Source organism: Pseudomonas sp. RIT411 (assembly GCF_003057735.2).
Taxonomy (GTDB): Bacteria; Pseudomonadota; Gammaproteobacteria; order Pseudomonadales; family Pseudomonadaceae; genus Chryseomonas; species Chryseomonas oryzihabitans.
On record NZ_QBIZ02000006.1, the window covers coordinates 1 to 111,561 of the forward strand.

Below are 111,561 nucleotides of genomic sequence, written 5' to 3' on the forward strand. Positions count from 1 at the left end.
CCGGCCCTCTCCCAGGGGGAGAGGGGGAGGCTAGGAGGGCTCGGGTCGTCAGAGATCCAGCACCAGCCGCTCGCCCTTGGCGCGGGAGCAGCAGGGGGTGAAGCGGTCGTTGGCGGCGTGCTCGGCCGCGGAGAGAAAGAGGTCGCGGTGCTCGGGTTCGCCGGCCAGCACCGGGGTCAGGCAGGTGCCGCAGAGGCCCTGACCACAGGACACCGGCAGGACGACCCCCATATCGGCCAGGACCTCGACCACGCTGCGCTCGGCCGGTACCTGCACGCGGCGCCCGCTGCGCGCCAGCTCCACCTCGAAGGGGCGCTGCTCGCCCTGGGCGGCGGGGTCGGCGGCGAAGAATTCGCGATGGATCTGCCCGGGTTGCCAGCCCTGGGCCTGGGCGGCGTCCACCACCGCGGCCATGAAACCGGCCGGGCCGCAGACATAGAGATGGTCGTCCGGCGCCGCCGGGCCGAGCAGGTGCTGGAAGTTGGGTCGCAGCGCCGGATCGTGCTGGTCGAAATGCACCCTGACCTGCTCGGCATAGGGCCGCGCCTTGAGCCAGGGGATGAAGGCCGCGTGTTCGCGGTCGCGCACAAGGTAGCGCAGGGTGAAACGCGCGCCCTGCCGATAGAGCTGTTCGGCCATGGCCAGGAGGGGGGTGATGCCGATGCCTCCGGCCAGCAGCTGGGTGCGGCGTGCGCTCGGCACCAGGGCGAACAGATTGCGCGGCTCGCTGACCTGCAGGCGATCGCCTACCTGGAGGCGGTGCATGGCCTGGGAGCCGCCGCGGGAGTCGGGGACGAGCAGCACGGCGATGCGATAGCGGGTCGGGGCGGGTTCGGGCGTGGCGCATAGCGAATAGTGGCGCAGCAGGCCGTCGCCCAGGGCGATCTCCAGATGGGCGCCGGCGGCGAAGCCGGGTAGGGGGCCGCCGTCGGCGCGGGCCAGGTCGAAGGCCAGGATGGTGGGCGCCTCGCGCTGCACGGCGGTGACGATCAGGTCGAGCATGGGAGGTCTCCTAGGCGATCTGCCGGACCGGGATGCCGGTGGCGGCCTGTTCGGCGGCCAGCAGGCGGTCGATGATCTGCCGCGACTGCACGCCGCCGGCGTCGATGTTGAGCTTGAGCAGGCCGCGCTCGGGATAGCGCAGGAGGTTCTGCTGCTGGCGTTCGAGCATCTCCAGGTCTTCGCCGAAGATCTTGCCCTGGCCCTCGCGGATGCTGGCGGTGAGCTCGGCATCGTCCGGCTTGAAGTTGCGCGCCATGCCCCAGAAGTACCAGATGGAGGTCTCGGTCTCGGGGGTGATGAAGTCCACCACCACGCTGGCGGCCTTGACCGCCGCCGGGGCGTCGTAGCCGCCATGGCCGGCATGGGCCACGCCTACCTCGATCATGACGTGGCTGGGCGGGGTGAAGCGGCAGATCTGCCAGCGATCCACCGGGACGTCATCGGCCAGGCCGTTGCCGCGCAGGGCCATGCGCCAGAAGGGCGGGGCGGCGATGTTTTCCATGTGCCGGCTGGTGATGACCTCGTCGCCTTCGACGCGAGTGGCCGGCGGCGCCTCGTCGATCTCCTTCTGGCCGATGCTGGAGGCGTGGACATAGGTCTCGTGGGTGAGATCCATGAGATTGTCGATCATCAGGCGGTAGTCGCACTGGATGTGATAGAGGCCGCCACCATAGGCCCAGTCTGGGCTCTCGGCCCATTCCAGGTGGGGGATCAGCGCGGGATCGGCCTTGGCCTGGTCGCCCGGCCAGACCCAGACGAAGCCGTGCCGCTCGACGGCGGCATAGGGACGCACCGCGGGAAAGACGCCGACCCGCTGCCCCGGCATGCCCAGGGTCTTGCCGCCGCAGCCCATCTCCAGGCCGTGATAGCCGCAGACCAGGGTGCCGTCGCGGACGAAGCCCAGGGACAGCGGCGCGCCGCGGTGCGGACAGAAATCTTCCAGGGCCACCACCTGGCCCTTGGCATCGCGATAGAAGACCAGGGGTTCGCCACAGATCTGGCGGCCCAGGGGTTTGTCCTGCACTTCGTCGGGGGTGCAGGCGACGTACCAGGCGTTCTTCGGGTACATGAACGGGACCTCTTGTTGTTGTCTATTGGATCCAATGATCGATTGAGGTCTTTAGGGGTGTCAATGCGGCTGCCAGGTCGTCGAGGGCGATTGCTGCTCGATAATCGCCCGCTAATTGGTCAAAGATACGGGCTCTTACAGGACGGAATAGCCTTGATCGGCCAGCGCTTTCCGGGCAGGACAGAGGTTGGCGCCTGGATTCGAATGGGCAACGGCATCTTGTAGATTGGATCCATATTTGCCAGCGTTAGCGGGCTGAGATTCCAACAACAAGAACCCAAGGATGCTCGCCATGTCAGTACGCCTCGCTGTCTTTCCGTCCAATCCCGGGCGCGTCCCGCGCGGTCGCCGTCACCTGTTCGTTGCGCGAGGTGGGCTATGACCGATCTGCGCGAGATCGTCGACCGGGGGCCCATGCGCGGCTTCCAGTACCTGGCCGTGCTGGTGTGCATCCTGCTCAACATGATCGATGGCTTCGATGTGCTGGTGATGGCCTTTACCGCGGCCTCGGTTTCCCGCGAGTGGGGACTCTCCGGTGCTCAGGTAGGGCTGCTGCTCAGCGCCGGCCTGGTCGGCATGGCGGCCGGTTCGCTGCTGCTGGCGCCGCTGGCCGATCGCTGGGGGCGCCGCCGGCTGATCCTGGTCTGCCTGCTGCTCTCGGGGATCGGCATGTTGCTCTCGGCGCTGGCGGGGTCGCCGCTGCAACTGGCACTGCTACGCGCCCTCACCGGCTTGGGCGTGGGTGGAGTGCTGGCCAGCAGCAACGTGATCGCCAGCGAATATTCGGCGCGCCGCTGGCGGGGCCTGGCGGTCAGCCTGCAGGGTATGGGCTATGCGCTGGGAGCGACCCTGGGTGGCTTGCTGGCGGTCTGGCTGCTGTCGCACTGGGGCTGGCGCGCGGTCTTCGGCGCGGGTGGCCTCATCACCCTGGGTGCCCTGCCACTGGTGCTCCTTGGCCTGCCGGAATCGCTGGATTTTCTGCTCACGCGGCGGCCGGTCGGCGCCCTGGTGCAGGTCAATCGCCTGGCCCGGCGACTCGGGCAGCCTGAGCTCGCCGCGCTGCCACCGCAGGTGGCAAGCCCCGGCGCCGCCGGCACCGTTGGCCGGCTGCTGGCTCCGGCCTTGCGGCGGACCACCCTGCTGGTGTGGACGCTGTTCTTTCTGGCCATGTTCGGCTTCTACTTCATCATGAGCTGGACGCCGAAGCTGCTGACCACCCTGGGGCTTTCCGAGCAGCAGGGGGTGGCCGGTGGCGTGCTGCTGAGCGTGGGCGGCATCTTTGGCGCCGCCCTGGTGGGTCTGCTGTTCGCTCGCCTGCCGCTGTCCCGGGCGCTGGGCGGCTTCATGCTGACCACCGCGCTGCTGCTGGTGGCCTTCGCCCATATGGACAGTTCCTACCTGGGCGCCCTGGCCATGGGGCTGCTGATCGGGCTCTTTGCCAATGGCTGCGTCGCCGGACTCTATGCGCTGCCGGCACTGGCCTATGCCGCCGAGGTGCGCGCCACCGGGGTGGGCTGGGGCATCGGGATTGGTCGCCTGGGCGCCATTCTCTCGCCGGTGGTGGCAGGACTGCTCCTCGATAACGGGTGGCCGCCGCTGCGGCTGTACCTGGTCTTTGCTGGTGTCTTCGTCGCGGCGGGGCTGCTGCTCCTGCTGACCCGCCCCGAAGGACGGCCGACTTCAGCAAGTTTGAGCGTGTCCGCGGGCAAGGCGCTGGGCTAGCCGCTTTTGGCAGGGTCATCGTTTTGCCAAAAATAGTTAATTGACTTAACTAAATCCCTGGCGTAGCTTCAGTGCCATACCCACCCAACAACAAGAGGCACACGCCATGGGCAGTTACGACGGACGCTGGCAGACGGTCAAAGTGGACATCGAGGACGGTATCGCCTGGGTGACGCTCAATCGTCCGGAAAAACGCAATGCCATGAGCCCCACCCTCAACCGCGAAATGGTCGAGGTGCTGGAGACCCTGGAGCAGGACGCCACTGCCGGCGTGCTGGTGCTGACCGGTGCCGGCGAGGCCTGGACCGCGGGCATGGACCTCAAGGAATACTTCCGCGAGACCGATGCCGGCCCGGAGATCCTCCAAGAAAAGATTCGCCGCGAAGCCTCCCAGTGGCAGTGGAAGCTGTTGCGCATGTACGCCAAGCCGACCATCGCCATGGTCAACGGTTGGTGCTTTGGTGGCGGCTTCAGTCCGCTGGTGGCCTGCGACCTGGCCATCACCGCCGACGAGGCCACCTTCGGCCTGTCCGAGATCAACTGGGGCATCCCGCCGGGCAACCTGGTGAGCAAGGCCCTGGCCGATACCGTGGGCCATCGCACCGCCCTCTACTATGTGATGACCGGCAAGACCTTCAGTGGTCCCGAGGCCGCGGCCATGGGCCTGGTCAACCAGAGCGTGCCGCGCGACCAGTTGCGCGAGGTGACCACCGCCCTGGCCCGCGAGCTGCTGGACAAGAATCCGGTGGTGCTGCGTGCCGCCAAGGTCGGCTTCAAGCGCTGCCGCGAACTGACCTGGGAGCAGAACGAGGACTACCTCTATGCCAAGCTCGACCAGTCGCGCCTGCAGGATCCGGAAGGCGGGCGGGAGCAGGGGATGAAGCAATTCCTCGACGACAAGAGCATCAAGCCCGGTCTGCAGACCTACAAGCGCTAGATCGCCACCGCCCCACATACAACAACAAGAGGTAGCGTCATGGTCGAGGTATCCCTGCTCATCGGCGGCGCCAGCCGCCCGGCCGGCGACGGTCGCAGCTATCAGCGTTGCCATCCGGTGACGGGTGCGGTGGTCTCCACGGTGGCCGCCGCCACACTGGACGATGCCGACGCCGCGGTGGCCGCGGCCCAGGCCGCCTTTCCCGCCTGGGCCGCGTTGCCGCCGGGCGAGCGCCGCCGCCGTTTGCTGGCGGCAGCCGATGGCCTGGCGGCGCGCAGTGGCGAATTCGTCGCCCTGGCCGGGGAGACCGGGGCCATGGCCAACTGGTACGGCTTCAATGTCCACCTGGCCGCCAACATGCTGCGCGAGGCGGCGGCCATGACCACCCAGATCCAGGGCGAAGTCATCCCTTCCGACGTTCCCGGCAGCTTCGCCATGGCCTTGCGCCAGCCCTGTGGCGTGGTGCTGGGTATCGCGCCCTGGAACGCGCCGGTGATCCTGGGGACCCGCGCCCTGGCCATGCCGCTGGCCTGCGGCAACACCGTGGTGCTCAAGGCCTCCGAACAGAGTCCGGGCGTGCACCGGCTGATCGGCCAGGTGCTGCAGGACGCCGGGCTGGGCGACGGCGTGGTCAATGTGGTCACCAACGCCCCGGAGGATGCCCCGGCCATCGTCGAACGGCTGATCGCCAACCCGGCGGTGCGGCGGGTCAACTTCACCGGCTCCACCCGGGTCGGTCGCATCGTTGGCGAGCTGTCGGCGCGCCATCTGAAGCCCGCCGTGCTGGAACTGGGCGGCAAGGCGCCGCTGCTGGTGCTGGAAGACGCCGACCTGGATGCCGCGGTCGCCGCGGCAGCCTTTGGCGCCTACTTCAACCAGGGGCAGATCTGTATGTCCACCGAGCGCCTGCTGGTCGACAGCCGCATCGCCGACGCCTTTGTCGAGCGCCTGGCGGCCAAGGTGCGCACTCTCAAGGCGGGTGATCCCAGTGCAGCCGACTCGGTGCTGGGCTCGTTGATCGACGCCAGCGCCGGCACCCGCATCAAGGCCATGATCGACGACGCCGTGGGCAAGGGCGCCCGGCTGGTCTGTGGTGGCCAGCTCGACAGCAGCATCCTCCAGCCGACCCTGCTGGATGGCGTCACCGCCGAGATGCAGCTCTATGCCGAGGAATCCTTCGGACCGGTCGCGGTGGTGATCCGTGCCGAGGGCGACGAAGCCCTGCTGCGCCTGGCCAACGACTCCGAATTCGGTCTCTCGTCCGCCATCTTCAGCCGCGACACCGCCCGCGCCCTGGCGCTGGCCCAGCGGGTGGAGAGCGGCATCTGCCATATCAATGGCCCCACGGTGCACGACGAGGCGCAGATGCCCTTCGGCGGCGTCAAGTCCAGCGGCTACGGCAGCTTCGGTTCGCGCGCCTCCATCGACCACTTCACCCAGTTGCGCTGGGTGACGCTGCAGACGGGGCCACGTCACTACCCGATCTAGCGTCCGCAGTCCCTAGCTCCTGTTGCAACAACGATAAGAGGCGCCTCCGGGCGCCAGCCCAGAGGAGAATTCAAGGTGAGTCACGTCACGCAAACCCGCGCGCCCGCCGATCAGCCGCTGCGCTATCGCCCGGTGACCCTGGGCCACCCCGGGGTCACGGTGGAAGAGCGCGGGGGGCTGCTCTACATGGCCTCCCAGGAAGCCCTGACCCCACCACCGCCGCGGCTGCTGGATCGCCTGCTGCACTGGGCCGCGGTGGCACCGGACCGCACCTTCTTCGCCGCGCGGGACGCCGGCGGCGCCTGGCGCGAATTTTCCTATGGCGAGATGCTGCAGCGAGTGCGCCAACTGGCCGCCGCGCTGCTGGAGTTCGGCCTCTGCGCCGAGCGTCCGCTGGCGATTCTCTCCGGCAACGACCCCGAGCACCTGCAACTGGCCATGGCGGCGCTCTATGCCGGCATTCCCTTCTGCCCGGTGTCACCCGGCTATGCGCTGCTGTCACAGGACCACGCCAAGCTGCGCCATGTCTGCGGTCTGCTGCAGCCGGGGCTGGTGTTCGTCAGCGACGGCCCGGCCTTCCAGAAGGCGCTGGATACCGTACTGCCCGCCGACGTACCGGTGATCGCGACCCGCGGCCAGGTGCAGGGTCGCAGCACCCTGGCCTTCACGGCGCTGCTCGCCCGCGGCGAACTGGCCGCCGCCGAGCGCGCCTTCGCCGCCACCGGGCCGGACAGCATCGCCAAGTTTCTCTTCACCTCAGGTTCCACCAAGCTGCCCAAGGCGGTGACCACCACCCAGCGCATGCTCTGCGCCAACCAGCAGATGCTGTTGCAGACCTTTCCGGTGTTCGGCGAAGAGCCGCCGGTGCTGGTGGACTGGCTGCCCTGGAACCACACCTTCGGCGGCAGCCACAACCTGGGGATCGTGCTCTACAACGGTGGCACCTTCTACCTGGACGAGGGCAAGCCGACGCCCCAGGGCTTTGGCGAGACCTTGCGCAACCTGCAGGAGGTGTCGCCCACCGCCTACCTCACGGTGCCGCGCGGCTGGGAAGAACTGGCCAATGCCCTGGAGCGCGACGCCAGGTTGCGCGAGCGCTTCTTCGCCCGCATGCGACTGTTCTTCTTTGCCGCGGCGGGGCTGTCGCAAAGCGTCTGGGATCGCCTGGATCGCATCGCCGAGGCCCACTGCGGCGAACGCATCCGCATGATGGCTGGCCTGGGCATGACCGAGGCCTCGCCCAGTTGCACCTTCACCACCGGCCCGCTGTCGGTGGCCGGCTATGTCGGGGTGCCGGCGCCGGGGTGCGAGCTCAAACTGGTGCCGGTGGACGGCAAGCTGGAAGGGCGCTTCCGCGGTCCGCACATCATGCCCGGCTACTGGCGCGATGCCGCCCAGACCACCGCCTGCTTCGACGAGGAAGGCTTCTACTGCTCGGGCGATGCGCTCAAGCTGGTCGATCCGGCCAATCCGCAACTGGGCCTGATGTTCGACGGCCGCATCGCCGAGGACTTCAAGCTGTCGTCCGGGGTGTTCGTCAGCGTCGGTCCCCTGCGCAATCGCGCGGTGCTGGAGGGGACGCCGCTGGTGCAGGACGTGGTGGTGGCGGCGCCGGATCGCGAGTGCCTGGGGCTGCTGGTCTTTCCGCGCCTGGCGGACTGCCGACAACTGGCCGGGCTGGACGATGGGGTCGATGCCGCCACGGTGCTGGCCAGCGCCCCGGTGCAGGACTGGTTCGCCGCCTGGCTGGGGCGCCTCAATCGCGAGGCCTCGGGCAACGCCAGCCGCCTGGAATGGATCGCCCTGCAGGAAGAGCCACCATCCGCCGACCGCGGCGAGATCACCGACAAGGGCTCGCTCAACCAGCGCAGCGTCCTGACTCATCGCGCCGAGCGGCTGGACGCCTGCTACCGGGGAACGGCGCCGCTGTTGATCAGGGCGTAATTCGGCGGCTGGGGTCGCCCTCATCCCAGCCCTCTCCCAGAGGGAGAGGGGGCGTTCAGTGCCACTGCGCGACGTTCGTAGGGTGCGGTTGAGCGTAGCGAAGCCCCACAAGGGGGTGAGTGGCTGACGACATCCCTCACCCTAGCCCTCTCCCAGAGGGAGAGGGGCGTTACGCGAGGGCGGCGGAGACTGGCGCCAGGGGCCGCCGGCCCTTAAGCCCGATCACTCGTCCTTGCGTGGCTTGCGCTTCGCCTGATCCGTGCCGTACAGGGGCTTGCCGCCCAGGCTGCGGGTGAGTTCATCCGCGGCTTCGCGCAGGACCTCGTACAGGGTCTGGGCGCGTTCCAGGCTGAGGCGATTGGCCGGTCCCGAAATCACCAGAGCACCCAGCAGCTCTTCCTGGGCGTCATAGATGGGCAGGGCGACGGAAGAGGCGTGCGGATCGGTGGCGCCGCAGGAGTAGAAGGGGATGATCCCCGCCTTGGCCACCGCGTAGGGCGTCTGCAGGGCCTGGGCACCGGCCGCCTGGTCCATGGGACGCATGTCGCCGGGTTGGAGGTGCAGACGCAGGCGATGCGGGGAATTCACCCGGTACTGACAGAGTCGGTAGGCGCCGTGTCGTACATAGAAGGAGGCGGTTTCGCCACTCTCTTCGGTGAGCTGATGCAGCCGCGGCATGATGTGGCGGCCGACATCGTGGGAGTCCTGGTAGACGGCATTGAGGCGCACGACCTCGCTGGCCAGGATGTAGTTGCCATCGGCGAGCCGGGTCACCAGGCCGTATTTTTCCAGCGACACCACCAGGCGCATGATGGTGCTCTTGATCAGACCGGTGCGATTGGCCAGTTCGGCGAGACTCAGGGCGGCATCGCCGATGCGAAAGGCGGTGAGAACGGTCAAGACGCGATCAGCAGAGGCAACGCCGGAAACGCCTGGGCGAGGACGGTTGGTGTTCAAGCGAGTGTTCCTAAAGGGCAGCTATCGCCCCATTATCCGCGAGCGCCAGGTGTGCGCCTAGTGAGTCACTCACACCGGTCAGCTGTCCAGGCGCTGCTATCCACCTTTATTGATAGCTAGACATTTCAATGGCAATGGCCCACCCGCCCCGAGGTGAGCGTCCACCAATGCCCCGATCATGCCGTCAGGGCATTGCTTTGCTTGCGCCGCCGCTCAGATCGCCGCGCTGCGTTCCTTGATCTCCTGGCGCAGGAGCCGGTCGTTCTCGAAGTAGTCCACCGGGCAGTCCAGGCTCTCTCCCCCCGGGAATGCCGAAGAGGTATTCCACCCTCGTTTCCAGGCAACGAATGACCAGGCCGGCGGCCCTCATCATGGGTCCTGTATTCCTTTTTGAAGTGGGAAGGGCGTTCCGGGCTAGCGAGTGAAGCTGTGGGAAGTCATGAGCGATCCTTTGAAAAAGAAATGTCATTTCAAATCATACTTTTTGGAGGCTTCAGGAGCCTGGCTCACGCTGAACGTTAAGCCGTAAAAGGCTTGATAGGACTTTTTTGGTTACGAATTTTCGTCGGCGTAGCCAATGCCCTGTCTCGTTTACGAAATGGCATTCCATTATCTTGCTTCTACGGGCGCCGGCCGAGAGATCTTCCTTGCGGCCGGAAACGCTATCCCGTGATCAGCCAACGCCGGCAGCGTCGCCCTGGACGCCGCTGCCGCGCGTGACGCCTGGCCACGTCCATTCCAACAAAAACAATAGAGAGCTATCCATGACCAAGACCGCGAGTGCTGTGCTTGCCTCTTTCCTGGCGCTGTCCCTCAGCTCCTTCAGTGCGCAGGCCGCCTGGCCGGAAGACCGGCCGATCGAATTCCTGGTCGCCTATGCCCCCGGTGGCAGCACCGATGTCATGGCGCGCGCGATGCAGCCCTATCTGGAGAAGCGCCTGGGCGCGAAGATCGTCATCGTCAACCGCCCCGGCGCGGCGGGCGAGATCGCCTACACCATGCTGAGCAAGGCGAAACCCGATGGCTACACCTTCGCCTTCATCAATACCCCCGGCTTCCTGAGTACCCGCGTGCAGCGCAAGGTCGGCTACGACCCGGCGAAGATTCGCCCGGTGGCGCGCATCGTCGACGATCCCACGGTGCTGGCGGTGCCCAAGGATTCCTCCTACCAGACCCTGGCCGACTTCACCGCGGCCGCCAAGGCAGCGCCCGGCAAGTTCTCGGTCGGCACCTCCGGCGTCGGGACGGATGACCACCTGATGATGGTGGAGCTGCAGCAGCTGACCGACCTCAAGCTCACCCACGTGCCTTTCAGTGGCGCTTCCGAATCCCGCACCGCCCTGATGGGCGGCCATATCAGCGCGGCCGGGCAGAACATCAGCGAGATGAACGCGGACGACGACTTCCGCGTGCTGGCCCAATTCTCTGCCGAGCGCATGCCGCAGCAGCCCAATCTACCCACTGCCAGGGAGCAGGGCGTCGACCTGGTCATGACCTCCGAACGGGGCATCGCCGCCCCGTCCGGGGTGCCCGAGGCCATCGAGCAGCGGATGGCGCAGGCCGTGAAAGAGGTCATCGAGGATCCGGCCTTCGTCAAGCAGGCCGGGGACCTCTCGCTGCCGCTGGCCTATCTGTCCGGTGAGGACTGGGCAGCCCAGATGCCGGCGCAGCTCGCGGGTTACCAGAAGCTGTGGAGCGTCTCGCCATGGGTGCAGTGACACGCGCGGCGCGCGGTAGCCGCCCCGACTTGCTCGCCAGTGCCATCTTCATCGGCCTGGGGGCGCTGGTGCTCTGGTCGTCGAAGGATCTGCCGTTCGGCAGCGCGGCCATGATGGGGCCGGGCTATCTACCGGTATTGGTCGGCTCGCTGGTGATCATCCTCGGCGTCGTCATCGGTCTGCTGGGTCTGTGGCAGCACGCGGAATCCATCGGCGCCGTACAGCTCAGGCCTTTGTTGATCCTGTTGGCTTCCGTCGGCGGCTTCGCCCTGGCGGCCGAGTATGCCGGCTTCATCGTCGCGGCGGCCGGGCTGGTGATCTTCGGCAGCATGGCCGACCGCGAGTGGCGGCTGCGCGAGGTGCTGATCTCCAGTGTTGTGCTGACCCTGTTCGGCGTGCTGGTCTTCATCTATGGACTGGATGTCCAAATGCGTGTGGGGCCTTTCTGATGGAGATCTTCGACGCGCTCTACCTGGGCTTCTCCGAAGCCATGAGCCCGACCAACCTGGCGTTCTGCCTGATCGGCGCCCTGCTCGGAACCCTGATCGGCGTGCTGCCAGGCATCGGGCCCACGGCCACCGTGGCGATCCTGCTGCCGATCACCTACTTCCTGCCACCGCTGGCCGCCCTGATCATGCTCGCCGGCATCTTCTACGGTGCGCAATACGGCGGCTCGACCACGGCGATCCTGGTCAATCTGCCGGGCGAGGCCTCGGCGGTGGTCACGGCGCTGGACGGCCATGCCATGGCCAAGCGCGGACGGGCGGGAGCAGCGCTTGCCACCGCCGCCCTGGCGTCCTTCTTCGCCGGGACCGTCGCCACCGTGGCCCTGGCGGTGGCCGGACCGGTGCTGTCGCGCTTCGCCCTGTCCTTCGGGCCGGCGGAATACGTGGCGCTCACCGTCTTCGGTCTGCTGGCGGCGACCATCCTGGCCAGCGGATCGGTGATCAAGGCGGTCGGCATGGTCTGCCTGGGACTGCTGCTCGGCATGGTGGGCATGGATGTCAGCAGCGGCACCACGCGCCTGACCTTCGGTTCCACCGACCTCTACGACGGCATCGACTTCGTGGTGATCGCGGTGGGCCTGTTCGGCATTGCCGAGATCGCCGTCAACCTTGAATCCCGCGAAGCCCGCGGCACCCTGGCCGGCAAGATCACCCGGCTGTGGCCCACCCGCGAGGACTTCCGCAGGGCCTGGCCGGCTACCCTGAGGGGCACGGCGTTGGGGACCTTCCTCGGCGTCCTGCCGGGCGGCGGTGCGACCCTGAGCGCCTTCAGTGCCTATTCGCTGGAAAAGAAGGTTTCCAAGACGCCGGAGCAATTCGGCACCGGGATAGTGGAGGGCGTCGCCGCGCCGGAGTCGGCCAACAACGCCGGCGCCCAGTCGTCCTTCATCCCGCTGCTGACCCTGGGCATCCCGTCCAACTCGATCATGGCCATGATGCTCGGCGCCATGATGATCCACGGCATCACTCCCGGGCCTTCGGTGATCACCAACCAGCCCGCGCTGTTCTGGGGCCTGATCGCCAGCATGTGGATCGGCAACCTGATGCTGCTGGTCATCAACCTGCCGCTCATCGGCGTCTGGGTGCGGCTGCTGCAGGTGCCGTATCGGCTGCTGTTCCCGGCCATCCTGCTGTTCTGCTGCGTCGGGGTCTACAGCGTCAACAACCGCGGCTTCGATGTCGCCCTGGTGATCATCTTCGGGCTGCTGGGCTATCTGTTCCGCAAGGCCAAGTGCGAGCCGGGTCCGCTGCTGCTGGGTTTCGTCCTCGGCCCCTTGCTGGAGACCAACCTGAGACGCGCCCTGCTGATTTCCCAGGGGGATCCGTCCGTGCTCGTCCAGCGGCCGATCAGCGCCACCCTGTTCGCCGCCTCGGCCATCCTGCTGGTGATGATGGTGTTGCCGGCGTTTCGCCGGAAGCGGGAGGAGGCCTTCCAGGAGGAGGAGGCCTGAGCGGGGAGGGGGCGACGGGCTGAGCTCGCCGCCCCCTCGGCGTGCTAGCGGCAGGCGACGTCGAAGGCCTGGGCGATGGTGTCGAGCAAGGCGCTTTCGGAGTCCTGCTTGCGACGCGCCATGGCGAGTTGGCGAGTGGGCGCGGCGGTGCCGAGGGAGACCTCCCTTATCTCATAGGGCCCCAGGTGTTCCGGGCGCAGTCGCGGCAGCACCGAGACGCCCAGACCCAGGCCGACCATGGCGACGATGGCGTCGGCGCTGGGGACATCGAGCAGGGCCTCGCACTGGGGCACCAGGCCATCGACGAAGCGCGCCGCCAGGCGACCGACCACCAGCTTGCGATCCAGCCTGATCCAGGGGTAGCGCCGTAGATACGCCTCGGGCTCCAGGTGCGCGAGCTGCGCTGGCACCACCAGTACCAGCGGCTCGCGGAGCAGGTCATGCCAATGCAGCCGCGCCGAGCCGCCGCCTGGTGGTCTGATCAGGATGGCGGCATCCAGGCGATCCGCTTTCAGGGCGGCGATCAATTCGGGCGTATTGTGCCGCTCCAGTTGCAGGGTGATGCCGGGAGCGCGTTGCTGCAGTTCGGCGACCGCCTTGGGGAGCAGGGTGGTCAGGACCGAACCCGTCACCCCGAGACGGACGCGACCGGTCAGCGGCTGGGCGCGCTGATTGCGCAACTTCTCGAGATCGGCCAACGGCCGGGCCATGGTGTCGATCAATTGTCGGGCGAACCCCGTGGCTTGCACCGCCCGACCCGAGCGATCAAACAGTGACTGGCCGAAGTAGGCCTCAAGCTGCTTGATCTGCAGGCTGACAGCGCTGGGGGTCAGGTTCACCGCCTCCGCGGCGGCGGCGAAGGAGCCGCGCTCCACTGCCGCCTGCAAGGTCAGGAAGGCTTCGATCTTCATGAGTTTTTCTCGTCTTTGGATCGACGAAGAATAACTTTTCTTGGCGGGTCGGGCGCCTAAGATGGCCAAAACGACCAGGCCAGCGGCATGAACCAGACGAGCAGACTGCAAGACTATCCCTTGGCGTCCCACACCCTGCCCAAGGGCAGCGGCGGCTACCGGATACCCCGACGCCTGCAGGCGATTCTGTCCCTCGATGACTTCGAGGCGGCCGCTCGCCGCTTCCTGCCCAAGCCGCTGTTCGCCTACGTCAGCGGTGGCGCGGAAGAGGAAAAGTCGCTGCACGGGAACCGCTCGGGATTCGATCGCTATGCCTGGGTCCCGCGCGTCTTCACCGATACCTCGGCGCGCAGCCTCGAAACGACGCTCCTGGGGCAGCGCTACAGCGCGCCCTTCGGCATCGCGCCCATGGGCATCAGCGCCCTCACCGCCTTCGAGGGTGACCTCATCCAGACCCGGGCGGCCAGGGAGGCCAATATTCCGGCGATCATGAGCGGCTCCTCCCTGCTGCCGATGGAGGCGGTGGTGCAGGAAAATCCGGATGCCTGGTTCCAGGCCTATGTGCCGGGCGAGGATGCCAGGATCCTCGCTCTCCTCGAGCGGGTGCAGCGCGCCGGTTTCAAGATGCTGGTGGTCACCGCCGACGTACCGGTGTCGGCCAATCGGGAGAATCTGATTCGCGCACGCTTTTCCACGCCGTTGAAGCCGGATCTGCACCTGGCCTGGGAGGGCATCACCCACCCGCGCTGGCTGCTGGGTACCGCCTTGCGCACCCTGCTCCGGCGGGGCATGCCGCACTTCGAGAATTCCGGCGTCGGCCGTGGCGCGCCCATCGTGTCGGCCAATGTGATGCGCGATTTCGGCGCCCGCGATCATTTGAGCTGGCGGCATCTGGCGCTGATCCGCCGCCACTGGCCGGGCACCCTGGTGGTCAAGGGCATCCTCGATCCGGCGGATGCCGTGCGCGCCCGGGAATCCGGTGCGGATGGCGTCATCGTCTCCAACCATGGCGGGCGCCAGCTGGATGGCAGCCTGGCTCCCCTCGCCATCCTGCCGCAGGTGGTCCAGGCGGTCGGTTCGGATTATCCGGTGATGATCGACAGCGGCTTCCGCCGTGGCGGTGACATCCTCATGGCGCTCGCGCTGGGGGCGAAGTTCGTCTTCATCGGCCGGCCGATGAACTATGCCGGTGCCGTGGGCGGCCAGCCGGGCATCAAGCATGCGATCGGCATCCTGGCCACCGAACTGTCGCGCAACATGGCGCTGCTGGGGATCCAGAGTCCCGGCGAGGTCCGTCGCGACAGCCTCAGGATCGTGCGGTAACCACGGCCGATCTGCTATTTGATGATAGGCGGTAGGTATCCTCGGCCGTGCCGCTGAACAGCGCTACCCGGTCATCCTTGTCCCAGCCCTGGGTCAGGCGCTTGAAGGCGTTCCAGAGCACCCCATAGGAAAACATGCCCTTGTCCACTGGGAAGTTGCTTTCGAACAGGCAGCGCTCGGCGCCAAAGGCTCCCACGCAGGTCAGCACATAGGGCCGCCACAGGTCCGCCAGCTCCGCTGAGCTGGGCGGCGTGGCTCTCTCGTCGAAGGCGAAGCCACCGACCTTCATGCCCAGGCCACCCAGTTTCAGGCGCAGGTTGCTGCACCTGGCCAGTTCCCGGATGGCCAGGGACCAGGTCTGGAACACCTCCTGGCGTTGGTGCGCATAGGGTCCGGCGCCGAGCGGGCCGCCGAAATGATCGAGGACGATCAACTGGTCGGGGAATCTGCGGGCGAGGGCCAGGACCTCGTCGAGCTGGGTGTGGTACGCCCAGATGTCGAGCGAGAGGTCATGCCGGGCAAGACAGGCCACGCCTTCGTGGAAGCGCTCGTCCGTGAGCACCTTGGCCGGCGGTGGTCGCGGATTGGATACCAGGCGCGGATCGCCATGCCAGGCAGTGGCGTTGCGGATGCCGCGCAGGCGTCCGCCGCTGCGCGCCTGCATTTCTTCCAGAACCGGGACGATCCCCTCGCCCTGGCGGAGGTCGGCGCCGGCGACGATGGCGGCGCAGAGCCGGCTCTCGCCATAGAGACCGCTGGCGCTCTGGGCCGCTATTCCGGCCGCGAATTCCACTTCCCCCACAGCGTCGAAGGGCGCGGCCCGGTCCGCGCTGTACATCGACCGGCACTGCACATAGACCGAGGCCAGGATGCGATGGCCGCTACCGGTGTCCGCCAGGTACTCGGGCAGCAGGTAGCGCTGGCCGGGTCGGTCCCAGAGGTGGTGATGGGCGTCGATGATGGGCAGCTCGGGCTCCAGGATCGGTTCCTGGACCTGGGCCAGCCAGGCCTCGCGTACCGGGGCGTGGGGGGAAGCCGGAGCCTCAGCCATGGTGACGGCTCCAGGAGCTTCCTTTGGACGCTGAGCGAAGGCTCAATTCTGCATGCCCCAGCGACGGACCGTGAGCACCTCGATGCTGCGGAACACCAGGCCTTCCACCACCAGGCCGATGATGATGACCATCAGCAGGCCGGCGAAGACGTTGGAGGTCTCCAGGGCGTTGCGGTGCTGGAAGACGTACCAGCCCAGGCCGCCCGAGTTGCCGGAGACGCCGAACACCAGCTCGGCGGCGATCAGGGTACGCCAGGCGAAGGCCCAGCCGATCTTCAGGCCGGCGAGGATCGAGGGAACCGCCGCCGGGATCAGCACCTTGGCCACCAGGCGGATGCCGCGCAGCCCATAGTTGCGCCCGGCCATGCGTTGGGTCTGGCTGACCGAGAGGAAGCCCGAGTAGGTGTTGAGCGCCACCGCCCAGAGCACCGAGTGGACGATGACCAGCATCAGACTCTGCACGCCGAGGCCGAACCAGAGCATGGCCAGCGGCAGGATGGCGATGGCCGGCAACGGGTTGAACATGGCGGTGAGGGTGGCGAGGATATCGGTGCCCACCCGGGTGGATACGGCCAGGGTGGTGAGCAGCATCGCCAGGGCGATGGCCAGGCCATAGCTCACCATCAACACCTTGAGCGAGCTGAGCACGGCGAGGGGCAGGGCGCCATTGACCAGATCGGTCCACAGCGCGACGACGGTGTCGCTGAAGGTCGGGAACATCAGCGGGTTGTCCAGGTAGCGGGCATAGACCTCCCAGATCAGCGCCAGGGCGATCAGCACCAGGGTGCGGCGCACGCCGGCCAGGGCAAACAGGCGCTCCGCCAGACCCAGCCGCCGGGCGATGTCGCCGACCTGGCCGGGGGCGACGGGGGTGTATTCGAGGTCCGGGCGCGGTTGCAGGATGACGGCGGGCTTAGTCATGGGCGGTCTCGCTGGCGTTGGGGCCGAACAGCATCTGGCTGATGCGATTGTGGAAGGCGGTGAAGCCGGCGGCGCCCTGCTGACGGAAGCCGTACTGGCTGGCATCGAGCTCGGCACGGACCTGGCCGGGATGGGGGCTGAGCACCAGGATGCGCGAGCCGAGCAGGATGGCCTCCTCGATGGAGTGGGTGACGAACATCAGGGTGAAGGGCGACTGCTCCCAGAGCCCGAGCAGTTCCTCCTGCATGCGCCGCCGGGTGAGGGCGTCGAGGGCGGCGAAGGGTTCGTCCATCAGCAGGATGGCCGGCTCCATGGCCAGGGCGCGAGCGATGGCCACGCGTTGCTTCATGCCACCGGAGAGCTGGTGCGGATAGGCATCGACGAATTTCTCCAGGCCCACCTTGACCGCGGCAGCCCGGGCGCGGTCGCGCAATTCGCCGGCGGGGAAGCGGCGGGTTTCCTGGAGCGGGAAGAGGATATTGCCGAGTACGGTCTTCCAGGGCATCAGCTGGTCGAATTCCTGGAACACCATCATGCGATCCGGACCGGGTTCGCGGACGTCCTGGCCCTGGAGGCGGATGTGGCCCGCCGCCGGTTCGAGAAAGCCGGCGACGCTCTTGAGCAGGCTGGATTTGCCGCAGCCCGAGGGGCCGAGCAGGATGAAGCGGTCGTATTCGCGGACCGCGAAGGACACCTGGTGCGTCGCGGTGATCAGCTGTTCGCGGGTCTTGTATTGCAGGGTCACGTTGTCGACCTGCAGCAGGCAGGCAGGGCTATCCGGTACGGCGGTGGGTGCGGAGGTCGGTGCGGCGTTCATGTCAGTTGCCCTCGCCGGTGGCCACGGGATCGAAGAAGACCTGCTGCCAGCGTTGCGGTGCCTCCTTGAGAGCACCGCTGCCGACCATGAAGGTGGCCAGAGTCATGACGCCGATAGGCTGCACCGACCATTCGCCACTGACGCCACGCAGCATCTCTTCCACCTGATCGAGACTCAGGCTGGAGGGCTCCGACTGCAGGAAGAGTTCGGCAGCCTTGCGCGGCTCGGCCTTGATGAAGTCCTGGGCCTGGCCGATGGCGGCGACCACGGCGGCGCTGAGTTTCGGGTTGCGCTTGACGAACTTGCCGGTGGTGGTCAGCACCCCGCTGGTCATGCGCAGGTCGAGTTCCCTGGAAAAGTCGAACAGCTTGGTGACCTTGGCGTCCTTGGCCAGCAGATAGCTGTAGGGGTTGGGGCCGATGTAGCCGGTGATACCGGCCTTGTTGAGCAGGCTGGCGGTGGCGTCGGGATGGGGCAGGGCCACCATCAGGTTGTCCAGCCGGTGTGCCTGGCCCGGGCCGAAGGTGCGCTCGGCGGCCATCTGCAGCAGCAGGGCCTGCTGGCCGGTGGGAGAGCTCACGGCGATCTTCTGGTCGGCCTTGAAGTCCTTGAGTGATTTGATCGAAGGGTCGTTGACGAACAGGGCGTTGTCGCCGGCGACAAGGGCGCAGAGCGCGCGGATATCGAGTGACTTCTGTGTCTTCTGCCAGGCCACCAGGGTACCGGGCAGGCCGTAGCCGCCGATGTCGATGTTGCCGCTGATCAGGGCGTCGTTGATGGCCGGCGAACCGCTGATGCGCTTGATCTCGAACTGGGTGTCGGGCTGTCCGGCGGCCTTGGCCTGCTCGCGAAAGAAGCCCAGCTTGTCCGCCAGGGTCACGGGCAGATAGGCGTAGCCGTACTGGATGGCCAGGGTGACCTGGCTCTGTTCGGTCTGGGCCTGAGCGGGGAGGACGGTAGCCAAGGTGAGGCTGGCGGCCAGACCCAGGACGCGGGCGAGCTGACGCAGGGCGGGACGGGACGAGCGGCCGGACGGGTGCAGCATGGCGTTCTCCTTGTTATTTTTGAAATGCCATTTCTTTTAAGGAGTATTTAGAAAAGCCTTGCCTGTCAAGCAGCCTTGAGGATGCAGCCTTCGTTAGCTGAAAACTTTTGCTTGCAATTGGCCTTGAGTGTTTTATTTTTGCAACGGCATTTCGTTAAAAATAAAATTGCATAGCCCTTTTTGCCGAGGGGCTTCAGCCTCTCTCAGGTGCCTGGTCATGAGCTTTTTCGCTGCGCCGCCGACTATCCAAACCGCTGTCTTCACCCGCCTGCCCGATCGCTATCGCCAGCCGAAGCGCACGGCCTGGGCGGATGCCAATCGCCAGGGCAGGGCGATCGATTCCTTCCTCGAAGGCCCTTCTTTCGATCGACAGGGCAATCTCTATGTCACCGACATCCCCAATGGACGCATCTTCCGCATCGATCCCCAAGGGGAGTGGGAACTGGTCTGCGAGTACGACGGCTGGCCCAATGGCCTGAAGATCCATCGTGACGGGCGCATCTTCATCGCCGACTACAAGCGCGGCATCCTGCTGCTCGATCCGCTGCGCGGCGAGGTGGAGACGCTACTGGGCAGCGCCGGCTCGGAAGGCTTCAAGGGGGTCAACGACCTGGTGTTCTCGCCGGCCGGGGATCTCTACTTCACCGACCAGGGCCAGACCGGCCTGCAGGATGCCAGCGGCCGGATCTATCGCCTGAGCGCCGACGGCCAGCTCAGCTGTCTGTTGAACACGGTGCCCAGCCCCAATGGCATCGTCTTCGATCCGCGGCTCAACCACCTGCTGATCGCGGTGACCCGTGCGCAGCAGATCTGGCGTATTCCCCTGGGCAACGGCTCGCTGATCGGCAAGGTCGGGGTCTTCGCCCAGCTCCACGGTGGCCTCGGTGGTCCGGACGGCCTGGCGCTGGATGAGGAGAGCAACCTCTATATCGCCCATACCGGTTTCGGCTCGGTCTGGCAGCTGTCGCAGGTGGCCGAGCCCCTGGCGCGGTTGAAATCCTGCGCGGGCATCAGCAACACCAACCTGGCCTTCGGCGGCCCCGAGGGGAGCAGTCTGTTCATCACCGAATCCGAGACCGGCAGCATCCTGCGGGTGGAGACCAGCGTACGGGGACTACCCCTGTTCTCTCATCTGTAAACAGCGCTCCGGCGCCCTTGTCAGCTCCACAATAATTACAACAGAGGTTATCCATGAGTCAGACCCCGCTGGGCGGCCAGCCGCCCTTGACCGATGCCGAAGGCGAACAGGTATTGCATCGCGCCCTGTGGCGCATCCTGCCGTTCATCTTCGCCTGCTATGTGATCAGCTACCTGGATCGCACCAACGTCGGCTTCGCGGCCATCAGCATGAACAAGGACCTGGGCCTGACGGCAACCATGTTCGGCTGGGCAGCGGGTCTGTTCTTCTTCGGTTATTTCATCTTCGAGATTCCCAGCAACCTGCTCATGCAGCGCTTTGGCGCGCGGATCTGGATCGCCCGGATCATGATCAGCTGGGGCCTCATCTCCATGGCCACGGCCTTCGCCACCGGCCCGGTCAGCTTCAGCATCCTGCGCTTCCTGCTCGGGGTGGCCGAGGCCGGCTTCACCCCGGGGGTCTACCTCTACTTCACCTACTGGTTCCCGGGGAAGTGGCGCGCCAAGGCGACCGCCGCCTTCCTGTTGGGCATCCCCACCGCCAACATCATCGGCTCGCCGCTGTCGGGCTTCCTGCTGGACATCCATGACTTCATGGGGTTGAAGAACTGGCAATTCCTGCTGGTGGTGGAAGCCTTGCCGGCGGTGCTGCTGGGTATCCTCTGTCTTTTCGTGCTGGTGGATTCGCCGGCCAAGGCGCGCTGGCTGTCGACTCGCGAGCGCACCTGGCTGACCGAACGACTGGCCCGCGAGCAGCGCGAGATAGGCGCGGCCCATGGCTCCACCCTGCGCGCTGCCCTCACCAATCCCAAGGTCTTTGTGCTGGCCGCCATCAACTTTTGCGGCATCGTCGGCTCCGTGGGGATCGGGATCTGGATGCCGCAGATCATCAAGAGCCTGGGCATGCAGAACACCACCGTGGGACTGGTGGCGACCATCCCCTATATCCTCGGCGCCGTCGCCATGACCCTCTGGGCGCGGCAGGCCAACCTGAGTGCGCACCGACTGCCCTATGTGGCCGGCGCGCTGGGGCTGGCCGCCTGCGGTCTGGTGGGCGCTGCGCTCTCGGCCGATCCGCTGTTGCGCATGAGTTGTCTGAGCGTGACGGTGGCCAGCATCCTGTCCTTCCAGGCGACCTTCTGGGCCATTCCCTCCAGCTTCCTGACCGGTAGGGCGGCAGCGGGCGGATTGGCGCTGATCGTCTCCATCGGCAACCTCGGCGGCTTCGTCGGGCCCTTCGCCATCGGCCTGGTCAAGGATGCGACCCAGAGTTACTCCGGACCCTTCTATGTGGTGGCCTCGGTACTGGCGCTGGGTGTCGTCATGATGCTCTGGCTGGGCGACCCGAGTCGCCGGGCGCCGGTGAAGCCAGTTGGTGGGACCGGGTTGGAGCCTGCGGGTCGCACCTGATTCAGAGGCGAGCCAGGAAGGGGGCGGCGATGAGCCGCCTTCTGCTTTTGTGGCTGGCTGCTCTTGGGCGAGAGGCCAGCGCTCCGGATAGGACCGGGCAGGAGATGCTGGCGGGATGCCGGCAGCTGGCGTCCTCGAACGTTGACGCCTCTCGATGGCGCGTCTCTTCGCAGCAAGGGGGCTGGCCGCCTTGCCCTATGCTCCTGACACGTCGCGAGGCTGGTTGGCTTGAGTCGTCGAGGTGCGACCCTCCTGTCCCGGTTACTGCGCGACCTGTCGTGCCCGTCCAGAAGGGACACGTTGAGTTCGACGAGCGCCAATGGACCCGATGCACAATAAAAAAGGCAGCACCAGGCTGCCTTTCTTCATTCGGGATACGGACTAGGGGAGGGCGCAACCCTTCTTCTTGAGCGATTCCAGCACCCAGCTACGGTCATTGGTGCCTTCGGCGATCTGCCGCATCTGCATTTCTTCCGCCGCGTGCTTGGCGGTGGCGCGGTCATAGACCTCGGCGACCTGGTCGTAGGGCACGCAGAGCAGGCCGTCGTCGTCGCCGATGATCAGATCGCCCGGCTCGATGACCATGCCGTCGATGGCGATGGGGACGTTGATCTCGCCCGGGCCATCCTTGTAGGGGCCGCGGTGGGAGATGCCGGCGGCGAACAGGGGGAAGTCACCCGCGCCGATGTTGGCGGCATCGCGGATGGCGCCATTGATGACGATGCCGGCCACGCCGCGCTTGACCGCATAGGCCACCATCATCTCGCCGATCAGGGCATTGGTCAGGTCGCCACCGGCATCCACCACGATGACGTCGCCCGGCTCGGCGATGTCCAGGGCGTAGTGCAGCATGAGGTTGTCACCCGGGCGCGCCTTCACGGTCAGTGCCGGGCCGGCCAGCACGCCCTGGCGGTGCATGGGACGCAGGCGCGAGCCGCCGGCGGTCATGCGGTTCATCGAGTCGCTGACATTGGCGACCGGAACCTCACGATAACGCGCGACCCATTCGGCTGCGACCTTGCGTTGGGCATTGAGAACTCTGAATCCGATGGTCATGGGCATTTCTCTTGTGGGCTTTGTTGGATGCCGCTGGAGCGGGTGTCGAATTTCAGAATGGCATTTCTTTTTTAAACATTCAACGGTCGGATGGGTGGCAGGAAATTCCAGGTTACGTTCAGTATTGCAACGCTATTCCATTATGCTAAGGTCAAGGCCTGCTCATCTGGCTGTCCGCTCGACGGACGACGTCATAACAACAAGGGATAACCCACATGACCCGCACCCTGCTCCTCACCGGTCCCGAACTCGCGCCCGACGCCATGGCCCTGGCTGCCGCCCACGGCATCCGCGTGGTACCCACCCAGCCCTACATGCCCCATGACGAGCTGGTCGCGCTGATCCGCCAGGAACAGCCCGACGCCATCATCGTCCGCCAGGGCAAGCTGACCCGCGAGATGATCGAGGCCTCGGCCAAGCTCGAGATCATCGCCAAGCACGGCGTCGGCTACGACACCATCGATCTGCAGGCGGCGGCCGACCGAAACATTCCGGTCACCATCGCCCTGGGCGCCAATGCCCAGTCGGTGGCCGAGCACGCCTTCGCCCTGATGTTCAGCGTGGCCCGGCAGACCCCCTGGCTGAACGCGCGGATGCATGCCGGGCACTGGGACAAGGCCCAGGCCAATGGCACCGAGTTGTTTGGCAAGACCCTCGGCCTGGTGGGCCTGGGTTCCATCGGCAGCGTGCTGATGGACCTGGTGGCACCGCTGCGGATGCAGGTGCGGGTCTACGATCCCTACCTTCAGAGCCTGCCGGTGCGTGACCACGTGCGCCGGGAGGAGAGCTTCGATAACCTGTTGGCCGAGTGCGACATCATCAGCCTGCATTGCCCGCTCACCGAGGCCAATCGCCACCTGTTCGGCGCCGCCCAGTTCGCCCGGATGCGTCCCGGCAGCCTGCTGATCAATACCGCCCGCGGCGAGTTGATCGACACCCAGGCGCTGGTCGCGGCGTTGCGCGACGGCCAGATCGGCGGTGCCGGCCTGGATACCTTCCACCCCGAGCCGCCGCCGGCCGACAGCGCCCTCTGGGGCCTGACCAACCTGGTCGCCACGCCGCACGTGGGCGCCAACACCACCGAGGCCCGCGACCGGGTCGGGCTGGTGGCGGTGCAGCAGGTACTCGATCGCTGGAACGGCAAGGCGGTGGAAACCCGTGCCGTGGTCAATCGTCACCTGATCGCGGCCTGATCCTCGCGTCAGGGCGGGCGGTCTCCTTCCCGGAGCCGCTCGCTACGTCTATCTCCACAACAATAAGACGGAGAGCCTGCATGACCTCTTCCACGTCCGAAATCAGTGAACTGGAACGCGCGACGATGCGCCGCGTCGCCTGGCGCCTCCTGCCGTTCCTGATCGTCTGCTACCTCATCGCCATCATCGACCGTGGCAACATCGGCATGGCCTCGCTGCAGATGAACCAGGATCTCGGCCTGACGCCGGCGATCTTCGGTTTCGCCAGCAGCCTGTTCTTCTTTTCCTATTTCCTGGTGGAGGTGCCGAGCAACCTGGCGCTGCAGCGCTTCGGTGCGCGCATCTGGATCGCCCGGATCATGATCACCTGGGGCCTGATCTCGGCCGGTACCGCCTTCGTCCAGGGCGCCAACTCGCTCTATGTGATGCGCTTTCTGCTGGGCGCCGCGGAAGCCGGCTTCTTCCCTGGCGTGCTGCTGTACCTCACCTACTGGCTGCCCTCCAACTATAGAGCGCGCATGGTCGCCATCTTCATGGTGGCGATCCCGGGCGCCAATTTCCTGGGTTCACCGCTCTCCGGCCTGCTGCTGAGCCTGGACGGCTGGATGGGCATGCGTGGCTGGCACTGGCTGTTCATCCTGGAAGGCATTCCGGCGGTGCTGCTGGGTATCGCCTGCCTGTTCGTGCTGACCGACCGTCCGGAGCAGGCCAAATGGCTGAGCGACGAGCAGCGCAACTGGCTGACGCTCAAGCTGGCCGAGGAGCGCAATCGCAAGACCAGCATCGGCCATATCTCGCTGTGGCAGCTGCTCAAGCACAAGGATATCTGGGTAATGGCGCTGATCTATTCCGGCGCCTCGGCGGCCGGTAGCACCATGAGCGTCTGGGCACCGCAATTGCTCAAGTCCTTTGGCCTGTCCAACCTGGAGGTTGGCCTCACCAATGCCATTCCCTATGGCCTGGCCTCGGTGGCGATGGTCCTCTGGGGGCGCAGTTCGGATCGCACCGGCGAGCGTCGCTGGCACACCTCGCTCACCATGCTGTTGATCGCCGTGGGCCTGCTGGCGGGCATGTTCACCTCGTCCCTGGCCGCCACGGTGATCCTGCTGAGTCTGGTGCTGATCGGGGCCTATTCGATGAAGGGGCCGTTCTGGGCACTGGCCTCGGGCTGGCTGTCGTCCTCCACCGCCGCCGCCGGCCTGGCCGCCATCGGTGCCCTGGCCAACCTCATCGGCGGCGGGGTGATGGTCAACGTCTATGGCGCCATCCATGGCGCCACCCACAGCCACGCCCTGGCGGTACTGCCGCTGGCCACCCTGTGCGCCATCAGTGGCCTCTTGGTACTGATCATGGGTCGTAAAGCCGCGGCGCGCGCCAAGGCAGACGCCCAGGCCGTAGCGACCAACGCCGGTTAAAGCTGATCGCTGCCGGCCCGTCCGGGCCGGCAGCCTTTCAAGGAATCCATCATGACCTTCAATCGTCGGCGCTTCCTGAAAGCGAGCGCCCAGGCGAGTGCCGCCCTGTGCCTTTTCGATGCCCTCGGCGTCCAGGCCGCCACTCCGTTCTCCAGTATTCAAACGGCACCGAGACTCAAGGCGCCGGCCGGCAGTGTCGACTGTCACATGCACCTCTATGACGACCGCTACCCGGCGGCGCCGGGCGCCAAGCTGCTCCCGCCCAATGCCTCCCTGGACGACTATCACCAGCTGCAGGCGCTGCTGGGATTGCGCCGGATGGTCATCGTCACGCCGTCCACCTACGGCACCGACAATCGCTGCATGCTCGACGGCCTGGCGCGCAGCCGGGGCCAGGCCCGCGGTGTAGCTGTCCTCGACCAAAGCATCACCGATGCCGAACTGCAGGCGCTGCACAAGGCCGGGGTGCGCGGGATCCGTTTCAACCTCAGCTACGGCGGCGCCGACCTGGCCGACCTCGAGCCCCTGGCCGCGCGTGTCGATGAGCTGGGCTGGAATGTCCAGGTGGTCGCTCCAGGCAATCAGCTGGTGGAACTGGAAAGCCGGCTGCAACGCTTGCCCGCGCGGCTGGTGATCGACCACATGGGCCATGTGCCTCAACCGGAGGGCGTGAATTCCCAAGCCTTCGCCATCGTTACCCGGCTGCTGGACGGCGGCCGTACCTGGGTGAAGCTGTCGGGTCCCTACATCAGGTCGCGTAGTGGTCCGCCTGACTACGCCGACGTGGGCGCGGTGGCCCGGGAGCTGGTGCGTCGCCATCCGGAGCGGCTGCTGTGGGGCAGCGACTGGCCGCATCCAACGGTCGCGACCGGCAACAAGCCGGACGACGGGCGCATCTTCGACCTCCTGGCCGACTGGGCGCCGGATGAGCAGTTACGCAATGCCATCCTGCGCGATAACCCGGTCAGTCTGTACGGCTTCTGACGCTCATCGTGATGTTGCCGGAGCTGATGTAACTGAACATCTGCTCGGATAGCCCCCTCTCCCCTCGGGAGAGGGTTGGGGTGAGGGCGCCCCCTTGCCACCAAGTCTCCAGTGGAAAAGGCTGCGCCGTTTTCCACGCTACGTGATGTATCCCCGTAGCGACAATACAGTTGCTCCTATAGGGGTAGTGCTCTTGTAGGAGCGGCCACGATAGGGGGCGCATACCTGAGTGATGGCGGGAGGCAGAGGACACCCGGATAGGTGTGGCGTACTACCCCAACTCCCCATTGAGCTTGCGTAGCAGCCGCAACAGCTCGGCCCGCTCGGCGTCGTCCAGCGGGGCGCTGGCGGCGCGGTCGCTGGCGGCGGCGCGTTCCTTGAGTTCGCCGACCAGGGCGCGGCCCTGCTCGGTGAGGTGCAGGGCATAGGCGCGGCGATCCTGGGTGCCGCGCACCCGCTCGGCCAGGCCCTGGCGTTCCAGCTTGTTCAGCAGCAGGACCAGTTGCGGCGGCTCGATGGCCAGGCGCCGGGCCAGGTCGGCCTGCATCAGGCCGGGCTCCTGTTCGAGGATCACCAGGGCGGTGAACTGGGCGGGGCGCAGGTCATAGGCGGCCAGGCTGTCCACCAGATGCTGGAACATCTTCATCTGGGCGCGGCGCAGGGCATAACCTACGGCGGTGTCCAGCCAGGGGGTGGCGGCAGGGTCCAGGGGCGTGGCGTCGTCGGGGGAACTCATCGGCGGGAAGGGCTTCCGTCGGAGATGGCGAGGGGAGGGTATCGAGGGGTCATTCTAGTCCAGATCCTGGCGGGCGCGGCGATGGCGATAGGCGAACTGGGCGCGGCTCAGGCCGAGCAGGCGCGCCGCGGCGGCCATGTTGCCCTGGCTGCGCGCCAGGGCTTCGTCGAGCAGCTCGGCTTCCAGCTGCGCCAGCGGCAGCGGGCGTTCGCCATCCACGCCCAGGCGCTCCAGCCAGCCGGTCGCAGGCGGCGCCTCGTCGACGAGCTCGGCCGGCAGCGGTTCGCCGCGAAACAGGTGGGGCAGGTCGATGAGTTCGCCCGGATCGCTGGCGATCACCCCGCGCTCCACCAGATTCTGCAATTCCCGCACGTTGCCGGGAAAGTCGTAGCGCAGCAGGGCCTTGAGGGCGCGCATGGTCAGGCCCACCGGCGGCCGTTCGTAGGCGGCGCAGAAGCGCCGCAGGAACAGATCCACCAGCAGGGGCACGTCGTCGCGCCGGTCACGCAACGGCGGAATGCCGATGGGATAGACGTTGAGGCGATAGAAGAGGTCTTCGCGGAATTCGCCGCGACGTACCGCCTCGCGCAGATCCAGGTTGGTGGCGGCGATCACCCGGACGTCCACCCTGAGCGTGCGGCTGCCGCCGACCCGCTCGATCTCGCGCTCCTGGAGCGCGCGCAGCAGCTTGCCCTGGCCGGGCAGACTCAGGCAGGCGATCTCGTCGAGGAACAGGGTGCCGCCCTGGGCCCGTTCGAAACGTCCGGCGCGGGACTGGTTGGCGCCGGTGAAGGCGCCGCGCTCCACGCCGAACAATTCGGCTTCGATGAGATTCTCGGGAATGGCCGCGCAGTTGAGGGCGACGAAGGGGCCGTCGGCGCGGCGGCTGAGGCGGTGCAGGTGGCTGGCGAACAGTTCCTTGCCCACCCCGGATTCGCCGGTGAGCAGCACCGTGGCCGGCGTCGGGGCGACCCGCTGCAGTGCCTGGAAGGCGCTGTTGAAGGCCGCTGAAGCCCCTACCAGCGGCTGCTGGCCGTCGGCGGCGTGGGGCAGGGGCGCGGGCAGGCGTTCCGCCGGCGTCAGCGCCGGAGCGCCGTCGCCGGCGGCATTGAGATAGCGCAGGTCTTCCGCCACGTCGGGCCAGCGTTCGGCGTTGCGACCCTCGACCCGGCAGACGGCATGCCCCATGGCGCGGCATTCCACCTCGCGAAAGATCACCAGGCGGCCGAACAGGCTGCTGACGTAGCCGATCGCATAGCCGATTTCCATCCAGCAGGCCGGATCGCTGCCCTGACCGTGGGCGATCTGGTGCTCGTCGCATTCGGCCGAGTGATGCCAGAGGAATTCGCCGCCATAGCGCCCCTGGTCGACATCGAATTCGAAATGCAGCGGCTCGACCCGCACCAGACCCTCCAGGCCATGCAGCCGGGTACCGGCGGCAAAGATCGCCGCGGCGTCGGCCTGGGGCCAGCGCTTGCGCACCAGCTCGGCGTCGCGCACCCCGGAAAGATAGCCGACCCGGGTCAGCAGGCCGCGGGCGCGTTCCTGCCCCAGGGCGCCGATCAGCTCGCGCCGCAGGGCGCCAAAGGCGGAGGCGTGTACCAGCAGCATGCGCTGGTCGTTGAGCCAGATGCGGCCATCACCGGGGGAGAAGAACAGGCACTCGGCCAGTTCCGCCTGGGTCGGGCTGGCGCTGCCATCCCAGGCGGCACTGTCGCCACGCTGGAAGCCGGTAGCGGCCTGCTGCAGATCGCTGAGGGACAGACGTTCGGAACGGGCCATGGCACGACCTCTCGGGTGAATTGCGCAAATGCGCAATCGAGGAAAAGGTTATACCTCATAACTTTATCTTTTGAGCAAGGCGTTTGCCGGCTGGCCCTGGGACCTTTGCCTGTCTGAGCCAGCAAGTCCCTGATTGAACGGCGCTTTTTCCTGTCAGCCCGGTCTGGGCACAGCCCTTGCTCCCTTGCCTGTGCCCACCGCGGCCCGATAACAACAAGGAGAAGGCTATGAGCAGATCATCCACGCCGTTCCTGGACGGCGCCCCCTGGCGCGAGCGGATCTTCGATGGCGACTGGATCGCCGCCCAGGGCGGCACCCTGGAGGTCGTCGAACCTGCCACCGGCCAGCCCCTGCACTGCACCGGTCTGGCCAGCGTCGCCGACATCGACCAGGCCTGCGCCAAGGCGGCCCGGGCGCAACCGGCCTGGGCGGCCTGGACCGCCCGGCAAAAGGCCGGGCTGTTCCTGGCCGCCGCCGCTCACTTGGAGATGAATCGCGCCGAACTGGCCCCCCTGATCGCCCGGGAGACCGGTGGCATCCTGCCCAAGGCTGAGCTGGAATTGCGTGAAGCCGGGGTCATCCTGCAGCAGGTCGCCGGTCAGTTGCTGCAGGCCCATGGCGTGGTCCTGCCCAGCGAGCGCGGGGCCCTGTCCTATGCCCGGCGCCTGCCCCATGGCGTGGTGGGGGTGATCTCGCCCTTCAACTTTCCGCTGATCCTTTCCCTGCGCGCCGTGGCCCCGGCGCTGGCCTGCGGCAATGCCGTGGTGCTCAAGCCGGATCACCAGACGCCGGTGAGTGGCGGCATCCTCATCGCCCGGCTGTTCGAGGCCATCGGTCTGCCTCGGGGCGTGCTGCAGGTGCTGCCCGGTCGCGCCGAAGCCGGGGCGGCGCTCTGCGCCCATCCCCAGGTGCGGATGATCGCCTTCACCGGCTCGACCCAGGCCGGACGCCAGGTGGCGGAAAGCGCTGGACGCCACCTGAAGAAGGTGGCCCTGGAACTGGGCGGCAAGAATCCGCTGATCGTGCTCGACGACGCCGATCTCGACCGCGCCGTCGGCTGCGCCGCCTGGGGCAGCTTCCTGCACCAGGGCCAGATCTGCATGGCCACCGGGCTGATCCTGGTGCACCAGCGCCTCGCCGCCGCCTTCACCGAACGCCTGGCCGCTCGCGCCGCCGCCCTGCGCCTCGGTGATCCGCTGGAACCCTCTACCCAGCTGGGTCCGCTGATCAATGCCCGGCAACTGCAACGGGTACAGGGCATCGTCGCCGACAGCCTCGCTGCCGGTGCCCGGCTGGAGCAGGGCGGCCGGCACGAAGGGCTGTTCTATGCCCCGACCGTACTGAGCGGCGTCCATCCCGGCATGCGCGCCTTCGACGAAGAGATCTTCGGACCGGTGGCCAGCGTGGTGACCTTCGCCAGCGAGGCCGAGGCCGTCGACCTGGCCAATCGCACCCCCTACGGCCTGGCGGCCGGCGTGCTCTCCGGCTCCCTGGCCCGCGCCCGGGCGCTGGGCGAACGGCTGGAGTGCGGAATGCTGCACCTCAACGACCAGACGGTGAACGACGAGGTGGTCAATCCCTTCGGTGGTCGTGGCCAGTCCGGCAACGGCGGCAGCGTCGGTGGCCTGTGCAACTGGGACGACTACAGCCAGTGGCAGTGGGTGACCGAGCATAACGAGCCGCCACGCTATCCCTTCTAGCCCCTGTTCCATCCCCCAATAACAACAAGAGGAAAATCCCATGACCCTGAATGGCAAGATCCTGGTCGTCACCGGCGTGGCCTCCGGCATCGGCGCCGAGCTGGCGCGGCTGGCCCGCTTCCAGGGCGCCACTGTGATCGGCGTCGACCGCAACCAGCCCCAGTTCAGCCTGGACGACTTCCACCAGGCCGACCTGGGCGACCCCGACAGCATCGCCGCCCTGGTCAGTCGCCTGCCGGCGCGCCTGCACGGCCTGTGCAACATCGCCGGGGTGCCGGGCACGGCGCCCCGGGAGACGGTGGCGCGCGTCAACTACCTCGGCCTGCGCTTGCTCAGCCAGCAACTGGTCGCGCGGCTGGGGCCGGGCGGCGCCATCGTCAACATCGCCTCCATCCTCGGCGCCGAATGGCCGCAGCGCCTGGAACAGCACCGCGAGCTGGCGCAGATCGCCGACTTCGCCCCGGCCCAGGCCTGGCTGGAGCGTCATCCGGTGGACCAGGCCACCTGCTACCAGTACTTCAAGGAAGCGCTCATCGTCTGGAGCTTCGTGCAGTCCCAGACCTGGCTGCGCGAATTCGGCGTGCGCCTGAATTGCGTGGCGCCCGGGCCGGTATTCACCCCCATCCTCGGCGACTTCGTCAGCATGCTCGGCGAAGAGCGCGTCGCCCGCGACAGCCAGCGCATGCTGCGCCCGGCGCTGGCCGACGAGGTGGCCGCGGTGATCGCCTTTCTCTGCAGCGATGCCTCGCGCTGGATCAACGGCGCCAACCTGCCGGTGGATGGCGGTCTCGCCGCCAGTTACGTCTGACCCGGATCGCCGCGCCGGCCGGTGCGGCGATCGCGTTTTCCCACAACAAGAACAACTTCAGGACGACGTCATGCGCACACGTTTCGGATTCGGTCTGCTGGCCGCGGCCAGTCTCGCCTCCACATTGGCCCAGGCCTACGACCTGCCCGGTCTCAATCTCGGCTCCACCAGCTTCTACGACGGCGCCCCGGCGCCGGACGGTCCCGGCTGGTACTGGGAGGAGTACCTGATCTACGGCAAGACCAGCCGCTTCAACGACCAGGACGGCCGCAAGCTGCCCCTGCCCAAGCAGGAGCTGACCACCTTCGCCCCGGTCAGCCAGATCATCTATGTCGGCCAGCCCCTGGCCAATGGCGCCATGCCCGGATTCACCGCCATCCTGCCCTGGCTGGCCCACGCCGATGTCGATGACGGCCTCGGCGGCCAGGCGCTGAGCGCCCGCGAAGGGGTAGGGGACCTGACCCTGGGCGCCTTCCTGCAACTGCCCACCACCACCCGCCCCGACGGCGGACCGCGCTGGGCGCAACGCCTCGAGGCCGAGATCGTCGCCCCCACCGGGCGCTACGACCGCGACCGGGCGATCAATCCGGGCAGCAATTTCTGGTCCTTCAATCCCTACTACGCCACCACCTACTGGCTGACGTCCCAGTGGTCGGTGACCGGACGCTTCTGGTACCTGTGGAACGGCAAGAACGACCAGCCGCTGCGCAGCTTCGGCGCGGTCTCCGACACCCAGGCCGGCCAGGCGCTGCACGCCAACTTCGCCACCCAGTACGCGCTGAACGATCGCCTCAGCGTCGGTCTGAGCGGCTACTGGCTGCGGCAGATCACCGACACCCAGGTCGATGGCCATGACGTGAGCGGGCGGCGGGAAAAGGTCTGGGCCTGGGGTCCGGGCTTCACCTACGCCTTTTCCCGGGAGAATCTGATCACCGTCAACAGCTACTTCGAGCAGGACGCCGAGAACCGCACCGAGGGGCGCAAGTTCGTCGTCAACTTCCTGCACAAGCTCTAGTGCTAGCGATCGATGGGAATGCCCCGGTTCGGCGGCGGCGGAGGCGCCGGCGGCTGGGGCTGCTGCGCCTGGGGATGGGGCACCATGTGCCAGGTCTCGTTGCGTGGCCGGCGGTCGATGTAGACCGGCACCGGCTGATAGATGATGCCGGAGCCGCGCACCTCGCTTTCCTGGCGAAAGCTGGAAGAGGACGAAGAGCCACCGACCACGGTGACGTCGTCGACCGGACGTTGGCGGCTGGAAGCGGGGGCGGGTACCACGGTGACCTCCCGCGGCGCGGCGGCCGGCGGCGGCGTGGCAGGCCGGGGCGGCGGCGTGAAACCGTTGCTCTCGGGCAGGCTCTGCAGCGGAATGGTGGTGATCTGACTATTCGTCGGGCAGGCGCCCTGGGTATAGGTCGTCCGGCCCTGGTCGTCCACGCACTTGTAGACATCCTGAGCGGCCACGACGCCACTGGCGAGCAGCAGGCCATAGAGCAGCGAACGCATGATGAGGCCCTCCGGGCACTCGAATTGTCACCTGCAGGATACAAGATGCCCGCTACGGCTCCCAGTGCTGCTGTCCGGCTCGACACCAGGCATTCAGCTTATCGTCAGACTGTAAAGACTAGGCCCGGCCCGAGGTGAGGCGTATAACATCCGGAAACATTCTTTTCAGGGCAGCGACGCGTGAAGTGGTTCGTGATTGGCGGTTTTTTTCTCTGTGTTTTGTATGTGCACTTTCGCGGCCGGGTGCGCCATCGCTTGCTGCGTCAGCTCAGTGACCATTCGACCTTTCTGGCGCCGCTGAACACCTTCATGTTCCTGACCTCGCGGGTGCCCAACGCGCCCTATCACCCGGTGGAGCGCTTTCCCGAACTCCAGGTGCTGCAGGACAACTGGCAGCTGATCCGCGACGAGGCCCTCGACCTGCTGCGCGCCGGCCAGATCAAGAAATCCGCCGAGCACAACGATGCCGGCTTCAACTCCTTCTTCAAGAGCGGCTGGAAGCGCTTCTATCTGAAGTGGTACGGCGACAGCCATCCTTCCGCCATGCAGCTGTGCCCCAGGACCACCGAATTGCTGCGCGGCATCGGCACGGTCAAGGCGGCCATGTTCGCCGAGTTGCCGCCCGGATCGCGGCTGGTGCGCCATCGCGATCCCTATGGCGGCTCCCTGCGCTATCACCTGGGCCTGGCCACGCCCAATGATCCACGCTGCTTCATCGAGGTGGACGGCCAGCGCTATCACTGGCGCGATGGCCAGGCGGTGGTATTCGACGAAACCTTCATCCACTACGCCGAGAACACCACCGACCAGGATCGCATCATCCTGTTCTGCGACGTGGAAAGGCCGCTGCGCTATCGCTGGGCAAGCGCCTTCAACCGCTGGGTCAGTGGCACCCTGCTGGCCTCGGCGGCCTCGCCCAATGACGCCAGCGACAAGACCGGCGGCCTCAATCGCGCCTTCCGGCACCTCTATCGCATCCGCCAGCGCGGCAAGGCGCTGAAGAAGCGCAACCGCTTCCGCTACTACCTCGAACAGTGGCTGTTGCTGGCCGCGCTGGTCGGCGTGGTGATCTGGATCTGAGCGATCCCTGCAACCGCAAAGACAGCGGTTCGACTTGACCCCGATGCGAATCGCCTCTAATACTGTATGCATATACAGATAGAGGCGATGGCCATGGACAATATCCCTGCAGGTCTGGCGGCATGAGCGGCGGCGCCAGCCTGGCCCGGCTGTTCGAGGAGCGGCGCCTGTGGAAGGGGCAGACCAGTCCCGACGCCCGGCGCAGCGACCAGCCCACCGGGGTCGCCGCCCTGGATGCCCATTTGCCCGGTGCCGGCTGGCCGGAAGCGGCCCTGACCGAATTGCTGCTCGCCGGTCCCGGCCATGGCGAGTTGCGGCTGCTCTGGCCGACCCTGGCGCGCCTGAGCCAGGCCGCCGAGCGCATCGCCCTGATCGGGCCGCCGCTGTTGCCCTATCCCCTGGCCTGGCAGGCGGCCGGCGTGGCGCTGGATGCCCTGGTGGTGATCCACGCCCAGGGCGCCGAGGTGCTCTGGGCCGCCGAGCAGTGCCTGCGCTCCGGTTGCTTCGGCGCGGTGCTCTGCTGGCCCGAGCGGGCCGACGATCGCCAGCTGCGCCGGCTGCAGGTCGCCGCCGAGAGCGGCCGCACCCTGGCCTTCGCCCTGCGCCCGGCCGCCGCCCTGGACAATCCTTCGCCGGCGGCCTTGCGCCTGGAACTCAGGGCGCCGCTGGAACGGCTGCACATCCGCAAATGCCGCGGCGGTCAGCCCGGCGTGCTCGATCTGGCCGGCGGCGCTTGAGCTTGCCATGCGCTGGGCCTGCATCCTCTTTCCGCAGCTGGCGCTGGATGCCGTGCTGCGCCGTCATCCCCAGCCGGAGCGGCCGCTGGTGCTGCTTTCCGGTCCGCCACAGCGCCGCCTGCTGCAGGCGGTCAATCCGGCCGCGCGAGCCCTGGGGCTGCGCCCCGGCCTGACCCTGGCCGCCGCCCAGGCGCTGACCCGCGACTTCGAGCAGCAGGAATACGACCCGGCGCTCATCGAGACGGCCGAGGCGCTGCTGGCGGCCTGGGGCTACGGCTTCAGCTCCCAGGTCAGTCGCCACTATCCGCGGGCGCTGCTGCTGGAGATCCAGTCCAGCCTGCCGCTGCTGGGGCCCTGGCCACGGCTGGAGCGGCGCCTGCGCCAGGAGCTCCAGGGCCTGGGCTTTCGCCACCGGCTGGCGCTGGCGCCCAATCCGGTGGCGGCGCGCATGCTGACCAATGTCGCCGATGGCCTCATCGCCGCGCCGGACGATCTGCCGCGCCTGCTCGATCGGCTGCCCGTGGAGCGCGCCGGTTTCGCCCCCCAGCAGGCCCAGGCGCTGGTGCGCATGGGCATCCGCCGCCTGGAGCAACTCAAGGCCCTGCCCAGGCCCGCCCTGGCCCGGCGCTTCGCCCCCGAGCTGCTGCAGCAGCTGGATCTGCTGGGCGGCAGTCGCAGCCTGGCGCTGGAGTTCTATCGGCCGCCCGATCGTTTCGTGGCGCGGGTGGAGCTCAATTTCGAGGTGGAATCCCACCAGGCGCTGCTGTTCCCCCTGCGTCGCCTCACCGCCGATCTGGCGGTCTGGCTGGCCAGTCGCGACCGGGGCGTGCAGCGCTTCCTGCTCTGGCTGGAGCATCGCCAGGGGCCGGCCACCACCCTCACCATCGGCCTGCTGGCCCCCGAACGCGATGCCGCCCTGCTGTTCGAATTCGCCCGCGGTCGCCTCGAACAGCTGCAGGTGGTGGCCCCGGTGCTGGCGCTGCGCCTGGAAAGCGAGGAGTTGCCGCTCTTCGTGCCGGAACGCCATGGCCTGTTCGACGAGCGTCCCGCCCAGGCCGTGGGCTGGGAAGTGCTACGCGAACGCCTGCGTGCCCGGCTGGGCGAGGAAGCGGTGCTGGGGCTCGGCATCCAGGCGGATCATCGTCCCGAGCGCGCCCTGGTCTGGCGCCACGAGCGGCGTCTGGAGACCGCCTTGCCCGGCCTGCGTCCGGGTTGGCTGCTGAGCGAACCGCGCCCCCTCGACGGCCAGCCACGCCGGGTCCTCGCCGGTCCCGAGCGCATCGAAAGCGGCTGGTGGGACGGGGGCGATCAGCGGCGCGACTACTACCGCATCGAGGTGGCCGACGGACGCCAGGCCTGGGCCTTTCGCCGCTATGGCGAGGAGGCGCCCTGGTGGATCCAGGGCTGGTTCGCATGAGCGGCTATGCCGAGTTGCACTGCCTGTCGAATTTCAGCTTCCAGCGCGGTGCCTCTAGTGCCCTGGAATTGTTCGAGCGGGCCAAGGCGCTGGGCTACACAGCGCTGGCCATCACCGACGAATGCACCCTGAGTGGCAGCGTCCGCGCCTGGCAGGCGGCGCGGCAGGTCGGGCTGCCCCTGATCATCGGCAGCGAGCTGACCCTCGACGACGGTCTGCGCCTGGTGCTGCTGGTGGAGGATCTGCCGGGTTACGAGTGCCTCTGCGCGCTGATCACCCGGGCCCGCCGCCGTGCGCCCAAGGGCCGCTACCAGCTGGGTCGCGCGGATCTGCAGCCGCCCATGCCCGGCCTGCTGGCGATCTGGCTGCCGGGCGGCGAACCCGCGAGCGAGGAGGGCGCCTGGCTCAGGAGCGTCTTCGCCGAACGCCTCTGGCTCGGCGTCGAATTGCTGCGCGGCGCCGACGATGCCGCTCGACTCCTGCAGCTGCAGGCGCTGGGCACGCAGCTGGGCGTGCCGGCAGTAGCCTGCGGCGACGTGCACATGCACACCCGCGGACGCCGTGCCCTGCAGGATGTGCTCACCGGCATCCGCCATCACCTGCCGGTGGCCGAGGCCGGCTATCACCTGCATCCCAACGGCGAGCGCCATCTGCGGCCGCTGCCGGTGCTGGAGGGCCTCTATCCCGCGGCGCTGCGCGCCGAGACCCTGGCGATCGCCGCCCGCTGCCGCTTCGACCTGGGCGAGTTGCGCTATCGCTATCCCCAGGAGGTGATACCCGCTGGCGAGACGGCCGGCTCCTGGCTGGCCGAGCTGACCCGCCGCGGCCTGGCCTGGCGCTGGCCGGAGGGGGCACCGGCAATGGTCACCGACCAGGTGGCCCGGGAGCTGGCGCTGATCGCCGAGAAGGGCTACGAGAACTACTTTCTCACCGTGCACGACATCGTCGACTATGCCCGCCGCCAGCACATCCTCTGCCAGGGCCGTGGCTCGGCGGCCAACTCGGTGGTCTGCTACGTGCTGGGCATCACCGAGCTGAATCCGCTCACCGGCAATCTGCTGTTCGAGCGCTTCATCTCCCGCGAGCGCGACGAACCGCCCGACATCGACGTCGACTTCGAGCACGAGCGCCGCGAAGAGGTCATCCAGTACGTCTTTCGCCGCTATGGGCGCGAGCGCGCTGCGCTCACCGCGGTGGTCAGCACCTACCATGCCGCCGGCGCCCTGCGCGATGTCGGCAAGGCGCTGGGCCTGCCGGGCGACCAGCTCGACGCCCTGTCCGGGTGCGCCGGGCGCTGGACCGACGAGATCCCCGGCCCCGCGCGCCTGCGCGAAGCGGGTTTCGATCCCGACAGCCCCCTGCTGCAGCGGGTGCTCATCCTCGCCGGCCAGTTGATCGGCTTCCCCCGGCACCTTTCCCAGCACCCTGGTGGCTTCGTCATTTCCGAAGCGCCCCTGGCCACGCTGGTGCCGGTGGAAAACGCCGCCATGCCCGAACGCACCCTGATCCAGTGGGACAAGGACGACCTCGATGCCGTGGGCCTGCTCAAGGTCGACATCCTCGCCCTGGGCATGCTCAGCGCCCTGCGCCGCTGCTTCGACCTGGTCGCCAACTGGCGCGGCCAGCGCTGGACCCTGGCCAGCCTGCCCCAGGAAGATGCGCCCACCTACGCCATGATCTCCCGCGCCGACACGGTGGGGGTGTTCCAGATCGAATCCCGCGCCCAGATGGCCATGCTGCCGCGACTGCGGCCACAAACCCTCTACGACCTGGTGATCGAGGTGGCCATCGTTCGCCCCGGGCCGATCCAGGGCGACATGGTGCATCCCTATCTGCGCCGCCGGAATGGCGAGGAAGAGGCCGACTATCCCCATGACGAATTGCGGCCGGCGCTGGAACGCACCCTGGGAGTCCCGCTGTTCCAGGAACAGGTGATGCAGATCGCCATGGTCGCCGCCGAGTATTCGCCGGGCGAGGCCGATCAGCTGCGCCGCTCCATGGCGGCCTGGAAGCGTCATGGCGGCCTCGAACCCCACCGTCAACGCCTGCACAACCGCATGGTCGAACGCGGCTATCGCCCGGAATTCGCCGCGCGCCTCTTCGAGCAGATCAAGGGCTTCGGCAGCTACGGCTTTCCCGAATCCCATGCCGCCAGCTTCGCCCTGCTGACCTATGCCAGCTCCTGGCTCAAGTGCCACGAGCCGGCCGCCTTCGCCTGTGCCCTGGTCAACAGCTGGCCGATGGGTTTCTACAGTCCCGACCAGGTCCTCCAGGACGCCCGGCGCCACGGCATCGAGGTGCGCGCGGTGACCGTGCAGGTCAGCGACTGGGACTGCCGGCTGGAGGCGGGGACCGGCCATCAGCCGGCGATCCGCCTGGGCCTGCGCCTGGTGCAGGGGCTGGCGGAGGCGGTGGGTCGGCGCCTGGTGGCGGCACGGGGTACGCAGCCCTTTCGCGATGTCGAGGACCTCTGTCGCCGGGCCGAGCTGGATGCCCGGGCGCGCGGACAGCTGGCCGAGGCCGGTGCCCTGGCGGAGCTGGCCGGTGATCGCCACCAGGCGCGCTGGGCCATGGCCGGGGTGGAGCGCCAGCTGCCGCTGTTCGCATCGGCGGACAGCGCCCTGGAGGAACGACCAGCCCTGCCCGCGCCCAGTGTCGCGGAAAACGTCCATGCCGACTACCGCATGCTGGGCACCACCCTGGGGCCGCATCCGCTGAGTCTGCTGCGCGGCGAACTCCAGGCGCGGCGCTGTCGGGATTTCCGGCAGCTGGACGAGATCAAGCCCGGTGCCCTGGTGCGGGTAGCCGGACTGGTGCGCGGCCGACAGCGCCCGGGCACGGCCAGCGGGGTGATCTTCGTGACCCTGGAAGACGAGCACGGCATGCTCAATGTGGTGGTCTGGCGCGCGGTGGGCGAACAGCAGCGTCGATCCCTGCTGCAGGCACGGCTGCTACAGGTCGAGGGGCATCTGGAACGGGAGGCGGGGGTGCAGCACCTGATCGCCGGTCGCCTGACCGATCTGAGTCCGCTGCTCGACGAGCTCATGGTGTCGAGTCGGGATTTTCACTAGGACGGAGAGGGGAGAGGGGGAAAAGCGGAGGAGGGAGAGAGCGGGTGGAGCGGGGGACTGTCTTCCGAAGCGCTCTGGAGCGCCCGGAAGACAAGAATCGACCAACGCAGTCTTAGCTGACGGCGTCTTTCAGGCCTTTGCCGGGCTTGAAGCCGGGCAGCTTGGCAGCGGCGATCTTGATGGTGGCACCGGTCTGCGGGTTGCGGCCTTCGCGAGCAGCGCGCTCTTTTACTGCGAAAGTTCCGAAACCGACCAGGCTGACGCTGTCGCCTTGCTTCAGGGCGTCGGTCACCGCAGTGGTGAAGGCGTCCAGGGCTTTGGCAGCGGTGGCCTTGGGCAGGTCGGCAGACGCGGCAATGGCGTCGATCAGCTCAGCTTTATTCATGTAAAAACTCCATGTGTGAGTATTGGCCAGGCAGTATAGCGGCAGCTTTGCCTTGCGTAGAGCCTTTGTGAGCCTCTACGTGGCCGGTTGAAGCAGCCTTGTTGTTCGGCGCTACAGGATACGCATAGCGGGCGAAAGAGCGATAGGGTATTCGATCAAGCAGGGCCGTGAAAACCTGATCCGCACTGCATTTTCCACGCTTTACAGCCCAGCCGTCGCCTTTTTGGGCAGCGGCGATGGCCGTTTGGTTTCCTCTAGGCGCTGAACGAAAAGTCGCCGAGCGATGGTGAGGCGAGGCGAAAAACCTTGAGGAAGCGGAGTTTACGAGTGGTAAATGAGCATTCCGAAAGGTTTTTCAACGAAGCATCACCGAGCGCAGGCAGTTTTCGTACAGTGCCTAAGCTACGCGATCGGGCGATAGATGCGGCTGCAACGGCGGCGTCAGGGGCGGCAACCCATAGGCGGCGCGGGCCGCATCGCAATGGGGATTGGCTTCGCCGTTCTCCCAGGCGGCGGTGAACTCGCGGCAGGTGCTGGAACGGTTCTCGTAGACGGTGCAGCGCGTGCCGCAGCCGACCTCGCCGAGCAGGGCGGTGCAGCGTACCGGCTTCTGCTCGGTACCTTGCATGGCCACCAGATGCGGGCTGATCGCGACGGTCAGGTGATCGGGCACCAGGCCACCGGCCGACTGGCATTCGCCCCAATAGAAAGACACGCGGAAATGGGCGCAGCAGGCGCCACAGCTGAGGCAGGGATTCTCGGTCGACATGGACGACAGCCATCGCAGAAACCGGCAGCGCCGGCGGGACAGACGGGGATTCTAGGCAAGCCCCGCGAGGCTGCGAAGCCCCTCCCAACGACCGTTCGGCGGCGACCTACGGCAGTGCTTTTCGCGGCCCGGGCGTGACCAGATGTCGCTGCAGCCAGGCGATGAACAGCCGTACCTTGGCCGGCACCAGGCGCCGATGGGGATAGAGGGCATGGATGGCGATGGCCTGGGTGTACCAGGGCGCGAACAGTCGCTCCAGGCGACCTGCCGCAAGGTCATCACCCACCAGGAAATCCGGCTGGCGAATGATGCCATGGCCGTCCAACGCCGCCTGGTGCAGGACGCTGCCGTTGTTGGCGCGCAGCGGCCCGCTGACCTTGATCTGCAGGCGCTCGTCGTCGCGCCGGAATTCCCAGAGATCGCCGTCGCTGGCATAGCTGTAGAGCAGGCAGCGGTGCTCGCGCAACTCGGCAGGATGCTCGGGGCGACCGTGGCGCTGCAGGTAGGCGGGCGCGGCGCAGATGAACAGCTCGACCGCCCCCAGGGGCTGCGCCACCAGGCTGGAATCGCTGAGGTCGCCGATGCGCACGGCCAGATCGAAGCCTTCCTCGACCAGGCGCACCTGGCGATCGCTCAGCTCCAGGTCGATGGCGACTTCGGGATATTCGTGCAGGAAACTGCTCACCAAGGGCGCCAGGTGACGCACGCCAAAGGTCAGGGGCGCACTGACCCTGAGACGCCCGCGGGGCCGTTCGTGGCCTTCCTGCAGGCGCTGTTCGAGGGCCTCCAGATCACCCAGCAGGGGCACCAGTCCTTCATGGAGGGTGCGTCCGGCCTCGGTCAGGCTCAGGGTACGGGTGGTGCGCTGCAGCAGCCGGGTGCCGTAATGCCGTTCAAGGGCGGCCAGGTGCTTGGTGAGCACCGAGCGGGACAGCTCCAGCCGCTCCGCCGCCGCGGTCAGGCTGCCCAGTTCGACGATCTTGACGAATGCCTGCAGAGCTTTCAGGGTATCCAAGGATTGTTTCCATAACGTGCACAGTTCATTCCCAGCGTGCACCTTTATTCGCGCCTTGGAAACAGGACAATAGGGTCATCTTTCCTCAGTTCGAGAATTAGCATGACCGACCGTACCTCTTCCTATGCTCCCCTGTTGCTGCGCCTGGCCCTGGGTGCCATGTTCCTGGCCCATGGCCTGACCAAGCTGCTGGTGTTCACCCTGCCGGGCACGGCGGGTTTCTTCGCCTCGGTGGGCTTTCCCGGCTGGCTGGCCTATCCGGTCACCTTCTTCGAGCTGGGCGCCGGCGTGCTGCTGATCCTGGGCGCCTGGGTGCGTCCGGTCGCGGCAGTCGCCGCCGTCCAACTGTTCGCGGCGGCGACGGTCCATTTCGGCAACGGCTGGTCCTTTTCCAATCCCCACGGCGGCTGGGAATATCCGGTCTTTCTCGCCGTGACCGCTGCCGCCCTGGCGCTGCTGGGCGCGGGCCAGCTCTCCTGGGATGCACGCAAGCGCTCCTGAATCCTGCTCGAGAGGTCGCCACCATGTCGCTTCCCACCCTGTTCGTTTCCCACGGCTCGCCCATGGAGGCGCTCGACGCCGGTGCGGCGGGAGCGGCCTGGCGCGCCCTGGGGCAGTCGCTGCCGACCCCGGCCGCCATCGTCGTGGTCTCGGCGCACTTCGACACCCGGATACCGGTATTCGGCAACGCCACGTGGCCGGCCACCGTCCATGACTTCTATGGCTTTCCCGAGGCCCTCTATCAGCTGGATTATCCCGCGCCTGGCGCTCCGACCCTGGCCGAGCAGTTGGCCCAGGGCCTGCGCGAGCAGGGCTGGGAGGCCGAGACGGGCGAGCAGGGACTGGATCATGGCGCCTGGGTGCCCTTGCGCTATCTCTATCCCGACGCGCAAATCCCCGTGGTGCCGCTGTCGATGAGCGCCGCCCGTGGACCGGACTACCACTTTGCCCTGGGCCGGGCACTGGCCAGGGTGCTACCGGCGGATACCCTGCTGATCGGTTCGGGCAGCCTGACCCACAACCTCGGTGACTTCCGCCGTGGCGGCGCCGAGTCTCCCGGCTATGTGCAGGACTTCCAGCACTGGATCCAGAGCCGCCTGCGCGAGCGGGATCTGAACGCCTTGCTCGACTACCGGCGTCAGGCGCCGCAGGCCCGTCAGGCCCATCCCACCGACGAGCACCTGTTGCCGCTGTTCGTCGCCCTAGGCGCGGCCGATCCCGAGGGCACCTTCAGCGTCCATCACGATGGCATCGCCCATCGCATCCTGGCCATGGACCTCTACGGCTTCTCCCGCCACTAGCCCCTGACGACAAAAAGCCCGGATCGATTGACGGATCCGGGCTTTTTGCTATGTCAAAACGACATTCGATCAGCCAAACAACTCGGGTCCATACCCCCACATCAGCACCGTGGTGGCCATCAGCACCTCCAGCACCAGCACCCCAATGGCCAGGGTGGAGCCGGACATGATGAAGCCTTCCCGCTGATCGATATTGAGGAAGGAGGGGATGCCGGTATAGAGCAGGTAGGCCGAATAGGCCAGGCCGACGATCCCGGCGATGGCGCACAGCCACACCAGCGGATAGAAGCCCACCAGGCCGCTCAGCAGCATGGGCGTAGCCACGTAGCCGGCGAACAGGATGCAGCGGTTGGCGCTAGGCCGATCCGGATAGCGCCGCGCCAGCCAGTGGATCACGTGCCCCATGGCCACCACCGCCGCCATGATCAGCGCATAGCTGATGACCGCCAGAACCACCGCCGTAGGCAGGTCCAGCACATGGGCCTCACCGCCACCGAAGCGCCAGCCGAAGGTCGTGGTACCCACGAGGGAAGCGACGACGGGAATGGCCGCCAGGAAGGCGACATGATGGGCAAAGAAGTGCCCGACCGTTTCCCCTTCGCGACGAATCTGCTGCCACTCGCGATCGGGATGGGCCAGCAGGCCCCAGACATGATTGATCATGATCCTGCTCCTCACCCGCTGTGGTCGCCGCAAGCGGGCCTCTGTGGATGGCGAACGCTGGGTACAACGCGACTGGCGACTACCTTAGGAGTATAGAAGAGCTCTGGAATGCGTCATGCGAGCCGACGAAGGGCAGCCTGCCTGGAAACGAAGCGACCAATGGTCAAGGGGCACCACCCTGGTGCGTTTCTGGGCCCCTGGCAAGCGGGCAACGCCCGGGCGGCAATACTTGACCACTTGGTCAGGAAATTGCTTGCCCAAGGCATCTGTTACCGGTCAACGAGGTCCGTCATGCCATCTCTCGACATCATCATCGCCGGCGCCGGCATGGGCGGTCTCACCGCCGCCCTGGCGCTGCAACAGGCCGGCCACCGGGTCCGTCTGTTCGAGCGCGCGCAGGATCTGGCCCCCATCGGCGCGGCCATCTCCATCTGGCCCAACGGCGTCAAGGTGCTGGAGCAGCTGGGGCTCGGGTCCGCCATCGCCGCGGTCAGCGGCGACATGCAGACCATGAGCTATCGCGACCATGAGGGACAGTTGCTTACCCGGTTCAGCCTGCTGCCACTCTATGAGGCCGTGGGTCGACCGGCGCGCCCCATCGCCCGCGCCCACCTGCAGCGCCTCCTGCTCGAAGCGGTGGGCGCCGAGCGGGTGACCCTGGGTGTCGGCTGCGAGGGCTTCGAGCAGGATACGGCCGGGGTGACCGTGCTGCTCGGCGATGGTCGGCGCGAACGGGCCGACCTGCTGATCGCCGCCGATGGCACCCACTCGCGCCTGCGGGAGCGGGTGGTGGGCCAGGCCATCACCCGCGAGTATTGCGGCTACGTGAACTGGAACGGGCGGGTGCAGATCGCACCGGATCTGGCCGAGGCCCAGGACTGGGCGCAATTCGTCGGGGCGCATCAGCGGGTCTCGCTGATGCCCATGGGCGGCGATGAATTCTATTTCTTCTTCGACGTACCCCTGCCCAAGGGCACGCACAACGACCGCAGCCGTTACCGTGCGGAGCTGGCCGAGCACTTCGCCGGCTGGGCGCCGCCGGTGCAGCGCCTGATCGAGCGGCTGGACCCCCAGGGCGTGGCCCGGGTGGAGATCCACGATACCCGGCTGTTGCCGACCCTGGTGCAGGGGCGGGTGGCGCTCCTGGGCGATTCCGCCCATGCCATGGCCCCGGACCTGGGGCAGGGCGGTTGCCAGGCCATGGAGGATGCCTGGGTGCTAGCGCGCTGTCTGGACGCGGAACAGGATCCCCTGGCCGCGCTACAGGCCTATCAGGCCGCGCGGCTGGAGCGGGTGGCCGGCATCGTCGAGCGGGCGCGCAAACGCTGCGAGATCACCCACGGGCATGAGCCCCTGGCCACCCGGGCCTGGTACGCCGAGCTGGCCCGGGAAACCGGCGAGACGGTGATCGCCGGCCTGCGCAAGACCGCCGAGGGCGGTCCGCTGTGAAATAGCTCTGGGCCGCGGGGACGAATGGCAGTGCCGGGGGTCGAAAGGCCCACGTCCTCGTCGGAGAGTTAGCCCATGCGCCTGCGTCTCGCCCTGACCCTTGCCAGCCTTACCATCACCCCGCTGGCCTTTGCCGCCGACGGCGGCTGTCCCTATCCGCAGACGGTGAAGTTCGCCGGCCCCAACTGGGAGAGCGGCATGTTCACCACCGAGGTGCTGCGCCTGCTGGTGGAAAAGGGCTATGGCTGCCAGACCGACAGCGTGCCGGGCAACACCGTGACCCTGGAAAACGCCCTGGCGCAAAACGACATCCAGGTCACTGGCGAGCAGTGGGCCGGGCGCAGTCCGGCCTGGCGCGCGGCGGAAAAGGCCGGCAAGGTCTTTGCCGTCGGCGAGACGGTCAAGGGCGCCACCGAAGGCTGGTGGGTACCGGAATACCTGGTCAAGGGCGACCCCGCGCGTGGCATCCAGGCCAAGGCACCGGACCTCAAGAGCGTCGCCGATCTGCCGCGCTACAAGGAGCTGTTCCGTGATCCGGAAGAGCCTGGCAAGGGCCGCTTCCTCAACTGTCCGACCGGCTGGACCTGCGAGATCGTCAACAGCCAGAAGCTCAAGGCCTACAAGCTGACCGACAGCTACACCAACTTCCGCACCGGTACCGGTCCCGCGCTGGACGCGGCCATCGCCACCGCCATGCGCCGTGGCGAGCCGGTGCTCTTCTACTATTGGTCGCCGACCCCGCTGATGGGCCGCTACAAGCTGGTCCAGCTGGAAGAGCCACCCTTCAGCGAGAAGGCCTGGGAGACCCTGTCGGATCCGAAGAATCCTGATCCGCTGCCGTCGCGCTCGCTGCCGGCCAAGATCACCATCGGCGTCTCCCGCGACCTGCACGACAAGGCACCGGCCCTGGTGGCGCTGTTCGAGAAGGTCGAATTCCCCCTCGACCAGTTCAACGGCATCCTCGCCGGCATGGCCGAGAAACGCGAAGACGCCCAGGTGGTGGCCAAACGTTTCCTCAAGGAGCATCCGGAGGTCTGGACGACCTGGCTGCCGGCGGAAAACGCCGAACGGGTAAAGGCGGCGCTCTGAGTGCAGTGATAGCGGATAATGGCGGTTTTCCATGCTGGAGCCGCCCATGACCGTCGCCGCCCTTACCATGTACGTCGAGCCTGCCGAGGTGCGCGACGCCTATCGCCAGCTGGCCGAAGCCGTGGCGCTGCGCCTGGGCGAGACGCTCGACCCCGCGCCCGAGGACCTGCCGGCGCTCTGGACGCATCCCGAGCTGCTGCTGGCGCAGACCTGCGGCTATCCCTGGGCCACCCGCCTGCGCGGCCAGGTGCGCCTGGTGGCGGCGCCGCGCTATCGCTTCGCGGGTTGCCAGGCGGCCGAGCACTGCGCCTTCATCCTGGTGCCCGAGACGCTGGAGGCGACCGGCCTGGCCGATCTGCGCGGCAAGCGCGTGGCGCTCAACGGCCTGGATTCCAACACCGGCATGAATCTGCTGCGCCACGCCGTGGCGCCCCTGGCGGAGCGGGCCCGCTTCTTTGGCGAGATGATCGTCAGCGAGAGCCACGCCAACAGCCTGGCGCTGTTGCAGCAGGGTCATGCCGATGTCGCCTCGGTGGATGCCGTGACCTACGGCTATCTGCAGCGCGCCCAACCCGAGCGGGTCGCCGGCCTGCGCCTGTTGCAACGCACCCGCCCCAGTCCGACGCTGCCCTTCATCACCGCCGCCAGTCGTTCGGATGCGGACGTGGAAGCCCTGCGCGCCGCCCTGAACGACAGCCTGGCCGCCGATCCTGCCCTGGCCGACATCCTGGCCATCGAGGGTGTCACGGCGGTGGACGAGACGACCTATCTACCGCTGCTGGACTGGCGGCGAGAAGCGGTGGAGCAGGGTTATCCAGTGATTGCTTAAGACCTGTCGCGGCCATAGTGGTCCGCCAATGCGGCCGCTCCTGCGGACGCAGGCACGTCGGCCGACCGCGATCCTGCGGGGCTAGTGGCGATGAGCGTCTGCACGGATGACTCCCTCTCCCCTTGGGAGAGGGTTGGGGTGAGGGCGTCCCTCGCCACGAAGTCCCCAGCGGAAAAGGCTGCGCCGTTTTCCACGCTACGGTTCTACACCTGATGTACCCCTAAAACGCCAAGACATTCGCTCCCGCATTCAATCTGAACTGTAGGAGCGGCCGCATCGGCGGACCGCCATGGCCGCGATTGGGTGCTTGTACCGCAGTCAGCCCCGTACTTATGCAACCTAAACCCGCTCACCCTCCTGCAACCGCTTGAGCTCCATCAGATCATGACTGCAGAACAGCGTCAGCCCCAGGTCCTGGCGCAGGGAGAGTTCGCGCAGGCGGGCCTGGTTGTCCAGGCGGCTGGCGCGGTCGGCTTCCATCAGTCGCTGGTAGAACCTCAGCCCCGGCGTGCAGTGGCGTTCGGGCTGACGCATCTCGTCGCGGTAGAAATAGGCGTCGCCGGCGTGCAGCAACCAGCCCCCGTCGTGCTGGACGGCGATGCCGGCATGGCCCGGGGTGTGGCCGGGCAGGGGGATCATCAGAATTTCCGGCGGCAGGCCGGGCAGGTCGCGCACGCTGGCGAAGCCGTGCCAGGCCTCGCCCCGGGGCTCGTGGAAATGCCAATGGCGGATGCCTTGCCACTGCGCCGGACTGTAGCGGCGCCGACCGATGAAGCCGTGGCGCTGGCGCTGCGCATCCCACTCCCGCTGCAACACGTGGACCTGGGCCTGGGGAAAGTCGTCCAGGCCGCCGGCGTGGTCGAAATCCAGGTGGGTCAGCACGATATGGCGGACATCGCCCGGACGAAAACCCAGGCGGCGGAGCTGCGCCAGGGCGCTGAGTTCGGGATCGTACTGGATGCGATTCATCAGTCGGAAGAAGGGACTCAGGCGCCGGCCGCGCTCCCGCAGATCGGCTTCGCCAAAGCCGGTATCCACCAGCACCAAGCCGTCCCGGTCGGTTTCCACCAGCAGGCAGTGACAGGCGAGGTGGGCGGCGAGTCCGCGGCTGAAGCCGTCGTACAGCGCCCCGCCCAGGGGGCACATGCAGCCGCAGTTTAGGTGATGGATACGCATGCTCGGCTCCGCGAAGGTGACCTCCGGTAGAAGAGGCGCGCGTGGGCAAAGTTCGAGCGCAGCGGCCATTCGCGCGGGTGTCGCAGCCAGTGAAGAGAGATCGACGGACCCGGGTGGCGACGATCGATCGACCGGAGCAGGCTCCCGGATTCAGCAGCGCCGAGGCGGGTAACGGCAGTGCCAGGGCCTCTGGCTGAACCCTGAGCCATTGGCGCTGACCAAGATAGGATCGCCAGCGGACCGGCTCTGCCGCCCTGGCCCTCCCAGTGCAGACGGAGCCACCCATGCCCACAGCCTTTCCTCGCCGTTCCCTCCTGGCCGCCGGCCTTTCCCTTGGCCTGCTCGCCGCCGGTACCGCCCAAGCCGACAGCTGGTGCGCCAGCAAGCCGGTCAAGTTCGCCGGGGTGAACTGGGAGAGCGGCATGCTGCTCACCGAACTGATGGGCTTCGTCCTGCAGCACGGCTACGACTGCAAGGTGGATAGCATCCCGGGCAACTCCATCACCCTGGAGCAGGCCCTGGGCAACAACGACATCCAGGTGTTCGCCGAGGAGTGGATCGGCCGCAGCGAGGCCTGGAACAAGGCCGCCGCGGCCGGCAAGGTGGTCGGCGTGGGCGCGCCCATCGAAGGCGCCACCGAAGGCTGGTACGTGCCGCGCTATCTGGTGGAAGGCGAGGGCGCCAAGGCGCCCAAGCTGAAGAGCATCGCCGACCTGGGCCAGTACGCCGAGCTGTTCCGCGATCCGGAAGAGCCGGGCAAGGGCCGCTTCTACAACTGCCCGGCCGGCTGGACCTGCGAGCTGGAAAACACCCAGATGCTGCAGAGCTACGGCCTGAGCGACAAGTACACCAACTTCCGCCCCGGCACCGGTCCGGCGCTGGATGCGGCCATCGTCTCGGCCACCAAGCGCAAGCAGCCGATCCTCACCTATTACTGGTCGCCGACGCCCTTGCTGGGTCGGGTCGACATGGTCCAGCTCAAGCCCCGCGATGGCGAAGCCAAGCGCATCCAGGTGCAGGCCGGCCTCTCCAAGCCCTTCCACGACGGCGCCCCCGAACTGGTGGCCGTGCTGAGTCGGGTCAATGTGCCCATCGAGCTGCTCAACCGCACCCTGGCCGAGCAGGCCGACGCCAAGCAGGACGCCCCCGCCGCCGCCAAGGCGCTGCTCAAGGCCCATCCCGAACTCTGGCAGGCCTGGGTGACCGACGCCGCGGCGCGCAGCAAGATCCAGGCGGCGCTCTAGGATGTTTCCCGAAGGCCTGACCTTTTCCTTCGCCGACGCCGTCAATCGTGGCGTCGACTGGCTGGTGACACGCTACGGCGACGTCTTCCGAACCATCTCCGACACCCTGCTGCAGGCCATCGTCTGGCTCGAGGGCCTGCTGCGCGGCACCCCCTGGTGGGCGCTGTTGCTGATCGTCGCGGCCCTGGCCGCCCACGCCACCCGCCGGGTGCTGCCGACCCTGCTGATCACCGGCCTGCTATTCCTGGTCGGCGCCCTGGGACTGTGGGACAAGCTGATGCAGACCCTGGCCCTGGTGCTGGTGGCTACCGCCATCGCGGTCATCATCGGCGTGCCGCTGGGCATCCTCTGCGCCCGTAGCGCTCGCCTGCGCCTGGTGCTGATGCCGCTCCTGGACATCATGCAGACCATGCCCAGCTTCGTGTACCTGATCCCGGTGCTGATGCTGTTCGGCCTGGGCAAGGTGCCGGCGATCTTCGCCACCGTGATCTATGCCGCGCCACCGCTGATCCGCCTCACCGACCTGGGCATCCGCCAGGTCGATCGCGAGGTCATGGAAGCGGTCAACGCCTTTGGCGCCAGTCGCTGGCAGCAGCTGTTCGGCGTGCAGCTGCCGCTGGCGCTGCCGAGCATCATGGCCGGCATCAACCAGACCACCATGATGGCGCTGTCCATGGTGGTGATTGCCTCCATGATCGGCGCCCGCGGCCTCGGTGAGGAGGTGCTGGTGGGCATCCAGACCCTGGACGTGGGCAAGGGCCTGCAGGCGGGCCTGGCCATCGTCATCCTCGCCGTGGTCATCGACCGCATCACCCAGGCCTATGGCCGCCAGCGACATGAGGTGGAGCGATGAAGATCGTCGTCGAGCGGGTCTCCAAGATCTTTGGCAAGCGCGAACAGGCGGCCCTGGCGCTGCTGCGCGAGGGGCACGACAAGGCCGAGATCCTCGCCCGCACCGGTTGCGTGGTGGGGGTGGACGATCTGTCCCTGGAGATCGCCGAGGGCGAGATCTTCGTCATCATGGGCCTTTCCGGTTCCGGCAAATCGACCCTGGTGCGCCACCTCAACCGGCTGATCGATCCCAGCAGCGGGCGCATCCTCATCGATGGCCAGGACATCCTCCAGCTGCCACTGCCGGCGCTGCGCGAATTGCGCCGCCAGCGCATCAGCATGGTGTTCCAGAGCTTCGGCCTGCTGCCGCATCGGCGAGTGCTGGACAACGTCGCCTACGGTCTCAAGGTGCGCGGCGAGCCCAAGGCGGTCTGCCGCGAACGGGCGCTGCACTGGCTGGAGGTGGTGGGTCTGGCCGGCTACGAGCGCAAATGGCCGCACCAGCTCTCCGGCGGCATGCGCCAGCGCGTTGGCCTGGCCCGCGCCCTGGCGGCCGATACCGAGATCATCCTGATGGACGAGGCCTTTTCCGCCCTCGATCCACTGATCCGCGCCGAGATGCAGGAGCAACTGCTGGAACTGCAACAGCGCCTGCACAAGACCATCGTCTTCATCACCCATGACCTGGACGAGGCCCTGCGCCTGGGCAATCGCATCGCCATCCTGCGTGACGGTCGGCTGGTGCAGGTGGGCACCCCGGCGGACATCCTCGGCCAGCCGGCCGACGACTATGTGGCGCGCTTCGTTCAGCGGCGTACCGCTGCGACAGTTTGAAACAATTGCGGCAGAGGCCTTCACGAGCATTTCACAGATGCGAGGCTCTGATGGTGAGACCTGCGGCCTGACCCTGTCAGGCCTTTCTCTTCCCACTGGAACCGCGCCGCAATGGACTATCTGCTACAACTCGCCGCCGACCCGACCGTCTGGGCTGCTCTCGCCACCTTGATCGTGATGGAAGTGGTGCTGGGCATCGACAACCTCATCTTCATCTCCATCCTGACCAACAAGCTGCCCGCGCACCAACAGCAGAAGGGCCGCCGCATCGGCATCAGCCTGGCGCTGATCCTGCGCCTGGGTCTGCTCGGTACCGTGGCCTGGATCGTCCAGCTCACCGAGCCCATCATCGAGGTGTTCGGCAAGAGCTTTTCCTGGAAGGACCTGATCCTGATCGCCGGTGGCCTGTTCCTGCTGTGGAAGGCGACCAAGGAGATCCACCACAACGTCGATCCCGAGCCCGACAGCGCCCTGAGCAAGGGCGGCGAGACGGCGACCCTGGCCTTCGGTTCGGCCATCGTGCAGATCCTCCTGCTGGACCTGGTGTTCTCGGTGGACAGCATCATCACCGCCGTCGGCATGACCGAGCACCTGCCGGTGATGGTGATCGCGGTGGTGGTGGCGGTGACCGTCATGTTGCTGGCGGCCGACCCCCTGGCCAGGTTCATCAACGACAACCCCACCGTCGTGATGCTGGCGCTGGGCTTCCTGATCATGATCGGCATGACGCTGATCGCCGAAGGTTTCGGCGCCCATGTGCCCAAGGGCTACATCTACGCGGCCATGGCCTTCTCGGCGCTGATCGAGGGCCTGAACATGCTGTCGCGGCGAGCCAAGCGTCGCCAGCAGGCTGCCGGCAGGTGAGGGCAGGGCGTGCCGGAAAAGGCCTTGTTACATTCCGGCACGCCTATTGCTAACAATAACTGGAAAGTCTAGGCACTATCGGTCAAGACCTTTGTCATAGCAGCGTCACACGTGAGGTTTACAACTGAAGTCATGAACATACAAGCCCAAGCCCAGAACGCCATGCATGCCCTCAGCGCCGCTTTCGCGCCGATGAGCTGCGTCATCGACGCGCCCAGCAAGCGTGGTTTTTCCTTCATCGTCGTCAACGAGCATGGCGTGGCCAAGCACACCCGCCGGATCTACCGCGACGAATACAGCAACCCGAGCCGCCTGCAGGCCATCATCGACAGCACCCGCCTGGCCATCGCCGGTTGAGATTCAGCCGGCTCCCGCTCCACCCCTCCCGCTTTACCGTCTGCGCCCCACCCGAGCTACGGGTGTACCGGCGGCAGATAGGCCAACGTTCCCCCCAACAGCCATAGCAGCACCAGCACCAGGGGTGCATGGACCAGCAGCTGTACGAAGGAAAAGCCGACCAGGTCGCGCGCCTTCAGCCCCAGCACGCCCAGCAGCGGCAGCATGTAGAAGGGATTGATCAGATTCGGCAATGCCTCGGCGGCGTTGTAGATCTGCACGGCCCAGCCCAGGTGATACTGCAGGTCGTTGGCCACCTGCATGACGTAGGGCGCCTCGATGATCCACTTGCCCCCGCCCGAGGGGATGAAGAACCCCAGCAGCGCCGAGTAGACGCCCATCAGCAGGGCGAAGGTGTCGTGGGTGGCGATCTGGGTGAAAAATGCTGCGATATGGTGCGCCAGGGTCTGGCCATCGGCGCCATTGACCTTGGTCAGGATGGCGGCGATGGAGCCGTACAGCGGAAACTGGATCAGCACTCCGGTGGTGGCCGGCACGGCGCGGGCCACGGCGTCGAGGAAATGCCGCGGCCGCCAGTACAGCAGGGCGCCCAGGGAGATGAATAGCAGGTTGTAGGTGTTCAGCCCGGAAATGGCCTCGATGGCCGGCTTGCTGGCGAATTCCTGCACCAGCCAGCCCGCGGCCAGGAGCACCAGCAGGATGATCAGGATGGGGCTGTATTCCAGCCATTCGCCTGGACGGGTCGGCTTAGCGGCCGGCTTGGGCGCCGGGGTGACGTCAACGCCACAGGCACGGGCATCGCGCGCGCTGTCCGGTCCGGGCGCGGTGACATAGGCGATCACCGCCGAGACCACCAGCAGCACCAGCAGCAGGGCGCCGGATTGCCAGAGGAACAGCGTCTGGCTGAAGGGAATCACCCCGGTGATGGCGAGGATCGAGGGCGGCAGGCTGGCCGGATTGGCCTGCAGCTGCGCCGCCGACGACGACAGCCCCAGCGCCCAGACCGCGCCCAGGCCCAGGTAGGCCGCGGCGCCGGCGGCGCGATAGTCCATCTTGAGTTCTTCGCGGCGGGCCAGGGCGCGCACCAGCAGGCCGCCGAACACCAGGCTCAGGCCCCAGTTGAGCAGCGAGGCGAGCATGGCCACCAGGGCCACCCAGCACACCGCGCCACGTCCGGTACGGGGCACCCGCGCCAGGCGCTCGATCAGGCGCCCGGCCGGACCGGAACTGGCCACCACATAGCCGCCGATGACCACGAAGGCCATCTGCATGGTGAAGGGAATCAGACTCCAGAAACCGTCGCCAAAGGCCTTGGCGGTCTTGGCCGCCGGCGCGCCCATGCCGAGGGCGGCCAGGGCCACCACGGCCACGGCGAGCACGGCGAACACCCAGGAATCGGGAAACCAGCGCTCGGCCCAGTTGGAACAGGCCAGGGCGAACCGCGCGCTGCGCGAATCGCGGGAGGGGGTTGAGCTCATGGTGGATCCTTTTGTTGTTGTTTTTCGGGGGAACATCAGGCGTAGCGTGGAAAACGGCGCAGCCTTTTCCACGCGGTTGGGGTCATATCGCGGCCATGGGCCGCTCCTACAGTGTGTCCGTATCTGTAGGAGCGGCCCACGGCCGCGATAGGGACTAGCGCCGCTCCACCGCCAGGGCCACGCCCTGGCCACCGCCGATACACAGGGTCGCCAGGCCACGCCGACCGTCGCGCCGACGCAACTCGTGCAGCAGCGTCACCAGCACCCGGCACCCCGAGGCGCCGATGGGGTGGCCCAGGGCGATGGCGCCGCCGTTGACGTTGACCTTCTCGTCATCCCAACCCAGCTCCTGGCCCACGGCCAGGGCCTGGGCGGCGAAGGCTTCGTTGGCCTCGATCAGGTCCAGGTCGCTCAGCTGCCAGCCGGCCTTTTCCAGGGTCTTGCGGGTGGCCGAGACCGGGCCGATGCCCATGATCGCCGGGTCCACCCCGGCGCTGGCATAGGCGGCGATATGGGCCAGCGGCATCAGGCCAAGGGCGGCGGCCCTGGTCGCGCTCATCACCAGCACCGCGGCAGCGCCGTCGTTGAGGCTGGAGGCGTTGCCGGCGGTGACGCTGCCGTCCTTGGCGAAAGCCGGGCGCAACCGGGCCAGGCCCTCGGCGGTGGTATCGGCGCGGATGCCTTCGTCGGTGTCGAACAGCAGCGGCTCGCCCTTGCGCTGGGGGATGGCCACCGGGGTGATCTCCTCGCGGAAACGCCCGGATTCCACCGCCGCCGCGGCGCGCTGCTGGGAGCGGGCGGCGAAGGCATCCTGGGCCTCGCGGCTGATCTGGTACTGCTGCACCAGATTCTCCGCGGTTTGGCCCATGTGGTAGTCGTTGAAGGCATCCCACAGCCCGTCGCTGATCATGGAATCGACCAGCTCGGCATGCCCCAGGCGCAGGCCGCTGCGCACCTTGGGCAGCACATAGGGCGCAAGGCTCATGTTTTCCATGCCACCGGCGATGACGATCTCGGCGTCGCCGCAACGGATCGCCTGGACGGCCAGTTGCACCGCCTTGAGGCCGGAGCCGCAGACCTTGTTCAGGGTCAGGGCTGGCACCTCGTGGGGTAGGCCGGCCTTGACCGCCGCCTGGCGGGCGGGATTCTGGCCGGCGCCGGCGGTGAGCACCTGGCCGAGAATGACTTCATCCACCTCGGCCGGTGCCACGCCGGTTTGCGCCAGCAGGGCGCGGATGACCGTGGCGCCGAGCTCCACCGCGGGTACGTTGGCCAGGGAGCCCTGGAAACTGCCGACCGCGGTGCGGGTGGCGGCGACGATGACGACGTCTTGCATGTTCAGGGTCTCCTCTAGACCTGGATGGGGGCACCGGTGGCGGCGCGCAGTTCATCGAGGCTGACGCCTTCGGCCAGTTCCACCAGCTTGAGGCCGCCTTCGGTCACCTCCAGCACGGCCAGGTCGGTGATGATCAGGTCGACCACGCCGACGCCCGTCAGCGGCAGGTCGCAGGCCGGCAGGATCTTGTGGGCACCCTTGGCGGTGTGCTCCATCAGCACCACCACGCGCTGCACGCCGGCCACCAGGTCCATGGCGCCGCCCATGCCCTTGACCATCTTGCCGGGGATCATCCAGTTGGCCAGATCGCCTTTTTCCGACACCTGCATGGCGCCGAGGATGGCGAGGTTCACGTGGCCGCCGCGGATCATGCCGAAGCTCGCGGCGCTGTCGAAATAGCTGCTGCCAGGCAGGGCGGTGACGGTCTGCTTGCCGGCGTTGATCAGGTCCGGATCGACCGTCTCGGCGGTGGGGAAGGGACCGATGCCGAGCAGGCCGTTTTCCGACTGCAGCCAGACGTCCATGCCGGCGGGGATATAGTTGGCGACGAGGGTCGGCAAGCCGATGCCGAGGTTGACGTAGAAGCCGTCCTGCAGCTCCCGGGCGGCGCGTTGCGCCATCTGTTCGCGGTTCCAGGCCATCTTACTTCTCCTCGCTCAGGGTGCGTTTCTCGATACGTTTCTCGGGGCTGGCGTTGACCACCAGGCGCTGCACGAAGATGCCGGGCAGGTGGATCTGGTCGGGATCCAGCTCGCCGACCTCCACCAGCTCTTCCACCTCGGCCACGCAGACGCGACCGGCCATGGCGCACAGCGGATTGAAGTTGCGCGCGGTCTTGTTGAAGACCAGATTGCCGGCCTTGTCGGCGCGCTGCGCCTTGACCAGGGCCACGTCGGCGGTCAGCGCCAGCTCCATGACATGGGGCTGGCCATTGAAGTCGCGGACCTCCTTGCCCTCGGCCACCAGGGTGCCGTAGCCGGTGCGGGTATAGAACGCCGGGATGCCCGCGCCACCGGCGCGCAGCTTCTCGGCCAGGGTGCCCTGGGGGGTGAATTCCAGCTCCAGTTCGCCGGCCAGGTACTGGCGCTCGAATTCCTTGTTCTCGCCCACGTAGGAGGAAATCATCTTGCGGATCTGCCGGGTCTCCAGCAGCTGGCCGAGGCCGAAGCCGTCCACCCCGGCGTTGTTGCTGATGGCGGTCAGTTCGCGGGCGCCGGTGTCTCTCAGGGCGGCGATCAGCGCCTCGGGAATGCCGCAGAGGCCGAAGCCGCCCACGGCCAGGGTGATGCCGTCGCTGACCAGCCCGTCTAGGGCAGCCGCGGCGTTGGGATAGAGCTTGTTCATTATGGAGATCCTCTTGTCGTTATTGGGCGGTCCAGCCGCCGTCCATGGTCCAGGCGGCGCCCCGTACCTGAGCAGCGGCCTGGCTGCACAGGAACAGCGCCAGTTCGCCCAACTGGTCGGTGGTGACGAATTCCTGCGACGGCTGCTTTTCGCTGAGCAGGTCGCGCCGCGCCTGGTCCGGATCACTGCCACGGCTGTCCAGCTGCTGCTGGATCAGCGGGGTGAGCACGAAACCCGGGCAGAGGGCGTTACAGGTGATGCCGGTGCGGGCGGTCTCCAGGGCGGTGACCCTGGTCAGGCCCACCACGCCATGCTTGGCGGCCACATAGGCGGCCTTGCCGGTGGAGGCCACCAGGCCATGCACTGAAGAGATGTTGATGATGCGACCCCAGTCGCGCTCGCGCATGCCCGGCAGCGCCAGGCGGGTGGTGTGGAACACCGCCGAGAGATTGAGCGCGATCACCGCGTCCCAGCGTTCCACCGGAAAGTCTTCCACCGGCGCCACGTGCTGGATGCCGGCGTTGTTGACCAGGATGTCCACGCCGCCGAAGTCGCGCTGGGCGTAGGCGAAGAGCTCTTCGATCTCCTCCGGCCTGGACAGGTCGGCGCCGTGGAAGCCACTGCGGCCGGTCAGGCTGGCCTGGGCCGCAGCGGGATCGCCGAAGCCGTTGAGGATGAGGGTGGCGCCAGCGGCGGCCAGGCGCTGGGCGATGCCCAGGCCGATGCCGCTGGTGGAGCCGGTGACCAGGGCGGTCTTGCCGGTGAGGTCCATGGCTGTCTCCTTAGACGAGGCCGGTCAGGTAGTAGAGGGCGATGACGAAGAACACCGCCACGGTCTTGATCAGGGTGATCTTGAACACGCCGCCATAGGCTTCGCGGTGGGTCAGGCCGGTCACCGCCAGCAGGGTGATGACCGCGCCGTTGTGCGGCAGGGTGTCCATGCCGCCGCTGGCCATGGCCGCCACCCGGTGCAGCACCTCCAGGGGGATGCCGGCCGCGTTGGCGGCGGCGATGAAGGTGTCGCTCATGGCGGCCAGGGCGATGCTCATGCCACCGGACGCCGAGCCGGTGATGCCGGCCAGCAGGGTCACGCTGACGGCTTCGTTGATCAGCGGATCGGGGATGGCCTTGAGGCCCTGGGCGAACAGCACGAAGCCGGGCAGGGCGGCGATCACCGCGCCGAAGCCGTATTCCGAGGCCGTGTTCATCCCGGCCAGCAGGGCACCGGAGACGGCGGTCTTGCTACCTTCCGCCAGGCGTCCGCGAATGGCGCCGAAGCCGGTCGTCAGCACCAGCAGGATGCCCGCCAGCAGCGCGCCTTCCACCGCCCAGATGCCGGTCAGCTTGGCGACTTCCTGGGTCACCGGTTTGGCCATGCCGGGCAGGGCCAGGTTATGGGTGGCGCCGTACCAGTCGGGAATCCAGCGGGTCAGCAGCAGGTTGAGCACGCCCACCAGCACCAGCGGCGCCAGGGCCAGCCAGGGATTGGGCAGCGGCAGGTCGGCAGCGGTCTCGGGTTCGTTGCGCAGCGGTACGCTGGCATAGCCTTCGCCACTGTTGCGCGCCTTGCGGCGAGCGCTGCCGAGGTAGGCCAGGCCCACGGCGATGACGAACAGCGATCCGGCCAGGCCCAGCCAGGGCGCGGCCCAGGCGGTGGTCTGGAAGAAGCTGGTGGGGATGATGTTCTGGATCTGCGGCGTGCCGGGCAGGGCGTCCATGGTGAAGGAGAAGGCGCCCAGGGCGATGGTCGCCGGGATCAGCCGCTTGGGAATGTCGCTCTGGCGAAACATCTCCGCGGCGAAGGGATAGACGGCGAAGACCACCACGAACAGCGAGACGCCGCCATAGGTGAGCAGGGCGCAGACCGCGACGATCACCGGGATGGCCCGCTCGCGACCGAGCAGACGAATGGCCGCGGCGACGATGGCACGGGAAAAGCCCGACAGCTCGATCAGCTTGCCGAACAGGGCGCCCAGCATGAACACCGGGAAATAGAGTTTGAGAAAGCCTACCATCTTGTCCATGAACACCCCGGTGAAAGCGGGCGCCACGGCGGACGGGTCGGTGAGCAGCACGGCGCCGAGGGCGGCGAGGGGGGCGAAGAGGATGACACTGAAACCCCGGTAGGCGGCGAACATCAGCAGCGCCAGGGCGGCGAGTGCGATCAGGACACTCATGGCTTCTCCTAGAGCTTCGCCTGGGGCGAAGCGGTTCTTGTTGTTATAGGGCGATGCAGAGATCGCCCGAATGCAGGAGCCAGAACCGTGCCAGATTTATAGGTTATTGTTTTGTATGGATTTTTATTTTGATCGCTGCCAATTACCGCCATTTTGTCTCAAAAGCTGGACCCCGTAGGTTGGCTTGAGCGCAGCGAAGCCCAACAACGGCCCGACGCCGGCCATGTTGGGCTTCGACGATAATGCCTTCTCCACCCAGCCTGCGCATGACTCTGTAGGAGCGGCCCATGGCCGCGATTACCAATCCATCGCGGCCATGGGCCGCTCCTACAGGACATTTCTCAATTTATGGATATGTCTCATATTCGAGACATAAGCCCCAGCGCCACCAGCTTCTTGTATAGCGTGGAACGCCCCAACCCAAGGCGCCGGGCGGCTTCGTCCACCTTGCCGCCGCAGGCGGCCAGGGTCGCCTGGAACAATTCCCGGTCGAAGCGCTGGCGCGCTTCGGCGTAGGTTTCGCCGGTAGCGCTCGTCACAGGCTTGGCTGGCAGTTCGGCGGAAACGCCCAGGGCCTCCGCCAGCGCCGCGGCGTCCAGCTGGCTGTCGTCGCCCAGCAGCACCGCGCGCTCCAGCACGTTGCGCAACTCCCGCACATTGCCGGGCCAGGGTTGGCGCTGCAGCAGGGCCAGGCCGTCGGCGGTGAGGTCGGGCGTCGACTGTCCGCCCACCTGCGGCAGCCCGTCGAGGATGGCCTCGGCCAGCACCGCCAGGTCGTCCAGGCGTTCACGCAGCGGCGGGATGCGGATCGGCAGCACGTTGAGGCGGTAATAGAGATCGGCGCGAAAGCGTCCCTCGGCCACGGCGGTCTCCAGGTCGCGGGAGGTGGCGGCGATCATGCGCACGTCGCAGGCCAGCACCTCGTTGGAGCCCAGGGGTTCGTATTCCTTTTCCTGCAGCACCCGCAGCAGCTTGGCCTGCAAGGCCAGGGGCATGTCGCCGATCTCGTCGAGAAACAGGGTGCCGCCCTGGGCGATCTGCAGCTTGCCCGGGCGGGCGCGCCGTTCGGCACCGGTGAAGGCGCCCGGCGCGGTGCCGAAGAATTCCGCTTCCAGCAGGCTTTCCGGGATGGCCGCGGCATTGATGCTGACGAAGGGCCGCCCGGCCCGTGGCGAGGCGCCGTGGATGGCGTGGGCCAGCAACTCCTTGCCGGTGCCGGTCTCGCCCAGCAGCAGCACCGCAGCCTCGCTGGCGGCGGCGCGCCGGGCGCGGCGCTTGACCTCCAGGCTGGCCGGGCCGCTGCCGACGAAGTGGCCGAAGCCATACTTGGCGGTGCGCGCATGCTGCAGCGAGCGCCGCGTGGTGGCCAGTTCCTCCTGGATGCGCAGGTAGCGGGTCACCAGGGGTGCCAGTTGTTGCAACTGATCGAATAGGGCGAAGCCGATGGCGCCGATCAGTTCGCCCTCGTCGGTATGGATCGGCAGGCGCATCACCACCAGCGGTCCGTTGCGGGTCTCCAGCATGTCCAGCAGGATCGGCTGGCCATTGCGCGCCACCTCGCGCAGGAGGCTGTGGGGAATGACCTGTTCCACCGGCTGACCGATGGCGGCGGCGGCATCCGGCAGGCCGAAGTGCTGGGCGTATCTCTGGTTGATCCAGACGATGCGCGCCTCGCGGTCGACGATCACCGTGCCGTTGCTGGTCTGCTCGATGATCTCGAACAGCGAGCGGATCGCCCGCTGGCGGATGTCGGCATAGTCTTCCAGCCCGGGCAGACCCGGCGGGGTGCGGCTCATGGCTTCAGCGCATGGCGCAGCTGGTGCGGGCGCCGCTGGACGATGCGCTCACGCCGCGCGGCGTCCCACTCATGGAAGCCGTGGCCGCTGCGCAGGCCGGTACGGCCGGCGGCCACCTGGTCTTCCAGCAGCTGCAGTGGCGCCTCGTCCCGCGCCAGGGTCGGCCAGAGATGCCGGGCGATGTCGCGAAAGGTATCCAGGCCACCCATGTCCGCCGCTTCCAGCGGACCGACCATGGCATAGCGCCGACCCAGGGAGGCGCGCATCACCCGGTCCACCGTCTCGGCATCCGCCGCGCCGCTCTGCACGATGTGCAGGGCCTCACGCAGCAGGGCGAATTGCAGGCGATTGCCGACGAAGCCGGGAATGGCGCGCTGCAGGACCACGGCTTCCAGTTCCGCGGCTTCCAGCAGTAGGCGCACGGATTCCAGATGGGCGGGCAGGGTGGCCGTGCCGGGCACCAGCTCCACCAGGGGAATGAAGTGCGGTGGATTCCAGAAGTGCGCGATCAGCAGGCGCTCGGGATGGCGCAGGTGCGCGGCCAACTCGTCCGGTGGCAGGCCGCTGGTGTTGCTGGCGATCAGGGCGTCCGGGCGCAGCATGGCTTCGAGCTGGGCATAGAGGCGATGCTTGAGCTCCAGGCGCTCGGGCACGGCTTCGAACAGCAGGTCGCAGTCGGCGAGATCGGCCAGCTCGGTGGTGGTGCTGAGGCGGGCGATGACCGCCTCGGTGTCCACCGCGATGTCGGCTTCTTCCAGCTCGGCGAGCAGGGTGCGCGCGGTGGCGGCCACCTCGGCGAGGCGGGCGGGGTCGACGTCCTGCAGCTGCACGGCATGGCCGTGGCGCGCCAGGTGTACGGCGATGCCGATGCCCATGAGACCGGAACCCAGAACGGCGAGGCGTGGCGTGGTCATGATCTTTTCCTTGTGAGACGGCCGCGGCAACCGTCTCACACTTGACCGCCCCCGGCCAAGGCACCGGGTAGCGCCTTGCACCAAAGACGGGCTCCAGGGACCGGCCGGCGAGGGCGCCCTGGCCTCTGCCATGCCGCTTGGCGGAGCCTGGCACGGCCACTGCTAAGGGTCAGGTACGCCCATCCCGAGGAATGCCTTATGAGCAACGCCGGCAACGACTATCCCCTGAGCGAAGTCCCGCCCCACGCCCGCAAGGGGCTGGCCTCCCTGGCCATGGTGCTGCTGGGCTTCACCTTCTTCACCGCCACCATGTTCGCCGGCGGCAAGCTGGGGGTGGCCTTCGGTTTCACCGACCTGCTGTGGGTGATCGCCCTCGGCAATCTGCTGCTGGGTCTCTATGCTGCCGCCCTCGGCCATATCGCCTGTCGCAGTGGCCTCAACTCGGTGCTGATGGGGCGCTTCGCCTTTGGCGAACGCGGCAGCAAGCTGTGCGACCTCATCCTCGGCTTCACCCAGATCGGCTGGTACGCCTGGGGGACGGCCACCGCTGCCGTGGTGCTGGGCAGGTACTTCGGCCTGGAGCAGGGCGCGGTGCTGGCGCTGATGGCGGTGTTCGGCCTGGGCTTCTGCGCCACCGCCTATATCGGCTACCGCGGCCTGGAGATCCTCTCCTGGATCGCCGTGCCGGCCATGGCGCTGCTGCTGATCCTGTCCATGAGCGTGACCACCGCCAAGGCCGGCGGTCTGGCCGGCCTGCTGGCGATCCAGCCCAGCGCCAGCCTGGACCTGTCCACCGCCATCACCCTGGTGTTCGGCACCTTCGTCAGCGGCGCCACCCAGGCCACCAACTGGACCCGCTTCGCCCGTTCCACCCGGGTGGCGGTGCTGGCCAGCCTGATCGGCTTCTTCATCGGCAACGGCCTGATGGTGCTGATCGGCGCCTATGGCGCCATCGTCTACCAGCAGCCGGACGTGGTGGAGGTGCTGATGCTGCAGGGCTTCGCCACCGCCGCCCTGGCCATGCTGCTGCTCAACATCTGGAGCACCCAGGACAACACCATCTACAACTTCGCCGTGGCCGGCTGCAATCTGGTGCGTACCAGCCGCCGCAAGACGGTGACCCTGGCCGGCGCCCTGATCGGTACCGCCCTGGCCGTGCTGGGCATGTACGACCTGCTGGTGCCCTATCTGGTACTGCTCGGCACGGTGATCCCACCCATCGGCGGGGTGATCGTCGCCGACTTCTGGCTGCGCCATCGCGGGCGCTATCCGCTGCTCGCCGAGGCCCGCCTGCCGCACTACAACTGGCCGGGGCTGGCGGCCTACGGCCTGGGCACCATCGCCGCCTTCGGTTCGCCCTGGGTGGCGCCCCTGGTGGGCATCGGGGTGGCGGCGCTCGGCTATGGCGTGTTCAATGGCCTGAGTCGCGGTCGTCGTGCCGCCGCCCCCGCTTCGCTCTAGGAGATCGACCATGCGCATCCTCAACGCCCGCCTGCGTGACCGCGAAGGCCTGTATGACATCCGCCTCGAAGGCGGACGCATCGCCGCCATCGCCGAGCAGCTCATGCCGCCTGCGGTAGGGCCGGACGACATCGACGCCGCTGGCAACCTGGTGGTGCCGCCCTTCGTCGAGCCGCACATCCACCTCGACGCCACCCTGACCGCCGGTGAGCCGCGCTGGAACATGAGCGGCACCCTGTTCGAAGGCATCGAATGCTGGGGCGAGCGCAAGGCCACCATCACCCAGGAAGACACCAAGACCCGAGCCACGCGCACCATCCGCGCCCTGGCCGCCCACGGCATCCAGCACGTGCGCACCCACGTCGACGTCACAGATCCGTCGCTGGCCGCACTCAAGGCCATGCTGGAGGTACGCGAGGAGACCGGCCACCTGATCGACCTGCAGATCGTCGCCTTTCCCCAGGAGGGCATCGAGTCCTTCAAGAATGGGCGCGAGTTGATGGAGGAATCCATTCGCCTGGGTGCGGATGTGGTCGGCGGCATCCCGCACTTCGAATACACCCGCGACCAGGGCGTGAGCTCGGTGAAATTCCTCATGGACCTGGCCGAGCGCACCGGCTGCCTGGTGGACGTCCATTGCGACGAGACCGACGATCCCCATTCGCGCTTTCTCGAGGTGCTGGCCGAAGAGGCACGCAGCCGCGGCATGGGTTCGCGGGTCACCGCCAGCCACACCACCGCCATGGGCTCCTACGACAACGCCTACTGCGCCAAGCTGTTCCGCCTGCTGACCCACGCCGGCATCAACTTCATCTCCTGCCCGACCGAGAGCATCCATCTGCAGGGCCGCTTCGACACCTTTCCCAAGCGCCGCGGGGTGACCCGGGTCAACGAGTTGCTGGAGGCCGGCCTCAACGTCTGCTTCGCCCAGGATTCCATCGTTGATCCCTGGTATCCGCTGGGCAACGGCAACATCCTGCGCGTGCTGGAAGCGGGGTTGCACATCTGCCACATGCTCGGCTATCGCAACCTGCAATCGGCGCTGGACCTGGTCACGGTCAACAGCGCCAAGGCCCTGTGCCTGGGCGATCGCTACGGCCTGGAGGAGGGGCGACCGGCCAACCTGCTGGTGCTCTCCGCTGACAGCGACTACGAGATGGTCCGCAGTCAGGGCCTGCCGCTGTACTCCATCCGTAACGGCAAGGTGCTGATGCAGCGCCGACCGGCACAGGTGGAACTGGCGGATCGGTAACGGTGGCGGTCCGCCGATGCGGACAGGCTTGTGCCGGTCGCCTGCGATTTTCAGGGCTAGCAAAGATCTGATTTTCACTCGGACAGAGCCCCCTCTCCCTCTGGGAGAGGGATGGGGTGAGGGTACGCCTCATGCCGCGGTCCCCTGTGGAAAAGGCTGCGCCGTTTTCCACGCTACGGTGCTGCGATTTTCAGGGCTGGCAAAGATCTGATTATCACTCGGACAAAGCCCCCTCTCCCGCTGGGAGAGGGCTGGGGTGAGGGCGCGCCTCATGCCGCAGTCCCCGGTGGAAAAGGCTGCGCCGTTTTCCACGCTACGACGCTGATCCTTGGTCGAAAATCCCCCTCTCCCTTTGGGAGAGGGTTGGGGTGAGGGCGCGCCCCATGCCGACGTCCCCGGTGGAAAAGGCTGCGCCGTTTTCCACGCTAAGGCGCTGATCGCGGCCATGGGCCGCTCCTGCAGGGGAATCGGAATCCGTAGGAGCGGCCCATGGCCGCGATCGGCGTCCCCCGGCAACAGCGGATCGCCATAACCGCAACCAACATTACCCATGTCGCGTCCCATCGCGTCGGGCTTCGCTGGTGCTCAATTCAACCTGTGAATCCTACCGCCCACTCTCGGCGAAATCCCGCAGCGCCGCGCCATCCAGGCGATAGCGCACCCATTCGCTCTGGGCCTCGGCGCCCAGGCTTTCGTAGAAGTCGATGGCCGGGGTGTTCCAGTCCAGCACGCTCCATTCCAGGCGGCCGCAGTCGTTGGCCACCGCTTCCCGGGCCAGTTCGCGCAGCAGGCCCTTGCCCAGGCCGGTGCCGCGGGCGCTGGGGCTCACATAGAGGTCTTCCAGGTAGATGCCGTTGCGGCCCAGCCAGGTGGAATAGCTGTAGAAATACACGGCATAGCCCACCACCACGCCGTCGTGCTCGGCGACCAGCGCCCGGGTCGGGGTGTCGGCGGCGAACAGCGTCGCCTCGATCTGGGCCGGACTGGCCAGCACCTCGTGGACGGCCTTTTCATAGTCGGCCAGTTCGACGATCAGTTCGTGGATGCGGGTGGCGTCTTCGCGGCGGGCGGGGCGGATCTGGGAGGTCATGGGGTCCTTGGCTAGGTCGCGGGGCGGCGGCGACCTCAGGAGGGCACCACGGCCCGATTGGCGGACCCGGACAGCATGGCGGCGACCTGCGCGGCCAACTGGTCCAGGGTAAAGGGCTTGGTCATCAGCTCCATGTTACCACCCAGGAAGGAAGTCCTACTGAGGGCGCCCTCGGCGTAGCCGGTGAGGAACAGCACCGGCAGCCGCGGCCTGAGCTGCTGGATGACCTCCGCCAGCTGGCGACCATTGAGGCCCGGCAGACCGACGTCGGTCACCAGCAGGTCCAGCTGCGGGATCTGATCCAGCAGACGCAGCGCGGCCTTGCCCTCGGCCGCGCTCCAGACCCGATAGCCCAGGGCTTGCAGCGCCTCCTGATTGACCAGCCGTACCGCATCGTCGTCTTCCACCAGGAGGATGGTCTGGCCGGCACCCTGGACGAGCTCCGCCGGCTCGGCGCGCTGCGGCTCGCGGCGCTGTTCCGCCGTGGGCAGATAGACGCACACCCGGGTTCCGCTGGCGTCACTGGCGAGGGTCAGGCGGCCATTGCTCTGCCGGGCGAAGCCATAGACCATCGACAGCCCCAGACCGGTGCCCTGGCCTTGGGGCTTGGTGGTGAAGAAGGGCTCGAGCACCTTGTCCAGCAGGCGCTCCGGAATGCCGGTTCCGCTGTCCCGCACCTCGATGCAGACATAGTCTCCTGGAGGCAGCGCCTCGTCTTCGGCCGCCGGCTCGGTGACCGTCACCGGATAGGTCGCCAGGGTGACGATGCCGCCATCCGGCATGGCATCGCGGGCATTGATCACCAGGTTGAGGAGGGCATTCTCCAGCTGGTTGGCGTCGGCCAGGATCCAGGGCGCCGCCGGGTCCAGTTCCAGCGTCACCGAGATCTGCTCGCTCACGGTGCCCTGCAGCAGATCCTGCAGCGCCAGGATCAGGTCGTTGGCCGACATCGGGCGCGATTCCAGCGATTGCCTGCGCGAGAAGGCCAGCAACCGCTGGGTGAGCGCCGCCGCCCGATGCGCCGAGTGCTGCGCCGCCTCCATGTAGCGCTCCAGGCCGGCAAGTTGCCCCTTGTTCTTGATCTTCATGAGGTCCAGGGCGCCCAGCACCCCGGTGAGCATGTTGTTGAAGTCATGGGCGATGCCGCCGGTGAGCTGGCCGACCGCTTCCATCTTCAGCGACTGACGCAGCTGCTCTTCGGCGCGACTGCGTTCGGCGGTTTCCCGCTGCAATTCGCTGAGGGTAAGCGCCAGGGTACGGGTGCGCTCCTCGACCTGGACTTCCAGTTCTTCGTTGAAGCGGCGCAAGGCCAGTTCCGCCCGTTTCTCCTCGCTGATATCGGCGATCACCGTAGTCGCACCGATGATCTGCTGGCCGGCGTCGTGAAGCGGCACCGCGCTCACCCGCAGCCAGGATTCCTCGCCGGTGGCACTGGTGTGATAGAAGTCCTGCCCCTTGACCCGCTCGCCACCCAGCGCCCGAGCGCCCGGGAAACGTTCGGGCGGCAGCAGCCGGCCATTGCTGTCGAGCGCGGTCCAGCGCGCCACTTCCTGCGGTTGCTGGGACGGAATGCGCTGACCCGGCACGTACTGCTCATAGAAGGGATTGCTGACCAGGGTGCGGCCCTGGGCATCCATGAAGCACACCCCCACCGGCAGGTTCTCCAGCAGCGTCTGCAGGCGTTCGCGCTCCTGGGCGAGTTCGGCGAGACGGTCGCGCATCTCGAACTGGCGCAGTCGCGACCGCCAGGCGGCGGCCACGCTGCTCAGCAGGGAGGCCCCACTCAGGGGCCGCTCCAGGATGACCAGATTGGTGGCGGCCGCGGGCAGCTGACGACGCAGGAGATCGTTGCCGCGGCCCGAGCGTTTGGAGTCGGAAGCCAGCAGCACCAGCGGGATGTCCGACCAGGTCGGCTGGCGCTCCAAGGCCTGCGCCAGAGCGTTCAGCTCCTGGCGCAGAGCCTCCTCGGTAAACACGATGATGCCCGTCTCGTCGCCCAGCGCGGCTGCAACCTCGTTGAGCGTGGACAGGTAGCGCGTGTGATAGCCCTGGGTGAAGAGTCGCTGCAGGCTGGCGGCATCGCCCCGGAGCGGGGCACAGATGATCAGCTCGCAGGAAGACGTCTTGGTCTCGGTCAATCGCGCTCTTCCATCAGGGGTTGCTTGGCACCGAAGTACTCCGGGGTGCCGGTCAGCACGCCGCGGAAGTCCACCAGGGGCTGACCCACCCGGATGCCCCGGGTATCGATGCGCAATTCCCGAATCGCGTCCTCGTGGCCGCCACCGCGGTGCTTGAGGATGGAAATGGCCTTGCGCAGTCGGCCCTGGGCCTCGAAGAAACGGATCAGCACCACGGTATCGGCGATGTAGGAGATGTCGAGGCTGGAGGTCATCGTCCCGACCAGACCGTGCTGCGGATTGATGAGAAAGGTCACCACCCCGGACTGACTCAGGTAGGAAAGCAACTCGTGCATCTGCAGGATCAGGTGTTGCTCCTGGGGCATGGCGGCGAGGTAGCCGTTGAGGCTGTCCATGACCAGCAGTCGGCAGTCGTTCTCATCGACATCCCGCCGTACGCGCCAGGCGAATTCGCCGGGAGACAGTTCGGCCGGATCGATCTGGTGGACCACCAGCAGACCCTCGTCGATATAGCGATGGAGCGGCATACCCATGCTTTCCGCGCGCTTGAGCAGGGTGCCGATACGCTCGTCGAATTCATAGACGGCGCACCTTTCGCCGCGCGCGCAGGCCGCGGTGACATATTGCAGGGCCAGGGTCGTCTTGCCGGTACCGGCCGGGCCGGTGATCAGGGTGCTGGTGCCGCGCAGGGGGCCACCATGCAGCAGCGCATCCATGTCCGCGATGTTGCTGGGCACGGGCTGGCCCGCGAAATCCTGGTAGCGCCCTGCGGCGATCATGCGCGGATAGATCTCCAGGCCGCCGCGGCGCAGGACGAAGTCGTGATAGCCGGCGATGAAGTCCACGCCACGCAACTTCTGGATCTGCAGGCGCCGGCGGGCGGCGCCGAAGTCCAGGGTCAGGCGCTCCAGGGTCAGCACCCCGTGGCAGAGGCTGTGCAGATGATTGTCGCGCTCGCCCCCACTGGCGGTCAGATCGTCCACCAGCAACACGGTCAGGCCGCGCCCGGCGAAGAATTGCTTGAGCGCAAGCACCTGGCGGCGATAGCGCAAGGGATCCTGGGCCAGCAGGCGCATCTCCGACAGGCTGTCGAACACCAGGCGGCGCGGCTGGAGTTCGTCGACGCGGGCCTGGATCAGCTCGATGGTGTCACCCAGTTCGGACTCCCAGGGATGCAGGATGGTCTGCTCCTGCGCACCGCCGAGCACGGCATCGGCGGCGGACAGCTCGAACAGGTGCACGCCGTCCAGGCTCCAGCCGTGGGACTCGGCCACGCACCGCAGCTCTTCGCTGGTCTCCGACAGGGTGATATAGAGCACCGACTCGCCCTGGCGGACGCCTTCGAAGAGAAACTGCAAGCCCAGGGTCGTCTTGCCCGAACCTGGGGTGCCCTCCAGCAGGTAGAGCCGATCCTTGGGTAGACCGCCGCGCAGGACCTGATCCAGGCCGGCATTGCCTGTCGCGATAATGGACGCGCTAGAAGAATTCATGGATGGCCAAACCTCGCGGCGTCGGAAACGAAGAGCACGGAAAACATGCGGCGCAGACGGCTGCTGGAGCAGGGGCGCTGTGCGTTACGCTGAGGTGAAGGGAGCGATGGAGCTGCGTTGGAACCATGCAGCGGAAAAAACGGAGGGCGCGATCCGCGCCCCGTTAATCGTCAGTCTAATCGTGTCGCCGGTCCAAGGCCACTCCGACCCATCGACACGGCCCGGCCCCGGCCCCGGCGCGGGTAAGAGCGCTCGCACCCTCAGGCGATCCCGTTGGGTCCGTCCAGCACCCGGCGAATCTTGCGCGCAAGATCGTTGGGGATATAGGGCTTGGAGATCACATCGAATTCCGAACCGCCGATGTCGGTGCGCTCCAGCGAATTCTCGGCGTAGCCAGTGGTGAGCAGTATCTTCATCGCCGGATGCAGGCGTTTCACCTCGCGCGCCAGCATCACGCCATTCATGCCGCCCGGCATGATCAGGTCGGTGAACACCAGGTCGAATGGCTGCTCCTCTTCGCGCAGCAGGCGCAGGGCTTCGCTGGCATTGAAGGCGATCCGCGCGGTGTAGCCATAGTCTTCCAGCACCAGCTTGGCCAGTTCGGCCACGTCCGGACGGTCTTCCACCACCAGGATGCGCTCGGTCCCGCTGCGACGCTCCGAGCGCTGCTCGGCCTGTTGCTGGGTGACATGGCTGTCATCCACCGGGAAGTACAGGCGCAGGGTGGTGCCGACGTCTTCCTCCGAATAGATGCGCACCGTGCCGCCGGATTGCTTGGCGAAGCCATAGACCATCGATAGGCCCAGGCCGGAGCCCTTGCCTTCCTCCTTGGTGGTGAAGAAGGGATCCATCACCCGATCGCGGATGCTGGCCGGCATGCCGTGGCCGTTGTCGGTGATCGCCAGGCTGACATAGCGCCCGGGCATCAGGCCGTCATAGGACATGTTCGCCAGCTCGCGCACCTCGACGTTGCGCGTCTCGATGCCCACGCTGGGCTGCGGGCAATCCGCCAGGGCGTCGCGGGCGTTGATCAGGATATTGAGCAGCGCCACCTCGGCCTGGGTGGGATCGATGCGGCAGTTCCACAGCTCGGGGTCCAGCTGGGTGCGGATTTCCACGTCGCCCAGGGTCCGCTCCGCCAGCTCATGAGAGGTGCGGATCAGGTTGTTGAGGTTGAGTACCCGGCCTTCGAGCTTCTGCTTGCGGGAAAAGGCCAGCAGCTGCTGGGTGAGGGTACTGGCGCGCTCCGCCGCCGACTTGGCGTGGGTGGCGCTGCGCACGATGCGTTCCTGGTCGAAGCTGGGCTTTTCCGCAGTGCGCTGGATGATGTCGATATAGCCCATCATCACCTGCAGCAGATTGTTGAAGTCGTGGGCGATGCCGCCGGTGAGCTGGCCTAGCGCCTCCATCTTCTGCGCCTGGCGCAGGGCGTCCTCGGCGTCGCGCCGCCGGCTGACATCCAGCTGGGACGCGAAGTAGTAGGTCAGCTCGCCCGCGTCGTTGTACACCGGCGAGACGAACAGCGCATTCCAGAAGGTCGAGCCGTCCTTGCGGTAGTTGATGATCTCCACCGAGATCTCGCGCTCCTGCTCCACCGCCTCGCGAATCTGGCCGACCACCGAACGATCCGTCTCCGGTCCCTGCAGGAAGCGGCAGTTGCGCCCCAGCAACTCGTCCACCTGGTAGCCGGTCATGTCGGTGAAGGCGTTGTTGGCGAAGATGATCGGGTTGTCCGGCTGCTTGGGATCGGTCACCAGCATCGGCATCCGCGTGGTTTCCACCGCGGCAAAGAAGATGTTCTTGCCCTCGTGCGAAACATCGCTGGTAGCGGAATTGTCGACCCGCGCCTTGCGGGAGGGGGGCTGTCGGCTCACGGAGGCGGGGTCCTTGCGCAGGCGAAAAATGGGCGTCTTGGCCCTCAGACAGCCAAGCGGCGAAAAAACTTCATCCGCGCCCCTCACGAGGCCGTCTGGCATGGTTCTTTTAAGGGCTGAAAGCCAGGCGTGGCGCGGGTTTGAAGGCAATTGGCCAGCCTACCGCTCACCTGCCTCAGGTGACCGTTAGGTAGGTTCGGGGAGAACCTCTCCCGCCTTCGCTGTCTGAGCTGCCATGAAGCCGAGAAGCCTTGAAATACAAAGACAAATTCTTGTTCTGGAAGACGATCCGGGGCAGCGCGAGCTGCTGACCGAAATCCTCACCGAACAGGGGCTGAACGTCGTGGCAGTCGCCTCCAGCGATGAAGCGATGGCTCATATGGACACCCGCGGCAGCGATACCAAGATGGTCATCGCCGACGTCAACGTGCCGGGCATGCTGGACGGTCTGGCCTTCGCCCAGCTCGCGGCGGTGAGCTGGCCCACGGTGCCCTTCATCATCATTTCCGGCTACATCGACCAGGATCTCGCCGTCCTGCCGCGGCGCGCTGCCTTCCTGCCCAAACCCTGGAGCGTGGCCGACCTCAGCCAGTTGGTCGAGAGCCTGCTGCCGCGTCGCTAGTGTCCTGTTTCCTGGGATAGGACGGTTGGTACGACCTACCTACCCAGCTCTTGTCATCGCTCCTTTCGTCCCCCGAATAGACACGCTCGTCGGCCGCGACCGGTCGCCACTGGCCAAATGATATGACGTCCGTCGGCATCCCGGTTTTGCAGGGAACCAAATGCGCTGAACGCTATCAATGTGCCATCTATTCCCGACTGGCAAGGAGCGCTTCATGGACGCAGTCATCACCCAGATTTCTCAGATCACCGATTGGGAATTTCTCATTGCGCTGGAGCGCAGCCTGGAAAGCCGCGGTCGCCTCGACCTGGCCGCGCGAGAAGCCCTTGAACGCCAGGGCAATCTGCTCTCGCGCCGTTACCTGATGCAGAAGGGCAAGCTCGGCAACGGCCCCTTCAGCCCGGTGGAAAACGAGATCCTCGACGTCCTGGCCATGGCCACCGCCGCTCTGCGTCGCAGCCGCCGTCTGCCCCATAACATCGTCAAGACCCTGCGCGCCGGTGGTCTGATCGAAGCGGTCGAGCGCAACGTCTGCCACGCCGGCGCCCTGCAGTGCCGCACCGACTTCGAAGCCGACGGCATTCCCCGCGGCACCCTGGAGCGCATCGTCGATCGCAATCCCCAGGCCTTCGAACTGGAAGCCCGCCGCGCCGCCGCCCGCTACATCGCCGACCAGGAACCCGCCTTCCGCGCCGCCGGTTGAGCCTTGCGATGGCCGCCTGCGGGCGGCCATCGCGGTACGAGGACAGGCTGATCGTCGTCCTGACCCCGTGCTACCGTTTCGAGCCTCTCCCACCGAAACGAGCCGCGCCATGTCTCTCGCCGACAACCTGCTGGCCTTCACCCTGGCCGCGTCCCTGCTCACCGTCACTCCGGGTCTCGATACCGCGCTGATCCTGCGCACCGCCGCGGTAGAAGGCCGGGCCCAGGCCTGGCGCGCGGCCCTGGGGATCAATGCCGGCTGCCTGCTCTGGGGCGCCGCCGTGGCCTTCGGCCTGGGCGCACTGCTGGCGGTCTCGGAGCTGGCCTATACGCTGCTCAAATACTGCGGCGCCGCCTACCTCTGCTGGCTCGGCCTCAACCTGCTGCTGCGCCCCCGTAACGCCATCGCCCCTGCGGAAGGCGAGGGCGGCTCAGGCTCCAACTGGTTTCTCAAGGGGATGCTGGGCAACGTGCTCAATCCCAAGGTCGGCATCTTCTATGTGTCCTTCCTGCCCCAGTTCATTCCCCAGGGCCAACCCCTGATCGCCTGGACCTTCGGCCTGGTCGCCATCCATGTGGCACTGGGCCTGGTCTGGTCCCTGACCCTGATCGGCGCCACCCGCACCCTGGGCGAGACCCTGCGCAAGGCCGCGGTGATCCGCTGGCTGGATCGGGTGACGGGCGTGGTCTTTCTGCTGTTCGCCGCCAAGCTGGCGTTGAGTCGGCGATAGGCGATAGAGGGGGGAGGGCGACGCTCCTTGGGGGCGCCAAGGCCAAACCCCAGAAACGACAAAGCCCGCACTAGGCGGGCTTTGGGGTGATCCTTGCGGATCAAATTGGTCGGAGCGACTGGATTCGAACCAGCGACCTTCTCGTCCCGAACGAGACGCGCTACCAAACTGCGCTACGCTCCGTGATGGATGGCGCGCATTCTACCTAAAACTCATGCAAGCACAAGGGGTTAGGTAAAAAAATCGCGCCGGGCTGGAATCAGAGCTCTTTGATGGTGCGAACCTGGTCCTTGTTGATGCGGGTCGGCTTGCCGTCGAGCTGCTTGAAGGTATAGAAGCCCGAGTCGTCATCGTACTTCGGCGTGTCGGTGGCCTGGATCTCGCGGCCATCGTTGAGGGTGATGACGCTGGGCGTGGAGCAGCCGGCGAGCAGGGCGCTGGCAGCGACCAGCAAGGCGGCGGGGAGCAGGTGCTTGTTCATGTGACGGTCTCCTTTCTTGGCAACCAAGCGGGCTTAGGACCGCGGGTGCAGGGCCGAGTTCGTCCGCCAACCGGTGGGTCACGCCGTCTGGCCTAGTGGATCGCCGCGTTCAGACCGCGCTTTCCAGCGCCGCGGGGTCGTTGAAGTTGGCCAGGCGAATATCGTCTTCAGTGAAGTCCACGGCGGTCAGGCCAAGGGGCAGCAGGGCGCCACGCGGACTGCGCTCGCCATCCGCCCAGGCCTGGCGCAAGGCCGGCAACAGGCGCCGGGGCAGGGCGCTGAACAGCGGTTGCCAGTAGCCACCCTGGCGCGCCATTACTGGCCCCGCGCTCGCCTGAGCCGCCGTGAGCAGTTGCAGGGCGAGGGCGGCGTCGATCCGCGGTGCATCGCAGGGCAGCAGCAGCACCCAGTCATGCCGCGCCACGGCGAGGCCGGCGAGGATGCCGGCCAGGGGGCCAGGATAGTCCGGTTGGTCATCGGCCACCAGCTGATCGGCCCACTGGGCATAGCGCGGCGCATTGCGGTTGCAGGAGATCACCAGGTCATCGGTCAGTGGCCTTACCGCGGCCTGCACCTGGGCCACCAGGGGCTGGCCGCGCCATTCCACCAGTCCCTTGTCGCGTCCGCCCATGCGCTGGCCGCGACCGCCGGCGAGGATCAGGATGGAAGCGGGCAGAAGGGACATACAGCGGACCTCGGCTTTTGGACGTGGGGAGCGGGCTTTCATCCTAGCCCGGTTTCGCCGCTGGCGGTCGGCTGGAGCAGGGTTTGTCCGGGCGAAACGGCTGGGCTAGACTCGGGCGCGTCCCGTGCAAAGGGGCGTGCTAGACACCTTTGATCCCTGTCGTGCGGTGGCGGGGAGTCCCTGCCCAGAAGGAGTTTGGAAACGATGAAGACGATGTTGCTCCCTGCGTTGGCCCTGGCCGCCTTGCCCGCCTTTGGCGCGGGCGGCGGTGAACCTCCCTCGGTCAAGGTCACCTTTGGCCAGCCGACCATCCGCCAGAAGCTGTTCTACGAAAAGCTCTACGAGAAGAAGCCCTATCCCGACGCCACCCTCTATTACTACAGCAACGGCGTTTACAAGATCATCTCGCCCGGCGAGGAGCACTACGGCGTCTATGTGGTGCACGGCAAGCTGACCGACGACCAGTACCAGGTGGATTTCATCTCCCTGCCGTCCGCGGACTGGGGTGGCAAGACGGCCCGGCATTTTCTCAAGTTCAATCGGAAGGCCGGCACCTTCACCCAGCAGGCGACCTGGGAGGAGGACCCGAATATCGCGCCCCAGTACGGCCGCTTCAGCCAGGACGTCAACGACATCGCCGATCCGCGCCCCATCAAATGGGAGACCCATGCCGAAGGCGAACAACGCCAGCGCTAGGCGTGGCCAGGCGCCCTCTCGGTTGAAGGGGCGCCGGCTTTTCCTCTAGGCTGTGACGATGCAGCCTTTTCGGACCTTCCCCGCGATCCTGGCCCACAGTGCCCCTGACTCTCGACGCGGCCACCTCCCGGTCGCTGCCAGTCCGGCGCTCACCCCCTCCGGGAAACCCGCGGCCCGTCCGGCGGTCTTCCGCTGCACCCTTTCTTTCGCACACTTCGGAAACCCAAGCAGATGAGCCACAAAGCCGAGGCGGTTTTCGTACCGCTGAACATCGCCGTCCTGACGGTCAGCGATACCCGCACCTTCGAGACCGACACCTCGGGTCAGCTGTTCGTCGACCGCCTGGAGGCCGCCGGCCATTTCCTCGCCGACCGCGTGCTGCTCAAGGATGACCTCTACCGAATCCGCGCCCAGGTCGCCCACTGGATCGCCGAAGACCAGGTCCAGGTGGTGCTGATCACCGGCGGCACCGGCTTCACCGGTCGCGACAGCACCCCGGAAGCCGTGGCCTGTCTGCTGGACAAGCAGGTGGATGGCTTCGGCGAACTGTTCCGCCAGATCTCCGTGGCCGATATCGGCACCTCCACCGTGCAGTCCCGCGCCCTGGCCGGCCTGTCCAACGGCACCCTGGTCTGCTGCCTGCCGGGTTCGACCAATGCCTGCCGCACCGCCTGGGACGGCATCCTCGCCGAGCAGCTGGACAACCGTCATCGCCCCTGCAATTTCGTGCCGCATCTCAAGCAGGCCGAACCCTGCGGGCCACGCGGATGAGCCTGCTGTCGCTGGAAGAGGCCCTGGCGCGACTGTTGGCCCTGGCGGCCGAAGACGGTCCCTTGCCCCTGGAGCAGGTCGCCCTGGAAGACGCCGACGGGCGCATCCTGGCCGCGCCCCTGGTAGCCGACCTGGATCTGCCGCCCTGGGACAACAGCGCCATGGACGGCTACGCCCTGCGCCTGGACGACTGGCAGGGCGAACCGCTGCGGGTCTCCCAGCGCATCTTCGCCGGCCAGGCACCAGCGCCGCTGGAGCCGGGAACCTGCGCCCGCATCTTTACCGGTGCGCCGGTGCCGGCGGGTGCCGACTGCGTGGAAATGCAGGAAAACACCGAGGTGCTGGACGATGGCCGGGTGCGCTTTGTCGAGCAACTGCGGCTTGGCCGCAACATCCGGCGCCGCGGCAACGAGGTCAAGGTGGGTGACGAGGTCCTGTCGGCCGGCACCGCCCTGGGTCCTGCGGAGCTGGGCGTCGCCGCCTCCCTCGGCCGGGCCCAGCTGAATGTCTTTCGGCGCCTCAGGGTCGCGGTGCTGTCGACCGGCGATGAACTGGTAGCGCCCGGCCAGCCGCTCGGGCCGGGGCAGATCTACAACAGCAATCGTGCCCTGCTGATCAGTTGGCTGCGGCGGCTGGGTTGCGAGGTGTCGGACCAGGGCATCCTGCCCGACGATCTCGCCGAGACGCGCCGGCGGCTGGGCGCGCTGCAGGCCGATCTGATCCTTTCCACCGGAGGTGTCTCGGTGGGCGAAGCCGACTACCTGGGGCAGGCCCTGCGTGAGGAGGGCGAGCTGACCCTGTGGAAGCTGGCGCTCAAGCCGGGCAAGCCGCTGACCTGTGGGCGCTTCCGCGGGATCCCGCTGATCGGCCTGCCGGGCAATCCCGCCTCGACCCTGGTGACCTTCGGTCTGCTGGCGCGGCCCTATCTGCTGCGGCGGGCCGGCAAGATCGACGTGGCCCCGCTGAGCGTCGAGGTGCCGGCCGGTTTCGACTGGCCGCGTGCCGGTGCGCGCCGCGAATACCAGCGGGCGCGCCTGGAGAATGGCCGGGCGGTACCCCATCGCAACCAGGGCTCCAATGTGCTGCAGACGGCGGCCTGGGCCCATGGCCTGGTGGAGATCCGCGAGGACCGCACTTTCGCCGTGGGCGATCCGGTGCGCTTCATCCCGCTGGCCGAATTGCTCAAGGCCTAGCCAACCGGCGGTCAGGACTGAACGTGGCCGTTGGGCCACAGTCCTAGTCTCCAGATTCGCTCGCCGGGCGCTGCCCGGTACCTGACGCGGCATCTCGCCGCGCAGCGCCAACCTTGGACGACAGACATGACGACGACAGGCACCCTGGCTGACGCAGCCCTGGTCATTCTCAATGGCAAGGAAACCGGTAACGAGGACGTTCGGGAGGCCATTCTCGAACGGCGTGCCGCCGGTCATCGCATCGACGTGCGGGTGACCTGGGAAGAAGACGATGCCGCGCGCTTCGTCGAGCAGGCGACCCGCGAAGGCTACGGCACCCTGGTCGCGGCCGGCGGCGACGGCACCCTGCGGGCGGTGGCCGAGGCCATGGCGCAGAACCACAGCCAGGCCCGTCTCGGCCTGCTGCCCCTGGGTACCGCCAACGACTTTGCCCGCGCGGCCGGTGTGCCGGTTGAGCCTGCCGCAGCGCTGGCGCTACTGGATGGCCCGACCAGCGCCATCGATCTGGTCGAGGCGGAGGGTCAGCTGTTCCTCAACATGGCCACCGGTGGCTTCGGCTCCCAAGTCACCGCCAACACCCCGGGTGAACTCAAGCGCCTGCTGGGCGGCGCGGCCTACTTCCTCACCGGCCTGACCCGCTTCGCCGAGGTGCATTCGGCCCATGGCCGCTTCCGCGGTCCCGGTTTCGAATGGGAAGGCGAATTCCTCGCCCTGGGCATCGGCAACGGTCGCCAGGCCGGCGGTGGTCATGTGCTCTGTCCCACCGCCGTGGTCAACGATGGCCTGCTCGACGTGGGTATTCTGCCGGCGTCCCAGGACGTGCTCGGCACCCTGGGCGAATTCCTCAGCAAGGGCTTCAGCACCGAGGAGATGTTCATCCGCGCGCGGCTGCCCTGGGTGGAGCTGGAAGCCGCCGAAGGCCTGGACATGAACCTCGATGGCGAACCGGTCAAGCGAGACCGGGTGAGATTCGAGGTGCGTCCGGGTATCCTGCAGGTCTGTCTACCGGTGGATTCGCCCCTGCTGGGCGAGACCGCCGGCACCCTGGCCGAGCCGGCGGCGACGTCCTGAGCAGGCGCCTGCGGAGGTAACGTTGGAGCTACTGATCAATGCGGGAATCGTGCTGGCCACCGTGGCCGGCATGGAAGCCTTTGCCTGGTGGTCGCACAAGTACATCATGCATGGCTGGGGGTGGGGCTGGCATGAATCCCACCACCGCCCGCGTACCGGCTGGTTCGAGAAGAACGATCTCTATGCGGTGGTCTTCGCTGGCCTCGCGATCCTGCTGATCGCCCTGGGCAATGCCGGCTACTGGCGCCTGCAGTGGATCGGCGCCGGCATGACCCTCTATGGCCTGCTGTACTTCATCGCCCACGACGGCCTAGTGCATCAGCGCTGGCCGTTTCGCTACATCCCGCGCAGCGGCTATCTGAAGCGGCTCTATCAGGCGCATCGCATGCATCATGCGGTGGACGGCAAGGACGGCTGCGTGTCCTTCGGTTTCCTGCTGGCGCCCACCACCCAGCAACTCAAGCAGCAGCTGCGCGAGATACACGGCGGCGCCCTGGATTCTTCGCGCGAGCGCAAGGCGCGGGATCAGGTGCAGGAAGGTGCGGACTAGGCGGGAGAGGGGAGCGCCTCCGAGGAGGCGCTAAGCAGGGTCAGGCGACGGCGGGAGTGTCGTCGTAGGCGGCGAACAGGGAGTGGGCGTACTGACTGCGTTCGCTTTCGTTGCGCAGCAGATCGATGAATTCCTTGGCGGGCGGATTCAGGGTACCCGCTTCGGCGGCGGTTACCACCTGGGCCTGTTCACCGGCTGCCAGTTCGGCGAAACCGGCACCCAGACGCTCGGTGCAATAGCTGTCCACCACGGCCAGACCGTCACGCAGCAGATCGCGCAGGTTGGCGCCCTGCTGGACCTGCGCCTGCTCGTCGAAGGGGTCGACGATGTTGGAGCGATCGCCGTGAGCGTAGGGGGTCAGCATGTGGCGATCGATGAACTCGGGCAGCCGGGCATCGGCCTGCTCGCTGTCGGCCTGCAGGTGAGCGCAAAGGGCGACCAGGGTGCGCCACTGGGTGGCGTTGAAGAATTCGGGCTTGTAACCGGACTGCGCGTTAGCGGAAAGGCCAAGGGCAAGTAGTGACGAGGAGGCAGCGAAGCGATCGTGTGAAACAGCCGTTTCCGTCTTGTGCATGTGCAAATCCCATACTCGTAGGCTGACTACCGGATGCAGCGCTCTGGCTCAGGCATCCATCCATCCGCGGCCCACCAGGGGTCGCTTTAATCCGACCCGTTTATCGCATAAAAGTTTGCGGGTGGGCAGCCCCAAGATGCGCACAAATGTGACCGAAGCGCGATCGCTGGCGTCAGCGCCGCGGCCGGGTCCAGAGCTCGGTCGAGCGGGGCTCGTCGCGCTGGTGGCGGGACAGCATGGCGCGCGCGGCGCCGCGGCAGACCAGGCGCAGCTTGTCGGCGGTGCTGGTGCTGACCCGCTGATCCCAGGCCTGGGCGCCCAGGTGCAGCACCTGCACGCCGATCTCGCGATAGACGCCGCGGGCGGTGGCGATGGCCCAGGCCGAACGCAGGGGCAGGGCGGCCAGGCCCTGGCGTGCCGAGTCGTAGTAGGGTTCTGCCAGGCGTACCAGGCGCTCGGCCAGCTGGGCGACGGCTTCGCGATGGCGCGGCGCGGCCAGTTCGTCCGCCGGCACCCCGAGTTCGTCGAGCCATAGCCGCGGCAGATAGACGCGGCCGATACGGGCGTCCTCGACGATGTCGCGGGCGATGTTGGTGAGCTGGAAGGCCATGCCCAGGTCGCAGGCGCGATCCAGGGTTTCTTCGTCTTCGGCGCCCATAATGCGCGCCATCATCACCCCGACCACCCCGGCGACGTGATAGCAGTACTCCAGGGTGTCTTCGAGCTCCACATAGACGCGCTCCTCGACGTCCATGCGAAAGCCGGCCAGGTGATCCAGCGGCAGGGCCAGAGGAATGCCATGGCGCCTGACCACCCGCTGGAAGGCGGCGAAGGCCGGATTCTGCAGCGGCTCGTCGCCGTAGGCGGCGCGGGTCAGGCGTTCCAGCTCGGCCAGGCGTTCCTGTCCGGCGCGGCGATCGCCCTCGACCTGACCATGGCCCAGTTCCTGGCCATCGATGACGTCGTCGCAGTGGCGACACCAGGCATAGAGCAGCACCGCGCTCTCGCGGGTTTCGGGGGCGAACAGCTTGGCGGCCGCGGCAAAGCTCTTGGAACCGACGGCGATGCTCTGCTCGGCGTGGTCGACGACGTCAGGGGTGGCTGGCATGGCTAACCGTGCTCCTCGAGGATGACGCTGGCGGTGGCCTTGGCCGAGCCGACCACGCCCGGAACGCCGGCCCCGGGATGGGTGCCCGCGCCGACCAGGTAGAGGTTGGGAATGACACTATCGCGATTGTGCGGCCGGAACCAGGCGCTCTGGGTGAGGATGGGCTCCAGGGAAAAGGCCGAGCCGACATGGGCATTGAGCTCCTGGCGGAAATCGGCCGGGGTGAAGATGCGCGAGGTGACCAGATTGGCCCTCAGGCCGGGCATGTAGCGCTCTTCCAGGTAGGCGAAGATCTTGTCTCTCAGGAGCGGGCCTTCCACGCTCCAGTCGACGTCGGCATTGCCCAGGTGCGGCACCGGCGCCAGCACGTAGTGGGAACTGTGGCCGGGCGGTGCCAGCGACGGATCGGTGACGCAGGGCGAGTGCAGGTAGAGCGAGAAGTCGTCCGGCACGCCCGGGCCCTTGAACAGTTCGTCGATCAGGCCACGATAGCGCTGGCCGAAGCAGACCATGTGGTGTTCGAGACCCACCGGCGGCTGGCTCAGGCCGAAATGGATGACGAACAGCGACATGCTGTGTCTCTTGCGCTTGAGGCGATTGCCCTCGACCACGCCATGGGTGTGGTGGCCAAGCAGCTTGCGATAGGTGTGCACCACGTCGGCGTTGGAGGCCACCAGATCGGCCGCGAGCTGGCTGCCGTCGGCCAGGCAAACGCCGGTGGCGCGATTGCCTTCGGTGAGGATGCGTTCCACCGGCGCGTTCAGCCGCACCTCGCCGCCAAGGTCGGTAAAGAGCTTCAGCAGGCCGAGCACCAGCTGGTGGGTACCGCCCTTGGCGAACCAGACGCCCCACTTGCGTTCCAGCGCATGGATCAGCGCATAGATCGAGGAGGTGGCGAAGGGGTTGCCGCCCACCAGCAGGGTATGGAAAGACAGCGTCTGGCGCAGCTTCTCGCTCTTCACGAAGCACGACACCTGGGTGTAGACGCTGCGCCAGGCGCTGAGCTGGACCAGCTTGGGACCGGCGGCGAGCATGTCGCCGACCTTGAGGAAGGGCTTGGCGCCGAGGCGGATGTAGCCTTCTTCGAATACCGCCTGGGAATAGGCCAGGAAGCGCTGGTAGCCGGCGACGTCGTCCGGTTCCAGGGCGCGGATCTGCTCGTCCAGCCGGGCCTGGTCGTTGACGTAGTCGAAGCGGGTGCCGTCTTCCCAGCACAGCTGGTAGAAGGGGCTGACCGGCAGCAGCTCCACATAGTCGCGCATCTGCCGACCGCTGAGGGTGAACAGCTCCTCTAGGGCCGAGGGATCGGTGATGACGGTCGGACCAGCGTCGAAGGTGAAGCCCGCGTCCTCGTAGACGTAGGCACGGCCGCCGGGCTTGTCGCGGCCCTCGATGAGGGTGGTGGCGATGCCGGCCGACTGCAGACGGATCGCCAGGGCGATACCGCCAAAGCCGGCGCCGATGACGATGGCCCGCTTGGGCGCGTTACCTTGGGTCATGGTGCTTCCTTGAACTGAGGAGGACGAGCTAGCGCGGCATCCAGGGCCGGTTTCAGCGGCACCGGCGGTTTGCCGGAAAGGATGCGCAGCCGATCGAAGGCGGTGAGGCGGCCGGCGTAGAAGCGCTGGATCAGCGGTTCTCCGAGGCCGTAGAACCTTTCCATGACGCGCACCCGGTGCTCGGGGCGGCCGGCGAGAAAGAGCATGCGATTGAGCAGGCGGAAGAAGCCCTGGCCCTGCCAGCGGCCCTGGGCGTACTGCCGCAGGCCGTCGCGCAGCACGGCGCTGGAGGTGAAGGGCTGGGCGGCCAGGTGCTCCGCCAGGCGTACCGCTTCGGGCAGCGAATAGCCGGTGGTGGGGTGGAACAGCCCTGCGGCCAGGCCAATGGGGGCGCCGGCGGTGACGTTGTCCCAGTAGCGGTCCAGATCGCCGCCCAGGGTGATGGGCAGCACGCCCTGTTCCTCGCGCAGTACCTCGGCGATCTCCCAGCCCTGCTGCCCGGCATAGTCGGCCAGGTGCTGGCGCAGGCGCTCGACCGGCAGGCTCTCGCCATCGGCGTAGTAGGTGTCCTCGATCAGCAGCCGATCGGGGGCCAGTGGCAGGCTGTAGACGAAGCGATAGCCGTCCAGCTGATCGACGGTGGCGTCCATCACGATGGGTTCGGCCAGGCCATGGGGCCGCGTGAGACGCACCTCCTGGCCGAGAAATTTCTGATAGCCGAGCCAGAGCGCCGGATCGGGCCGCGGTCCGCGGGCATCGATCACCGCGCCGGCGGCCAGGGTGTAGCCATCGGCGAAGACCACGCCATCGTCCTGCAGGCGCAGCACCTGGCGTCCCAGCAGCAGGCGCTCGGCGGGCAGGCGCGCGCTCAGAACTTCATGGAAGCGTTCGGCGCTGATGCTGGCGTAGCCGCTGCCGAGTTGCCGCTGGCGCTGGGGGAAACGCACCTCGTAGCCCGGCCAGCGATGGGCGACCAGCGGATCGATCCAGGCATGCTGCGGCGCGGTGAGATCCGGCTCGTGGAAGGACCAGGTGTGGTTGCCGCCCAGGCGTGGACCGGCTTCCACCAGGCGCCAGTCCAGCTCCGGACGCGTTTCGGCCAGGCGCAGGGCGAGCAGGCCGCCGGCCAGGCCGCCGCCGACGATCAGCAGGTCAGGACGCACGTTCGAGTCCTCGCCGGGCCAGGCCATCCACCAGGCGAGCGGCAGTGGCGACGCCGCCTGCCGCTCTGGCGATGGGCACGAAGCGTTCGGCCGCCTGGCGGTAGCTGGGGTCGGCCAGCACGGCGCCCAGGGCCTGGGTCAGGCGGGCCTTGCTGGCCAGCCGCGGTGCCAGGCAGATGCCGGCGCCGACCCGCTCCAGGCGCCGGGCGATGCCCGGCTGGTCGAACACCATGGGCAGGGCGAGCATGGGCTTGCCGGCCGCCAGGGCGTCCAGCACGGTATTGAAGCCGCCGTGGGTGATGACCGCATCGGCGCGGGCAATGGCCGCTTCCTGGGGCGCGAAGTCCGTGACCCAGGTGGCGCCGTCGTCGAGCAGGCGGCGTTCGCCGCTGGCATCCAGGCGCCCGCAGTGGGCGATCAGCACCTGGACGCCCAGGTGGCGACAGGCCTGGGCGATGCGGCGGAACAGGGGCAGACGGCCACCCTGCAGGGTGCCGAAGGAGGCGAAGACGAAGGGCCGGCGCGGATCGATCTCCAGCGCCAGCCGTTGCTCGCTCACCGCCGGCGAGCGCAGCGGCCCGACCTCGTGGAAATGCGGCGGCGGGGCCTTCCGCGGAAAGTCGAAGCCCGGCAGGCACTGGCTCAGCTGCAGATAGGGCGAAAAGCAGTCGTCGAGGGTCCGGCGGTCGCCAAGGCCGAAGGCCTGGGCCTGGCGCTGGATGACCTTGCCCTGGCCGCGCATCATCAGGTCGAACACTTGGGTGGCGCCCTGGACGATCTGCCTTTCCCGCTCGCTGGCGGGGTAGGCGAAGGGCAGGGTGGGCAGGGGCAGATGGGGCTCGCGATTCATCGGCACGGCGCAGGCCAGGGACGCATAGGGCAGGCCCAGGTGGTCGCCGAGCAGGCCACCGGCCGGTTCCATCTGGTCGGCGATCAGGCAGTCGACCTCGAGGTCACGCAGGGCGGCCGGGCCTTCGCGGCAGAACAGTTCGGTATTGCGCGCCATGTCGGCGATCACGCCGAATACCGACCAGGGCTTGCTGCTGGCGGTACGGGCCAGCAGCGGCGCCAGGCTGCCGCGCGGATGACTGGTCGCGCCTATCGCCTGGAAGCCGACACCCGCCGGCAGCGCCCGATCGCCCACCTCCACCTGGTGCAGCAGGGTGACCCGGTGGCCGAGCGCGACCAGCGCCTCACCCAGCACCAGATGGGTGGACAGGTGGCTCGGCAGCGGCGGCGAGATCAGGGCGACATGCATGGCGGCGTCCGGTCGGGTGTCGGCCACTATGGGCACCGCAGCGATGCGGCGTCCAGCAGCTCGGCCTGGCGCAAGCCGGCCAGATCGGCCGAGCCAGTGCAGAAGCAGGCGATGCGCAACTGTTCGATCACCACCTGGAAATGCGCGATCACCGCCTCGGTGGATTCGGTGGCACCGGGCAGGGCGGCGGCGGCCTGGCCGGCCAGATCCGCACCGAGACAGATGGCCTTGGCTACGTCGATGCCATTGCGGATGCCACCCGAGGCGATCACCGTCGCCTGCGGGCAGGCGGCGCGCACCTGGCACAAGCTCTCGGCGGTGGGGATGCCCCAGTCGGCAAAGGCGCGGGCAATGGCGCGCTGCTGCTCGTCACGGGCCCGTTCGGCTTCCACCGCTGCCCAGCTGGTGCCTCCGGCGCCGGCGACATCGAGTACCGCCACACCAGCTTCCACCAATTGCATGGCGACCCGGCCCGACAACCCGGCACCGACTTCCTTTACGACGACCGGCACGGCCAGTTGTGTAACCAGATTTTCCAGAGCGAGGAGAATGCCGTGCCAGCGGCGATCGCCACCGGCTTGCACGGCTTCCTGCAGGGGATTGAGATGCACGATCAGGGCGTCCGCTTCGATCATCTCCACCGCGCGGCGGGCTTCGTCGAGGCCATAGCCGGCCACCAACTGCGCGGCGCCGAAGTTGGCCAGCAGTGGCACGTCCGGCGCCAGCCGGCGCAATTCGCCGGTCAGACCCTGGTCGCCACCCTGCTGCAGGGCGATGCGTTGGGACCCGACCGCCAGGGCGATGCCCAGGGTCTGGGCCGCTTCGGCGAGATGCCGATTGATCAGCGCGGCCCGCTCTGGGCCGCCGGTCATGGAGCTGATCAGCAGCGGCGCGGCCAGGGGACGCCCGAACAGGCGGGTGCCGAGGTCGATATCGTCGAGGTTCAGTTCGGGCAGGGCGCAGTGCGTGAAGCGGTAGGCGTCGAAGCCCGTGGTGACGGCGCTGCGGGCCTTGTGGGGATCCAGCACGATGTCCAGATGATCGTTCTTGCGGCTTGCCAGTTCCCAATCCACCATGTCTTCTAGAGTCCGCCCTGAATGACCTTTCGTCGGTCGTTGTGGTCTGGTAGGGGACGACGGGTTCGCTTTGCGAAGACCTAATCCACCAAGGTGCGACCGTTCGTCGGTTCCACATATGGAGTATCTCGACTCATGGCGACCGTATTAGTGCCGAACGCGACAGACAATTTTGCCGCTGCGCTGCAATGGCAGCGTACCCGTATCGACGAGCGTCTGGCAGAGCTGTTACCGGCCGGCAGCGATCCGGTCGCCGAAGCGATTCGCAGTGGTGTGCTGGCACCCGGCAAGCGGCTGCGTCCGCTGCTGATGGTGCTGGCCGCCGAGGACCTGGGTCAGGCCGACGAGGCCGTCCTCGATCTGGGCTGCGCCGTGGAAATGGTGCACGCCGCCTCGCTGTTCCTCGACGACATGCCCTGCATGGACGACGCCCGCCTGCGCCGCGGGCGGCCGACCCTGCACGTCGAGTTCGGCGAGGACGTCGCCATGCTGGCTGCGGTGGCCCTGCTCAGCCACGCCCTGCGCCTGGTCGCGGGCCTCGCCGGGGTACCGGCGGAAACCCGCACCCAGATGGTCTGTCAACTGGCCGATGCGGTCGGCACCGCGGGGCTGGTCTGCGGCCAGTACCATGACCTGCACGGCGGCCGCCAGGCACGGCCGGCCGATGCCATCGCCCTGACCAACCAGCTCAAGACCGGCGCGCTGTTCTCCGCGGCCATGGCCATGGCCGGTGCCACCCTGGTCACCACCGCCGTGCAGCGCGAGGCCTTCCACGTCTTCGCCTGCCAGCTCGGCCTGGCCTTCCAGTTGCTCGACGATCTGGACGACGGCAAGGGCCTGGGCAAGGACGCCGGCAAGGATGGCGACAAGTCCACCCTGGTCAGCCTGCTCGGCCGCGACCATGCGCAACGCCAGTTGCACGGTCACCTCAAGCAGGCCCGCGAGGCTCTGGCCAAGGCTGGTTGCGCCGACGGCGCCCTGGCCGGCCTGCTGGATATCGTCTTTCGTCCGCGTTAGGGCGAATTACTGGGGATCCGGCCCTCTAATCTCTCGATAGCCTTGTTTCCCCCTGAGGAGTCCTGAGATGTCGAAGTGGAAAATTGCTTACAGCAACGTTGACGGCAACACCTCGGTGGTCACCACCGACGCTGACCAGAAACCGGACATGGAGCGGATCGCCCAGATCGTCCGAGACGATGCCCTGGAAGAATACGACGACAGCGAAGTCCCCCGGGATTACGACGAACCCACGGTAGCCCTGCTGGAACGCCACGGCATCACCATCACCGGGATCACCGAAGAAGGCTGATCGCCGGGGTATCTGGCTCTAGCGCAAGGGCCAGATACCGCCATCCCCCACCACGAAGATCCGCCGCGCTGGATCGGGTGCCAGCAGGTGCCCGCCGGTGAAGTCGCCAAAGGCCGGCAGGATCAGCACCTCGTCATTTTCCAGACAGAAGCAGGGCAGGCGCAGCGCCTGGCGCCCACGCCCCTGCAGGCGAAACGCCGGATGGATGTGGCCGGCCAGCACCGGCAGGCGCGGGTGTGGATCGGGTTCGTGCTGCAGCGACAGGCCGTCCAGTTCCAGCGGCTCGCCCACTACGTCGATGCCCAGCGCCGCCGGTGGATCGCCAGCGCGTCTGTCATGGTTGCCGCGGATCAGCAGCAGCCGCAGATGGGCCTGATGTTCCCTCCAGCGTTCGAGGGTGTCCAGGGTCAGGGGCGCGCGGGATTCCGGGGCGTGCAGGAAGTCACCGAGAAAGATGATCTCGCGGCAGTCATAACGCGCTAGCAGGCCGTCCAGCCGCGCGATGTTGCCCGCGGTGGTGCCATGGGGCACCGGCTGGCCCAATGCCCGGAAGGCGGCCGCCTTACCGAAATGGATGTCGGCCACCAGCAGCGCCTGGCGCGCGGGCCAGTAGATCGCCTTTTCCGCGAGCAGCCAGAGTTCGACACCGGCGAGGATAAGGGGGTGATAGGCAGGCATGGGGTCTCCAGGAAGCGCTTCCTGCTCTGATGGCGGCCAGGTGCCGGGGTTCAGCCCTGTTGGAGGGGAGGGCCGCTCTGCTAACGCCCTCTCCCTGCGGCAGGGTTGGGGTGAGGGCGACCCTGCCCCGAATTCTTCAGTGGAAAAGGCCAGGCCGTTTTCCACGCCACGGAATACGCACCCGCGTAGGTTAGGTTGAGCACAGCACAGCCCAATCGGCATCGCCCCTGTCGGGCCTCGACGATGGAGCCGTCTCAACCCAGCCTATCGCGACACCGGGCCGCGAGCCGAAATACAACCTATGACCACCATTGAACCAGGCCAGGTGCGCCGTCGCCTGCAGCCCGGTAAACTGGCGGTTCACTAGAGTCCGGAGCGACCCATGTCGACATCCTTCGCCCAGATGCTGGAAAACATCACCCCCGATATCTACGAAGGCCTCAAGCTGGCCGTGGAGATCGGCAAGTGGCCGGACGGCCGCAAGCTCAGTCGCGACCAGGTCGAGCTCTGTCTGCAGGCGGTGATCGCCTACGAGGCCAAGCACCTGCCCGAAGACCAGCGGACCGGCTACATGGGTCCCCAGGAGTGCGCCTCCAAGTCGGTGCCCATCGAGAACATCCTGTTCAAGTCCGACGCCATCCACTGATTGTCCGCGCCTTACCCCGACGAGGTGCCCTTCGGCGACGAAGAGGCACCTCGCGTCTTTTAGAAACCGAGAAATTCCTACCGTGATGACCGAACTGGGCCGTGGCGCCCTGCGCAAGATGGCCGTGACCCTGGCCGACCCCGTCAACTACGCCTTTCGCCTCGATGAGCGCGAGGTGCCGGTCAATCCGATGATCGGCCGTCGCCTGCGCCTGGAATACCTGGGCGCCATCCACTGCACCCACTGCGGCCGCAAGACCCGCAAGAGCTTCAGCCAGGGCTACTGCTATCCCTGCTTCACCGCCCTGGCCCAGTGCGATAGCTGCATCGTCAGCCCCGAAAAGTGCCACTACGAGCATGGCACCTGTCGCCAGCCGGAGTGGGGCGAAGCCCATTGCATGGTGCCCCACGTCGTCTACCTGGCCAACTCCTCGGGCCTCAAGGTGGGCATCACCCGCGCCACCCAGCTGCCCACTCGCTGGATCGACCAGGGCGCCTACCAGGCGCTGCCGATCCTGAGGGTCGCCACGCGCCAGCAGTCCGGCCTGGTGGAAGACCTGCTGCGCAGCCAGGTGGGCGATCGCACCAACTGGCGCGCCATGCTCAAGGGCGTGGCCGCACCGGAAGACCTGGTGGCGGTGCGCGAGCGTATCTTCGACGCCTGCGCCCAGGGTCTGGACGATCTCCAGGGCCGCTTCGGCCTGCAGGCGATCCAGCCGGTGGTCGACATGGCGCCCATCGAGATCCATTATCCGGTGACGGTCTATCCCACCAAGGTGGTCAGCCACGACCTGGAAAAGACCCCCGTGGTGGAAGGCACGCTGCTGGGCATCAAGGGTCAATACCTGATGTTCGATACCGGCGTGATCAACATTCGCAAGTACACGGCCTATCAGCTGGCCGTGTCCGCCTCCGCAGCAGAGATGTAAGGACGTAAGCCATGCGCACCGACCAGCCCCAGACCATCTATCTCAAAGACTACCAGGCGCCCGAGTACCTCATCGAGGAGACCCGCCTCAGATTCGAGCTGCACGACGACCAGACCCTGGTGCATGCCGAATTGCGGCTGCAGCGCAATCCGGCCCGCGGCGCGAGCCTGCCGCCGCTGGTGCTGCATGGCGAGGAACTGGAGCTGCTGGCGGTGGCCCTGGACGACCAGGCCCTGGCCGCCGGCGACTATCAGGTCGAGGCGGGCAGCCTGACCCTGCAGCCCCAGGGCGAAGCCTTCGTGCTCAAGACCTCGGTGCGCATCCATCCGGAAAGCAACACCGCCCTGGAAGGCCTGTACGTCTCCGGCACCATGTTCTGCACCCAGTGCGAGGCCGAAGGCTTCCGCAAGATCACCTACTACCTGGATCGGCCGGACGTGATGAGCGTCTTCACCACCACGGTGGAAGCCGACAAGGCCAAGTACCCGATCCTGCTCTCCAACGGCAACCCGGTGGCCAGCGGCGAAGCCGAGGGCGGCCGTCACTGGGCCACCTGGGAAGATCCCTTCCCCAAGCCGGCCTACCTGTTCGCCCTGGTCGCCGGGGACCTCTGGTGCGTCGAAGACAGCTACCGCACCGGCAGTGGCCGCGACGTGGCCCTGCGCATCTACGTCGAACCGGAGAACATCGGCAAGCTGCAGCACGCCATGGACAGCCTGAAGAAGTCCATGCGCTGGGACGAGGAGGTCTATGGCCGCGAATACGATCTGGACATCTTCATGATCGTCGCGGTGAACGACTTCAACATGGGCGCCATGGAGAACAAGGGCCTCAACATCTTCAACTCCAGCGCCGTGCTGGCCAGCCCGCGCACCGCCACCGACGCCGCCCATCAGCGCGTCGAGGCCATCGTCGCCCACGAATACTTCCACAACTGGTCGGGCAATCGCGTGACCTGCCGCGACTGGTTCCAGCTGTCGCTCAAGGAAGGCTTCACCGTGTTCCGCGATGCCGGCTTCAGCTCCGACATGAATTCGCCCACGGTCAAGCGCATCGAGGACGTGGCCTTCCTGCGCACCAACCAGTTCGCCGAGGACGCCGGTCCCATGGCCCACCCGGTGCGCCCGGACCACTTCATCGAGATTTCCAACTTCTACACCCTGACGGTGTACGAGAAGGGCGCCGAGGTGGTGCGGATGCTGCACACCCTGCTGGGCGCCGAGGGCTTCCGCAAGGGCACCGATCTCTACTTCGAGCGCCACGACGGTCAGGCGGTGACCTGCGACGACTTCATCAAGGCCCTGGAAGACGCCAATGGCACCGACTTCAGCCAGTTCAAGCGCTGGTACAGCCAGTCCGGCACCCCGCGCCTGGCGGTCAGCGACAGCTATGACGCCGCGGCCCAGACCTATCGGCTGACCTTCAGCCAGAGCTGCCCGCCCACCCCGGGCCAGCCGACCAAGGAGCCCTTCGTGATCCCGGTCCAGCTCGGTCTGCTGGATGGCCAGGGGCGCGACCTGCCGCTGCGCCTGGAAGGCGAGGGCGCTGCCCAGGGCACCGACCGGGTGCTGTCGGTCACCCAGGCCGAGCAGACCTTTACCTTCGTCGACGTGCCCGAGCGGCCGCTGCCGTCGCTGCTGCGTGGCTTCTCCGCGCCGGTCAAGCTCAGCTTCCCCTACAGCCGTGAACAGCTGACCTTCCTCATGCAGCACGACAGCGACGGCTTCAACCGCTGGGACGCCGGCCAGCAGCTGGCCGTGCAGGTGCTGCAGGGCATGATCGCCGGTGAGCCGCTGGACACCCGGCTGGTGGAAGCCCTGCGCACCGTGGCGGCGGACGAGTCCCTCGACCCGGCCATGGTCGCCGAGATGCTCTCGCTGCCGTCCGAAGCCTATCTGGTGGAACTGTCCGAGCAGGCCGATCCCGGGGCCATCCACGGCGCCCGTCGTCAGGCGCGTCGGGCCATCGCCGAAGCCCTGCGCGACGTGCTCTGGCAGCGCTATCGCAGCGCCCGCGAGGCCTCGCGCACCACGCCCTACCAGGCCAGCGCCGACCATATCGCCCGCCGCAGTCTGCAGAACGCCGCGCTCGGCTATCTGATGCTGCTGGAAGAGCCGGAGGCGCGCGACGCCGCCCTGGAGCAATTCGACAACGCCGACAACATGACCGAGCGCCTGGCCGCCCTGAGCGCCCTGGTCAACTCCGGTTTCGAGCAGGAAAAGGCCGACGTCCTGGGGCGCTTCTTCGAGGAGTTCAAGAGCGATCCGCTGGTCATGGACACCTGGCTCAGCGTTCAGGCATCCAGCCCCCTGCCGGGCGGTCTGGCGCGCGTCCAGGCGCTGATGGAAAATCCGGTCTTCACCCTGAAGAACCCCAACAAGGTGCGGGCGCTGATCGGTGCCTTCGCCAACAGCAACCTGGTCAATTTCCACGCCGAGGACGGCAGCGGCTATCGCTTCCTGGCCGACCAGATCATCACCCTCAACCGCCTCAATCCGCAGATCGCCTCGCGGCTGCTGACGCCCCTGACCCGCTGGAAGAAGTACGGCCCGGCGCGTCAGGCGCTGATGCGCGCCGAGCTGGAGCGCATCCTGGCCAGCGGCGAGTTGTCCAGCGACGTCTACGAGGTGGTGAGCAAGAGCCTGGCGTAGGAGATCCGACTGGGCTGCTTGTTGGGCTTCGACGATAGAGCCGTCTCAATCCAACCTACCTCGTCCCGTAGGTTGGGTTGAGCGCAGCGAAGCCCAACATCCGCCCACCGTTGCAAAGCCTGACGCCCAGCGTCGGGCTTTTTTTCGCCCGGATTTTCCCGCGCGGCCCTAGCCTGTAGCGCCTCTGCCGGCCAGTGGAAAAACCGCGCACACCCCCGTGCCTGACAACTCGTCTCCGCTCTGGCGCCGCTTGGCTGATAGAAATGCTTTAGGCTGCCAGCTGTATTCAAATCAGCTGCAGAACGAGGCGCCGCCGCCGACAGGGTAGGCGAGAGGTCTCGACAGGCCTGGATCCAGTCACCGGAAGAGCACGGAGCGGCAGATGAGTCATGCACAGCTGATGGATTGGGGATTCGTCCTGATAACCCTGTGCAATATCCTGCTGATCGCCCTGGTGGTGTTTCTGCTGTGGCAGCGGTACGTCGCCAGCGACGCGGCTTCCAAGGCCGAGGGCGCTAACGAGGAGCAGGCGCCGGTCGCTCCCGAGGTGGTCGACAGCGCGCCTGCCGACGCTCCGCCGCCGCCACTTCCCGCCAGTCCCGCCCCGGCGGCGAACCGCAACGTCGACCTCTTCGACGAGGGTCCGGAAGAGGTGTACGACGCCAACTATCCCGAGTGGAAGAAAAGCGACGACCCCTATGTCGAGGAATTGCTGTCGCACCGCGAAGCCCTGGAGCTCAAGGTGGACAACATGGTCATGCGGCTGACACGGGCGCACAAGGTGGTAACCGGCCTGCGCGCGCAGAATCGCGAATTGCGCGCCTCCGAGGCCCAGGCCCAGCGACTGCAGGAGGAACTGACCCGGACCCAGACCAGCCTCGCCCAGATGCGTCAGGAGCGCGATGCCCTGCTGCTGCAGCTCCAGCCCGGCCGCAAGGCGGACGCAGCGCCACGCCAGCCCACCGACCCGGGCACGCCATCCCCGTCTTGAACCGCGGTATGCCCCCCGGATTCACCAGCCATCCCCTCAACCGGCGCATCCGTCGCGCTGTGCAGCGGGCGCAGCGGCGCGCGCCCTAGACTGGAAATTCTCAGCACCTTCAAGGACGATTCGATGAAACTGCTGCTCCTGCTGGCTGCCCTGGTCGCTCTCGGCCTGTTCGCGATCAGCCTCTACAACGCTCTGGTCACGGCGCGTAACGCCTACCGCAACGCCTTCGCCCAGATCGATGTCCAGCTCACCCGCCGGCACGATCTCATCCCCAATCTGGTGGAAGCGGTGAAGGGCTATCTGCAGCACGAGCGCGAAACGCTGCAGGCGGTGATGACGGCGCGCCAGCAGGCGCAGTCCGGCCTGCACCAGGCCAAGACCCGGCCGGAGGATCCCGTCGCCCTGCACGCCCTGGAGCAGGGCGAGCAGGGACTCGGCATCGCCCTCGGGCGGCTGTTCGCCGTGAGCGAGGCCTATCCGGAGCTCAAGGCCAACGACACGGTCCTGCAGCTGATGGAAGAGCTGAGCTCCACGGAAAATCGCCTGGCCTTCGCCCGTCAGGCCCATAACGATGCGGTGATGGACTACAACAATCGCTGCGAGACCTTTCCCGGATCGCTGCTCGCCCGTCGCTTCGGCTTTCGCCTGGCGCAGCCCCTGGCCTTGCCGGACGGGGCAGCCCGCCAGACCCCGCGCATCAGCCTGAGCTGAGCGCGTGCGCTTTCTCGACGACCAGGCCGCGGCGCGCCGGCGCACCCGGCTGTGTCTTGCCTTGCTAGCCCTGGTGGTGCTGCTCATGGCGCTGGCCAGCGCCGGCCTGGCCCTGGTGTTCCTGCCGCGGGAGGTGATCGACTACCTCGGTGGGCGTGGGGCGACGCTGGTCAAGACCGGCCTGGCATTCACCGGCATCATCGCCGGCACTTCCTTCTGGAAGGTGCGGCAACTGGCGCGCCAGGGTGGCGAGGCCGTGGTCAGGCGGCTGGGCGCCGTGCCACTGGATGATGAGGCAGACCCCCGTACCCGTCAGCTGCACAACGTAGTGGCGGAGATGGCCCTGGCCGCCGGCGTACCGGTGCCGCGGCTGTACCTGCTGCCGGACGAGCCGGCCATCAATGCCTTCATCAGCGGCTACGGACCGGCAGATGCCAGCCTGTGCCTGACCCGCGGCGCGCTCAAGCTCTTGAACAGGGACGAATTGCAGGGTGTCGTCGCCCATGAATTCAGTCATCTGCTCAACGGCGACATGCGCCTGAATCTGCGCCTGCTGGGCTGGCTGCATGGCATCAGCCTGATCGCCGACCTCGGACAGGAGCTCTTCTCGGATCGCACCTCGACCATCACCCGGGTCGATGGCAACCACCTGCTGGGCTGGTTGCTGGGCACCGTGCTGCTGGCGGTCGGCGGCTGCGGACTGTTCTTCGCCAACCTGATCCAGGCCGCGGCGGCGCGCTCACGCGAGCGTCTGGCGGATGCCTCCGCCGTGCAGTTCACCCGCCAGCCCCAGGGTCTGGCCAATGCCCTGAAGAAGATCGCCGCCCATCCGCTGCAGGGGCGGCTCTATCACCGTCGGGCGCGCAGCGTCGCGCACATGGTGCTGGGCGACTCGGGCGCCTCCTGGTTCGCCACCCATCCCCCGGTGCTGGAGCGCATCCAGCACCTGGAACCGGACTTCGACGAATGGCAGCTGGAGCGCCTCCGGGCGGAAGCCTTGCTGCCCATGGGCGTCGCCTATGTGGCAGGGGGTACGCCGCCCGCTTCGCCGCCGCCGACCGCCGTAGCGCTGCCGGTTGCACCGGCACTGGCCGATACGCCCCTGCGCACCCTTCCACCGGCCCTGCTCGAAGTGCTGCGCCAGCCGCAGCAGGCGGCGGAGCTGTTGCTGGCACTGGCCGGCACGCCGCCGGCAGCGGGCGGCGGGGAGGGCGCGCGCTGGGTGAACAGTCTGCATGCCTCTCTGCGGCTGCCGGTGGCGCAACTGACCTTTCCAGCCATCCGCCAACTGCCGCGGCCGGTCCTGCGCCAGCTGCTGATCGATCTCAAGGCAGGCTTCGCCGCTGCGCCGGACCTGGAGTTGTCCCGCTACTGCCTGGCGCAGGTCATCCAGCGTCAGCTGATCGCCAGCTTGGCGCCGGGTCGCCAACGGCTGTCGGGGCGGGGCAAGCTGGCGCAGGCCCGGACCGGGGTCCTTACCTTCTATGCGGTGGCCGCCGAACAGAGCCACGATGACGTCCAGGTCGCTCGTCGGGCCTTCCTGCTCGCCGTCGCCCGTACCTTTCCCGGTTTGCACTGTAGCTACGCGCCGCCGCGTCCCTGGCGTCCGGCGCTGGACGGCGCCCTGGCGCAGCTCGCCCAACTGAGCGTGGCGGCGCGCACCCTGGTACTGGAGGGCCTGCTCTGTCTCATCGAGGCGGACGAAAGGGTGCAAACCGCAGAGCTGGAGCTGCTGAGGCTCTATTGTACGGTCCTCGAATTGCCGTATCCCGCCCTGGACGAATACCTTTCACTCGCCGATGACAAGCTCTCGCAAAAAGGTTGCCGTTCGGCTGATACTGGCCAGGTGATATCTGCACTGTGATCCACACTGGCGCCCGCGGCGACAGCTCGCCGAGGGATAACGTGGCGTTCATAATTCAGGATGATGCATGAAGTTCCTCGTGGTAGACGACAGTCGAGCGGTCCAGACCATCATCAAGCGGATTCTGGCGAATACCGGTTACAGGGATATCGAATTGCGCGTGGCGTCCACCGGTGAGGAAGCCGTGGCGCTGCTGGAGAGTTGGACGCCCAACCTGGTGCTCACCGACTGGCACATGCCCGGCATGACCGGTCTGGAACTGCTCCAGGCGATCCGTCAGCGGGTGGGCGCCGACATCCACGTGGGTTTTGTCACCACCGAGTCGTCGGCGCGCAACATCGAGGCGGCCTACCGCAATGGCGCAGCCTTCGTGGTGACCAAGCCCTTCGCCCAGGAAACCCTGCAGCAGGCGGTGCTCACCGTGCTGCAGGATGGCGCCAGCGCCGAACAGGCCATTGAATCCTCCGGTCGCGAGAGCCTGCCGATCCCGACTCGTTTCAACCCTGATCCACAGCGCATCCGCCAGTTGCTCGGCCTCTCGTCCATCGTCTGCCAGATAGAGCCCATGGCGCCGATTCCGGTTGATCGGCTGGCCTTGCCCTATGTGATCGGCATCTATGGCCATCCGCAGAGCAAGGCACTGGAAGCCGTCTGCCTGCTGGACCTCAACGCGGCCTGCATTCTCGGTGGCTCCCTGGCCGGACTCGCGCCGGCAGCCATCCACAGCGCCATTGCCAGCGCGACCCTGAGCCGGGAAATCTACGAGAACGCCACCGCCTTCCTCGCCGACCTCAGCGGCATGATCTCCGCCGGCAAGGGTGGTGCGCCGCTGGTACTCAGCACCAGTCACTTGGTGCAGAAGCCCTTCGAGAAGCTCTACAGCCTCTGGCGGCAGAACAATGGTCGCGCCGATTTCAGCCTGTCCTTTCCCGGGCTGGGTGACGGCTTCATCGCCTTCCTGTTGAGCTAGGGGATGGCCGACTCGCGCTTCGTCGAATGGGGTTTCCTGCTGGTCACCCTGTCCAATGTCCTGCTCATCGCCCTGGTCCTGACCCTGCTCTGGCAGCGCCTCTTTCCACGCCCCGAGGCCGCGGTCGAGGACCCCGAGGTCCCTGCGGCGTCTGCGCCCGGCGCGCCGCTGCCGCTCACCAGTCAGGCCGAGACCGCGGCCAGCCTGATCGACGCGGCGCGGCAGGCGGATGTCGAGCCCCTGGGGCAGGCCATCAGCGACAGCCTGGATCTGGTAGGCCGCCTCGACGGGGTGGGCGGTGACGACTATCCGGACTGGAAGAAGACCAACCAGCCCTATATCGACGACCTGCTGTCCCATCGCGAGAGTCTGGAATTCAAGCTGGACGATCTCAAGTCCAAGCTGGACCGGGCGCACAAGCTGATCACCAACCTGCACGTGCAGAATCGCGAGATGCGCGGCGCGGAAGCCAAGCTGCAGCGCCTCAGTCTCGATCACGATCGGGTGCAGGGCACCCTGCTGGAAGTGCGCCGCGAGCGCGATCAGCTCAAGGTGAAGGTACAGCGACTCGGCGAAGAGCTGCTGCGGCTGCGGCAACAGCCCGCGGCGCCGGCTGCGGCGGGCGTGGCCGAGGTGGATGGGCGCCTGCAGGAGGAGCTGGAGACCCTGCGCGAAAGTCTCGAAGAGGAGCGGGCGAAGCTGTCGCGCACCCTGGTGGAAAAGGAGTTCATCGAGCAGGTGTTCATCGATACCGACGCCGTCACCGACAGCTATCAGGCCCTGCAACAGGAGCATGCCGCGCTGCAGGAGCAGCTGCAGGCGCTGCAGGCCCGGCTGGACGCCGCTCAGTCGCGGTAAAGGGCATCACGGATGGCGTCGGGGAAGGGGCCGCTCATGCCGGCGATCGCCGTGTTGGTGAGGATGACCACGCTCAGCTCGCGCGCCGGGTCGATGAACCAGGCATTGCCGTAGACGCCACCCCATTGCAGGGTGCCAGGCGTCTGCGGGGTCTTCGCCATCCGGGCATCGCGCAGCACCGCCGCGCCCAGGCTAAAGCCCCAGCCCGGGGCGTCGTCGCGCTGCAGCTCAGGGATCTGGTCTTCCATGAACAGGCGCTGGCTGGCCGGTTGGAGCAGCCGCCCCTGGCGGAGCGCCTCGAGAAAGGCAAGATAGTCGCCCGCGCTGCCCTGCATGCCACCGCCGCCCGAGGCGAAGGCCTGCGCCGAAAGGGCGCGTGCCGGCGAATAGAGAATGCCGCCCTTGGGCATGGGTAGCAGATAGGGCTCGCTCATGGGTTCGGGGCGCGGATAGCCGTCGCGATAGGCTGTGGCCAGGCGCCCGGCGTCGCTGACGTGGAAGCTCAGGTCGTGCAGACCCAGCGGTGCGGCCACCTCCCGCTGGACGACCGCCGGCAGGGGCTGCCCGGTGGCGGCCGCCAGCACGCCGCCCATCACGTCCAGCCCAAGGGAGTAGCGCCACTGGGTGCCCGGCTGGAAGTCCAGCGGCACCCCCGCCAGGCGTCGGAGGTTTTCTTCCAGGGTGAGGGAGGCATCATCCAGGCCGTCGGATACCCCGGCACGGTGATAGGGACCGTGCTGGTCTTCGCCGAAACCATAGTGCAGGCCGGCGGTGTGGCTGAGCAGCTGCGCCAGGGTCGGCGTGGCCGGAGTGCCATCGGCCAGAGCCGGGGTGAAGTAGGGCAGGTAGCGACTGACCGGCGCCTGCAGATCCAGGCGGCCCTGGTCCGCCAGCCGCAAGGCGGTCACGGCCACCAGCGGCTTGGTCAGGGAGGCGAAGCGAAACAGCTGGTCTTCCTGCATCGGCCGCCGGGCTTCGCGATCGGCGAAACCGGCGGCGCGCCGATACACCACCCGGCCCTGGTGGGCGACCATGACCACGGTGCCGACGATGCGCTGCTGGGCGATGGCCTGTTCCAGGATCGGATCGAGGCGGGCGGCGAGGGCCGCGTCCTCGGCCTGGGCAAGGGGGGTACTCAGGCCGAGGCCGAGTGCGCTGGCGAGCAGTAGGGAAGACATCTGGTTTAAGCTCCTGGCGAATCGCCGGCGGCTGGACCGGCCAAAGGAGGAATCCTCGCATGATTCGTGACATTTTGAAGATGGGCGATCCCCGCCTGCTGCGGGTGGCACCGCCGGTGGCGGCCGAGCGCTTCGGTTCGGCCGAGCTGCAGGGGCTGATCCAGGACATGTTCGACACCATGGCCGCCGCGGGTGGCGTGGGCCTCGCGGCGCCGCAGATCGGCGAAGACCTGCAACTGATGGTCTTCGGCTTCGAGCGCAATGTCCGCTATTCCGAGGCGGCGCCGGTGCCCCTGCAGGTGCTGATCAATCCGCGGATCGAGGTGCTGGACGCCAGCGAGGAGCTGGGCTGGGAAGGCTGCCTGTCGATCCCGGGGTTGCGCGGCGAGGTGCCACGGCCGCGGCGGATCCGCTATCGGGGCGTGGATGGCGACGGTCGTCCGGTGGACCAGGAGGCCGAAGGCTTCCATGCACGGGTGGTGCTGCACGAATACGATCACCTGATCGGGCGACTCTATCCCTCGCGCATCCTGGATTTCGCCCGCTTCGGCTTCACCAAGGTACTGTTTCCCGAGTTGACCGCGGCCGCGCAGCGCTAGGCGCCGGCGGCCTCCAGCTGCGCCCTGACGGCCGCCGCCAACTGGGCGAAGGGCACCGCGCCATCCAGGGCGCGAGCCTCTTCGACGGGCGCCCCGGCGGAGCGCAGCAGCAGCGTCGGTACCGCGGTGATGCCCAGGGCTTCGGCGCGATCCTCGGCGTGCAGCACGACATCGGTATGGTCGCCCCGGGCCAGGCTGGCTCTCAACGCCTCGCTGTCCAGACCGCTGTGACGCGCCAGGTCGAGCAGCACCTCCAGCTCGCCGATATCCCGACCCTCTTCGAAAAAGGCTTGGAAGACCGCCAGGTGGAAGGCGTCGAAGCGATCCTGCTCGCGGGCGAATTCCGCCGCCTCCAGCGCCAGGCGACTGCGGGGTTGCACGGGCGGCAGCCGCAACACCATGCCGTATTCCGCCGCCATGGGATAGACGGCGCGATCCCAGGTCCGGCGCAGGTAGTCACCGGCCGGATCGAGGGTGGGCGTGGGCTCGGGACGCAATTCGAAGGCATGCCACTCGATGGCCAGCTGGTCGCCGAATTCTTCCTGCAGACGCGCCAGCTGGGGCAGCTCCAGGTAGCAGAAGGGACAGACGTAATCGCTCCAGACATCCAGACGAACGCGCGGGGTGGCGGTCATGGCAGTGCTCCGGAAGGGCATGGTGTCTGTCGGACCGCACCCGAAAGCGGATGTTCGGTGAACGTGCCGATATCCACGGCCGATAGGACCTCCAAGTACGGGTTGCGAGCCGGAGGTTGGCAGCCAGCAACCGACGTCCTCTTCATATCCGGAAACGGAATGGCCACCGGCCAATTGCGTGAAATGGGTGGCGATCCGCGCTCTAGACGCTTGCCTTGAACCTGTCCCCGACCCCAGGTTCCTATGGCTGCATCCTTTCTTTCACGCGCTAAGGACTATCACCTTGGGTTTTTTCGAACGCAAACTGACATTCCTTCGGCAAACCTTCAGCTACGTCGGCTGGTCGGTTTTCTGGCTGCTGCTGTGGGACATCGCCGTCACCGTCGACTACATGATCTTCGTCGACCAACGGGCGCAGCTGCCCAACATCCCCCTGACCCTGATCGGCTCGGCGCTGATCGTGCTGACCAGCTTTCGCAACACCAGTGCCTATCAGCGCTGGTGGGAAGCGCGCACCCTCTGGGGCGGCATGGTCAACAGCTCGCGCAGCTTCGCCCGGCAGGCGCTGACGCTCATCGACGATGGCGACGAGCATTTCAACGCCATCAAGACGGTACTCATCGAGCGCCATCTCGCCTACGTCCGCTGCCTGGCCTGCCAGCTCAGCGGCGACCCGCTGCCCAAGGAAGTCCGCACCTACCTGGGCAAGGAGGAGTGGGCGATGCGCAAGGAGACCAACAACTTCGCCAACGCCATCCTAAGCGGCTCTTCCAGCCTGATCGCCCTGGAGTACCGCGCCGGTCGCCTGGACAGCATCCGCCTGGAGCGCCTGGAAGCCACCTTCGTCGACATGTCCAACTGGCAGGGCGGCATGGAGCGCATCGCCAACACGCCCTTGCCCTATCCCTATGTCAACTTCCCGCGGTTGTTCGTCTTCCTGTTCTGCGTGCTGATGCCCATCGGCCTGGTGGAAAGCCTGGAGTGGTACACGCCGCTGGCCTCCACCGTGGTGGGCTTCATGTTCCTGGCGCTGGAAAAGGTCGGGACCGATCTGCAGAGTCCCTTCCAGCGCAGTCGGCACCAGATCACCATGGGCACCATCTGCAATACCATCGAAGGCAACCTGCGCACCATGCTGCGCGATGCCCGCGGGGGTTACGCCTCGGTCAGCGAGATCGTGCGGGATTCGCGGTTGAGCTCGCCGGAGAAGGATTCCGTCTGAGCGGCGCCCGGTGGCTGGCCATCGCCAGCCCCGGGCATGGGCCTTACTTGAAGTCCCACTGCATCTGCGCCGGGATGCTGATGTCGCGCGAGGAATGCACGCAGACATCCAGGTAGTCGGTGAAGCGCGGCGGGGCGGCGATGCCTTCGTCCAGCAGACGCTGGTTGTCGAACAGGTAGTTCAGATCGGCGAAGCCGCCGTACAGCTTGAGCGCCCGCAGCACCAGCCGCGGATTCGCCGGGCCGATGCGTTCGTTGAAGTCGGCCGCCAGTTCCTTGAGATCGGCGCTGTCCACCTGGCGATAGCGCTCGCCCACCGGGGCATCGCCCATGGCGCCGGCATAGGCCTCGTCGATTTCACCAAAGGTGCAGGCGCCGGCATTGCCCGCCGAGATGTGATACAGGCTGTAGTTCAGCTTCGGCTTGAGGGCCAGTTCCACCAGGGCTTCGGCGCAGTAGTCAACCGGAATGACATCGATCTGCTCGTCGAGGCCACAGGTGAAGCGCTCCAGGGCGAAACCCATGCGGAACACCCAGAAGATGCTGCCTGACGCCTTGCAGCCCGAACGACGGTGACCCACCACGATGGAGGGGCGTGCCACCACCAGCGGCAGCAGCGGCAACTCGTTGCGCAGCTTGAGTTCGATGGCCGCCTTGGAGGCGGTGTAGTCCACCAGTTGCTGCTCCGGCTCGGGGAAGTCCCAGGTCTCGGCGACCGGTGACTGGCGCTGCGGACCGCAGGCCATGGCGGTGCTGACGTGCAGGAAGCGCTTCAGCCGCCGCGACTGGGCGCAGGCCTCGGCCAGGGCGAAGGTGCCTTCGACGTTGACTGGCCAGATCTTCGGATTGCGCGAGAAGGAGGCGACCGCCGCGCAGTTGATGACCTCGTCCAGCGTCTGCAGGAGCGGCTTGGCGGCGTCGATCCAGTGGGTGTCCAGCAGGTCGCCACAGAGGATCTGTTCGGGCCTGAGCAGGGCGGCCAGGCGCTCGTCGACGTCATGCACGCGCAGATTCTGCAGCAGGCGCTCCAGGCCTTCTGCGGGAGTCGCGGCCCGGACCAGGAATCTCAGCCCTTCGACATGGCCCAGCTCCAGCAGGCGCAGGGTGACGGCGCCGCCGAGAAAGCCGGTGGCGCCGGTGACGAGGATACGGCGCGGCGCGGCGGTGAATTGGATGGAAGAGACGGGAAGCGACATGGCGGAGGCCCTGGTTGGCGGAACGTGGGCGTACCTTAAGGGTCGACGCTGAAGGATTTATTAAGGCCGGGGAACCCCTCCAGGCTGGCGTCTTTCTAGATGCCCAGCGTAACGACCGATAACCGCCTGGAGACCCCCATGGAACTTCCCGTTCACGATCTGACGACCCTCTTCGAACAACTGGGCCTGGACTCCGATCCGGCTGCCATCGACGACTTCATCGCCAGTCATTCGCCACTGCCCGATGAGGTCAAGGTGTCCGAGGCCGACTTCTGGTCGCCGGCGCAAAAGGCCTTTCTCAAGGACGAAATCATGGGCGACGCCGACTGGGCGCCGATCGTCGACGAGCTGAACGTCCGTCTGCATAGTCATGACTAATGCTGTAGGGCTGGAGGTCTCCAGCCCTGCCACACCTCTCGTGTCCGGAGATTTGCCATGAACGCCGTCCATGCCCAGCAGCAGCCCAACGATCCGCCCGTCGCCGATGACGAGGGCGAGGTCAGCGAAGAGCAACTCGACGAATCCGTCGAGGAAACCTTTCCCGCGAGCGATCCCATCTCGCCCTGATGGATTCTTGGCGCCGTTTCGACGGCGCTGTTCCTACCCCTGATCCGGCTTTCCTGCACTTTCGTCGTGCCGTTTTCCTCCGCTGACCAGCCTTTCCCGCCGCGGCTGCTAAGGTAATCGCGTCGCGCACGCATCGCGACCGGGGTCGCGCAGGCGATCCGATGGATCGTTCAACGCAGGGAATCCCATGATCAAGACCTTTTTCGCCACCCTGGCCGGCTCGCTTATCGCTTTGGCCATGCCCTTCGCCGTGGCCGAACCCATTGTCATCAAGTTCGCCCATGTGGTGACGGACGACACGCCCAAGGGGCGCGGTGCCCTGCAGTTGCAGAAGCTGGTGCAGGAACGCCTGGCGGGCAAGGTCAAGATCGAGGTCTATCCCAACTCCAGCCTGGTGGGCGATGCCGACGAACTGGAGGCGCTGCGCAGCAACAGGGTCCAGCTGCTGGCACCCTCGGTCTCCAAGCTCAATGCCCTGGCCAAGCCGCTCAAGGTCTACGATCTGCCCTTCCTGTTCGATAATATCGAGGCGGTCAAGCGCTTTCAGCGCCGCGACAAGAGTCGCGAACTGCTGGGCAGCCTGGTCCCCCATGGCATCACCGGGCTGGCCTATTGGAACAACGGTGGCCGGCAACTCTCGGCCACCCGGGAAATCCACGTTCCGGCCGACCTCAAGGGCCTGACCTTCCGCGTCGAGTCCTCCGATGTGCTGGCGGCCTACTACCAGCAGCTCGGCGCCCAGGCGGTCAAGCTGCCCTTCGCCCAGGTCTACGACGCCCTGCGTACCGGCAAGGTCCAGGGCGCGGAAAATCCCTGGTCGAACCTGCTGGGGCAGAAGATCAATACCGTGCAGCCCTACATCGTCGAGGACAACCACAGCTTCCTAACCTACATGCTCATCACCAACACCACCTTCTGGAACGGGCTGCCCTTCGAAATCCGCAGCGAGCTGGAGGCCATCCTCGACGAGGTGTCCCAGTCGGTGAATCGCGATGCCGAAGCCATCAACGCCAAGGCACGCGAGCGGGTGGTGGCGGCCAATACCAGCAAGATCCTGGTGCCGACGGCTGCCGAGCGCGAGGCCTGGCGCGCGGCGGTGGCGCCCCTGATCAAGGGGTACGAAAGCGAAGTGGGCAGCGATGTCCTGCGCGCCGCCGAGGCGGCCAATCGGCGCTGAGATTGCACGGGCGTCCACCCCGGATTTGCGGCAAACTGGCACGGCGTCATCCCGACAACAAGAGGAATAGCCGTGCAGCACGCGGTCATCAGCGGTAGTGGGCTCTATACGCCGCCCGAAAGCATTTCCAACGACGAGCTGGTTGCGTCCTTCAACCAGTGGGCAGGCCAGTGGAATGCCGAGCATGCCGACGCCATCGCCCAGGGCAGCCTGGCGCCCCAGCCTGAATCCAGCGCCGCCTTTATCGAGAAGGCCTCCGGCATCCGCAGCCGCCATGTGGTCGACAAGGCCGGCATCCTCGATCCGGCGCGCATGGTGCCGCGTATCCCCGAGCGTTCCAACGACGAGCCCTCGATCCTCTGCGAGATGGGTGTCGCCGCGGCACGCGAGGCCCTGGAACGGGCCGGAAGGACGGCCGCCGACATCGACGGCGTCATCGTCGCCTGTTCCAACCTGCAGCGGCCCTATCCGGCGGTGGCCATCGAGGTCCAGGCCGCGCTGGGTATCCAGGGCTACGGCTTCGACATGAACGTCGCCTGCTCCTCGGCGACCTTCGGCCTGCAGACCGCGGCCAACGCCGTGCAGCTGGGCCAGGCGCGGGCGGTACTGGTGATCGATCCGGAGATCTGCACCGGTCACCTGAATTTCCGCGACCGCGACAGCCATTTCATCTTTGGCGATGCGGCCACCGCCCTGGTGGTGGAGCGTGCCGACCAGGCGACCTCGGCGCACCGCTTCGAGATCCTTGGTACCCGGTTGTTCACCCAGTTCTCCAACAACATCCGCAACAACTTCGGCTTCCTCAACCGCGCGGCGGAGGAGGGCATGACCCACCCGGACAAGCTGTTCGTCCAGGAAGGGCGCAAGGTGTTCAAGGAGGTCTGCCCCCTGGTGGCCGAGCTGATCGGAAATCACCTGGCCGAACTGGACATCCCCGTCGAGCGGGTCTCGCGCTTCTGGCTGCACCAGGCCAACCTGGCGATGAATCAGCTCATCGTCAAACGCCTGCTGGGTCGCGAACCCGAGCCCAACGAGGCGCCGGTCATTCTCGACACCTACGGCAACACCAGCTCGGCCGGTTCGGTCATCGCGCTGCACCTGCACCACGAGGATCTGGCCAGCGGCAGCCTGGGCGTGCTCAGCTCCTTTGGCGCGGGCTATTCCATCGGCAGCGTGGTGTTGCGCAAGGTCTGATCGACGGCAGGAGTCTTCCCGGGATGACCGTTGTCGGACCTGGGAAGACCTCTTGAAATAGGAAGACCCCGTGCCGCCAGGAAGCCTGCTCCAAGTGCAACTGCATCAGCTGCGCCCCACCCAGCCCGCGATCGGCCACGACCAGGTGCTGTACAAGCTCGGCAAGTACGCCTGCGACCGGCGCAAGCTGTTCGACGACTACTGCGAAGCCAACGGCCAGCACCTGAGTGGTGGCTTCCAGCCGAGCACCAGTCTGCGCTCGGCCGGCGACGCCCTCGGGGTACGGCCGCCGGGTAGCTGTCCGGATGAAATGAAGACCGTCGTCATAGGTCCGGGGCGGCAGCTCTATCTCACCGACGGCCACCACACCTTTTCCGCCTTCTGGGAGCACCCCGGTGGCGGCCCCGAGACCCCGGTGTGGGTCAGGGTCACCGACGATTTCAGCGACGCCGCGACCATGGCCGACTTCTGGATCCGCCTGCTCGACGAGCGCAAGGCCTGGCTCAAGGATCCCCAGGGCCGGCCCATCCTGCCCGAGCAGCTGCCGCCGACCCTGGGCCTCTCCGCCATGGCCGACGACCCCTACCGCGCGCTGGTCTATTTCACCCGCCAGATCGGCTACGACAAGCCGCGGACCCCGGATGGCCGGGTATTGCCGTCGGAATTCCTCGAGTTCTACTGGGCCGAGTGGCTGCGCATGCTGCTGCCGCTGCGGGACTACGATCTCGACGATCGCAAGAGCTACGCCAAGGCGGTGGAGCAGGCCGCCAGGCTGATGGTGGCCAACCCGGGCATGCTGATCGGCAGCTCGGGCCGTACGGCGCTGGAAATGGGGGCCTATCGCGCCCTGGACAAGAAGGTCCTGCGCAAGCTCTCCTCCAGCGATGGCAAGTTCACCTACCTGCTGGCCGCCCGCGCCCAGCGTGCGGCCCTGTCCCGGGCGATCTAGTCGGTTTCCGGCTTAAGTGTCTGTTACTAGCAGGTTTTTTTCTAATTGGTGTTGACAGGGGAGGCCGGGCCTCTTAACATGCGCCCCGTCCTGACCGACGGGGCTATAGCTCAGCTGGGAGAGCGCTTGCATGGCATGCAAGAGGTCGACGGTTCGATCCCGTCTAGCTCCACCAAATTTCGATTTCGCCTTCGGGGGGAATCGGTAGAAGGTTTCGTCCCCTTCGTCTAGTGGCCTAGGACACCGCCCTTTCACGGCGGTAACAGGGGTTCGAGTCCCCTAGGGGACGCCATATCAGTCACGTATCCCAGACGTGGCGAACGTTGTACGCGGGGCTATAGCTCAGCTGGGAGAGCGCTTGCATGGCATGCAAGAGGTCGACGGTTCGATCCCGTCTAGCTCCACCAAATTCGCGGTCCGCAAGGATTGCACCAGGGTAACGTCCCCTTCGTCTAGTGGCCTAGGACACCGCCCTTTCACGGCGGTAACAGGGGTTCGAGTCCCCTAGGGGACGCCACACTCGAAAGAAACCGCCTCACGGCGGTTTTTTTTCGTCCGCACGAAAGCCAGCCGCCAGAGTCTTTCACAGGAGCCGTCCGGCTACTGTGTTAGATCTGTAGGCCGAGTCCAAGCAAGGGGAGTGGGATGATCGTCGAGTATCTCTACAGCCTGGCCCAGGTGCCTGCCGCCCAGTGGAACGCGCTGCTGGCGGACGACCAGCCCTTTCTGCGCCATGAATTCCTCGCCACCCTGGAAGACAGTGGCAGCCTCGGGCAGGGGACCGGCTGGCAACCGGCGCACCAGATCCTCAGGGATGAACAGGGGCAGCTGCGGGCCGCCATGCCGGCCTATCTCAAGATGCATTCCTATGGCGAATACGTCTTCGACTGGGCCTGGGCCGATGCCTGCCGCCGCGCCGGGATCGACTACTACCCCAAGCTGCTGGCCGCGGTGCCCTTCTCACCGGTACAGGGCGCGCGCCTGCTGGGCGATCCCGCCGCCTGCGCGACCCTGCTGGACGCTACCACCGGCAGCCTGGCCGGCCTGGAGCTCTCCAGCCTGCACGTCAACTTCACAGATCCCAAGGCCGATGCGCTGCTCGAGGATCGGGAGGGCTGGCTGGCGCGGCTTGGCTGCCAGTTCCACTGGCACAACCGCGGCTATGGCGACTACGGCGATTTCCTCGCCGCCCTGACCTCGCGCAAGCGCAAGCAGCTGCGCAAGGAGCGCGACCAGGTCGCGGGCCTGGGGGTGAGCTTCGAATGGCGCCAGGGCGGAGAGTTGAGCGAAGCGGAGTGGGATTTCGTCTATGCCTGCTACGCCAACACCTACGAGGTGCGCGGCCAGGATCCCTATCTGACCCGTGCCTTCTTCAGTCTGCTGGCGGAGCGGCTGCCTGCGGCGATCCGGGTGGTGCTGGTCCGCCAGGGCAGCCGGCCGGTGGCCATGGCCTTCTATCTCAAGGACGGCGACACCCTCTATGGCCGCTACTGGGGCTGCCTGCAGGAATTCGATCAGCTGCATTTCGAGACCTGTTTCTACCAGGGGATCGAATACGCCATCGCCGAGGGGCTGCAGCGCTTCGATGCCGGCGCCCAGGGCGAACACAAGCTGATTCGTGGCTTCGAGCCGACCCTGACCCGTTCCTGGCACTACCTGGTGCATCCGGGCCTGAGAGCGGCGGTGGCGGAGTTTCTCGAGCAGGAGCGCGACGGCGTCCAGGCCTATGCGCGGCGGGCTGCCGAGGCCTTGCCCTATCGCCAGGAGGACGGCGCGGCGCCATGCTGAACTACCTCTGGTTCCTGCTGGCGGCGCTGTTCGAGATCGCCGGCTGCTATGCCTTCTGGCTCTGGCTGCGGCTGGATCGCAGTCCCTGGTGGATAGCGCCGGGACTCGCCAGCCTGGTGCTCTTCGCCCTGTTGCTGACCCGTATCGAGGCGGCCTACGCCGGACGCGCCTATGCGGCCTACGGCGGCATCTATGTGGTGGCTTCGCTGGGCTGGCTGGCGCTGGTCGAGCGTACCCGACCGACCTGGACGGATCTGGCTGGTGGTCTGCTCTGCGTGGCCGGGGCCCTGGTGATCCTGCTGGCGCCGCGTGGCAGCGCCTGACAGGCGCGAGAGGCGCTAGTCGTCCAGCAGTTCGGGCGGCACGTCGCGGCGCAGCACCAGCTGGCAGAGGGCGCTGTCCGGATCGAAGAGGATCACGGCTTCGCCGGTTTCCAGGGCGCGGCGCGCACGCTGGGTCCGGGTCGCCAGGGGCGTTTCGTCACCGTTGTCGGTACCGTCGCGGGTGACGAAGTCTTCCAGCAGGTTGTCGAGGGTGGCGGCAGCGAGCTGGTCGTGGGGGATGATCATCGAGAGGTGCCTGGAAAAAGGCGCCCAGGATACCCCAGGCGCGTTGATCGAACGCTATTTGCTGCCGTCGCCGACGACCTCCTCCAGCGGCGGCAGGTGCGTCTGGTTGTCCATCTGGGTGTCTTCCGGCAGCAACTGGTGACCGAAGCGGTCGAGGGAGCTGTCGGCCGGCTGGGCATCGCTGTCGAACACCGGCGGGCTGAGCATGTAGCCGGTCAGCAGCTGGCTGAGCGCCGCCAGGCTGACGATATGGGTGCGCTCGTAGCCGTGGGTGGCGTCGCAGCCAAAGGCCAGCAGGGCTACCCGCACGTCCTGGCCGGAACTGATCGCCGAATGGGCGTCGCTGTAGTAGTAGCGGAACAGGTCGCGGCGCACCGGGATGTCGTTGCGTTGCGCCAGGCGCAGCAGGTGCCGCGACAGGTGATAGTCGTAGGGGCCGGCGGAATCCTGCATGGCCACGCTGACGCGGTGCTCGTCGGAGCGCTGGCCGGGCGCCACGGGGGCGATGTCGATACCGACGAATTCGCTGACGTCCCAGGGCAGGGCACCGGCGGCGCCCGAGCCCACCTCTTCGGTGATGGTGAACAGCGGGTGGCAGTCGATCGGCGGGGTCTGACCGCTTTCCTTGAGCATCTTCAGGGCGGTGAGCAGGGCGGCGACGCCGGCCTTGTCGTCCAGATGGCGCGAACTGATGTAGCCGCTGTCGGTGAATTCCGGAAGCGGATCGAAGGCGACGAAGTCGCCGATCTGCACGCCCAGCTGCTCGGTCTCGTGGCGGCTCTTGGTCACGGCATCAAGGCGCAGCTCGATGTGGTCCCAGGTCACCGGCATCTTGTCGATCTCGGTGTTGAAGGCGTGGCCGGAGGCGAGCAGCGGCAGAACGCTGCCCCTCAGGGTGCCGTCATCGGTGAACAGGCTGACGCGGCTGCCTTCGGCGAAACGGCTGGACCAGTGGCCCACGGCTGCCAGACCCAGGCGGCCGTTGTCCTTGATCTCGCGGACGATGGCGCCAATGGTGTCCAGGTGCGCGGAGACCGCCCGGTCCGGACTCTCCTTGTGGCCCTTGATGGTGGCGCGGATAGTGCCGCGACGGGTCAGCTCGAAGGGGATGTCCAGTTCGTTGAGCCGTTCGGCGACATACATGACGATGGTGTCGGTGAAACCCGTGGGACTGGGGATCGCCAGCATGTCCAGCAGGACCTTGCGCAGGTAATCCAGATCGGGCTCGGGCAAGCGATTCATAGCGGAACCTCCCGGGACAGCGGGAACAGCAGGTCGATGAAGCGTTCGGCGGTGGGACGCGGTTCGTGATTGGCCAGGCCCGGCCGCTCGTTGGCTTCGATGATGACGTAGTCGGGCGCATCGGCGGCGGGCACCAGCAGGTCCATGCCGGTGACCGGAATGTCCAGCGCCCGGGCCGCCTGGACGGCGGCGTCGGCCAGCACCGGATGGAGGATATCGGTGACATCTTCCAGAATGCCGCCGGTGTGCAGGTTGGCGGTCTTGCGCACGGCCAGGTGGGTGCCGGTCGGCAGGACGCTGTCCCACTCGTAGCCGGCGCTGCGGATGGCACGTTCGGTTTCCTCGTCCACCGGGATGCGCGACTCGCCGCCGGTGGCGGCCTGGCGCCGGCGACTCTGGGCTTCGATCAGGTCCCTGACGCTGTGCTGGCCATCGCCGACGATCTCCGCCGGACGGCGAATGGCGGCGGCCACCACCTCGTGGCCGATGACCACCACGCGCAGGTCGAGACCCTGGTGGAAGCTTTCCAGCAGCACCCGATCGTCATACCGGCGCGCGGCCTGGATGGCCGCGGCGAGGTGCTCGGCGTCGCGGATGTCCACCGCCACCCCCTTGCCCTGTTCGCCGTTGATCGGCTTCACCACCAGGGCGCCGTACTTCTCCAGAAAGGCGGCGTTGTCGTCGTCGCCGCCCGCCAGTTGCTGCTCCGGCACCCGCAGCCCGGCCCGGGCCAGGGTACGGCTGGTCAGCACCTTGTCGGCGCACAGGGTCATGGTCACCGCGGAGGTGAGGTCGGTCAGGGACTCGCGGCAGCGGATGCGCCGGTTGCCCTGGATCAGGGTGAAGAGACCGCCCTCGGCGTCATCCACCTGCACCTCGATGCCGCGCCTCAGGGCTTCGTCGACGATGATGCGCGCATAGGGATTGAGCTCGGCCGCCGGCCCCGGACCGAGGAACAGCGTCTGGTTGATGCCGTTCTTGCATTTGATCGCGAAGGTCTGCAGCGGCCGGAAGCCCAGTTTGTCGTAGAGCCGCTTGGCCTGCAGGTTGTCATGCAGCACCGACAGGTCGAGAAAGGCCAGGCCACGACTGGCGTAGTGTTCGATCAGATGGCGCACCAGCGCCTCGCCGACGCCGGGTCTGCTGCAGTCCGGGGAGACCGCCAGGCACCAGAGCGAAGAGCCGCCATCCGGGTCCTGGAAGGCCTTGACGTGATTGAGCCCCATCACCGAGCCGATGATGGCGCCGCTGTCGTCGTCCTGCGCCAGCCAGTACACCGGGCCACCCTTGTGCCGCGGGGTCAGTCGCTCGGTGTCGACGGGCAGCATGTGACGCTGCTGGTAGAGGCGGTTTATCTCGCTCCAGTCCTGGGCGGAGCAGGCCCGGCGGATGCGAAAGCCACGATAGATCCGTCGGGCGGGACGATAGTCGCTGAACCAGATCCGCAGGGTGTCGCTGGGGTCGAGAAACAGCTGTTGCGGTGCCTGGGCCAGCACCTGGTGGGGCGCGGCCACATAGAGGGCAATGTCGCGCTCGCCAGGCGTTTCGGTGAGCAGTTCCTTGGCCAGGCTGGCGGGGTCGGGATAGGTATGGCCGATGAGCAGCCGGCCCCAGCCGCAATGCAGGGAGAGCGGCTGGCAGGTCGGCTGATCGCCTTCCGCCAGGCGCGCCTGCAGCCGTTCGTAGGAGGGCGTCTGGGCGCGTTGGAGGCGCTGGTTGTAGCTGGTCGCTTTCATGGGTGTTCCGCCCTTACAGTCCGTGCTCGCTCAGCCAGAGGTTGAGCGCCGCGAGTTGCCAGAGCTTGGAACCGCGCAGGGGGGTGATGCGGTCGGCCGGATTGGTCAGCAGGCGATCGATCTCGGCGGTCTCGAACAGACCGCGATCTTGGCTCGGGTCCAGCAGCAGTTCCCGCACCCAGGTCAGGGTGTTGCCTTCCAGGTGCTTGAGGCCCGGCACCGGGAAATAGCCCTTGGGCCGGTCGATGACTTCCTGGGGAATGACCTTGCGCGCTGCCGCCTTGAGCACCTGCTTGCCGCCGTCGCCCAGCTTGAATTCGGCGGGGATGCGTGCCGAGAGTTCGGCCAGGCGATAGTCGAGGAAGGGCACCCGGGCTTCCAGGCCCCAGGCCATGGTCATGTTGTCGACCCGCTTGACCGGGTCGTCCACCAGCATCACGGTGCTGTCCAGGCGCAGGGCCTTGTCGACGCCGGCGCTGGCGCCGGGCTTGGCGAAGTGCTGGCGGACGAAGGTCTCGGCGGCGTCTTCCTCCAGGCGCACGCCGGCCTGCACGGTGGCGGCGTACTGGGCATAGTCGCGATCGAAGAAGGCGGCGCGGTAGGCGGCGAAGGGATCGGCGGCGCCATGCACCTGGGGATACCAGTGGTAGCCGGCGAAGAGTTCGTCCGCGCCCTGGCCGCTCTGCACCACCTTGCAGTGCTTGGAGACCTCCCGCGACAGCAGGTAGAAGGCGATGCAGTCGTGGCTCACCATAGGCTCGCTCATGGCCGAGAAGGCGCGCGGCAGCTGCTGGATGATCTCGTCCTCGGCGATGCGCAACTGGTGGTGGCGGGTGCCGTAGTGATTGGCGATCAGGTCGGAATACTGGAATTCGTCGCCGCGCTCGCCGCCGGCATCTTCGAAGCCGATGGAGAAGGTCAGCAGGTCCTTGACCCCCGAATCGTGCAGCAGGCCGACCAGTAGACTGGAATCCACCCCGCCGGAAAGCAGCACCCCTACCTCGCGCGCCGCCCGCTGGCGGATCGCCACGGCGTCCTTGAGGCCATGCAGGACCCGTTCGGCCCAGTCGTCCAGGGTGTAGCGACGCTCGTCTTCGTGGGGACCGTAGTCCAGGGTCCACCAGGTTTCCTGGTGCTGCTGGCCGGAGGCGTCCACGGTCATCCAGGTCGCCGGGGGCAACTTCTGCACGCCCTGCAGGATGGTGCGCGGCGCGGGCACCACGGCATGGAAATTCAGGTAGTGGTTGAGGGCGACCGGATCGATGCGGGTGTCGATGTCACCGGCTTCCAGCAGCGCGGGCAGGCTGGAGGCGAATCTTAGGCGCTTGTCGGTAAAGGACAGGTACAGCGGCTTGATGCCCAGGCGATCCCGGGCGATGAACAGCCGACCGCTGTCACGCTCCCAGATGGCGAAGGCGAACATGCCATTGAGCTTGGGCAGCATGGCCTTGCCCCAGGCGTGATAGGCCTTGAGCAGGATCTCGGTATCGCCGCCGGAGTGGAAGCGGTAACCCTTGGCTTCCAGCTCGCTGCGCAATTCCGGGTAGTTGTAGATGGCGCCGTTGAACACCATCGACAGCCCCAGCTCGGGCTCGATCATGGGTTGGCCCGAGGCTTCCGCCAGATCCATGATCTTCAGCCGCCGATGGCCCAGGGCGACCGGCCCCTGGCTATGGA

At 67.0% G+C, this 111,561-nt stretch carries 104 protein-coding genes and 5 tRNA genes (1 of these 109 only partly in view); 63 read left to right on the plus strand and 46 right to left on the minus strand.

The annotated features are described in order from the left end of the window. Window positions 1-48: 48 nt before the first annotated feature. Together DBY63_RS10410 and DBY63_RS10415 are read right to left on the minus strand one after the other, a co-directional pair. Window positions 49-1,002 carry a PDR/VanB family oxidoreductase gene (locus DBY63_RS10410; protein ID WP_044341419.1) on the minus strand — a complete coding sequence of 318 codons (954 nt, stop codon included), beginning with the start codon at window positions 1,000-1,002 and terminating at the stop codon, window positions 49-51. Window positions 1,003-1,012: 10 nt separating this feature from the next. Beyond that, on the minus strand, window positions 1,013-2,071 hold the full coding sequence (locus DBY63_RS10415) for an aromatic ring-hydroxylating dioxygenase subunit alpha (RefSeq protein ID WP_108581878.1): 1,059 nt from the start codon (window positions 2,069-2,071) through the stop codon (window positions 1,013-1,015). A gap of 378 nt (window positions 2,072-2,449) precedes the next feature. Here DBY63_RS10415 and DBY63_RS10420 point away from each other — a divergent pair, with 378 nt between their 5' ends. The 4 genes from DBY63_RS10420 to DBY63_RS10435 all read left to right on the plus strand — a co-directional run bounded on the left by DBY63_RS10420 (window position 2,450) and on the right by DBY63_RS10435 (window position 8,162). Next, complete coding sequence (locus DBY63_RS10420) at window positions 2,450-3,793, plus strand: MFS transporter (protein WP_108581879.1); 1,344 nt, start codon at window positions 2,450-2,452, stop codon at window positions 3,791-3,793. A gap of 106 nt (window positions 3,794-3,899) precedes the next feature. Continuing rightward, the gene (locus tag DBY63_RS10425; RefSeq protein ID WP_108581880.1) at window positions 3,900-4,730 is read left to right on the plus strand and encodes a p-hydroxycinnamoyl CoA hydratase/lyase; all 831 of its coding nucleotides are present in this window, start codon (window positions 3,900-3,902) and stop codon (window positions 4,728-4,730) included. A 39-nt stretch (window positions 4,731-4,769) separates the two neighbouring features. Next, a complete protein-coding gene (locus DBY63_RS10430) occupies window positions 4,770-6,218 on the plus strand; it encodes an aldehyde dehydrogenase (RefSeq protein ID WP_108581881.1) in 1,449 nt (482 codons plus the stop codon). Window positions 6,219-6,293: 75 nt separating this feature from the next. Then, window positions 6,294-8,162, plus strand: coding sequence for a feruloyl-CoA synthase (locus tag DBY63_RS10435; RefSeq protein ID WP_108581882.1), 1,869 nt, complete (start codon window positions 6,294-6,296; stop codon window positions 8,160-8,162). A 222-nt stretch (window positions 8,163-8,384) separates the two neighbouring features. On the opposite strand, the gene DBY63_RS10440 is transcribed toward DBY63_RS10435, so the two are convergent. Further along, entirely contained in the window at window positions 8,385-9,119 is a 735-nt protein-coding gene (locus DBY63_RS10440) for a helix-turn-helix domain-containing protein (protein WP_037007228.1), read from the minus strand. 764 nt (window positions 9,120-9,883) lie between these two features. Between DBY63_RS10440 and DBY63_RS10445 the strand changes: the two genes are divergently transcribed. Genes DBY63_RS10445 through DBY63_RS10455 form a run of 3 tightly spaced genes read left to right on the plus strand, consistent with a single transcriptional unit; the run spans window position 9,884 to window position 12,794 of the window. After that, the gene (locus DBY63_RS10445) at window positions 9,884-10,837 is read left to right on the plus strand and encodes a tripartite tricarboxylate transporter substrate binding protein (RefSeq protein WP_108581883.1); all 954 of its coding nucleotides are present in this window, start codon (window positions 9,884-9,886) and stop codon (window positions 10,835-10,837) included. Then, a complete protein-coding gene (locus DBY63_RS10450; RefSeq protein WP_027596833.1) occupies window positions 10,825-11,286 on the plus strand; it encodes a tripartite tricarboxylate transporter TctB family protein in 462 nt (153 codons plus the stop codon). The genes DBY63_RS10445 and DBY63_RS10450 overlap by 13 nt, the downstream gene beginning before the upstream one ends. Beyond that, window positions 11,286-12,794, plus strand: a complete 1,509-nt coding sequence (locus DBY63_RS10455) for a tripartite tricarboxylate transporter permease (RefSeq protein ID WP_108581884.1) — start codon at window positions 11,286-11,288, stop codon at window positions 12,792-12,794. Before DBY63_RS10450 ends, DBY63_RS10455 begins: the two co-directional genes overlap by 1 nt. 44 nt (window positions 12,795-12,838) lie before the next feature. On the opposite strand, the gene DBY63_RS10460 is transcribed toward DBY63_RS10455, so the two are convergent. Next, window positions 12,839-13,705, minus strand: coding sequence for a LysR family transcriptional regulator (locus DBY63_RS10460; protein WP_108581885.1), 867 nt, complete (start codon window positions 13,703-13,705; stop codon window positions 12,839-12,841). Between the two features lie 87 nt (window positions 13,706-13,792). On the opposite strand from DBY63_RS10460, the gene DBY63_RS10465 reads away from it, so the two are divergent. Then, window positions 13,793-15,028, plus strand: coding sequence for an alpha-hydroxy acid oxidase (locus DBY63_RS10465; protein ID WP_108581886.1), 1,236 nt, complete (start codon window positions 13,793-13,795; stop codon window positions 15,026-15,028). Here the strand turns inward: DBY63_RS10465 and DBY63_RS10470 are convergent. The 4 genes from DBY63_RS10470 to DBY63_RS10485 are packed head-to-tail and all read right to left on the minus strand — an operon-like array spanning window position 15,012 to window position 18,862. Beyond that, complete coding sequence (locus DBY63_RS10470; RefSeq protein WP_108581887.1) at window positions 15,012-16,079, minus strand: amidohydrolase family protein; 1,068 nt, start codon at window positions 16,077-16,079, stop codon at window positions 15,012-15,014. The two genes, DBY63_RS10465 and DBY63_RS10470, sit on opposite strands and share 17 nt — an antisense overlap. 42 nt (window positions 16,080-16,121) lie before the next feature. Then, window positions 16,122-17,000, minus strand: a complete 879-nt coding sequence (locus tag DBY63_RS10475; protein ID WP_108581888.1) for an ABC transporter permease — start codon at window positions 16,998-17,000, stop codon at window positions 16,122-16,124. Beyond that, entirely contained in the window at window positions 16,993-17,817 is an 825-nt protein-coding gene (locus DBY63_RS10480; RefSeq protein ID WP_108581889.1) for an ABC transporter ATP-binding protein, read from the minus strand. The genes DBY63_RS10475 and DBY63_RS10480 overlap by 8 nt, the downstream gene beginning before the upstream one ends. 1 nt (window position 17,818) lies before the next feature. Then, a complete protein-coding gene (locus tag DBY63_RS10485) occupies window positions 17,819-18,862 on the minus strand; it encodes an ABC transporter substrate-binding protein (protein ID WP_042135625.1) in 1,044 nt (347 codons plus the stop codon). A gap of 217 nt (window positions 18,863-19,079) precedes the next feature. Here DBY63_RS10485 and DBY63_RS10490 point away from each other — a divergent pair, with 217 nt between their 5' ends. After that, window positions 19,080-20,000, plus strand: coding sequence for an SMP-30/gluconolactonase/LRE family protein (locus DBY63_RS10490; RefSeq protein WP_074584701.1), 921 nt, complete (start codon window positions 19,080-19,082; stop codon window positions 19,998-20,000). 53 nt (window positions 20,001-20,053) lie between these two features. Next, window positions 20,054-21,409 carry an MFS transporter gene (locus DBY63_RS10495; RefSeq protein ID WP_044341410.1) on the plus strand — a complete coding sequence of 452 codons (1,356 nt, stop codon included), beginning with the start codon at window positions 20,054-20,056 and terminating at the stop codon, window positions 21,407-21,409. A gap of 381 nt (window positions 21,410-21,790) precedes the next feature. On the opposite strand, the gene DBY63_RS10500 is transcribed toward DBY63_RS10495, so the two are convergent. Then, on the minus strand, window positions 21,791-22,465 hold the full coding sequence (locus tag DBY63_RS10500; RefSeq protein WP_108581890.1) for an RraA family protein: 675 nt from the start codon (window positions 22,463-22,465) through the stop codon (window positions 21,791-21,793). 215 nt (window positions 22,466-22,680) lie between these two features. Between DBY63_RS10500 and DBY63_RS10505 the strand changes: the two genes are divergently transcribed. The 3 genes from DBY63_RS10505 (at window position 22,681) to DBY63_RS10515 (ending at window position 26,057) form a co-directional block, all read left to right on the plus strand. Continuing rightward, a complete protein-coding gene (locus DBY63_RS10505) occupies window positions 22,681-23,658 on the plus strand; it encodes a hydroxyacid dehydrogenase (protein WP_027596823.1) in 978 nt (325 codons plus the stop codon). A gap of 80 nt (window positions 23,659-23,738) precedes the next feature. Then, window positions 23,739-25,073, plus strand: coding sequence for an MFS transporter (locus DBY63_RS10510; RefSeq protein ID WP_027602771.1), 1,335 nt, complete (start codon window positions 23,739-23,741; stop codon window positions 25,071-25,073). Between the two features lie 51 nt (window positions 25,074-25,124). Next, the gene (locus tag DBY63_RS10515; RefSeq protein ID WP_108581891.1) at window positions 25,125-26,057 is read left to right on the plus strand and encodes an amidohydrolase family protein; all 933 of its coding nucleotides are present in this window, start codon (window positions 25,125-25,127) and stop codon (window positions 26,055-26,057) included. Window positions 26,058-26,328: 271 nt separating this feature from the next. Here the strand turns inward: DBY63_RS10515 and DBY63_RS10520 are convergent, their stop codons facing one another. Further along, window positions 26,329-26,793, minus strand: a complete 465-nt coding sequence (locus tag DBY63_RS10520) for a MarR family transcriptional regulator (protein WP_027602773.1) — start codon at window positions 26,791-26,793, stop codon at window positions 26,329-26,331. Between the two features lie 54 nt (window positions 26,794-26,847). Continuing rightward, window positions 26,848-28,575 (minus strand): sigma-54-dependent Fis family transcriptional regulator, encoded by a 1,728-nt coding sequence (locus DBY63_RS10525; protein WP_108581892.1) that lies wholly within the window; start codon window positions 28,573-28,575, stop codon window positions 26,848-26,850. A gap of 227 nt (window positions 28,576-28,802) precedes the next feature. Here DBY63_RS10525 and DBY63_RS10530 point away from each other — a divergent pair, with 227 nt between their 5' ends. From DBY63_RS10530 to DBY63_RS10540, 3 genes are all read left to right on the plus strand, one after another. Further along, the gene (locus DBY63_RS10530; RefSeq protein WP_108581893.1) at window positions 28,803-30,275 is read left to right on the plus strand and encodes a benzaldehyde dehydrogenase; all 1,473 of its coding nucleotides are present in this window, start codon (window positions 28,803-28,805) and stop codon (window positions 30,273-30,275) included. A 40-nt stretch (window positions 30,276-30,315) separates the two neighbouring features. Beyond that, the gene (locus tag DBY63_RS10535; RefSeq protein ID WP_108581894.1) at window positions 30,316-31,083 is read left to right on the plus strand and encodes a coniferyl-alcohol dehydrogenase; all 768 of its coding nucleotides are present in this window, start codon (window positions 30,316-30,318) and stop codon (window positions 31,081-31,083) included. A gap of 70 nt (window positions 31,084-31,153) precedes the next feature. Further along, a complete protein-coding gene (locus DBY63_RS10540) occupies window positions 31,154-32,098 on the plus strand; it encodes a transporter (RefSeq protein WP_108581895.1) in 945 nt (314 codons plus the stop codon). Window positions 32,099-32,100: 2 nt separating this feature from the next. Here DBY63_RS10540 and DBY63_RS10545 read toward each other — a convergent pair whose 3' ends face one another. Beyond that, window positions 32,101-32,586 carry a DUF4124 domain-containing protein gene (locus DBY63_RS10545; protein WP_007159057.1) on the minus strand — a complete coding sequence of 162 codons (486 nt, stop codon included), beginning with the start codon at window positions 32,584-32,586 and terminating at the stop codon, window positions 32,101-32,103. Between the two features lie 180 nt (window positions 32,587-32,766). Between DBY63_RS10545 and lpxO the strand changes: the two genes are divergently transcribed. The 4 genes from lpxO (at window position 32,767) to DBY63_RS10565 (ending at window position 38,891) form a co-directional block, all read left to right on the plus strand. After that, window positions 32,767-33,666: a lipid A hydroxylase LpxO gene (lpxO, locus tag DBY63_RS10550; RefSeq protein WP_027596814.1), complete on the plus strand. Its 900-nt coding sequence runs from the start codon at window positions 32,767-32,769 to the stop codon at window positions 33,664-33,666. A gap of 122 nt (window positions 33,667-33,788) precedes the next feature. After that, window positions 33,789-34,403 carry a translesion DNA synthesis-associated protein ImuA gene (gene imuA, locus DBY63_RS10555; protein WP_042135605.1) on the plus strand — a complete coding sequence of 205 codons (615 nt, stop codon included), beginning with the start codon at window positions 33,789-33,791 and terminating at the stop codon, window positions 34,401-34,403. Window positions 34,404-34,410: 7 nt separating this feature from the next. After that, entirely contained in the window at window positions 34,411-35,820 is a 1,410-nt protein-coding gene (locus DBY63_RS10560; protein ID WP_042135603.1) for a DNA polymerase Y family protein, read from the plus strand. Further along, window positions 35,817-38,891, plus strand: coding sequence for an error-prone DNA polymerase (locus DBY63_RS10565; RefSeq protein ID WP_108581896.1), 3,075 nt, complete (start codon window positions 35,817-35,819; stop codon window positions 38,889-38,891). Before DBY63_RS10560 ends, DBY63_RS10565 begins: the two co-directional genes overlap by 4 nt. A 112-nt stretch (window positions 38,892-39,003) precedes the next feature. Here DBY63_RS10565 and DBY63_RS10570 read toward each other — a convergent pair whose 3' ends face one another. The 3 genes from DBY63_RS10570 to DBY63_RS10580 form a co-directional block, all read right to left on the minus strand. Beyond that, entirely contained in the window at window positions 39,004-39,276 is a 273-nt protein-coding gene (locus DBY63_RS10570) for an HU family DNA-binding protein (RefSeq protein WP_007159052.1), read from the minus strand. Between the two features lie 397 nt (window positions 39,277-39,673). After that, a complete protein-coding gene (locus tag DBY63_RS10575; protein ID WP_027602781.1) occupies window positions 39,674-40,045 on the minus strand; it encodes a YkgJ family cysteine cluster protein in 372 nt (123 codons plus the stop codon). Between the two features lie 106 nt (window positions 40,046-40,151). Continuing rightward, window positions 40,152-41,060 carry a LysR family transcriptional regulator gene (locus DBY63_RS10580; RefSeq protein ID WP_027596810.1) on the minus strand — a complete coding sequence of 303 codons (909 nt, stop codon included), beginning with the start codon at window positions 41,058-41,060 and terminating at the stop codon, window positions 40,152-40,154. A 102-nt stretch (window positions 41,061-41,162) separates the two neighbouring features. Here DBY63_RS10580 and DBY63_RS10585 point away from each other — a divergent pair, with 102 nt between their 5' ends. Both DBY63_RS10585 and DBY63_RS10590 read left to right on the plus strand, forming a co-directional pair. Next, entirely contained in the window at window positions 41,163-41,561 is a 399-nt protein-coding gene (locus DBY63_RS10585) for a DoxX family protein (protein WP_007159049.1), read from the plus strand. Window positions 41,562-41,584: 23 nt separating this feature from the next. Beyond that, window positions 41,585-42,361, plus strand: a complete 777-nt coding sequence (locus DBY63_RS10590) for a class III extradiol ring-cleavage dioxygenase (RefSeq protein WP_108581897.1) — start codon at window positions 41,585-41,587, stop codon at window positions 42,359-42,361. Between the two features lie 69 nt (window positions 42,362-42,430). Here DBY63_RS10590 and DBY63_RS10595 read toward each other — a convergent pair whose 3' ends face one another. Continuing rightward, entirely contained in the window at window positions 42,431-43,024 is a 594-nt protein-coding gene (locus tag DBY63_RS10595) for a Yip1 family protein (protein ID WP_007159047.1), read from the minus strand. A gap of 291 nt (window positions 43,025-43,315) precedes the next feature. Between DBY63_RS10595 and hpxO the strand changes: the two genes are divergently transcribed. The 3 genes from hpxO to DBY63_RS10610 all read left to right on the plus strand — a co-directional run bounded on the left by hpxO (window position 43,316) and on the right by DBY63_RS10610 (window position 46,391). After that, window positions 43,316-44,473, plus strand: a complete 1,158-nt coding sequence (hpxO, locus tag DBY63_RS10600) for an FAD-dependent urate hydroxylase HpxO (RefSeq protein ID WP_108581898.1) — start codon at window positions 43,316-43,318, stop codon at window positions 44,471-44,473. Window positions 44,474-44,548: 75 nt separating this feature from the next. Beyond that, window positions 44,549-45,562, plus strand: a complete 1,014-nt coding sequence (locus DBY63_RS10605; protein WP_027596806.1) for an ABC transporter substrate-binding protein — start codon at window positions 44,549-44,551, stop codon at window positions 45,560-45,562. A 46-nt stretch (window positions 45,563-45,608) separates the two neighbouring features. Continuing rightward, entirely contained in the window at window positions 45,609-46,391 is a 783-nt protein-coding gene (locus DBY63_RS10610) for a PhnD/SsuA/transferrin family substrate-binding protein (protein ID WP_108581899.1), read from the plus strand. Window positions 46,392-46,730: 339 nt separating this feature from the next. Here the strand turns inward: DBY63_RS10610 and DBY63_RS10615 are convergent, their stop codons facing one another. After that, entirely contained in the window at window positions 46,731-47,567 is an 837-nt protein-coding gene (locus DBY63_RS10615; protein WP_044341393.1) for an MBL fold metallo-hydrolase, read from the minus strand. A 284-nt stretch (window positions 47,568-47,851) separates the two neighbouring features. Between DBY63_RS10615 and DBY63_RS10620 the strand changes: the two genes are divergently transcribed. From DBY63_RS10620 to DBY63_RS10640, 5 genes are all read left to right on the plus strand, one after another. Continuing rightward, window positions 47,852-48,811, plus strand: a complete 960-nt coding sequence (locus DBY63_RS10620; RefSeq protein ID WP_108581900.1) for an ABC transporter substrate-binding protein — start codon at window positions 47,852-47,854, stop codon at window positions 48,809-48,811. 1 nt (window position 48,812) lies between these two features. Continuing rightward, window positions 48,813-49,664, plus strand: coding sequence for a proline/glycine betaine ABC transporter permease (locus tag DBY63_RS10625; protein ID WP_027597557.1), 852 nt, complete (start codon window positions 48,813-48,815; stop codon window positions 49,662-49,664). Next, on the plus strand, window positions 49,661-50,476 hold the full coding sequence (locus tag DBY63_RS10630; RefSeq protein ID WP_007159039.1) for a glycine betaine/L-proline ABC transporter ATP-binding protein: 816 nt from the start codon (window positions 49,661-49,663) through the stop codon (window positions 50,474-50,476). Before DBY63_RS10625 ends, DBY63_RS10630 begins: the two co-directional genes overlap by 4 nt. Before the next feature lie 111 nt (window positions 50,477-50,587). Then, the gene (locus tag DBY63_RS10635; RefSeq protein ID WP_108581901.1) at window positions 50,588-51,340 is read left to right on the plus strand and encodes a TerC family protein; all 753 of its coding nucleotides are present in this window, start codon (window positions 50,588-50,590) and stop codon (window positions 51,338-51,340) included. Window positions 51,341-51,472: 132 nt separating this feature from the next. Beyond that, entirely contained in the window at window positions 51,473-51,697 is a 225-nt protein-coding gene (locus tag DBY63_RS10640; protein WP_007159037.1) for a hypothetical protein, read from the plus strand. A gap of 56 nt (window positions 51,698-51,753) precedes the next feature. On the opposite strand, the gene DBY63_RS10645 is transcribed toward DBY63_RS10640, so the two are convergent. The 8 genes from DBY63_RS10645 to DBY63_RS10680 all read right to left on the minus strand — a co-directional run bounded on the left by DBY63_RS10645 (window position 51,754) and on the right by DBY63_RS10680 (window position 60,742). After that, window positions 51,754-53,175: a TIGR00366 family protein gene (locus DBY63_RS10645; protein ID WP_108581902.1), complete on the minus strand. Its 1,422-nt coding sequence runs from the start codon at window positions 53,173-53,175 to the stop codon at window positions 51,754-51,756. 154 nt (window positions 53,176-53,329) lie between these two features. After that, window positions 53,330-54,511, minus strand: coding sequence for an acetyl-CoA C-acetyltransferase (locus DBY63_RS10650; protein ID WP_108581903.1), 1,182 nt, complete (start codon window positions 54,509-54,511; stop codon window positions 53,330-53,332). Between the two features lie 14 nt (window positions 54,512-54,525). Beyond that, window positions 54,526-55,152 (minus strand): CoA transferase subunit B, encoded by a 627-nt coding sequence (locus tag DBY63_RS10655; RefSeq protein WP_108581904.1) that lies wholly within the window; start codon window positions 55,150-55,152, stop codon window positions 54,526-54,528. A 1-nt stretch (window position 55,153) separates the two neighbouring features. Then, a complete protein-coding gene (locus DBY63_RS10660; RefSeq protein WP_007162850.1) occupies window positions 55,154-55,855 on the minus strand; it encodes a CoA transferase subunit A in 702 nt (233 codons plus the stop codon). 19 nt (window positions 55,856-55,874) lie between these two features. After that, window positions 55,875-56,627, minus strand: coding sequence for a 3-hydroxybutyrate dehydrogenase (locus DBY63_RS10665; protein ID WP_108581905.1), 753 nt, complete (start codon window positions 56,625-56,627; stop codon window positions 55,875-55,877). 10 nt (window positions 56,628-56,637) lie between these two features. After that, on the minus strand, window positions 56,638-58,032 hold the full coding sequence (locus DBY63_RS10670; RefSeq protein ID WP_044341387.1) for a GntP family permease: 1,395 nt from the start codon (window positions 58,030-58,032) through the stop codon (window positions 56,638-56,640). Between the two features lie 359 nt (window positions 58,033-58,391). Then, complete coding sequence (locus DBY63_RS10675) at window positions 58,392-59,828, minus strand: sigma 54-interacting transcriptional regulator (RefSeq protein WP_108581906.1); 1,437 nt, start codon at window positions 59,826-59,828, stop codon at window positions 58,392-58,394. Continuing rightward, the gene (locus tag DBY63_RS10680; RefSeq protein WP_108581907.1) at window positions 59,825-60,742 is read right to left on the minus strand and encodes a 3-hydroxyacyl-CoA dehydrogenase family protein; all 918 of its coding nucleotides are present in this window, start codon (window positions 60,740-60,742) and stop codon (window positions 59,825-59,827) included. The genes DBY63_RS10675 and DBY63_RS10680 overlap by 4 nt, the downstream gene beginning before the upstream one ends. Window positions 60,743-60,940: 198 nt before the next feature. Here DBY63_RS10680 and codB point away from each other — a divergent pair, with 198 nt between their 5' ends. Further along, entirely contained in the window at window positions 60,941-62,203 is a 1,263-nt protein-coding gene (codB, locus tag DBY63_RS10685) for a cytosine permease (protein ID WP_027602796.1), read from the plus strand. 10 nt (window positions 62,204-62,213) lie between these two features. Continuing rightward, window positions 62,214-63,455, plus strand: a complete 1,242-nt coding sequence (gene codA / locus DBY63_RS10690) for a cytosine deaminase (protein WP_042135569.1) — start codon at window positions 62,214-62,216, stop codon at window positions 63,453-63,455. 604 nt (window positions 63,456-64,059) lie between these two features. Here the strand turns inward: codA and DBY63_RS10695 are convergent. From DBY63_RS10695 to DBY63_RS10710, 4 genes are all read right to left on the minus strand, one after another. Further along, a complete protein-coding gene (locus DBY63_RS10695) occupies window positions 64,060-64,545 on the minus strand; it encodes a GNAT family N-acetyltransferase (protein ID WP_108581908.1) in 486 nt (161 codons plus the stop codon). A 35-nt stretch (window positions 64,546-64,580) separates the two neighbouring features. Then, on the minus strand, window positions 64,581-66,683 hold the full coding sequence (locus DBY63_RS10700) for an ATP-binding protein (RefSeq protein WP_108581909.1): 2,103 nt from the start codon (window positions 66,681-66,683) through the stop codon (window positions 64,581-64,583). Then, window positions 66,680-68,173 carry an ATPase domain-containing protein gene (locus DBY63_RS10705; RefSeq protein WP_108581910.1) on the minus strand — a complete coding sequence of 498 codons (1,494 nt, stop codon included), beginning with the start codon at window positions 68,171-68,173 and terminating at the stop codon, window positions 66,680-66,682. Before DBY63_RS10705 ends, DBY63_RS10700 begins: the two co-directional genes overlap by 4 nt. A gap of 260 nt (window positions 68,174-68,433) precedes the next feature. Further along, window positions 68,434-70,047: a histidine kinase famiy protein gene (locus tag DBY63_RS10710; protein ID WP_108581911.1), complete on the minus strand. Its 1,614-nt coding sequence runs from the start codon at window positions 70,045-70,047 to the stop codon at window positions 68,434-68,436. 235 nt (window positions 70,048-70,282) lie between these two features. Between DBY63_RS10710 and DBY63_RS10715 the strand changes: the two genes are divergently transcribed. The 3 genes from DBY63_RS10715 (at window position 70,283) to DBY63_RS10725 (ending at window position 72,102) form a co-directional block, all read left to right on the plus strand. Next, the gene (locus DBY63_RS10715; RefSeq protein ID WP_052504098.1) at window positions 70,283-70,669 is read left to right on the plus strand and encodes a response regulator; all 387 of its coding nucleotides are present in this window, start codon (window positions 70,283-70,285) and stop codon (window positions 70,667-70,669) included. 214 nt (window positions 70,670-70,883) lie between these two features. Further along, a complete protein-coding gene (locus DBY63_RS10720; protein ID WP_108581912.1) occupies window positions 70,884-71,372 on the plus strand; it encodes a hypothetical protein in 489 nt (162 codons plus the stop codon). 109 nt (window positions 71,373-71,481) lie between these two features. Next, window positions 71,482-72,102 (plus strand): LysE family translocator, encoded by a 621-nt coding sequence (locus DBY63_RS10725; protein WP_108581913.1) that lies wholly within the window; start codon window positions 71,482-71,484, stop codon window positions 72,100-72,102. Window positions 72,103-72,208: 106 nt separating this feature from the next. Here the strand turns inward: DBY63_RS10725 and DBY63_RS10730 are convergent. From DBY63_RS10730 to mobA, 3 genes are all read right to left on the minus strand, one after another. Continuing rightward, window positions 72,209-72,285, minus strand: a tRNA-Pro gene (locus DBY63_RS10730). Between the two features lie 76 nt (window positions 72,286-72,361). Then, window positions 72,362-72,583 (minus strand): YgdI/YgdR family lipoprotein, encoded by a 222-nt coding sequence (locus DBY63_RS10735; protein WP_007162865.1) that lies wholly within the window; start codon window positions 72,581-72,583, stop codon window positions 72,362-72,364. Between the two features lie 109 nt (window positions 72,584-72,692). Then, window positions 72,693-73,268, minus strand: coding sequence for a molybdenum cofactor guanylyltransferase MobA (gene mobA, locus DBY63_RS10740; protein ID WP_108581914.1), 576 nt, complete (start codon window positions 73,266-73,268; stop codon window positions 72,693-72,695). 204 nt (window positions 73,269-73,472) lie between these two features. Between mobA and DBY63_RS10745 the strand changes: the two genes are divergently transcribed. From DBY63_RS10745 to DBY63_RS10765, 5 genes are all read left to right on the plus strand, one after another. Then, the gene (locus tag DBY63_RS10745) at window positions 73,473-73,964 is read left to right on the plus strand and encodes a hypothetical protein (RefSeq protein ID WP_108581915.1); all 492 of its coding nucleotides are present in this window, start codon (window positions 73,473-73,475) and stop codon (window positions 73,962-73,964) included. Between the two features lie 231 nt (window positions 73,965-74,195). Continuing rightward, on the plus strand, window positions 74,196-74,735 hold the full coding sequence (moaB, locus tag DBY63_RS10750) for a molybdenum cofactor biosynthesis protein B (protein ID WP_108581916.1): 540 nt from the start codon (window positions 74,196-74,198) through the stop codon (window positions 74,733-74,735). Beyond that, window positions 74,732-75,928 (plus strand): gephyrin-like molybdotransferase Glp, encoded by a 1,197-nt coding sequence (glp, locus tag DBY63_RS10755; protein ID WP_044341379.1) that lies wholly within the window; start codon window positions 74,732-74,734, stop codon window positions 75,926-75,928. Before moaB ends, glp begins: the two co-directional genes overlap by 4 nt. Before the next feature lie 126 nt (window positions 75,929-76,054). Continuing rightward, entirely contained in the window at window positions 76,055-76,999 is a 945-nt protein-coding gene (yegS, locus tag DBY63_RS10760) for a lipid kinase YegS (protein WP_007162870.1), read from the plus strand. A 22-nt stretch (window positions 77,000-77,021) separates the two neighbouring features. Further along, window positions 77,022-77,549, plus strand: coding sequence for a sterol desaturase family protein (locus DBY63_RS10765; protein ID WP_027602819.1), 528 nt, complete (start codon window positions 77,022-77,024; stop codon window positions 77,547-77,549). Between the two features lie 40 nt (window positions 77,550-77,589). On the opposite strand, the gene DBY63_RS10770 is transcribed toward DBY63_RS10765, so the two are convergent. The 6 genes from DBY63_RS10770 to fni all read right to left on the minus strand — a co-directional run bounded on the left by DBY63_RS10770 (window position 77,590) and on the right by fni (window position 84,227). Then, window positions 77,590-78,123 carry a gluconate 2-dehydrogenase subunit 3 family protein gene (locus DBY63_RS10770; RefSeq protein ID WP_007162872.1) on the minus strand — a complete coding sequence of 178 codons (534 nt, stop codon included), beginning with the start codon at window positions 78,121-78,123 and terminating at the stop codon, window positions 77,590-77,592. Between the two features lie 172 nt (window positions 78,124-78,295). Continuing rightward, a complete protein-coding gene (locus DBY63_RS10775) occupies window positions 78,296-79,231 on the minus strand; it encodes a phytoene/squalene synthase family protein (RefSeq protein ID WP_108581917.1) in 936 nt (311 codons plus the stop codon). A 2-nt stretch (window positions 79,232-79,233) separates the two neighbouring features. After that, entirely contained in the window at window positions 79,234-80,730 is a 1,497-nt protein-coding gene (locus DBY63_RS10780) for a phytoene desaturase (protein WP_108581918.1), read from the minus strand. Next, window positions 80,727-81,920 carry a lycopene beta-cyclase CrtY gene (gene crtY / locus DBY63_RS10785; protein WP_108581919.1) on the minus strand — a complete coding sequence of 398 codons (1,194 nt, stop codon included), beginning with the start codon at window positions 81,918-81,920 and terminating at the stop codon, window positions 80,727-80,729. Before crtY ends, DBY63_RS10780 begins: the two co-directional genes overlap by 4 nt. After that, window positions 81,883-83,178: a glycosyltransferase gene (locus DBY63_RS10790; RefSeq protein WP_108581920.1), complete on the minus strand. Its 1,296-nt coding sequence runs from the start codon at window positions 83,176-83,178 to the stop codon at window positions 81,883-81,885. The genes crtY and DBY63_RS10790 overlap by 38 nt, the downstream gene beginning before the upstream one ends. Beyond that, the gene (gene fni / locus DBY63_RS10795) at window positions 83,178-84,227 is read right to left on the minus strand and encodes a type 2 isopentenyl-diphosphate Delta-isomerase (RefSeq protein WP_108581921.1); all 1,050 of its coding nucleotides are present in this window, start codon (window positions 84,225-84,227) and stop codon (window positions 83,178-83,180) included. Before fni ends, DBY63_RS10790 begins: the two co-directional genes overlap by 1 nt. Before the next feature lie 135 nt (window positions 84,228-84,362). Here fni and DBY63_RS10800 point away from each other — a divergent pair, with 135 nt between their 5' ends. Next, window positions 84,363-85,244, plus strand: a complete 882-nt coding sequence (locus DBY63_RS10800; protein ID WP_108581922.1) for a polyprenyl synthetase family protein — start codon at window positions 84,363-84,365, stop codon at window positions 85,242-85,244. A 67-nt stretch (window positions 85,245-85,311) separates the two neighbouring features. Next, window positions 85,312-85,536 (plus strand): hypothetical protein, encoded by a 225-nt coding sequence (locus DBY63_RS10805; protein ID WP_027597585.1) that lies wholly within the window; start codon window positions 85,312-85,314, stop codon window positions 85,534-85,536. 18 nt (window positions 85,537-85,554) lie between these two features. Here DBY63_RS10805 and pdeM read toward each other — a convergent pair whose 3' ends face one another. Then, complete coding sequence (pdeM, locus tag DBY63_RS10810) at window positions 85,555-86,214, minus strand: ligase-associated DNA damage response endonuclease PdeM (protein WP_108581923.1); 660 nt, start codon at window positions 86,212-86,214, stop codon at window positions 85,555-85,557. 382 nt (window positions 86,215-86,596) lie between these two features. On the opposite strand from pdeM, the gene DBY63_RS10815 reads away from it, so the two are divergent. The 8 genes from DBY63_RS10815 (at window position 86,597) to DBY63_RS10850 (ending at window position 95,833) form a co-directional block, all read left to right on the plus strand. After that, complete coding sequence (locus DBY63_RS10815; RefSeq protein ID WP_007162881.1) at window positions 86,597-86,860, plus strand: DUF1315 family protein; 264 nt, start codon at window positions 86,597-86,599, stop codon at window positions 86,858-86,860. Between the two features lie 85 nt (window positions 86,861-86,945). Beyond that, window positions 86,946-87,788, plus strand: coding sequence for a DUF2797 domain-containing protein (locus DBY63_RS10820; protein WP_108581924.1), 843 nt, complete (start codon window positions 86,946-86,948; stop codon window positions 87,786-87,788). Window positions 87,789-87,799: 11 nt separating this feature from the next. Continuing rightward, window positions 87,800-90,439, plus strand: coding sequence for an aminopeptidase N (gene pepN / locus DBY63_RS10825; RefSeq protein WP_108581925.1), 2,640 nt, complete (start codon window positions 87,800-87,802; stop codon window positions 90,437-90,439). 382 nt (window positions 90,440-90,821) lie between these two features. After that, complete coding sequence (locus tag DBY63_RS10830; RefSeq protein ID WP_108581926.1) at window positions 90,822-91,430, plus strand: hypothetical protein; 609 nt, start codon at window positions 90,822-90,824, stop codon at window positions 91,428-91,430. Between the two features lie 123 nt (window positions 91,431-91,553). Continuing rightward, window positions 91,554-92,141, plus strand: a complete 588-nt coding sequence (locus DBY63_RS10835; RefSeq protein ID WP_108581927.1) for a LemA family protein — start codon at window positions 91,554-91,556, stop codon at window positions 92,139-92,141. A 4-nt stretch (window positions 92,142-92,145) separates the two neighbouring features. Further along, window positions 92,146-94,005 (plus strand): M48 family metallopeptidase, encoded by a 1,860-nt coding sequence (locus DBY63_RS10840; RefSeq protein ID WP_108581928.1) that lies wholly within the window; start codon window positions 92,146-92,148, stop codon window positions 94,003-94,005. Between the two features lie 67 nt (window positions 94,006-94,072). Then, window positions 94,073-94,975, plus strand: coding sequence for a response regulator (locus DBY63_RS10845; protein WP_027597590.1), 903 nt, complete (start codon window positions 94,073-94,075; stop codon window positions 94,973-94,975). Between the two features lie 3 nt (window positions 94,976-94,978). After that, window positions 94,979-95,833: a hypothetical protein gene (locus DBY63_RS10850; RefSeq protein WP_052382647.1), complete on the plus strand. Its 855-nt coding sequence runs from the start codon at window positions 94,979-94,981 to the stop codon at window positions 95,831-95,833. On the opposite strand, the gene DBY63_RS10855 is transcribed toward DBY63_RS10850, so the two are convergent. Next, window positions 95,821-97,011 (minus strand): serine hydrolase domain-containing protein, encoded by a 1,191-nt coding sequence (locus DBY63_RS10855; RefSeq protein ID WP_042135503.1) that lies wholly within the window; start codon window positions 97,009-97,011, stop codon window positions 95,821-95,823. The genes DBY63_RS10850 and DBY63_RS10855 overlap by 13 nt on opposite strands. A 59-nt stretch (window positions 97,012-97,070) precedes the next feature. On the opposite strand from DBY63_RS10855, the gene def reads away from it, so the two are divergent. Beyond that, entirely contained in the window at window positions 97,071-97,610 is a 540-nt protein-coding gene (gene def / locus DBY63_RS10860; RefSeq protein WP_108581929.1) for a peptide deformylase, read from the plus strand. On the opposite strand, the gene DBY63_RS10865 is transcribed toward def, so the two are convergent. Beyond that, entirely contained in the window at window positions 97,607-98,245 is a 639-nt protein-coding gene (locus DBY63_RS10865; protein ID WP_108581930.1) for a DsbA family oxidoreductase, read from the minus strand. The genes def and DBY63_RS10865 overlap by 4 nt on opposite strands. A gap of 283 nt (window positions 98,246-98,528) precedes the next feature. On the opposite strand from DBY63_RS10865, the gene DBY63_RS10870 reads away from it, so the two are divergent. Beyond that, on the plus strand, window positions 98,529-99,467 hold the full coding sequence (locus DBY63_RS10870; protein WP_027597594.1) for a bestrophin family ion channel: 939 nt from the start codon (window positions 98,529-98,531) through the stop codon (window positions 99,465-99,467). Window positions 99,468-99,510: 43 nt separating this feature from the next. Here the strand turns inward: DBY63_RS10870 and cprA are convergent, their stop codons facing one another. Further along, the gene (gene cprA, locus DBY63_RS10875; RefSeq protein WP_037007239.1) at window positions 99,511-100,662 is read right to left on the minus strand and encodes a cationic peptide resistance protein CprA; all 1,152 of its coding nucleotides are present in this window, start codon (window positions 100,660-100,662) and stop codon (window positions 99,511-99,513) included. A gap of 138 nt (window positions 100,663-100,800) precedes the next feature. Between cprA and DBY63_RS10880 the strand changes: the two genes are divergently transcribed. The 11 genes from DBY63_RS10880 (at window position 100,801) to DBY63_RS10925 (ending at window position 106,660) form a co-directional block, all read left to right on the plus strand. Continuing rightward, the gene (locus DBY63_RS10880; RefSeq protein WP_007162892.1) at window positions 100,801-101,040 is read left to right on the plus strand and encodes a DUF2789 domain-containing protein; all 240 of its coding nucleotides are present in this window, start codon (window positions 100,801-100,803) and stop codon (window positions 101,038-101,040) included. Between the two features lie 57 nt (window positions 101,041-101,097). Beyond that, window positions 101,098-101,229 (plus strand): hypothetical protein, encoded by a 132-nt coding sequence (locus DBY63_RS25225; RefSeq protein WP_256594381.1) that lies wholly within the window; start codon window positions 101,098-101,100, stop codon window positions 101,227-101,229. 187 nt (window positions 101,230-101,416) lie between these two features. Then, window positions 101,417-102,406, plus strand: coding sequence for a DctP family TRAP transporter solute-binding subunit (locus DBY63_RS10885; RefSeq protein ID WP_044341371.1), 990 nt, complete (start codon window positions 101,417-101,419; stop codon window positions 102,404-102,406). Window positions 102,407-102,478: 72 nt separating this feature from the next. Continuing rightward, window positions 102,479-103,600 (plus strand): beta-ketoacyl-ACP synthase III, encoded by a 1,122-nt coding sequence (locus DBY63_RS10890; RefSeq protein ID WP_007162895.1) that lies wholly within the window; start codon window positions 102,479-102,481, stop codon window positions 103,598-103,600. A 94-nt stretch (window positions 103,601-103,694) separates the two neighbouring features. Next, window positions 103,695-104,549, plus strand: a complete 855-nt coding sequence (locus DBY63_RS10895) for a ParB/Srx family N-terminal domain-containing protein (protein WP_256594382.1) — start codon at window positions 103,695-103,697, stop codon at window positions 104,547-104,549. A gap of 99 nt (window positions 104,550-104,648) precedes the next feature. Continuing rightward, a tRNA-Ala gene (locus tag DBY63_RS10900) sits at window positions 104,649-104,724 on the plus strand. A 41-nt stretch (window positions 104,725-104,765) separates the two neighbouring features. Further along, window positions 104,766-104,841 (plus strand) — tRNA-Glu (locus tag DBY63_RS10905). 39 nt (window positions 104,842-104,880) lie between these two features. Next, a tRNA-Ala gene (locus DBY63_RS10910) sits at window positions 104,881-104,956 on the plus strand. A 34-nt stretch (window positions 104,957-104,990) separates the two neighbouring features. Continuing rightward, window positions 104,991-105,066, plus strand: a tRNA-Glu gene (locus DBY63_RS10915). A 128-nt stretch (window positions 105,067-105,194) separates the two neighbouring features. Next, on the plus strand, window positions 105,195-106,337 hold the full coding sequence (locus tag DBY63_RS10920; RefSeq protein ID WP_044341370.1) for a GNAT family N-acetyltransferase: 1,143 nt from the start codon (window positions 105,195-105,197) through the stop codon (window positions 106,335-106,337). Beyond that, window positions 106,331-106,660, plus strand: coding sequence for a YnfA family protein (locus tag DBY63_RS10925; RefSeq protein WP_007162734.1), 330 nt, complete (start codon window positions 106,331-106,333; stop codon window positions 106,658-106,660). The genes DBY63_RS10920 and DBY63_RS10925 overlap by 7 nt, the downstream gene beginning before the upstream one ends. A gap of 15 nt (window positions 106,661-106,675) precedes the next feature. On the opposite strand, the gene DBY63_RS10930 is transcribed toward DBY63_RS10925, so the two are convergent. The 4 genes in view from DBY63_RS10930 to DBY63_RS10945 are tightly spaced (at most 54 nt apart) and all read right to left on the minus strand, a layout consistent with a single transcriptional unit that may run on beyond the window. Beyond that, the gene (locus DBY63_RS10930) at window positions 106,676-106,906 is read right to left on the minus strand and encodes a YheU family protein (protein WP_007162735.1); all 231 of its coding nucleotides are present in this window, start codon (window positions 106,904-106,906) and stop codon (window positions 106,676-106,678) included. 54 nt (window positions 106,907-106,960) lie between these two features. Continuing rightward, complete coding sequence (locus DBY63_RS10935; RefSeq protein WP_027597600.1) at window positions 106,961-108,148, minus strand: osmoprotectant NAGGN system M42 family peptidase; 1,188 nt, start codon at window positions 108,146-108,148, stop codon at window positions 106,961-106,963. Beyond that, window positions 108,145-109,884, minus strand: a complete 1,740-nt coding sequence (gene ngg, locus DBY63_RS10940) for an N-acetylglutaminylglutamine synthetase (RefSeq protein ID WP_108581932.1) — start codon at window positions 109,882-109,884, stop codon at window positions 108,145-108,147. The genes DBY63_RS10935 and ngg overlap by 4 nt, the downstream gene beginning before the upstream one ends. Window positions 109,885-109,897: 13 nt before the next feature. After that, on the minus strand, window positions 109,898-111,561 hold the 3' portion of the coding sequence (locus DBY63_RS10945) for an N-acetylglutaminylglutamine amidotransferase (RefSeq protein ID WP_027601310.1). The gene runs 109 nt beyond the window's last position; 1,664 of the gene's 1,773 nt are visible here — the last part of the coding sequence; its start codon lies off the right edge, out of view; its stop codon occupies window positions 109,898-109,900.

Excerpts from the sequence above, each read along its gene's own strand:
- DBY63_RS10630 (WP_007159039.1), top strand. The coding sequence starts at position 49,661 with ATGAAGATCGTCGTCGAGCGGGTCTCCAAGATCTTTGGCAAGCGCGAA.
- DBY63_RS10495 (WP_044341410.1), top strand. The coding sequence starts at position 20,054 with ATGAGTCAGACCCCGCTGGGCGGCCAGCCGCCCTTGACCGATGCCGAA.
- DBY63_RS10665 (WP_108581905.1), bottom strand. The coding sequence starts at position 56,627 with ATGGACCTCACCGGCAAGACCGCCCTGGTCACCGGCTCCACCAGCGGC.
- yegS (WP_007162870.1), top strand. The coding sequence starts at position 76,055 with ATGACGACGACAGGCACCCTGGCTGACGCAGCCCTGGTCATTCTCAAT.
- DBY63_RS10800 (WP_108581922.1), top strand. The coding sequence starts at position 84,363 with ATGGCGACCGTATTAGTGCCGAACGCGACAGACAATTTTGCCGCTGCG.
- DBY63_RS10420 (WP_108581879.1), top strand. The coding sequence starts at position 2,450 with ATGACCGATCTGCGCGAGATCGTCGACCGGGGGCCCATGCGCGGCTTC.
- imuA (WP_042135605.1), top strand. The coding sequence starts at position 33,789 with ATGAGCGGCGGCGCCAGCCTGGCCCGGCTGTTCGAGGAGCGGCGCCTG.
- cprA (WP_037007239.1), bottom strand. The coding sequence starts at position 100,662 with ATGTCGCTTCCCGTCTCTTCCATCCAATTCACCGCCGCGCCGCGCCGT.
- codA (WP_042135569.1), top strand. The coding sequence starts at position 62,214 with ATGCGCATCCTCAACGCCCGCCTGCGTGACCGCGAAGGCCTGTATGAC.
- DBY63_RS10515 (WP_108581891.1), top strand. The coding sequence starts at position 25,125 with ATGACCTTCAATCGTCGGCGCTTCCTGAAAGCGAGCGCCCAGGCGAGT.
- DBY63_RS10620 (WP_108581900.1), top strand. The coding sequence starts at position 47,852 with ATGCCCACAGCCTTTCCTCGCCGTTCCCTCCTGGCCGCCGGCCTTTCC.
- DBY63_RS10670 (WP_044341387.1), bottom strand. The coding sequence starts at position 58,032 with ATGAGTGTCCTGATCGCACTCGCCGCCCTGGCGCTGCTGATGTTCGCC.
- DBY63_RS10445 (WP_108581883.1), top strand. The coding sequence starts at position 9,884 with ATGACCAAGACCGCGAGTGCTGTGCTTGCCTCTTTCCTGGCGCTGTCC.
- DBY63_RS25225 (WP_256594381.1), top strand. The coding sequence starts at position 101,098 with ATGAACGCCGTCCATGCCCAGCAGCAGCCCAACGATCCGCCCGTCGCC.
- DBY63_RS10830 (WP_108581926.1), top strand. The coding sequence starts at position 90,822 with ATGAGTCATGCACAGCTGATGGATTGGGGATTCGTCCTGATAACCCTG.
- DBY63_RS10610 (WP_108581899.1), top strand. The coding sequence starts at position 45,609 with ATGACCGTCGCCGCCCTTACCATGTACGTCGAGCCTGCCGAGGTGCGC.
- DBY63_RS10485 (WP_042135625.1), bottom strand. The coding sequence starts at position 18,862 with ATGCTGCACCCGTCCGGCCGCTCGTCCCGTCCCGCCCTGCGTCAGCTC.
- DBY63_RS10735 (WP_007162865.1), bottom strand. The coding sequence starts at position 72,583 with ATGAACAAGCACCTGCTCCCCGCCGCCTTGCTGGTCGCTGCCAGCGCC.
- DBY63_RS10520 (WP_027602773.1), bottom strand. The coding sequence starts at position 26,793 with ATGAGTTCCCCCGACGACGCCACGCCCCTGGACCCTGCCGCCACCCCC.
- DBY63_RS10430 (WP_108581881.1), top strand. The coding sequence starts at position 4,770 with ATGGTCGAGGTATCCCTGCTCATCGGCGGCGCCAGCCGCCCGGCCGGC.
- DBY63_RS10680 (WP_108581907.1), bottom strand. The coding sequence starts at position 60,742 with ATGACCACGCCACGCCTCGCCGTTCTGGGTTCCGGTCTCATGGGCATC.
- pepN (WP_108581925.1), top strand. The coding sequence starts at position 87,800 with ATGCGCACCGACCAGCCCCAGACCATCTATCTCAAAGACTACCAGGCG.
- DBY63_RS10650 (WP_108581903.1), bottom strand. The coding sequence starts at position 54,511 with ATGCAAGACGTCGTCATCGTCGCCGCCACCCGCACCGCGGTCGGCAGT.
- DBY63_RS10570 (WP_007159052.1), bottom strand. The coding sequence starts at position 39,276 with ATGAATAAAGCTGAGCTGATCGACGCCATTGCCGCGTCTGCCGACCTG.
- DBY63_RS10545 (WP_007159057.1), bottom strand. The coding sequence starts at position 32,586 with ATGCGTTCGCTGCTCTATGGCCTGCTGCTCGCCAGTGGCGTCGTGGCC.
- DBY63_RS10615 (WP_044341393.1), bottom strand. The coding sequence starts at position 47,567 with ATGCGTATCCATCACCTAAACTGCGGCTGCATGTGCCCCCTGGGCGGG.
- DBY63_RS10930 (WP_007162735.1), bottom strand. The coding sequence starts at position 106,906 with ATGATCATCCCCCACGACCAGCTCGCTGCCGCCACCCTCGACAACCTG.
- DBY63_RS10805 (WP_027597585.1), top strand. The coding sequence starts at position 85,312 with ATGTCGAAGTGGAAAATTGCTTACAGCAACGTTGACGGCAACACCTCG.
- DBY63_RS10865 (WP_108581930.1), bottom strand. The coding sequence starts at position 98,245 with ATGACCGCCACCCCGCGCGTTCGTCTGGATGTCTGGAGCGATTACGTC.
- DBY63_RS10505 (WP_027596823.1), top strand. The coding sequence starts at position 22,681 with ATGACCCGCACCCTGCTCCTCACCGGTCCCGAACTCGCGCCCGACGCC.
- DBY63_RS10655 (WP_108581904.1), bottom strand. The coding sequence starts at position 55,152 with ATGGCCTGGAACCGCGAACAGATGGCGCAACGCGCCGCCCGGGAGCTG.
- codB (WP_027602796.1), top strand. The coding sequence starts at position 60,941 with ATGAGCAACGCCGGCAACGACTATCCCCTGAGCGAAGTCCCGCCCCAC.
- DBY63_RS10925 (WP_007162734.1), top strand. The coding sequence starts at position 106,331 with ATGCTGAACTACCTCTGGTTCCTGCTGGCGGCGCTGTTCGAGATCGCC.
- DBY63_RS10935 (WP_027597600.1), bottom strand. The coding sequence starts at position 108,148 with ATGAATCGCTTGCCCGAGCCCGATCTGGATTACCTGCGCAAGGTCCTG.
- DBY63_RS10660 (WP_007162850.1), bottom strand. The coding sequence starts at position 55,855 with ATGAACAAGCTCTATCCCAACGCCGCGGCTGCCCTAGACGGGCTGGTC.
- DBY63_RS10470 (WP_108581887.1), bottom strand. The coding sequence starts at position 16,079 with ATGGCTGAGGCTCCGGCTTCCCCCCACGCCCCGGTACGCGAGGCCTGG.
- pdeM (WP_108581923.1), bottom strand. The coding sequence starts at position 86,214 with ATGCCTGCCTATCACCCCCTTATCCTCGCCGGTGTCGAACTCTGGCTG.
- DBY63_RS10720 (WP_108581912.1), top strand. The coding sequence starts at position 70,884 with ATGGACGCAGTCATCACCCAGATTTCTCAGATCACCGATTGGGAATTT.
- DBY63_RS10770 (WP_007162872.1), bottom strand. The coding sequence starts at position 78,123 with ATGCACAAGACGGAAACGGCTGTTTCACACGATCGCTTCGCTGCCTCC.
- DBY63_RS10530 (WP_108581893.1), top strand. The coding sequence starts at position 28,803 with ATGAGCAGATCATCCACGCCGTTCCTGGACGGCGCCCCCTGGCGCGAG.
- DBY63_RS10645 (WP_108581902.1), bottom strand. The coding sequence starts at position 53,175 with ATGAGCTCAACCCCCTCCCGCGATTCGCGCAGCGCGCGGTTCGCCCTG.
- DBY63_RS10820 (WP_108581924.1), top strand. The coding sequence starts at position 86,946 with ATGACCGAACTGGGCCGTGGCGCCCTGCGCAAGATGGCCGTGACCCTG.
- DBY63_RS10835 (WP_108581927.1), top strand. The coding sequence starts at position 91,554 with ATGAAACTGCTGCTCCTGCTGGCTGCCCTGGTCGCTCTCGGCCTGTTC.
- glp (WP_044341379.1), top strand. The coding sequence starts at position 74,732 with ATGAGCCTGCTGTCGCTGGAAGAGGCCCTGGCGCGACTGTTGGCCCTG.
- DBY63_RS10450 (WP_027596833.1), top strand. The coding sequence starts at position 10,825 with ATGGGTGCAGTGACACGCGCGGCGCGCGGTAGCCGCCCCGACTTGCTC.
- DBY63_RS10625 (WP_027597557.1), top strand. The coding sequence starts at position 48,813 with ATGTTTCCCGAAGGCCTGACCTTTTCCTTCGCCGACGCCGTCAATCGT.
- DBY63_RS10490 (WP_074584701.1), top strand. The coding sequence starts at position 19,080 with ATGAGCTTTTTCGCTGCGCCGCCGACTATCCAAACCGCTGTCTTCACC.
- mobA (WP_108581914.1), bottom strand. The coding sequence starts at position 73,268 with ATGTCCCTTCTGCCCGCTTCCATCCTGATCCTCGCCGGCGGTCGCGGC.
- DBY63_RS10590 (WP_108581897.1), top strand. The coding sequence starts at position 41,585 with ATGTCGCTTCCCACCCTGTTCGTTTCCCACGGCTCGCCCATGGAGGCG.
- DBY63_RS10575 (WP_027602781.1), bottom strand. The coding sequence starts at position 40,045 with ATGTCGACCGAGAATCCCTGCCTCAGCTGTGGCGCCTGCTGCGCCCAT.
- DBY63_RS10705 (WP_108581910.1), bottom strand. The coding sequence starts at position 68,173 with ATGAATTCTTCTAGCGCGTCCATTATCGCGACAGGCAATGCCGGCCTG.
- DBY63_RS10585 (WP_007159049.1), top strand. The coding sequence starts at position 41,163 with ATGACCGACCGTACCTCTTCCTATGCTCCCCTGTTGCTGCGCCTGGCC.
- moaB (WP_108581916.1), top strand. The coding sequence starts at position 74,196 with ATGAGCCACAAAGCCGAGGCGGTTTTCGTACCGCTGAACATCGCCGTC.
- DBY63_RS10675 (WP_108581906.1), bottom strand. The coding sequence starts at position 59,828 with ATGAGCCGCACCCCGCCGGGTCTGCCCGGGCTGGAAGACTATGCCGAC.
- DBY63_RS10815 (WP_007162881.1), top strand. The coding sequence starts at position 86,597 with ATGTCGACATCCTTCGCCCAGATGCTGGAAAACATCACCCCCGATATC.
- DBY63_RS10715 (WP_052504098.1), top strand. The coding sequence starts at position 70,283 with ATGAAGCCGAGAAGCCTTGAAATACAAAGACAAATTCTTGTTCTGGAA.
- def (WP_108581929.1), top strand. The coding sequence starts at position 97,071 with ATGATTCGTGACATTTTGAAGATGGGCGATCCCCGCCTGCTGCGGGTG.
- DBY63_RS10595 (WP_007159047.1), bottom strand. The coding sequence starts at position 43,024 with ATGATCAATCATGTCTGGGGCCTGCTGGCCCATCCCGATCGCGAGTGG.
- DBY63_RS10500 (WP_108581890.1), bottom strand. The coding sequence starts at position 22,465 with ATGACCATCGGATTCAGAGTTCTCAATGCCCAACGCAAGGTCGCAGCC.
- ngg (WP_108581932.1), bottom strand. The coding sequence starts at position 109,884 with ATGAAAGCGACCAGCTACAACCAGCGCCTCCAACGCGCCCAGACGCCC.
- DBY63_RS10460 (WP_108581885.1), bottom strand. The coding sequence starts at position 13,705 with ATGAAGATCGAAGCCTTCCTGACCTTGCAGGCGGCAGTGGAGCGCGGC.
- DBY63_RS10605 (WP_027596806.1), top strand. The coding sequence starts at position 44,549 with ATGCGCCTGCGTCTCGCCCTGACCCTTGCCAGCCTTACCATCACCCCG.
- DBY63_RS10525 (WP_108581892.1), bottom strand. The coding sequence starts at position 28,575 with ATGGCCCGTTCCGAACGTCTGTCCCTCAGCGATCTGCAGCAGGCCGCT.
- DBY63_RS10745 (WP_108581915.1), top strand. The coding sequence starts at position 73,473 with ATGAAGACGATGTTGCTCCCTGCGTTGGCCCTGGCCGCCTTGCCCGCC.
- DBY63_RS10425 (WP_108581880.1), top strand. The coding sequence starts at position 3,900 with ATGGGCAGTTACGACGGACGCTGGCAGACGGTCAAAGTGGACATCGAG.
- DBY63_RS10410 (WP_044341419.1), bottom strand. The coding sequence starts at position 1,002 with ATGCTCGACCTGATCGTCACCGCCGTGCAGCGCGAGGCGCCCACCATC.
- DBY63_RS10845 (WP_027597590.1), top strand. The coding sequence starts at position 94,073 with ATGAAGTTCCTCGTGGTAGACGACAGTCGAGCGGTCCAGACCATCATC.
- DBY63_RS10855 (WP_042135503.1), bottom strand. The coding sequence starts at position 97,011 with ATGTCTTCCCTACTGCTCGCCAGCGCACTCGGCCTCGGCCTGAGTACC.
- DBY63_RS10775 (WP_108581917.1), bottom strand. The coding sequence starts at position 79,231 with ATGCCAGCCACCCCTGACGTCGTCGACCACGCCGAGCAGAGCATCGCC.
- crtY (WP_108581919.1), bottom strand. The coding sequence starts at position 81,920 with ATGGCCTGGCCCGGCGAGGACTCGAACGTGCGTCCTGACCTGCTGATC.
- DBY63_RS10560 (WP_042135603.1), top strand. The coding sequence starts at position 34,411 with ATGCGCTGGGCCTGCATCCTCTTTCCGCAGCTGGCGCTGGATGCCGTG.
- hpxO (WP_108581898.1), top strand. The coding sequence starts at position 43,316 with ATGCCATCTCTCGACATCATCATCGCCGGCGCCGGCATGGGCGGTCTC.
- fni (WP_108581921.1), bottom strand. The coding sequence starts at position 84,227 with ATGGTGGATTGGGAACTGGCAAGCCGCAAGAACGATCATCTGGACATC.
- DBY63_RS10695 (WP_108581908.1), bottom strand. The coding sequence starts at position 64,545 with ATGACCTCCCAGATCCGCCCCGCCCGCCGCGAAGACGCCACCCGCATC.
- DBY63_RS10465 (WP_108581886.1), top strand. The coding sequence starts at position 13,793 with ATGAACCAGACGAGCAGACTGCAAGACTATCCCTTGGCGTCCCACACC.
- DBY63_RS10455 (WP_108581884.1), top strand. The coding sequence starts at position 11,286 with ATGGAGATCTTCGACGCGCTCTACCTGGGCTTCTCCGAAGCCATGAGC.
- DBY63_RS10510 (WP_027602771.1), top strand. The coding sequence starts at position 23,739 with ATGACCTCTTCCACGTCCGAAATCAGTGAACTGGAACGCGCGACGATG.
- DBY63_RS10780 (WP_108581918.1), bottom strand. The coding sequence starts at position 80,730 with ATGACCCAAGGTAACGCGCCCAAGCGGGCCATCGTCATCGGCGCCGGC.
- DBY63_RS10635 (WP_108581901.1), top strand. The coding sequence starts at position 50,588 with ATGGACTATCTGCTACAACTCGCCGCCGACCCGACCGTCTGGGCTGCT.
- DBY63_RS10535 (WP_108581894.1), top strand. The coding sequence starts at position 30,316 with ATGACCCTGAATGGCAAGATCCTGGTCGTCACCGGCGTGGCCTCCGGC.
- DBY63_RS10725 (WP_108581913.1), top strand. The coding sequence starts at position 71,482 with ATGTCTCTCGCCGACAACCTGCTGGCCTTCACCCTGGCCGCGTCCCTG.
- DBY63_RS10415 (WP_108581878.1), bottom strand. The coding sequence starts at position 2,071 with ATGTACCCGAAGAACGCCTGGTACGTCGCCTGCACCCCCGACGAAGTG.
- DBY63_RS10885 (WP_044341371.1), top strand. The coding sequence starts at position 101,417 with ATGATCAAGACCTTTTTCGCCACCCTGGCCGGCTCGCTTATCGCTTTG.
- DBY63_RS10475 (WP_108581888.1), bottom strand. The coding sequence starts at position 17,000 with ATGACTAAGCCCGCCGTCATCCTGCAACCGCGCCCGGACCTCGAATAC.
- DBY63_RS10880 (WP_007162892.1), top strand. The coding sequence starts at position 100,801 with ATGGAACTTCCCGTTCACGATCTGACGACCCTCTTCGAACAACTGGGC.
- DBY63_RS10640 (WP_007159037.1), top strand. The coding sequence starts at position 51,473 with ATGAACATACAAGCCCAAGCCCAGAACGCCATGCATGCCCTCAGCGCC.
- DBY63_RS10850 (WP_052382647.1), top strand. The coding sequence starts at position 94,979 with ATGGCCGACTCGCGCTTCGTCGAATGGGGTTTCCTGCTGGTCACCCTG.
- DBY63_RS10540 (WP_108581895.1), top strand. The coding sequence starts at position 31,154 with ATGCGCACACGTTTCGGATTCGGTCTGCTGGCCGCGGCCAGTCTCGCC.
- DBY63_RS10920 (WP_044341370.1), top strand. The coding sequence starts at position 105,195 with ATGATCGTCGAGTATCTCTACAGCCTGGCCCAGGTGCCTGCCGCCCAG.
- DBY63_RS10480 (WP_108581889.1), bottom strand. The coding sequence starts at position 17,817 with ATGAACGCCGCACCGACCTCCGCACCCACCGCCGTACCGGATAGCCCT.
- DBY63_RS10565 (WP_108581896.1), top strand. The coding sequence starts at position 35,817 with ATGAGCGGCTATGCCGAGTTGCACTGCCTGTCGAATTTCAGCTTCCAG.